A 115,343-nucleotide genomic window follows, 5' to 3' on the forward strand; every position below is an offset into this window, starting at 1 on the left:
ACACCGTCTCCGAAGTCTTTAAGATCTCTTGTTCCGATGTTTGAAGTAAGAATAATGATGGTATTTCTAAAATCAATTTTTCTTCCTAAACTGTCTGTAACGTGTCCTTCATCCAAAATCTGTAACAGAATATTGAATACATCAGGGTGAGCTTTTTCAATCTCATCCAAAAGCACTACCGCATAAGGTTTTCTTCTTACAGCTTCTGTTAATTGACCACCTTCTTCGTATCCTACGTATCCCGGAGGCGCACCAACCAATCTTGAAACGGCAAATTTCTCCATGTATTCACTCATGTCAATTCTGATCAGAGATTCGTCTGATTCGAATAGTTCTCTTGCCATTACTTTAGCCAATTCGGTCTTACCAACCCCGGTTGTTCCAAGGAAAATAAAAGTACCGATAGGACGGTTAGGATCTTTAAGACCAGCTCTGTTTCTTTGAATAGCTTTCACTACTTTCTTCACAGCATCTTCCTGACCGATCACTTTTCCGTTTAGCTTCTCATCCATTTGGGCAAGTTTGTCAAGCTCGTTCTTACCAACTTTCGTTACCGGAACGCCGCTCATCATAGAAACCACTTCTGCTACATTTTCTTCCGTTACGGTTTCTTTTTTCTCTTTTACATCCTTATCCCATTTTTCCTGAGCAGCATTCAGTTCCATCTGAAGACGTTCCTCTTCATCTTTCAACTTTCTTGCTTCAAGGTAGTCCTGAGCTTTTACAGCTTTCTGTTTCAGTTCTTTAATATCTTCGATTTTCTTTTCAAAATCAATGATTTCTGTAGGAACCTTCATATTCTTGATATAAACACGGGATCCTGCTTCATCCATAGCATCAATAGCTTTGTCTGGTAGGAAACGGTCTGTAATATATCTTGATGTCAAATTGACACAAGCCAGAATTGCTTCCGGAGTATATACTACATTATGGTGTTCTTCGTATTTGTCTTTGATCTGATTCAAAATCTGAATGGTTTCATCAATAGAAGTCGGTTCCACCATTACTTTCTGGAATCTTCTTTCTAAAGCTCCGTCTTTTTCAATATACTGACGGTACTCATCCAGGGTAGTTGCCCCGATGCATTGAATTTCACCTCTTGCCAAAGCTGGTTTGAACATATTGGAAGCATCTAAACTTCCTGTAGAACTTCCAGCTCCTACAATTGTATGAAGCTCATCAATGAATAAAATGACATCTCTGTTTTTCTCCAGTTCTGTCATAATAGCCTTCATTCTTTCTTCGAACTGACCACGGTATTTGGTTCCGGCAACTAAACTTGCCAGATCTAACGTAATCACACGTTTTCCGTAAAGAACTCTCGACACTTTTTTCTGTTGAATTCTTAATGCTAAACCTTCGGCGATGGCAGATTTACCAACTCCCGGCTCCCCGATAAGAAGAGGGTTGTTTTTCTTTCTACGTGATAAAATCTGAGAAACTCTCTCAATTTCTTTCTCACGCCCGATCACTGGGTCCAGTTTTCCATCTCTAGCCAAAGAAGTAAGGTCTCTACCAAAGTTATCCAATGTAGGGGTTTTACTTTTTGCAGAACCTAGATTTCCTGTAGGCTTTCTCATTTGCTCAAATTCTTCTCTCTCATCATCATCATCGTAAGCACTCATTTGTGGTGACTGCCCTGAATTTTTAAGCATAGTCTGGTATTCTCTTGAAACTCCTTCATAGTCGATGTCATAAGCTCCCAGAATATTTGAAGTAGGATCCTCATATTTATAAAGAATACCTAAAAGCAGGTGAACGGTATTAATTTCATTGCTTTTATATTGACGGCATTCTAACTCTGCACGTTTAATGGCATGATCTGCCATCTTAGTGAAAGAAATATTGGTAACCTCTTCAGAAATAGGATTAAGACTTGCTGTATTTAAAGTTTCAATTTTTCTTCTGATTTGTGTTAAATCCGCATTAAGGTTTTGAAGGATTTCTTTTGCAGAGTTTTCCGTTTTTATAATACCTAAAAGTAGATGTTCTGTATTAAGAAATTCACTTTTCAGCCTTTTAGCTTCGCTTTTGCTTTGTTTGAACACCTGGCTCAAACCTTGTGAAAACTTATAATCCATAATATATCTCATTAGAACAAAGGCAACATTACCTTTTATTCATTATCTAAATTACAAATATTTTACCAAAAATCAATTAATGACTTTATGGCAGAAAAAATTTTATTATCTTATTGAAAATGATTAAGTTTGTTTACCCTAAATTTTTCCCATGAATAGTGAAATTACCACTTATATAGGCTACTCTGCCTCCCTTTTTATCGTATTGAGTTTCATACTGAAAGATGTAAAAAAAATTAGGGTAGTTAACATGATTGGCTGTATTTGTTTTGTCATTTATGGGATCTTTAATGGGATGCTTTGGCCGGTAATCATCCCAAATGGGCTAATTTGTTTCATTCAGATCTATTATTTAATACTAGATAAGAAAGATTGATGAAAAAAAAAATAATAGTATCTGCCTTTAGTAATCTGTATACCGATCAGCGAATTGAAAAGGTATGCAAAACCCTTTTTGATAACGGATATCCTATAGAACTGATCGGAAACGACTGGGATGGAAATGAGAAAATGGATCGTCCTTATCTTTTTTCCAGAATAGGATTGAAGTCAAAAAGTCTAAAGACCGCTTATTTTGAGTTCAATTGTAAATTATATAAAGAACTGAAGAAAAAAGCGGACAAAGATACTATCCTTCATGCCAATGACATAGATGCACTTCTGCCAAATTATCTCATTGCCAAAAAACTGAATATTCCTTTAGTCTTTGACAGTCATGAAATTTTTACGGAAATGCCATCAGTACAAAACAGATTTTCACAGAAATTCTGGAGAGTGCTTGAAAAAAAGCTGGTTCCTCATGTGAAGTTTATGATGACAGAGAGTGAAAGCTATGCAGAATGGTTTCATGAAAAGTACAATGTCAACCCGATTGTTGTAAGAAATATTCCGAGAAAAATACTTTCTGTTCCTGAAATTCCAGACAATCATCCTAAAATTATTCTGTATCAGGGAGCAATCAATCAATCCCGGGGGATTGAGAAAATGATCGTTGCCATGCATCATATTAAAGATGCTGTTTTGAAAATTGCCGGAGACGGACCGAAGAAAAAAACATATGAAGAGCTTGTTGTTCAGGAAAAGCTACATGATAAAGTCATTTTCCTTGGTAAACTGAAACCGGAAAACCTTAGAGAAATAACCAAGACAGCAGATGTGGGATTCAGTCTTGAAGAAAATAACGGAGTTAGTTATTATTATTCTCTTCCTAATAAAGTTTGCGACTATATTCAGTCCAGAGTACCGCTTGTCATGATTAATTTCCCGGAGATGCAGCGAATAAGAAATCAGTTCAATGTAGGAGAAATAATCACGGATCATCAACCTGAAACGATTGAGAAGGCAATTAATCTTGTTCTTGAGAGAGGAAGGCTGTATTATCAGAGTGAATTGAATAAAGCGGCGGATGTATTTTGCTGGGAGAATGAGGAAACAAAAATCCTACAACTTTTTGAAAAAGCATCTCATTAATAAATTTTACAAAATTGGTTATCTTTGCACAAAGAAATTTGATTTAAAATGACCATTAAAGAAAAACAGCAGGAAATAATCGACGAATTCGCTTTTCTTGAAGACTGGGAGCAAAAGTATGAGTACATCATTGATCTTGGAAAAGAACTGAAGGGCTTACCGGAAGACAGGAAGACAGAAGAAAATCTGATTAAAGGCTGCCAGAGCAAAGTTTGGATTGATGCCGAATTTAAAGAAGGGAAGCTTTTCTTTAATGCTGACTCTGATGGTATTTTGCCAAAAGGAATCGTTTCTCTTTTAGTAAGTATTTATAGTGGACATTCCACTCAGGAAATACTGGATTCTGATTTTGATTTTATTGCAGAAATAGGATTACAGGAATTCCTTTCGCCATCCAGAGCCAATGGATTAATGGCAATGACCAAGCAGATCAAGTTTTATGCAGTTGCCTATCAACTGAAATCATAACCGTGACCAGAATTTTAGCATATCGTTTTTCCGCATTCGGAGATGTTGCGATGACAGTGCCTGTCTTCAGAGAATTTCTGGAGCAGAACCCCGGTGTGGAAATTATTATGGTTTCCAGGAAAAATTTTGAAGCCTTATTTGACGGCATTCCCAACATAACCTTTAAGGGGATTGATCTTGATGATTATAAAGGTCTCTTTGGGCTAAGTAAACTGAGTAACGAGCTGATAAAGGAGTTTAATCCGGACTGTATTGCCAATCTTCATGATGTAATCCGAACTAAAATTTTAGACAGAATATACAGAAGGAAAGGGCTTAAGGTTTTCAAAATAGATAAAGGAAAAGAGGAAAAAGAACACCTTACAGACGTTTGGAATTTGGAGAAAATACAGCTGAAAAAGACGGTAGAACGTTATGCTGACGTTTTTCGAAATATGGGATTCAAAGTGGAGCTGTCACATGCATTAAAACCACTTTGTGAGCATAAATCGGGAATTGGATTTGCTCCTTTTGCCCAACATAAGGGAAAAATGCTTCCTTTGGAGAAATCCTACGAACTGGTCAGAATTCTGGCTAAGAAACATACTATATATTTCTTTGGTGGAGGTAAAAAAGAAAAAGAAACCCTTGAAAAATGGGAGCGTGAGATTCCTAATACAAAAAACCTTGCAGGAACATTAAACCTTACGGAAGAACTCAATCATATTGCCGAACTGGAACTGATGATTTCTATGGATTCTGCTAATATGCACCTTGCGAGTCTTGTAGGAACGAGATGTGTCTCTATTTGGGGAGCGACTCATCCTTACGCCGGGTTTTTAGGATTCGGGCAGAGTGAAGAGGATGTTGTGCAGGTGAAAGATCTTACCTGCAGACCATGTTCTGTTTTCGGGGATAAAGAATGTTACCGAGGAGATTGGGCCTGCCTTGAGGAGTTTAATATCCAGAAAGTGGTTGAGAGAGTTAATTTTTAAAAATAATCTTTACAATTTCTTCAGCTTTAGCTTTGTCGGAGTGTGTTTTTTCTAAAATTTCCTTCCTGTTTTCAGCAGCATCATAATCTTTTTCAGCTGAGGTGATGATTTTCTGGCGAATTTCGTTTATGTCAGCTCCATACAGGCATAAACCTGTCAAAACTGGGTCGTCTGTGATATTTCCGTTGATAATAACAAAACGGCTGTTGTAAAGGGTGTTAAATAGTTTCACTTTGGTGCCTGAATTCTGGTATGAAACCAAAATATTTCCGTGGGCATTTTCCAGAAGATGATGAAGTTTCTCTGTAGTTTGAATAGGAGTGAGGCTAATGTTCGCAACTTCAGAAATTTTCCTTTTAATATCTTCACTGGCACGGTCGGAAGCCACAACTAATTGATATTGGGGAAGGGTTTTAAATAAATCAATAGTTTCGTTCAGTGCTCTTTTGTTGTCAGCAGTCGTAAGATCTCCGTGAAAAAGAAAATAATTTCCTTTTTTATTTAATTGCTTTACCGATTGGTTGCCATGAAAAATGTGAATCAATTGTGCATTTTCAGAATACGTTTCTACTTCTTTATATTCCTTTTCTGACAGGCAGAAAACGGCTTCAAATTTCTTTAACAATTTTTTCTGATATCTGATATATTTTAAAGATTCAATTCTGTAAATAATCTTTTTGAATAGATTCTTTTCTGATAAAGAAAGCCCTTTATAGTACTCTGTTTCGTTATTGTGGTAACGGAGATAGAGCTTGTGGTTGTTATCTTTCAGAAACTGTATAATATGGGCTGTCTGTAAGCCTTCGAACAAGATGGGGGCTTTATCCCTTTCAAGGTTTTTAAGAAGAACTTCAGAATTTCTGATGGCAGCAGCGAAAGGCGTTCCTGAAAAATAGAGTAGTGGATTCTTTTTCTTTTTATAAAAAAATACATTTTCCGTAATCTCTTTGATCTCCACATCAATCTTGCCAGGAATCTGATCTATAAAACAATGAAGGTGAATTTTTATTCCCAAATCAGACAAAGCCTTAATCTTATAATATACATCAATAATACCACCATAAGAAGGAGGGTAGGGATAATTGAATGATATGATATGGAGCTGCTTCACGTAGGACAAATTCAAATGCAAGCAAAGGTAGATAAATATAAGGAAAAGCGGAGGTGAAGCTATAAATTACTTAGGGATAAAATAAAAAAATCCCCCAATAAATTGAGAGATTTTGTGGGCCCTGAGGGATTCGAACCCCCGACCCTCTGGGTGTAAACCAGATGCTCTGAACCAACTGAGCTAAGAGCCCTGAAATTTTTTGAAAGGCTTCAGTATCCTTTTTGTGGGCCCTGAGGGATTCGAACCCCCGACCCTCTGGGTGTAAACCAGATGCTCTGAACCAACTGAGCTAAGAGCCCCTACAACTTGTTTCCTCGTTTAGAGTGGTGCAAATATACGACTTATTCGGAAATCTCCAAATTTTTTTCTAAAAAATCTCCCACAACAAAGTTGCTTCCGCCGATAAAAATCATTTCTTCGTTTGTACATCGTTCTTTTGCAGTGAGATACGCTTCCTGTACAGAATCAAAAATTTTATAAAAAATTTTCGCCTCCTGAAGCAGATTTTCATAATCTTCCGGGTGTCTCCCCCTGTTGACAGATGGTTTAGCAAAATAAAACTCAGAATTTTCAGGAAGTAAATTCATCACATCATCTATTTTTTTGTCATTCACAAACCCCAAAATGACATGCTTGTGGCGGTTAATTGAATTTAATTGTGAAAAAACATACTCCAATCCTGCCTGATTGTGTCCCGTGTCACAAATAGTAAGCGGATTTTTTGAAAATTCAAACCAACGGCCAATAAATCCTGTATTCTGATGAACATGAAGAAGTCCGTTTTTAAGAGCTTCATCAGAAATATGTACTTCCAGTTTTTTTAATTCTTCTACTGCTGCCAGTACAACTCTGATATTTTTCTTCTGATAATTTCCATTTAGATCAGATTCAAGATTTGTATTAATAAGAGCAGCATCTATAAACGGAGCATTTTCTTTAATTGCTTTCTCAATGATGATATTTTTAACAGCTTCATTCTCATCACCGGAAATGATAGGGATGTTGTTTTTAATAATTCCTGCTTTCTCAGCCGCGATTTCTTCAATGGTGTCTCCCAGAATATTCTGATGATCCAGCTGCACATTCGTAATGGCAGAAATCAATGGAGTAATAATATTTGTTGAATCCAGTCTTCCTCCCAATCCTACTTCAATAATTGCAAAATCTACCTGCTGCTGATAAAAGTACTCAAAAGCCATGATCGTAGTAAACTCAAAGAAAGAGGGGCGGATGTCTTCAGGAATAGTTTTCAGTTTTTGAATAAAATCAAAGACAAATTCCTTATTACAGTTTTTACCGTTTACCTTAATACGTTCTGTGAAGTCTATAAGGTGTGGAGAATTGTATAATCCTGTTTTATAACCAGCTTCCTGAAGTACAGACGCCAGCATATTGCTTGAAGAACCTTTTCCGTTGGTTCCTCCAATGTGGATGCATTTGATCTTATCCTGAGGATTTCCAAAGAAAGCACAAAGCTTTGTAATATTGTCTAATCCGGGTTTATAAGCCTTCTGACCATCTATCTGGTAGTTGGGCATCTGCACGAAAAGCCAGTCGATAGCTTCCTGATATTGTTCGTTTGTCATGATACAAAATTCCCAAAAGTTTTTTTAAAATAAAATATAATTTTTCAATCTGTAACTTTTTTATATTTAATTCGTCTAATATTGAAAAATCTTAATATGAAATCGTTGTGATTTACAAGTTACAACACTGATGAAGAAACCACGATTCCATATGACCATTAAAAAACAAATAAACATATACATATGAAAAAAGTTTGGATCATCGTTTTTGGATTAGGTTATCTGGGATTAAGTGCTCAGAAGAAATGGTCCTTAAAAGAATGTGTAAGCTATGCAGTGGAGCATAATCTTCAGGTTATCCAAAATCAGTATAACAAAGAAAACCAAGAATATAATCTTAAAGCGGCCAAAAAAGAATATTTGCCTTCCGTATCTGGGAGTGTTACGAGTGGGGTGAGTTTCGGGCAAGGGTCATTAGGAGCAGGAAGTTATAGAAACGATAGATTCAATAACAGTGTTGGGCTGGGTGCAGATATGTTGGTCTATAATAATGGGCGATTAGAGAAGAGTGTAAGAAAAGCTCAATTTGATGTAGAAGCAAGCCAGTATGATATTGAAACCATTAAAAATGATATTTCTCTTCAGATTGCTCAACAATATCTGACTGCCTTGTTGAATAAAGAGATTGTAAAAATTTCTCAAAGTGCAGTAGGAAATGCCCAGAAACAGTACGACAGAGCTAAAATTACCACTCAGGTTGGAACAACTTCTCAGACGGTTCTGGCAGAGGCTGAAGCAGCGCTGGCAAGAGAAAAACAAAACCTTAAAACAGCAGAAGTAAATGTTGGACGTGCTTTGTTTGCTATCGCTCAGCTTTTGCAACTTTCAGATTATAAAAATTTTGATGTAGAAAATGTAAATGTTCCGGAAAAGCTTGATTTACAACTTGCTGCCGTAGATGAAGTGCTTGCAACTGCGTATGAGATACAACCTCAGATAAAAGCAGCGGAAAGCAGGATAAGATCTGCCGAAGCACAAACTGAGGTAAGCAAAACAGCATTCTGGCCTACATTAACAGCCAGTGCAGGTCTTAATACGTTCTATAACAAGCAATTCAATGTTATGCCAGGTGTTGTACAGGGAACTTTTTTTGAACAGTATAAAGATCAGTTCGGACAAAATGTAGGGCTATCACTTAATATCCCTATCTTCAATAAAGGGAAAACAAAATTACAGGTTGAGCAGTCCAAGGTTAATGAAAGTATTGCTAAAAATGCATTGGAACAGCAAAAGCAGACTGTAAGACAGAATGTACAGAAAGCTCAGTTTGATGCAGATGCCAATTATGAAAATTATCTGGCTGCTGTAGAGGCAGAAAAAAGTTCCAAGCTAGCTCTTGATTTTGCTGACAAAAGTTATGCTGCAGGAAGAACAACCATCTATGACGTAAATGTGGCAAGAAATAATTATGCAAATGCACAGGGATCAGTAGCGCAGGCAAAATATAATTATCTTTTTAGTCTTAAACTATTGAATTTCTATGCGGGAATTCCATTAAGTTTGTAAAATGTCTATCCAATCATTAGAAAAATATTTACCTCAAAATACTCTTAAATATTTAAGAATCTGGTTTTCAGATTACTATATACATATAAAAGTTACAAGAAACAGAAATTCAAAACTGGGAGATTACAGAAAACTTCCAGACAATTCTCATGAAATAACGGTAAACTCTACACTTACCCCACAGCTTTTTTTCTTTGTGCTGACCCATGAGCTGGCACATCTGATTGCTTTTGAAAAATATGGACGAAGAATCTCTCCTCATGGTAATGAATGGAAAGATACTTTCAGAAATATGCTCCTTGAAAGCCTTGAAATTTATGATGAAGAACTAAAGCCTATTATTGTAAAATTCTCAAAATCACCCAAAGCAAATTTCATGGCCAGCCCGGATCTGGTGAGGTATTTTCACACTGAGAAACAAGACGATACTCTTCATTTTATCGAAGAACTTCAGAAGGGTGAGTTTTTTATATACCGCAACGAAAAGTATTTATTAGAAGGTCTAGTTAAAAAAAACTATCTTTGTAAGAACCTGGCTACCGGAAGGAAGTATTCTTTCAAGCCTCTAGCAAGGGTAGAAAAATGTAGCTAATAATGTTAAAATCAGATAGATACTGCGTTATAATGGCGGGGGGGATCGGAAGCCGGTTCTGGCCGATGAGCACGCAGAAATTTCCAAAACAGTTTCAGGATATTTTAGGAACCGGGCGTACCATGATTCAGCAGACCTATGACAGAATCAGTAAGGTAATTCCTAAGGAGCAGATATTCGTGATTACGAATAAAGAGTATGTAACTCTTTCCCATCAGCAGCTTCCGGAGATTCCTGAAGAAAACATTGTAGGTGAGCCGCTTATGAAAAATACTGCGGCTTGTAACCTGTATATGGCCAACAAGATTGCTGAGATTAATCCGGACGCAACAATGATTGTTCTTCCGGCGGATCATCTTATCCTTAAAGAGGATGTGTTTCTGGAAAAAGTGGAACTTGCATTTGATTTGGCTTCAAAACATGACTACCTGGTAACATTGGGAATTACCCCAACAAGACCTGATACCGGCTACGGATACATTCAGTTTGTAGAAAAGAAAGGCTCTGAGTATTTTAAAGTAAAAACATTCACCGAAAAACCTATCCTTGAGATTGCACAAAGCTTCTTAGAAAGTGGAGATTTCCTATGGAATGCAGGAATATTTGTGTGGAATGTAAAAAGTATTCACCATGCTTTTGACCTGTACCTTCCGGAGATGATGCAGCATTTTATGGCTTGCGAATACAATTCAGAAAAGGAAAACAGCTGTATTGAAACCATTTATCCGAAAGTTCAGAAAATTTCTATTGATAACGGGATTTTAGAGAAAGCAAAGAATGTATATGTGATCCCATCAGACCTGGGATGGAGTGACCTTGGAACATGGACATCTGTCTATGAAAATACTGAAAAAGATAAAGACGGAAATGCCGTAAAATTAAAACATTTACTTTCTTATAATTCAAAAGGAAATATTATCCGTCTGAGAAATAATAATAAGGCTGTAATCATTGACGGACTTGAAAACTACATTGTTGTAGATACAGATAAAGCCCTTCTTATCTGCCCTCGAGATAACGACCAGCTCATTAAGGACTATGTTCTTGACTTAAAAAACTTTAAGAAAGGAGAGAAGTTTATGTAGTATTTGGTATATTTTCTGCTGATTTTTAAAATTATGAGTAAAGCTGCAACCCGAATTACAATTCTTACATTCTTACTTTTGGGAATTTTTGGATATTCTCAGGAGAAGAAAAAATTTTCAAGCATTCCGAATATTTTGCAACAGATCGACCCAAGCAATAGGGTAGATTCATGGGTATTGGTATACAACAGCTATGGAAAAGGTCAGGAAATTAAGATTTCAGGGAAGGTGAATTATACCCCCCAGTTCTCAGGGTTCAATCTTTTTCCTAACGAAGACAGCTTTTACTATATTGCGTATTCAGAAGGAGGAAAAGTAAATTATGTTACTGATGTGGAGGGTCTTAAGAAGTTTGTAGATCGGATTGACAATGCTCAGGAAGCCGCTGTGGTGCTGGCTGCTGATGGTTATATGGTGGATGAAGAATTCAAGGATCTTGCAGGTAACTATCATGAAGACAAATCGAATTATTATCTGGATCTTGGAAAGCTGACTTCAAAAGAATGCCCTTATCAAAAAACACATTATACAGTGACTGTCAATAAATCAACAGGCGCTGTAAGCAATGTAAAAGATAATGGAACTTATATTGAGCTTTACAATAAAAAATGTGCTAATAACCCGAGACTTTTGAAAATCGAAAAAAAAGAAGAACCAAAGAAAGATGAGCCCAGAAAAACACCCAAGCGCAAATAATACCTATGAGACCGAACGATTAATACTTCGTCCCATGTCTCGTGAAGACAAAGATTTTGTCTTTGAGCTTTATAACAGACCAAAATTTATTCAACATATCGGCAACCGCAATGTGAATACCATTGAAGATGCTGAAAATTATATCCTGAACAGATTTGCTCCGCAGATTGAAAGGCTGGGATATGGAAACTACCTTTTAGTAACTAAAGAAGGAAGCGAAAAAGTAGGTGCAGTAGGAATCTTCGAAAGAGAAGGTCTTGATATCGTGGATATCGGATATTCTCTATTGGAAGAGTTTGAAGGGAAAGGGTATGCTTTTGAAGCCGCTCAGAAGGTAAAATCTATTGGAATGGATGATTTTGGGTTAACAAAGATATCTGCGATCATTTCAAAAGATAATATTTCTTCCCAAAAACTGATCGAAAAATTGGGATTAAAATTCAAAAAACATGTCATTCTTCCCGGCGAAACTGAAGAATTAAATTACTACGAAACAGAGTAAAACATATAAAAAAGCTTTCACAAATAACGTATAGATTTTAAATCGTGTTATTTGTGAAAGCCTTTGTGATCTTTGTGTTTCGGAAGAAAATTATCCTTCCAGAATCTGCTCCGCAGCAGTCTTTGACGTTACTTTTTCAATCACTCTTGTACAAACGCCATTTTCATCAAAAATAAAAGTGGTTCTTACAATTCCCATATACGTTTTACCAAACGTTTTTTTCTCCTGCCATACTCCAAATTTTTCAATAATATTACGGTTTTCGTCCGCAATAAGATCATATGGGAAAGCAAATTTGTTGTGAAAATTCTTCTGTTTCTTTACAGAATCGCCACTTACACCCAATAATTGAAATCCTGCTTTTTCAAGCTTAGAATAATTATCACTCAGGTTGCAGGCTTCCACTGTACAGGTTGGTGTGTTTGCTTGTGGATAAAAGAAAACAACCAGTTTTTTCCCAATTAATTTTGATGAGGTTACTGTTTCTCCGTCTTGATTGAATCCTTCAAATTCAGGTAATTTATCTCCAACTTTCAGCATAATGATTTAATTTTGTTCAAATTTAAGGCTTACATGACAAAAAAACAAAGAGCTGAGCTCGTTCAGATAGAACTGGATAAATTATATCCCACCACACCCATTCCGTTAGATCACACCGATCCGTATACATTGATGGTTGCTGTAGCACTTTCCGCACAGACTACGGACAAAAAAGTGAACCAGGTTACACCCGATCTTTTTGCAGTAGCAGGAACACCACAAAGAATGGCTAAACTGGAAGAATTTGAAATCAAAGAACTGATTAAAGAAATAGGACTGTCTAATACAAAGGCCAAAAACCTGAAAAGAATGGCCGAACTTCTGTTGGAAAGACACAATGGTATTGTTCCTCAGACTTATGAAGAATTGGAGGCTCTTCCGGGAGTAGGACACAAGACTGCTTCAGTAGTAATGAGCCAGGGATTCGGATTTCCTGCATTTCCGGTAGATACACACATTCATCGTCTGATGACACAATGGAAATTGACTTCCGGAAAAAATGTAGTGGAAACCGAGCGTGATGCAAAGAGTTTATTCCCTGAAGAAGTATGGAATAAGCTTCACCTGCAGATCATTTTCTATGGAAGAGAATATTCCCCGGCAAGAGGAAAAGGCGAAAAGGATTTTATTACGAAAATGATGTTTGAGAAATAATTCAAAGATTGTAGCGTTATGCTCGCTAAGATTTTATAAAAAACCACGTTGAAATAGCTCGCAAAGGCAATATTTTCTTTGCTAAGTGAAACGCCCTTGTGAGCTAAAAATAACGCAACAATTACTTTGTGATCGTTGCGTTATTTTAGTTTTTTATTGATGGATTAAATGTCTAACAATCTTCTGTGATAATTGATCTGTCCCAAATGATAATCCAGATGAGCAACCAGATGGATCAGGAAGTAATCTGTAGTCATTTTGCTTTCAAAAACAACCAAAGGATATTCTTTTTTAACATCCTCTTCAGACAATTGTGGCAGAACGGAATCTATCATAGCTATAGTAGCTTCAATTTTTTCAATAAGTTCTGCTCTTGGAACATCTTTTAAAGAAAATTCCAGCTCGCGGTGTCTTATATAGCCAGTGTTTCCTAGCTGTGCTCCTATAAAATGATTGATGTTTCCTATTAAATGCAGACAAAGATTTCCGGCAGAATTGGCTATACTTTTATCAATTATCCAAAGGTTTTCTTCATTCTGATAGGCTTCTATCTCTGTTTTTAATTTATTTAAATCCCTGTTGAAAAGAGATCTTATGCTTTCTGTGATCATATCAATTTTGTTTATTTAGAAGAAAGAAATAAAAAAGGGTACCGATTGAATGAAGTACCCTTTTTTATTACTATAATTTATTTTTGTTTTTTTGCCCAAAGCTCCATTTTTCTGTTCAGAACATCTAAAGGAAGGCATCCCTGGCTTAATACTTCATCGTGGAAACTTGCCAGATTAAATTTATTCCCCAATTCTTTCTGGTATTTTTCTCTTAGCTCACGGATTCTTAAAGACCCTATTTTGTAGCCTAAAGCCTGTCCCGGCATTGCCATATACCTTTCTACTTCTGCTGTGGCAGATGCCTCGTCATAAGAAATATTGCTTAGGAAATATTTAATGGCTTCTTCACGTGACATTTTTCCGGTATGAAGTCCGGTATCTACTACTAATCTTACAGCTCTCAGCATCTGATCGCTCAGGTATCCCATTTTCTGATAAGGATCTGTATACAAACCAAACTCAGGGCCTAATGTTTCACAATAATGAGCCCATCCTTCACCATAAGCTCCAAACCATCCGAATCTCATGAATTTAGGAAGCTTCGTATTCTCCTGTTGCAGAGAAACCTGGTAATGATGTCCCGGAATTGCTTCATGAAGGAAAAGAGACTCCATTCCTGAAGTAACATTGAATTTGGTAGGATCCGGAAGCGGAACATAAAATATACCTGCTCTTTTGCCATCCGGAGTTCCAGGAATGTATTCTGCACTGGCACTTGCCTCTCTGAATTTCTCTGTCTGTCTGATTTCAAACTTTGTTTTCGGAGTTACGTTAAACATCGTTTTCAGCTTCGGAGTGATTTTCGTTAAAATACCATTGAATGCATTCAAAACTTCTTTAGAAGTCTTATAAGGCATTGCTTTTGGATCCGTTTTTACAAAAGTAATAAACTCTTCCAGTGTTCCGGAAAAACCTACCTGCTGCTTTACTTTTTCCATCTCTGAACGAAGCATAGCCACCTGCTGTAGCCCGATCTTATTGATCTCTTCAGGAGATTTTTTAGTGGTTGTCCAGCTTTTTACATAATACCTGTAAATTTCATTTCCATTAGGAAGGCTGTTGTAGCCATCTGTATCTCTTGCTTTTGGCAGATAGTCTTTTTCCAAAAAGACCCCCATTTTAGTATATGCCGGAATAATTTTTTTCGTGATGGCATCTTTATAAAGCGCTGAAAATTTGTCTTTCTGATCCTGAGTGAAGCTCTTTGGGAAATTTTTTATTGGCCCGTAGAAAATATTTTTTTCCATATCAGAAGTTGTGATTTCTTCAGCTTTCATCTGAGGAATCATTTTGATCACCAGTTTTTTAGGAAGTACTACCTTATTGTTGATCCCCTCACGGAAATTATCTGCTGCTGCATTCATCCATTCCGGAAATTTCTCCATTCTTTTCAGCCAGTCGCTGTAATCCTTTTCAGTTTTGAAAGGCTGGCTGCCCTGTCCGCTTCCATATAACGGAAAAGTAAGCGGAAGGCCCCCAAATTGGGTAAAAGGGATATATTCCGGATGATAGGCATACGCCTCAATTTTATCTTTTAAAGTATAATCCAGCACATCATACACCACTTTATCATCATCAGAAAGAGTTTTGTAATCTACATGCTCCAGCTGTTTCTGCACAGAATTGTAGAAAGCGATTTCTCCGGAGATAAAATCTTTATCAATATTGATCGGAAGCTGGTCGTTATATCTTGTATCTCCCTGAGATGTAGCATCTAAAGGGTATAGCTTTAGATACTGCTCATAATATTTAGAAGCAATAGAATCCAGGTTGCTGGGAGTTACTTTCGTAAGAGGAGAATCCGACTTTTTGCATGAAGCAAGACCGATTATCAATCCTAATCCAATAATACTCTTTGATAAAATGTTTTTCATTTTCAGAATCTTTATGAAAACAAAAGTAAGTATTATTGGGATATTCAGTATTATTGTATAAGCCGATTTTAAAAAATTATTTTCAAAATCCTTTCAACTTTGAATCAATTTTTTATCTTTGTCTAAAACGTTTAACAATCATATTATTACAGTTCTTTTTTAAGAAAAAATGAAAGGGATTTTAAAAATTTACCATCCGGAGGAGACTCTAAAATACAATATCAGAAATACTTATTGTAAGGCAGTCTACAGCAACCAGCAACATTTTTTAGAGGTTGAAGTTATTACGGATGACAGTTTGGATCACGTAGATGATGATTCATTACAGTATAACTTTCCGCAGCTTTCACTTGAAGTATTCGATTTTCCTATCGAATCAGCGGAGATTGAAGGAAAAACTATAAAAATCAATGATTCTGATGAAGATACCTACACAGAAGTAGATCTTTTCGATGATGATGATGCCTATATCTATGATAATGAGCTTCTTTTCGAAAGGAATGAAGAAGGGGAGCTTCAGGTCATCTGGAAAGGAACCATTGATGATTTCTATACCGGATCAGATACACCGATTCCATTTAGACTAAAATGCGAATTCAGTCAGGATGATATTGAGGTAGACGAAGACTAACAAAAGCTTCTATCTTTTTTATAGCAAATTTCTTTTCAAAATTATTTTTTGGAAAGAAATTTGCTATTGATAGAATTGTAACAAATTTTAAGTTGTTTTTAAGCAATTTTTAAGAGTTCAATTCATAATATTCTACTACATTTGTCGTTGAAAATTTAATAAAATTCACATTTAATGCTGTTAACGGAACTTTCTCAGATTTTATTTGCACAAATCACTGCTCCCGCAGTTGCTACAGACAATTTAGAGTTTTCATTCTGGAAGATTATGTTCCACGGAGGAGCTTTCGCTAAAATAGTAATGGTTACTGTATTGCTGTTGGGAATATTTTCTCTATATCTGTTTTTTGAAAGATTGTTCTTTATTAAAAGACTGACTTCAAAAACGGATTCCAACTTTATGAACAATATCGAAGACTTTATTAAAGCGGGAAAAATTGAGGCTGCTGCAGACTACTGCAAAACACAAAATTCTCCGGAAGGAAGAATTTTAGAAAAAGGAATTTCAAGATTGGGACGTCCTGTTTCTGATATTGTAAGTGCTATGGAATCACAGGCACAAGTAGAGGTGGCTAATATGGAGAAAAACCTGAACCTTTTGGCTGTAGTACCAAGTATTGCACCGATGCTGGGGCTTTTAGGTACCGTAATCGGGATGATTATTGCTTTCTTTAATTTATCTCATGCAACAGGATCTTTCTCTCCGAAAACACTTTCGGAAGGTATTTATACCGCTTTGGGACAGACTGCTGTAGGTTTGGCAGTAGCAATTCCTGCTAATTTCTGTTACAACATCCTTTTGACAAGGATTGATAAGTTTGTATTGAAGGCGCAGAATATGTCAGGCGAATTTTTGGACCTTATCAACAAACCTTTATAAAACTTTCTTACGATGAAAATTCAGAGAAGAAATAAAGCGAATCCGGAATTCAGTTTAGCAGCGATGACAGACGTTATCCTGTTGATGCTGATTTTCTTTATGATCACATCTTCTGCAGCCAACCAAAGTGCTATTGATGTGAATCTGCCGAAAGCCGGAGCTGTAGATGATAATATACCCAATCCCGTAACCGTAAGCATCAAGCCGGATGGATCATTCTTTGTGGATGATAATCCTGCAAATAAAGGGGAGCTGGAGAAAATTATTGTAGATAAACTGGCTGGTCAGACCAATCAATCATTTACAATTAGAGCGGACGAAAATACACTGCATAAAGATGTTGTTTTTGTAATGGAAATTGCTGAGAAACATAAATTTAACATTGCTATTGCAACCGTTAAAGATAAATAACAAATCCGGATTTACGGAAAGAATTACTTTTTAAGATGAGAAGCTATACAGCAAACAGAAACGAAGAAAACAAAGACAGAATAAAGAGCGCCCTGCTTTCTATTCTGATTTGGGCTGCAATTCTGCTTTTTGTTTTTTTGTATAAATTAAAACCTGAACTGGACAAAGATCCAGAAGTGGTTACTACCATGCTGGTCAACTTTGGGGATAACAGAAACGGAAAAGGGATTGAAGAACCTGCCGAACAGCCGGGAAGTCTTGCTGCAGCAACAGAAGAGGTGACACCCGAACCTGCAGAAACGCCTGTTCCGGAAACAAAAACAGTTGTAAAACCAGAACCGGCACCTATTATTCCGGAACCAAAAAAAGCAGAGGTAAAAGATAAGGTTATCACAGGAAAAAACTCAAAAATAACCGCTCCTAAAAAGGAAGAATCAAAAAAAGCTGAGAAAAAAGAAGCAACGAGCACGAGTGCTTCAAAAAATACTAAGAAATCTGGAGCTGCCACTGCCAACTCAAAAACAGGAAATGGAGACGGAAAAGGAAATGCAGCCATTGGAAACCTTATCAAAGGAAGAGGAACAAAAGCGGGAAGCCAAGGAACAGGTGATGGTATTGGAAATGCAGGAGATCCTTTAGGCGGAGATGGTAACGGAGACAGCAAAGTAGGAATAGACAGAAAACTGATAGGCTACATTCCCGGAACAATGGGAAGAGGCGGTGCACAGCCATCTCACAGCTGTACTGCAAGCGGATCTATCACCGTTGCCTATACTGTAGATAAAGCCGGAAATGTGGTGTCTGCAAGAAGATCAGGTGGTGTTTCGGATCCTTGTGTATCTTCTACATCAGTAGCCTGGGTAAAGAAATACGTAAAGGCTGAGAAAGCGAGTACGTCTTCCACCGGAACTTATAAAATCACATTCTAAAATACAAAAGCACTTTATTCAAGTGCTTTTTTTAATTCATTTATTCTGTTGATAATGGGAAGTGCAAAAATACCGCTGGTCTGAAGATACAGCTCATAGAATGTCTTTGCTTTATCCTGAAAATCTTTGTTCTGATCATGTCTGCTATTGAAGTAGAAAAGATTTCCCAGCATTTCATAATAATCTTTGTGATCTCTTTCCTGTCTTTCATTGACAATAGCAATTATTTCTTCCTTGGTTTTAGAAGATACTTCTGTAAAACTCATCTTGAAAATATCTCTCATCAGCGTGTCAAAATCCAGTTCTTTCTGCATTAAACTTTCTTCAGGTTTATCCAGGATAAGTTTTTCTAATGCCTGAGTTAATTGGCGAATAAGTCTTAGGGTAAATTCTTTATCTGTAATCATAATGGTAATTTTGTTGCTAGTTGCTAGTTGCTAGTTGCTAGTTTGGGTTATGTGCGCCAGTTTAATTGGACGTATTTTATAAAGTTGTTGATTTTTCCTCCTAAGAGGTTATATTGTTTTGATTTTTCTTTAAAGTTCAAATTTAATTCCGGATAAAGCCTGTTAATTTTTGACAAATGGCATACCGTTTCATCACAGCTTGCCTGAGAATAAGTGAGAAATCTTATAAAGTCACCTTTGTAATTGTTTCTTCCATAGCCTTCTGCAATATTTGTAACAACAGAATCAGCAGATCGTCTTAATTGGCTGCCCAATTCATATAATTCATAATTTGGCAGTTGGAGTGAGAGTTTATGTGTCTCAATAAACAACTCAAAAGCAATATTATAAATATCAAGTTTCTCGTAACTCATTAATACATTTTTAACGGTAAAAAAACTAGCAACTACCCAACCTGCAACGTTTAATTGATTTAAGCAAAAAATAAATAAGCTAATGCAATTGCAGTAATAACGCCAACTAAATCAGCCAGAAGCATGGCAATTACCGTATATCTTGTATTCTTAACGGCAACGGCACCAAAATAAACTGCGATAACGTAAAACGTCGTATCTGAGCTTCCCTGAAGTACTGCCGCTAATTTCCCCTGGAAACTATCAGCTCCGAATGTTGACATGGTGTCTACCATCATTCCTCTTGCTCCGGAACCGGATAAAGGCTTGATCAACGCTGTCGGAAGTCCGTCTACAAATCTTGGATCCATATTGGCGACGTTAGCGACCCATTTCATTCCGTCAATGATCACATCAAAAACACCTGAAGTCCTTAATAATGAAATAGCAATCAGCATTCCAACCAGGTAAGGGATAATCTTAACACAGGTCGTGAATCCTTCTTTTGCCCCTTCAATAAAGGAGTCAAAAACGTTGATTTTTTTATAAACTGCTCCAAGTACAATTGCAAGGAAAATAAAAAGAATTAAACCATTGCTCAGTACTTTACTGAAATCATCCAGCTCATCTTTACTCAATTGAACAAGGTATACTACCAGTAATGCTATCATTGCTGAAATTCCTCCTACATAAGCAATCACTACCGGACGAAGGAGATTGATTTTCTGGTATAAAGAAACAATAATCATCGCAGCCAGTGTAGCAGCAAAAGTGGCAATCATACAAGGGAGGAAAATGTCGGTAGGTGTTTTGGAACCCATGGATGCCCTGATCGCAATAATGGATACAGGAATCAAAGTCATCCCTCCGGCATGAAGACAAAGAAACATAATCTGTGAATTGCTGGCGGTATCTTTATTGGGATTTAAGGTCTGGAGACTTTCCATAGCTTTTAAGCCAAAAGGAGTTGCAGCATTATCCAGCCCCAGAAGATTGGCGCTGAAATTCATCAGCATATGCCCGAAAGCGGGATGGTTCTTAGGGATATCAGGAAATAATTTGGAGAAAAATGGCTGAATCAAACGGCTTAAAAGATTGATTCCTCCTGCTTTTTCAGCAATACTCATGAATCCCATAAACAAAGTCATGATCCCGATAAGACCAAGACAGATCTTCACTGCGGTTTCAGATGTTCCGATGACACCATCGGCTTCCTGAACACGGTAAACGTTTACATTCTGTTTTAAAGAATCTGTTTTATAATGAATTCTGCTGTCTGCAAAATCATTCTTTTTCAGCAGACTGTCTCTGACAACAGGGGAGAGGCTGTTCATAGATTGGGATGCAATCTTCACTGTATCACCGCCTTTTCCCACCACCATATCATTGAAAATGGTTTTGTAGTTGCTGGACGAAACATATTTTATACTGGCAATGGCAATGGCAATGATAATAAAAGCCGACCAAATTCTGCTGAGAACCATCTGATTGATTTAATTGTTTAAACTTATCAAAAATACTTTAAACCACAAAAATAACTAAAGTCTTTTGTTATTCTGTTGTGAAAGAGAACTAATGATGGCTGCTTATTTTTAAGCTTAAAGCGAACTTATCTTAATACTCTTAAAACCTTATATCAATCTTAATGTTTCAAAAAAAAGGTTTAAACACTTATTCTTCCAGGTAAACAAGATATCCTTCAAAATCATCATCCAGATTTTTCAGAACCTTGGCTTCATCCATTTTTTTGATTAGTGTATCAACAAAGAAACTCTTTTCAAAAAACTGGCGGTGAATTCCGGGTAAGAGTTCCATGAAATAATCCATTCCGATTTTATTGTTATGGAGATCCATCTTCGTTTCCAAAGGTTCATTCGGGAAGAGCTCTTCATGCATATCTGTTATTCTTTTGCAGAAATCAAGTGCTTTTTTAGGAGAGGAAATTTTGCAGCAGTACATCATAATGAAGCAGCACCACAAGGCATGTCTGAAAGCATTTCCAATTCCATTAGTGGAAGCTGTCTTAGGAAATTTTTTCTGAGCTATGGTAAATGCTTTTACGGTAGCATGGAAACTCATCAGTGCAAAAAGAGGATGGGGAAGAACAAGTGATAAAAGACGCATAATCTTATTAAAACTCATACTTCTGATGGTATTGAAAAATATCTTAAAAGTCCTCATAAATAAAAATCTCTCCCTAATTAGAGAGAGATTGTATTGTTTTGTTACAGATACTATGCTTTTACAGCTAATAAATTGACTGTTTTAGCTACAGTATCCTGAATTTCAGTTCTTTTTACGATAAAATCTACAAATCCTTTTTCCTGTAAGAATTCTGATGTCTGGAATCCTTCCGGTAAGTCTCTACCAATTGTTTCACGGATTACTCTTGGTCCTGCGAAACCGATCAGTGCTCCCGGTTCTGCCATAATGATATCAGCAGTCATAGCGAAAGAAGCTGTAATTCCCCCAAATGTAGGGTCACAAAGATAAGCGATGTATAAAAGTCCAGCTTCAGAAAGCTGTGCTAGTTTAGCCTGAACTTTTGCCAGCTGCATCAAAGAGTAAGTGGCTTCCTGCATTCTCGCTCCTCCGGACTGACAGATGATCATATACGGAAGTTTGTTGGCGATACAGTAATCTATTGCTCTTCTGATTTTTTCTCCCATTACAGAACCCAAAGATCCACCGATGAAAGCAAAATCCATACAAGAAACTACCATTTCAGTTCCTTTTACAGTTCCTACAGCATTTCTGATAGAATCTGTAAGCTTTGTTTTAGCTTTTACTTCTTTCAAACGGTCTTTGTAAGGCTTTGTATCTTTGAAGTTTAAGATATCAATACTTTCAACATTAGCATCCAGTTCGGTAAATTTACCACCGTCAAAAAGGATGTCAAAAAATTCTGCACTTCCTATTCTTACATGAAATCCGTCTTCAGGAGAAACATAGTTATTTCTCTTTAGTTCATCATGTTCCACTACTTTTCCGGATGGAGTCTGATGCCAAAGTCCTTTGGGAACGTCTTTTTTCTCATCAGTAGAAGTGGTTATGTTTTTTGCTTTTCTTTTAAACCAGTCGAATGCCATTTTTGCGTGTATTAATGTATAAATGTAAAATGTACCAATGTAAATGCATTCCTATGAATACTTTTTACATTGATACAAATGTACAGTTCTTATTTTAAAGTATCTACGTTATTTAAATCTTCAAATGCTTTCACCAATCTTGTAGAGAATGTTTCTTCACCTTTTCTTACCCAAACTCTTGGGTCGTAGAATTTCTTGTTAGGTTTTTCTTCTCCTTCCGGGTTTCCGATTTGAGCTCTCAAATAATCGATATTGTTTACCATATAATCTCTTACTCCTTCTGTGTATGCAAACTGAAGGTCAGTATCGATATTCATTTTGATTACTCCGTAGTCGATTGCCTCTCTGATCTCTTCTAAAGTAGATCCTGAACCTCCGTGGAATACAAAGTTTACAGGTTTAGCTCCCGTACCGAATTTCTCCTGAACATATTTCTGAGAATTGTCAAGGATTTTTGGAGTAAGAACTACGTTTCCTGGCTTGTAAACTCCGTGTACGTTACCGAAAGCAGCAGCGATTGTGAAGTTATCAGAAATAGCTTTTAATTTTTCATAAGTATAAGCGATATCTTCAGGCTGAGTATATAATTTAGAGTTATCAACGTCTGAGTTGTCAACACCGTCTTCTTCACCACCAGTTACTCCGATTTCTACTTCAAGAGTCATCTGAAGCTTAGCCATTCTTTCGAAATACTGAGCTGAAATCTCAAGGTTTTCTTCTAAAGATTCTTCAGAAAGATCCAGCATGTGAGAAGAGTAAAGAGATTTTCCTGTCTGCTTGAAGAAATCTTCGTTAGCATCCATTAATCCGTCGATCCAAGGAAGTAATTTCTTCGCACAGTGGTCTGTGTGTAAAATTACCGTTGCTCCGTAAGCTTCAGCAAGAGTATGAATGTGTTTTGCTCCAGCGATAGATCCTAAGACAGCAGCTCTTTGTCCGTCATTGTTTAATCCTTTTCCTGCGTTGAATGCAGCTCCACCATTTGAAAACTGAATAATTACAGGAGCGTTCAATTTCGCTGCAGTTTCCATCACAGCATTAATGTTGCTTGATCCAATTACGTTTACTGCAGGTAATGCAAATTTGTTTTCTTTAGCATACTGAAAGATATCAGTAACTAACTGACCTGTGGCAACTCCTGCCGGAAAAATTCTGCTCATGTTTTACTTTTTGTTATAAATTTATTAGGTGTTTTAATTTCGTGTAAAGGTAATCATTTTTAAGAAATTACTAATTTCTTTTATCTCTGCCCCAAAGCAGCTTCTGACGGATGGTTTCATAGAAACTTAGGCTGTTGGGCTGTACCAGAAGAAGCTGGAATTTTGCCTTTTTGATTATGATTTCTTTGTCGGTTTCTATATGAATCAGTCGGGAGTCTAAAGAAAGAGAGTACTGAGGTACACGGCTTTCCACCCTGAATTTTATTTCTACTTTATCATTCACTACTAAAGGTCTCACATTCAGATTGTGGGGCGCAATTGGAGTGATTACAAAGTTTTCGTTATTCGGAGAAATGATAGGACCGCCACAGCTCAGAGAGTAAGCGGTAGATCCTGTAGGGGTTGAAATGATAACACCATCACCCCAGAAAACATTCAAAAACTCATCATTGATATAGGAATCAACGGTGATCATTGATGTTGTTTCTTTTCTGGAAACGGTAACGTCATTCAAAGCATAAGGAAAAGCACCTTCGAGTTTTGGAGAAACAACTTCAATTACCGAACGGCGGCTTGTTTTAACTTCTCCTTTTAAGATGGAATCCAGCTCTTTAAAGGCTTCTTCTTTAGTAAAGAAAGCTAAAAACCCAAGTCTTCCGGTATTTACTCCTACCACAGGAATTTCAAGATCTTCGATGAAGGTTAAAGAGTTTACGATGGTTCCGTCTCCACCGAAAGTGAAGAAAAGATCCACTTCTTTATCCAGAAGATCCTGCTTACAATTGAAAGTTTCGAATATTTTTGAAAACTGAAGTGCTTCAGCCATTTCATCAAACAGAACAGATTTTACACCTCTGGTTTCAAGTTCAGAGATAAACTTGCTTAAATATAAAAAAGTATCAAGATCTTTTTTCTGAGAATATATGGCTGCCTTCATGTTATATTTCTATGAATTTTTGTAAAAAACCAAATCGGTCTTTAAACAGATCGGATTTCTCATCAGAATAGTATTTTTCAACAATTCTGTAGTCGTACCGGTCAAATGTAGCGTCTATCGAGGCCAGGTTTTCATTACTGATCTTTATGGTGACCTGAACTACCTCCTCAGACATAAAGCTTATAAACCCTCCATAAAACTTCGAGTTGTTGCTTTCTACGATATTGGTAATTTCCGTCATAGAATATTTTCTGGCTGGAGTTTCTACGGTGAGAATAGCTCCTGTCTCTGAAAATAAAGGATAACGGGAAAGATCCTGAAAAACATCTTCACAGGTAATATACCCGAGATATTTTTCATTTTTATTAATCACCGGAATCACATTGGAACTGAATGTATAAAACAGACGGATACTGTCCATAATATTACTGTCTTCCAGAATCGCAAATCGCTCAATCTGGTGCTCCAGATCCTTTAGTGTTCCTTCACCTTCCTCGTACAGAAAATCCATAGCAAGGGCTCCGTAGAAGTGATGGGATTTTTTGATGAAAATATGGGAATATCCAAAATCTTCCAACGTGTTTCTGGCCGACTCTATAGAGTCAGACAGGCTAAAACACGGAAAGTCTTTTGAGATATAGTCCTTGATAAACATTGTGCTAATTTATAAAAAATTAAATGAAACTTTTTCTGAAAACGCTATTTTTTTTAATGTGAATCAAAAAAAATGCCGTCAAAATTTGTTTGTAAAGAAAAATAAAGTACCTTTGTCGCCTTTCATTTTTACTTTTTATTAGATTTATTTCAAACTGCACTGTCTACTAAGGACATATGCAGTTTTTTTATTTTAATGCTTTTGCAAATTCCCACATCACAATTCCGGCGCATACACTTACATTAAGAGAATGCTTTGTTCCGAGCTGTGGAATTTCTAAAAATACATCAACATTTGGAAGCACTTCATCACTGATTCCTTCTACCTCGTTCCCTAAAATCAATGCATATTTTTTCGATCTGTCAATCGTAAAATCAGTAATAAGCTGGCTTCCGGTAGTCTGCTCAATTCCGATGATTTCATATCCTTTGCTTTTCAGATCGGCAATCGCAGTGTTGGTTTCTGTTTCATGAGACCAGTCTACACTTTCCGTTGCACCCAATGCTGCCTTGTGAATTTCACGGTGGGGTGGCTGCGGGGTAATTCCGCAAAGAATTATTTTTTCAATTAAAAACGCATCTGCCGTTCTGAAAGCTGCACCTACATTGTGCATGCTTCTGATATTATCTAAAATGATGACCAACGGAATTTTTTCAACCTTCTTAAATGTTTCTACATCTATTCTGTTGAGTTCTTCCAGTTTTAGTTTCTGTACCAATTGTATTATTTTGTTGAGATTAATTTTCCGTCTTTATAGACCTCTGTCTTTTCTATGCTTCCGTCTTCACGGTAATGAACTCTGTTGCCATTTCTTTTATCGTTGGCGAATTCCGTTTCACGCTGTAGTTTTCCTGATGGATAAAGTACTTTCCATTTTCCGGCAGCAAGCCCGTTATCATACTGGCCAATTTCTTTTATTGATTTTCCGTCTTCATGGAAGGTTCTGCTTTCTCCCTGTAATTTATTGAATTTATAGTTAGAAATTTCAGTTATTTTACCTGCAGGAGAATAAAAAGTAGCCGTAAGACTGTTATCATAAATATTCTTTTCTCCATTTCTGAAGGCTTCCTTGGACGTAAGTACTCCATTCTTATCAAAATAAGACCATTCTTTTACTTTGAATCCTTTCTTATATTCTCCCTTTGACTGTACTTTTCCATTATCATAATAAAAAATGGCATCTCCGTCCAGTTTCCCTTTTTTCCATTCCACCGTATTTTTTACCTGTCCGTTGTCGTAGAATTCTTTGCACGATCCTTCCTGTAGTCCGTCTTTATATCCACAAGGTTTCTGTGCCATGATCAGGACAGAGGTGGAAAAAAACAATAGAAATAGGTACTTCATAGCTATTTTTATTTCAAAAATAGTAAAATACTTATATTTGAAATAAAAATATACTATGAAAAAATTATTCACCTTATTCATATTGACATGGGGATTTATATATCTGAGTGCTCAAAACACGTATTATCCTCAAGCTTTTTTTGATAAAAAACTGGCGAGAGAAATGCTGGGATTTGGAAATTCTACGATTGAAGGAGTAGCTTCTACCAAACAAAAAAACAATTGGGGAATCAAGCCATTGCTGGGAGAAAAACATTATGCTCCTAAAGGAACCGTTGTGATGCTTTTTCCTGTAACGCCTTATTTTGAAGAGTTTTATGACATGAGAAAGAAATATGAAAATAAGAAAACAACAGTATACATGTCTGAAGAGGCTTTTAAATATAGAGTGGAAGCTTTAACAGATGATCATGGAAGGTTTAAATTCGAAAAGCTGAAACCGGGGAAATACTACCTTGAAACCATCGTCAATTTTACAGCAACGGCAAGCTATCAGCAGCAAACCGGAACGTCAAATGCTTATAACGGATATGGAGCTTATCTGTATTCAACACCTATATACAGTACGTTTTTCTACGGATATTCTGCGGCTAACAGGGAAAGCAAATTTGTAGAAATAAAACAGGATGGCGAACTCAAAGAAATCAAGCTTTAAAGCTTGATTTTTTATTTCCTGTTCATGATCTGATGCACATTCTTCTCAATATTCTGAGCTAAAGTTTCCATTGGAATATCATTTTCATCATTATTGAACGGATCTTCAATTTCTTCTGCGATAAGCTCAAGACTCATCAGTACATAATATACAAAAACAGTAAGCGGAATCATGAAAAGCCCTATCGTAATAACGTAGGCAATAGGCAGTGCAAAAACATACAGAATGATAAATTTCTTGATGAAAGAAGAGTATGAGTAAGGAATCGGAGTATTTTTGATTCTTTCACAGCCTCCGCATACATCCAGAAATCCTGAAAGCTGGGTATCTAAGTACAGCATTTCAACTTCAGAAACTTTTCCTTCTTTTTTTAATTGGTTCAGCTTATGGCTTAACAGGATAATTATTTCGCTTGGCCCATGGTTTTTTAATGAACTTTCAATTTCAGAATAATCTTCATCCAAAGCCAGCCTTGTAGATTCTTTGGAAAGGTGTTTAGCTAAAAAGTGAGGGAAGTATTTTAAATATCTTGCAATTTGGTCAACATCCTGACGGTTATCACCCAAAATAGTATTGATTTTTATGGCAAAGTTTCGGGTATCATTGACCAGTTTTCCCCAAAGCTTTCGTCCTTCCCACCATCTGTCATAAGCGGTATTGGTTCTGAAAACCAATAAAAGGGAAAGCACAAAACCCAGCAGAGAGTGAATCATGCCTACATTGCTGACTCCTGATTTTGTCGTAAGATGCAGATATTCCACTTCCAGATACTGAATTCCCCAAGAGTATAATCCGACAAGAATCATACTCGGAAAAAGAATCTTTAAAGTATCACTTTTGTGTAAACTGAAAAGGATTTTAATGAAATGTTTGGTATTGTAGACTCTCATAAACTCACTTATTCTTACAAATATAAATTTTTCATCTGAGCTCTGCTAATAAAGTAAGGAAGTCTGAAGCTGGAAGGGAAAGTTATTGAAGCCGAACAAGAGATCTAAGTTTCCATAAAAAGATTTTTATGAAATAATGGATAGATGTTTGCGGCCCAATCTTAACGTCCAGTATCCCTCTTCCAGCTTCCAGCCTTTTAATCTTAATTTTCTCAGGTTTCAAAAAAACACTATTTTTATTTCGCATTAAATACAAAGTACATGATCCTCGAAAACGTAGATATTGTAAATGATATCAGTAAAGAAGATTTTCAGAAAAATTATTTCAAAAAGCAAAAACCTCTTTTAATTAAGAATTTTGCAAGCAGATGGGATGCATTTGATAAATGGAACCTGGCTTATATTCGCGAAAAAGCGGGTGATCAGGAAGTTCCGTTGTATGATAATAAACCGGCTGATGCTAAGAAAAGCTCTGATGCTCCTGTTACCAGAATGAAAATGAAGGAATATATTGATATCATCAAAAACAATCCTTCAGACCTGAGAATCTTTTTCTACATCATTACAGACAGGCTTCCTGAACTGTTGAAAAATTTCACCTATCCTGATCTTGGAATAAAATTCTTTAAAAGGCTGCCAACTTTATTCTTTGGGGGAAGTGAAGCCCATGTCTTAATGCATTATGATGTGGATCTGGGTGATTTTATGCACATTCATTTTGAAGGAAAGAAAAGAATTCTGCTATTTGATCAGAAACAATCTCCATTTTTATATAAAGTACCTTTGTCTGTTCATACTGTTTATGAGGTAGATTATGAAAATCCGGATTATGAAAAGTTTCCCGCGCTGAAATATGCAAAAGGATATGAGATCTTTATGGAGCATGGCGATGCGCTCTTTATTCCGGGTGCATTCTGGCATTTCAACCGATATCTGGAGCCCGGTTTCTCGCTTTCACTGAGAGCTCTTCCCAATAAACCCAATGTTTTTGCTAATATGTTGTATCACGTTTTCATTATGAGATATACGGATAAATTGATGCGTAAGGTTTTCAAAGCTAAATGGGTGGATTACAAGCAGAAATGGGCCTACAAGAAAAGTTCCGAGGCTTTGGAAAAACATATGAAAGCAGGAAAATAAGAAAAAAGGGAAGAAGGAGGCTGGAAGAGGGAAGCCCTTTTATAGTTTAGTATGATCAGATTACCTTTTTATTTAAAGATAATCAGTAATTAAACGGTCAATATAAACTTCCATTATCCATCTTCAGACTTTCCGCTTATTTATTAATCAAACCGAAGATCGTCGCATCTACGAATTTTCCTTTTTCGAAAAAATAATCTTTCAACGTTCCTTCTTTGCTGAAATTTAGAGAAGTCAACAGTCTTTCAGAAGAAATATTGGAAGGATCAATGAAAGCATCTACACGGTGCAGTCTCATCGTTTCAAACCCATAGGTCAGAATAGGAAGGATAGCCTCTTTCATATAAGACTGCTGCCAGAATTTTGGATTGAGCTCATATCCGATCTCTGCTCTGAAATGTTCCCTGAACCAGTTGTGATAACCGCAGGTACCAATAACTTTTCCGCTGGATTTCAGTTCCAAAGCCCATCTGAAGCCTTTTCCTTTTTCAAACTCATTGTTGAAATGCTGGATAATGTGTCTGGAATCTTCTTCTGTTTTGAAGGTATCCAGGTCATAATATTCCATAACTTCATCTAAAGAAAAATACTCGAAAAGATCTTGGGTATCATTAAAAGTAAGCCGACGTAGAATAAGTCTTTCAGTCTCTAAAACAGGAAATTCCATGAATAATGTGATTTGATGGGTGAAAAATACGATTAATTACTGATAAAGAAAAACTTAGAAGATTAACCCCCAAACAATTCTCTTACCCTGAATTTATTTTTCTAAATTTGGGGCTCATTTTTTACTATGGCAAAAGCAGCGAAGAAAGAAACCCCATTAATGACGCAGTACAATACCATCAAGGCGAAATACCCTGATGCGTTGTTATTATTCAGGGTTGGGGATTTTTATGAAACTTTTGGGCAGGATGCTGTCAGAACTTCTCAGATTCTGGGTATTGTGCTTACCAAAAGAGCCAATGGTGATGGGCATATAGAACTTGCCGGATTTCCACATCATTCTGTAGATTCTTATCTGCCTAAATTGGTAAGAGCGGGAATGAGGGTTGCGATCTGTGATCAGCTGGAAGACCCAAAAATGGTGAAGGGAATTGTAAAACGTGGTGTAACTGAGCTGGTTACTCCAGGAGTTACCTTCAATGATCAGGTGTTAAATTCCAAAAAGAACAACTTCCTTCTTTCATTACACAAAGAAAAAGAGAAATACGGAATAGCTCTGGTAGATATCTCTACAGGAGAATTTCTGGTAAGTGAAGGAAATCTGGAAAAGCTTTTGCACATTGTCAACACTTTTGATCCCAGTGAGATTATTTTCCAGAGAAGCACACAGATTCCGGAGCAGATCAAAAATAAAAATGCCTTTAAGCTTGAAGACTGGGCTTTTCAGTATAATTTTGCCTACGAAAAATTAACGAATCACTTCAAAACCAATTCTTTAAAAGGTTTTGGAATTGAAAGTTTTCCACTAGCCATTACGGCAGCGGGTGCTATTTTCGCTTATCTGGTAGAAGATACTCATCATAATCTGCTTGCCCATATTACAAAATTGCAGATTATTCCGCAGGAAGATTATCTGATGATGGATAATTTTACGCTGAGAAATCTTGAAATTGTTTATCCAAGCAATCCACAAGGTAAATCTCTGCTGGATATTATTGATAAAACGTCTACTCCGATGGGAGGAAGACTTTTGAGAAGAAGAATCATTCTGCCTTTAAAATCGGTGGATGAGATCATGAGAAGGCTTTCTCTGATTGATTTTTTAAATGAAAAAGATCCTCTTAAATATGAAATCTGCCAGCTTCTGAAATCCATTTCTGACCTTGACAGATTAATGGGAAAACTGGCCGCAGAGAAAATTTCACCTAAAGAACTGGGATATCTGCGTCAAAGTTTAATTAATATTCATAAAATCAAAGCGTTACTGCATCCTCATGCAGATGTGATGGCTTGGTTAGAACCTTTATTTGATCTTGAAGAATTGATTAAATTCCTGCAGAATCATCTTAACGAAGAGCTTCCGGTAAATATTGCCAAAGGGAATGTCATTAAAGAAGGCGTTTCTGAAGAGCTGGACAGGTTGAGAAACCTTCAGAATAAAGGACGGGGCTTCCTGGATGAAATGTGCCAGAGAGAAATTGAAAGAACAGGGATTACAAGCCTTAAAATTGATTTTAACAATGTTTTCGGATATTATATTGAAGTTCGAAATACGCATAAAGATAAAGTTCCTGATGACTGGGTAAGAAAGCAAACCCTGGTGAATGCTGAAAGATACATTACTGAAGAACTGAAGGAATACGAAAGCCAGATCCTTGGCGCTGAAGAAAAAATCGGTGTTCTGGAAACTTCATTGTACAGAAATGTATGTGCGGAGACGATGGTTTATATTGATCAGATTCAAGGGAATTCCAATATTATCGCCCAGCTTGATGTAGCTTCAGGATTGTCTGAACTGGCTGTTTCTGAGAGTTATACAAAGCCTGTTTTGAATGACGGCTATGCCATTGATTTAAAAGAAGCCAGACACCCGATTATTGAAAATGCTCTTCCACTTGGTGAAAAATACATTCCGAATGATATCTTTCTGGATAAAGATTCTCAGCAGATTATCATGGTAACTGGACCCAACATGGCCGGTAAATCGGCAATTCTGCGTCAGACGGCTATTGTATGTCTTTTGGCTCAGATCGGAAGTTTTGTACCTGCAAAGCATGCTGAAATCGGATTGCTGGATAAGATTTTCACAAGGGTAGGAGCTACGGATAATATTTCTGCTGGAGAATCTACCTTCATGGTGGAAATGAATGAAGCGGCCAATATCCTGAACAATATTTCAGAACGAAGCCTTATTTTATTGGACGAAATCGGCCGTGGAACATCTACTTATGATGGGGTTTCCATTGCCTGGGCTATTGCAGAATACCTTCATCAGCATCCTACACAGGCTAAAACGTTGTTTGCAACGCATTACCATGAGCTGAATGAAATGACCGTCAATTTCGAAAGGGTGAAAAACTTCCATGTTTCTATTCAGGAAAACAAAGGAAATATCATTTTTCTTAGAAAACTGGTTCCGGGAGGAAGTGAGCACAGTTTCGGTATTCACGTGGCAAAACTGGCCGGAATGCCTGCCAAAGTAGTCAACAGGGCAAATGAAATCCTTAAAACCCTTGAGGCCAGCAGAACTCAGGGAAGCGGAAGTACTTCAGAGAGTATCAAAAGAGTGACTGAGGAAAATATGCAGCTTTCTTTCTTCCAGCTGGATGATCCTGTTCTGGAGAATATCCGTGAAGAACTGACGAAAATAGATATAAACACTTTAACACCGATTGAAGCTTTAATGAAGCTGAATTCGATAAAAAAAATGATTGGAGGGTAATCCAATCATTTTTTTTACTGTTATTTTGTATTAGCAGCAGAATCCATCCTGCATACCAGGTACTCCGGACCGTTCTTCTCCGGTACGAGGGTCTGTACAGCTTATTACTCTTGGGCAGATAGGTCTGTTGGCTCCGCCACTGATCTCTTTCAGCTCTGTTTTGTTTAATTTTCTTTTCTGATTTTTTAAATTTTTCATAATAATTTTAATTTGGTAAAAGCTAATTTACAAGTTATTTTATTATGTTCAAAATATTGTGAGTCAAATTGTTAACTTTTTTAAGTTTAAAATATTAATTCAAAAAAAAGATTGAGGGGCTTCCTCAATCCTTTATTATCTAACAAAGCTTTTTAAGATATTAACAGCATTGTCCTTTAGTATTACATGAGCCTATTGTCATCTCACCGTCGATATTACAAAAACAAGTTCCGGGACAAAGTGGCCCACTTCCTCCGTTGATTTGTTTTAATTCACTTTTTGTTAATTTTCTTTTTTGAACGTTTGATTTTTTCATGATAATTTTAGTTTGGTTATTATTTTAGTTTCATTAACAGCAGAATCCATTTTTGTCACCAGCGCCAAGCTGCCATTCTTCAAATTCTCCCCTGCGGCAGAATCCATCAAAGCATAATCTTCCGCTCCCTTTAATATCTTTCAGTTCACTTTTTGTCAATTTTCTTTTTTGAATGTTTGATTTTTTCATGGTAATTTAGTTTGATTAGTTTTTTAGTATTAATTTTTGATTAGCAGCAGAATCCGTCTTTTCCTACAAGACCTGGTACCATCTCTCCTGAATCAGGCATCATGCAGAACCCGCGCAGGCATCTTGGAGGAAGTGCTCCACCGTTAATTTCTTTTAGTTCGCTTTTAGAAAGCTTTCTCTTTTGAGTGTTTGATTTTTTCATGGTATTTTTAGTTTGATTGAATTCAAATATATAAAAATGATTCATATAATTCTATTAGTTGTGAAAAAATTAACATATCTGCAAAAAAAAAGAGCCTTACTGGCTCTCTTGTATTATAAATGATTGTATTCGTAGGTATTAAGTTCACTATTTGTAACACCAGTTCCCGTTTTATTATAATAGGTTCTGACATTTTTCGTTGGGTAACCACTGGTATTATATTCGTAAACGGACTTAAATATTCCCCATTCTGCTCCTCCTGTTCCATTGTTATAATTAAGGAGATTATTATAGCTTAGGATATTGTGTGAGGAACCATTTTCATCTTCTGTATCAACAATTTTTAAAAATCCGGTAATATTTTTAAAAGGAGTATTCTTCGTATCATATTCAATAGGCTGCAGAGATCCGGTTGCACTATGAAATCCTCCGGTGTTATTAGGTACTGATGCTGTTTCTGTCCAGCTGCTCAAAGAGCCGTCTGCGTTTAATGTTGCCGTTTTAGTACCGGTTCTTGTAGCAGAAGTTCCCGTGAAGTTTGCAGTATAGGTAATTTTTACACTATTGCTGGAAAGATAAGAATAATTGGTTTCTACTGTAGATGTCCCTCCGGATGTAAGATGAGTCTCCATGTATATTTTTTTGCTCAATCTGCCATTTCCGTCATAGGAATATGTGGTTTTATAACTGATGTTTGAGCCGGTTGTTACCTGTTGGGTGATCAGATCTCCTGAATATCCGAAGAGAGTAACTTCCCCAGTGCTGATGTTTTTGATCTGAGAGATTTTTGATCCACTGTAAGTAAATGTTGAAGTGTCTCCGTCAGCAACCATTTTCGTTACCAAAACCGGGCCGCTGGAATTGTTATTCCCATTATTGTTAGATGACTCTGTATCATCATTACTGCTGGAGCAGGCTGCCAAAAAGAAAATTGGCAAAAGTAAATAAGCTTTTTTCATGGTTTTAATTTAAGCCAGTAAAAATATCAAAAAAATGAATTGGTGATAAAATAAATTGTTCATTTGTAAATAATTTATACAATATGTAAATTTTATTTTTGTATATTGTTGAATTGTAGTTGATTATAAATTTTTAATATGAAGAATTTAATAAAGATATTATTTATATTCCTGTTTTGTTCTGTTTTTAAAGCCCAGCAGACCGATGTTTCTGTAATAAAATATGAAGATCTGGAGAAACGAATTCAGCAGGAAAAAGATAAATTGCTCGTTGTCAACTTTTGGTCTACAACCTGTGGACCTTGTGTAAAAGAACTTCCATACTTTATGGAAGAGAATTCTAAGTATTCAGATAATCAGGAGTTTAAAATGATTTTAGTTTCACTGGACAGATTGGCTGACAAAGAAAGAGTTTTGAAATTTATTAAAAATAAAAATCTTACGGCTGAGGTACTTCTGCTGGATGATATCAAAAGAATGAATACCTGGATTCTAAGGTTTGACAAAGACTGGGATGGGAATATTCCGGTAACGCTGTTTTATAAAAATGGAACGAAACTCCATTTTAATGATGGTGAAATGAGCAAAGAAGAGCTGGAAAAAACAATTAAAGAAAATCTACAATAAATAATCTATTATGAAAAATCTGAAAATTTTAATGACCGCATTTATCGTTGGACTGGGATTACTCAGCTTTACAACAATAGATCACGATAAAAACAAAAACCGAAAAGAAAATATTACTGTAAAAGGCTATGAAGTAGGAGATGAAGCTGCTGATTTTAAGCTTAAAAATATTGACGGCAAAATGGTTTCCCTGAGTGATTTTAAAAGTGCAAAAGGGTTCATTGTAGTATTTACCTGCAACCACTGTCCTTACGCCAAGAAATACGAAGACAGGGTTATTGAGCTTGATAAAAAGTACAAAGCACAAGGTTATCCTGTAATTGCCATCAATCCGAATGATCCTAATGTGCAGCCGGAAGACGGGTATCAGCAAATGATCGAAAGAGCGAAGCAGAAAGGCTTTACTTTTCCATATCTGGTAGATGAAAGGCAGAGAATTTACCCTCAGTATGGAGCAACAAAAACGCCACATGTTTTTGTATTGAAAAAAGAAAATGGAAAGAATATCGTAAAATACATTGGTGCCATCGACAATAATTATGATAATCCAAATGATGTATCAGAATATTATGCTCAGGATGCCGTGGATGCTCTGATAAAAGGAGAACCGGTAAAAATGACGAAAACGGTAGCCATCGGATGTACAATCAAAGTAAAGAAATAATATATTTGCTTTTAATAAAATAAGATCGGTGTTCTTATAGCGCCGATTTTTTATGCCTTAATTCCAATTTGAAATGAAATTCCAATTCAGCCTGAAGTATCTTCTTTTGACCGTATTTATTTTTCTGGTAGAAGTATTGATTGCCACCAAATTAAGTGGTATTTTCTTCGTAAGAGCGTATCTCGGAGATGTTATTGTGGTGATGCTTCTTTATACCTTTGTGAAAAGTTTTGTAAAAGTAAATGATCGGAAACTCATTCTTGGAATTCTGATTTTTTCATTTCTGATAGAATTTGCACAGTATTTCAATATTGCAGAAAAACTAGGCTTCCGTCCTGGAAGCCTGATGTATATTGTTATCGGAAATTCTTTCTCCTGGATTGATAATCTGTGTTACGCTGTAGGCTGCCTGATTCTCTATCTTTTTGTAAAGACGACAAACAATGATGGCTTAACCTCAACCCCTAATCCCTAATTCCTGCAACCTGACTATCTCCCAAAACTATCATACTTATCCTCTGCATATTTGGTAAAGCGATTCAGTAAAGCCACATTTTCCTTTTCCATAGGTGAAAGATCATTGTCTACATTGTTTGAAACCGGAATATACCAGTCTGTTTGCTCAAAGAAATTTCTGTATGTTTCTTTTTTGAAAGAATAGCCATGTCTTGCAAATACAGAGTTTTTGATGATCTCAAGATCCAGCTTTCTTAAGTTTTTAAGATCTTTTTCTGTCAGTTTTTGTTTGGAAGCATTCAGTTTGAAGATGGCTTCAGAAGCAATACGGTTTTTAGAGGTTTTATAGCTTTCTGTTTTTCCGGTTTCTTCATCTTTGTATTTTTCTGTAAACTCTTTAGGGTTTGACCAGTCTACCAGATCAGAATCCTTATCCAGCATGAAATTCGGGTTGTAAACAAACTCTTTTTTAGTCAGTTTAAGGGACTTTGAAGGAGCTTTAACGGTTGCTTTATCAAAAGCATTCCACTTTCCGGTTAAGCTGTCACCTTTTAGTTTTACTTCAAATCTTCCATCTGTTTTGTCGTTGCCGGGCTCATCCAGTACAAAAGAAGTTGTGGCTTCATTGAAAACTCCTCTGAACGGACGTTGATTGCCATTCACGATACTTTGTCCGTAAACACTGTCTTTAGTGATTCTGTTGATCTTTAAAGAAATTCTTTTATAGTTGTTCACGTCATATTCTGAGCCGTCCATCTGATCAACTACCTTTTCCATTCCGGCAAATTCACCGGTATAAATTCCGTAATATTCTTTATGAACTTCAGGAACTACAACAGAGTCCTTTTTTGCAGTCAGAGAATCTTTCCCCGATTCATTGGTCTTTCCGTCTTTTTTACAGCTTATCAGAGAAACTGTCAGTAAAGAAATCAAGGTGTAATTTACAATTTTCATATATGTTTTTTTGTGATTAAATATTCAATAATAAGGATGTTGGGAATCCAACCCAGCCATGCAATAATCTGATAGACATCCATGGGATTGGGATGAAATAAATATACAATAATTACTTTCCACATTCTCAGGGTAATAGCAGATAAAGTAAAAGCGAAACTTCGCCACATCCACCGCTTGTGTTCTTTAAACCTTTTCTGTCTTGCCAGCTGATACGCTTTAAACGTTGAAAACCACCATAAAAAGCCTAAAATAACGAAAGATATCTTCGATAAAATTCCTCCGTTGGCAAATATTCCCATATAAATTCCTGAGGGAGCAGCACAGATCAGGATGAGAAAAATATACACTTTTCCCATATTCCGGTGGAAATTTTTGAGTCCAAAATTCTTTCTAAGCAGAGCAAGAAAACCCGAAAGAAGCACAAAGATATTCGTATAAACATGAGTGTAGAAAAACGCAAGATATTCCGGCCTTTCTACCACTTCCGTCTGTTTGATCATTAGAAAACTGACTTCAGGATTAAAAGGAATATATTCTAATGTAATTTTCAACATCAGCCAAAAGAAATACCCAAATCCTATAATGAGAAGGATTTTAAAGAAAATTGCAGTATTTCTTTTGGCAGATAGCATTTTAACTATTCAAAATTAATAGTGAAAGGAAGAGTAAACCAGATCAGTACAGGGTTCCCTTTATATTCTCCGGGAGTCCATTGTTTTTTCATAGATTTCATCGCTTTTTCCACTTCCTGATTAAGAGATTCGTTTTCTCCTGTTACAATAATAGTTTCTATATAACCTTTAGCACTCACAGAGAACTTGGCATTCGAACGTGTTCTTCCTTTAGCTCCTTTTATTCTGTTCGTATTTATTTTTTGAGAAACCTCCCGCATAAATGCTGAAAGCCCGCCGGGATATTCCGCCTGCTTACTTTGTTCAGGAATAAACTTATCTCTGGAATGATCTTCCGTTGGCTTGGGCTGAGTTTCCTGTGCCTGAGCAAAAACAAGCCCAAATCCCAGAAATAAAATGAATGCTACTATTTTTTTCATGTGTTTAGTTTATTAAGGTTAGGATTAGTTTTTTAAATACTTAACCCCATAGGCATGGTAAATTTAGTTTTAACCGGTTGTCCGTTTCGGGTAGCAGGTTTCCACTTTTTCTTTAATTTTTTCATGATACGATCCATTTCTTTATTCAATATAGGATTATTTCCTGTTGTAGAAATTGAGCTAATACTTCCATCAGGATTAACGTCAAAAGTTGTTACAGATTTAAATGTTCCGGGAGAATCCGAAAATTTAGAAATATTCATTTCACTACCTATATGCTTTCTTAGAGCTATTACTCCACCTGGAAATTCTGGGGCAGTAAATGTGCTATCCTTTACTTTAAATTCATCTTTATTTATATCTGACGTTTGTTGCTCTTCTTTTTGTGTTGTTTGAGAAAATGCAAATTGAACCCCTAATAGTAGAATGAGTATTGATATCTTTTTCATGTGCTTAGTTTATAGTAAATAATAATGCTTTTTTTATAAATTATTAAGATCCTGTGCAATCAGCCATCCTTCACTCCAGCATGCCTGGAAATTGAAGCCTCCTGTCACGGCATCTATATTCAGAACTTCTCCGGCAATATAGAAATTAGGAAGTAATTTTGAAGACATGTTTTTGAAGTTAATTTCCTTTAAATCAATGCCTCCGGCTGTTACAAACTCATCTTTAAAAGTTGATTTTCCAGTCACCTGAAACTTTTTTTGACAAAGATTTTCCAGAACTTTTTGCATTTCTTTTCCGGAAATATTCGCAACCTGTTTATTAAGATCAACCTTTGAAATCTCTAAAATTTTCTGCCAGAATCTGTTGGTAATATCGAAGATCTTTGACTGGCCGATGGTCTTTTTAGGATTGCTTTGTTTGAAATTATTAAAAATTCCTTCTGCTTCATCCATTTCTATGGAAACAAAATTAACTTCAATTTCAAAGTTATATTTAACCTTTGCGAGGCTTATTGCTTCCCATGCAGAAATTTTCAGAACAGCCGGGCCAGAAAGTCCCCAATGCGTAATCAACAAAGGTCCGCTTTCTTCAGTTTTCAACTTTGGAATTGAAATCCCGGCATTTTCAAAACTTGTTCCAGGAAGATCTTTCAGCAATTCATCTTTAATATTGAATGTGAAAAGAGAAGGGACAAGATCTACAATTTTATGTCCGAGATTTTCAATGATTTTCAGCGATTTTGGAGAACTTCCGGTAGTGTATACGATATAATCTGCCTCAAAATCTCCGGAATTGGTTCTTACGATATATTTTCCGTCCTGTTTTTCAATCTCTTTTACTGTACATTTTGTTTGTACCGTTACATTTTTCTTTTGAGTTTCATTCAGAAAGGTATTGATGATCGTTTGAGAAGAATTACTTTCAGGGAAAGTTCTGTTGTCATTTTCAATTTTTAACGGAACGTTACGCTGATCAAACCATTCCATCGTGTCACCAGGCTGAAATTTGCTGAAAACACTTAGCAGTTCTTTGTTTCCACGAGGATAAAACTGAACAAGCTCTCTTGGATCAAAGCATGCATGCGTTACATTGCAGCGCCCACCACCAGAAATCTTAACTTTCTGAAGAACATCCGAGTTCTGTTCTAAAATCGTAATTGTATATTTTTTTTCGTCAAGATTAGATGCACAGAAAAAGCCTGCAGCACCGCCTCCGATAATAATGATCTGTTTCATGTATATGTAATCCTATGCGGAAGATTATTTTTTCAAAAGTACAATTTTTATAAACCATCTTATTTGAGTATTTTTGAAGATTATTATTTTATAATATTCAAAAACGATTTTCAAAATGATTTTCTACCATAAATTTGAAGTGCGATGGAGCGATCTTGATGCCAACAAGCACTTAGCCAATTCATCATATGTACAATATTGTGCACAAGCCAGAATGGCTTTCATGACTAAAGAAAAAATGGGAGTTACCCAGCTGAGCAGATGGGGAATAGGCCCTGTGATCCTGCACGAAAGATATTCTTTCTTCAAAGAAATTTATGCAGATCAGATCGTCATTGTAAGTGTAGAAATAGACGGATGTGCAGAAGATTCTTCCATCTACCGTTTTGTACACAAGTTTTATACTCCGGACGGCATGCACTGTGCTACTGCAGAAGCTACAGGAGTATGGATTGATATGATGCTTAGAAAAATGACCACTCCACCAGATGATGTAGTGGAAGCAATGAACAAGTATAAGAGCCCGGAAACGGTGGTGTTATCGAGAGAAGACTTTAAAAAATTCCCTTTCCACCCACACAATATTGATCCGGCAGAGATTAATATATAAATGATGAATGATGATTGATCAATGATATACGATGAAAATCTGTATTCATGATGTATCAATTATCATTTCTCAAAGATCACTTATAAACAGAAATTTATGTTTGAAGATAAATCACAGGAGCTGACGCCCATTTCGAAATTAGGAGAATTCGGTCTTATTAAACATTTGACAGAGCATTTTCCTCTATCCAATGAATCTTCGGAGCTTGGAGTAGGAGATGATGCGGCAGTTATTAATCCTGATAACAAAAAAGTAGTTCTTACAACAGATGTGCTGGCGGAAGGAGTACACTTTAATCTGGGCTATGTTCCATTAAAACATTTAGGTTATAAAGCTGTGGTGGTAAATCTAAGCGATATTGCTGCAATGAATGCAACGCCTACACAGATTTTGGTTTCTCTTGCGGTGTCCAATCGTTTTCCGGTGGAAGCTTTAGAAGAAATCTATTCCGGAATTCAGGCGGCTTGTGGAAGATACAAAGTCGATTTGGTTGGAGGAGATACGACAAGTTCCAATTCCGGGCTGGTAATGAGCATTACAGCTGTAGGAATTGAAAATGAAGAAAACATCGTAAAAAGAAGCGGAGCAAAACCAAATGATCTTCTTGTGGTAACAGGAGATTTGGGTGGAGCATACATGGGATTACAGATTCTTGAAAGAGAACATGCTGTTTTTCTTGCTGATCCGAATATGCAGCCTGAAATGGAAGGTTACGACTATATCTTGGAAAGACAGCTGAAACCTGAAGCAAGAACAGACGTTAAAAAGATTTTAGAAGAATTGGATATCAAACCAACTTCTATGATTGATATTTCAGACGGTCTGGCTTCCGAAATCCTTCACCTTTCAGATCAGTCAAATGTAGGATTCAGATTGTATGAAGAGAAAGTTCCATTGGATAATCTTACGATCTCTACGGCAGATGAAATGAATTTGAATCCGGTAATGACGGCTCTAAGTGGTGGGGAAGATTATGAGCTTTTGTTCACCATTTCAGCAAATGATTTTGATAAAATTAAAAATCATCCGGATTTTACGATTATAGGACATGCAGTAGAAAAAGAGGAAGGAAACTTTATGGTAGCAAGAGGATCTAATCAGCTGGTAGCACTTACTGCGCAGGGATGGGATGCTTTTTTAAACCAATAAAACCGAAAAATTATATTTAATTTTAAATATTGTAAGAGAACCACAGCACTTTTTTTGCTGTGGTTTTTGTTTATAGTTAATTACTTTATATTAGAGTGATGATTACACCAGAAAAAGAAATCCCGGTTCACCATCTGACTTCTGAAAAATTTCAAATGAGTACGCTAAGTGCGGCAGGTCCTGAAAACTTTCATGATGTTCACAGGCATAATTTTTTTGAGATTATCTGGTTTAGAAAGGTGTATGAAAACAGCCGTTTAGAGTTGGATTTTGAAAGCTACAAACTTGAGAACAATCAAATCTGCATCATTGCTCCGGGGCAGGCATTCAATATGAAATTAGAAGGAGAGGAAGGATATGCCATGGCAATAAGCCGGGAAATTTTCAGCGATGCCTGTAATATAGAATCTGTACTTACGGGAGGAGAACTTCCCTTTTTTTTAAATCCTCAAAATGAAAATACCTGCAGTACAATTATATCATTAATGGAGCAGGAATATAAAACAACATCAAGAACGGAACTCTTAAAGGCTTATCTGAAAGCATTTTGTATCATCATCGGAGAACAAATTATTCCTCATGGACCTTTATTGAATGACCGTCAACGTGTTCAGGAATTGATAGGGCTTATTGAGAGACATTATATTGTACATAAAGAAACCAATTTCTATGCTGGCCAGTTAAAGATAAGCAGCCATCATCTTAATGATATTGTGCGTCTTTTGAGAGGAACAACTGTAAAAAAAATGATTTCCCAGCGCCTTATTCTGGAAGCCAAAAGAGAACTTAGCTTTGGAGCGCTCACCGTGAAGGAAATTGCTTTTAAACTTGGCTTTAACGATACTTCATATTTTTCAAGATTTTTCAAGAAACATACGGGTCAAAATCCTGACTATTTTAAGAATAATGAAAAAAAGTAATCTTCAATATTTACTATAATGGAAAGCTTAAATTAATGTTTTTTATATGTTGTTGTATATAAATCCTCAGTTTGTGCTATCCTTCCTTCAGTTCTTTTATTGAAAAACGATACTTTTTACAGCAATTTTGCAGCTGAAAAAAACGCCTGCGAAGGCTTATTGTTATTTATGAAGAAGAATTTGAATATTGTAGTGTTTATTCTCGCACTACTCAACACGTTGGAATCGTTAAGTATAGACCTTTATCTTCCCGCTTTCCCAAGTATGGCAAAGATTTTTAATACCGATATCGGGCATATTCAGGTATCCATTTCTGTGTTCTTTGCGGGGTTTGCTTTCGGACAGCTGCTGTGGGGGCCTTTATCTGATAAAAAAGGAAGAAAACCCATGTTGTACTGCGGACTTTTGCTTTTTATAATAGGAACAACAGCTATATACTTTACCTCAGATATTTACGTATTATGGGCCATGCGTTTTCTACAGGCTTTTGGGGGAAGCGCCGGAATTGTTATCGGAAGGGCGATTATTATTGATCTCTATGATAAGCATAAAGCAGTCACTATCTTTTCACAGCAATCGCAGATCAGCGGTATTGCTCCCATTGTAGCTCCGTTATTAGGAAGTGTATTTCTTAAATTCTGGGGCTGGAACAGTTCTTTTGCCTTTTTATGTATCATGGGATTGATTACATTTTTCATGGTGTACAAATATGTGCCGGAAACCAATGCCAGAATCCATCTTTCTGATGATGAAATACTGAATGAAAAGGGGTTAAAAGATCAGCTGAAAATGATTATTTCCAACAAAGATTTTATCAATAGTACGATGGTTGGAAGTATTGCATTTGCTTCCTTGATTATTTATATCTCCAATGCCCCATTTTTATTCATGGAGATCCATGGATTTTCGAGCAGTACATTTAGCTTTATTTTTGCTTTCAACTCACTGGCTTTGATAACGGCAGCTTATATTACGCCTAAACTGATCAAAAGAATAAGTAATTCAACACTTTTATTTGCTGCTACAATCGTTTTATTAGTCGTATGTACGCTTCATATACTGATTGCGGCTGAAAATCTTTCTGTAGCGTTGGAAATTGCAATGCTTTATCTGTCATTACTTGCTATTGGTATTTTGTTTCCTATTACATCTGCTCACGCTTTATCTCCGTTTAAAGAAGGGCGAGGAACAGCAGCAGCATTGCTGGGTTTTATGCAGCTGATGGTGACTTTTTTAATATCAGGACTGATAGGCTTTTTGGAGGCAGATTCTATTATTCCGATGGTGGTAACACGTTCTGCAATGGCATTGATCGCAGTGTGGTTCGGATATCGAATTTTTAAAACTCAAAAAGTAATGCCTTCTATAGTTGCTCAACCGGGGAACTAATCCTCATATTTGATCCTGTTGTCATACAATCCGGGCACTTAATCAAGTATTTTTTGAAAAAAATAGTCAAAGGGTTCTCTTTGCATAAAATTTAAAATATGAAAAGAACCCTTTCGACAGCTTTATGCTGTATATTGCCATTAGGATACTGTGTGAATGCACAGTCCGGGCTCTCCGCAGAGCTTAAAACCGAATATATTCCTGCATCCAACTACATCCGGCCTGAAGACAGTACAAAGACGAATTCCAAAAGTGATTTTAAAAGAGTCGATCTGAATCTCAGCATTCCCTTATCCGTAAAAAAAGATACCGATGGGAAAGTAAGGTCATGGTCTATGTTGTTGAGTGGATCTTATGCAAAGATGACACACAGAAATTATGAAACCCAGTTGTTTCCTGATCAGATGCTGAATGCTCAGGTTGGAATACAGCATATGAGGCCCTTGGGTAAAAAATGGAGTATGATGATGACGGCATCCGTGGGAGTATATACAGACCTTGAAAAAGTGAGTTTTGATGATGTACTGGGGCAGGGAGGATTATTATTTATAAGGCATTTTAATCCTAATCTTTCTTTGGGGGGAGGTCCGGTGCTTACTACCGCTTTTGGAGTTCCTATGATTTTACCCTGGATTTATTTCGACTGGAAAACCAATGGAAAGATTAAATTCAGCATTAATTTCCCGCAAGGAATGGAAGCCGGATATCTGTTTTCAGACAAATTTGCTTTAAAAGCAGTTGTAGATCTCAATGGTATGACGGTAGAGAGAAATGTAGGCGGAAAATCTATGCTGCTGGGTTATCAGCAGATTACAGCGGGACTCAGACCGGAATTAAAAATTAACGACAGGCTTACTTTACGCCTCACAGGAGGAACTGCTTTACTGAGAAGCTTCAGTGAGAACGACCGAAAGATCAAAAGTATTTTCAGAGACAAGAAAATAGCAGATCCTAGATTTTCAAGCACATTCTACGCAGCCGTATCATTACGCTGGAATTTACCATAAAAAATGCCTGTGGCTGGGAGTTTGATAACTCCCAGCCACAGGCTTCTTTCTTCCAGTTATTTACTTATTAATTTCTTATATACCACCTGATTAAGCAGTTCTTCTTTTCGGGTTCGGGAAATAGGAAGTTCAATTTTATTAATAAAAAGACGTCCTCCCGAAATCATATCAATATGGGTAATATTGATGAGGTACGATTTATGAATCCTGAAAAAATGATCCGAAGGAAGTGATTCCTCAATAGCTTTCATCGTCTGATGGATAATCAGCGATTTATCTTTAAAATGAAGCTTGGTATAATTCTGCATACTTTCAATATAGAGAATATCCACCCACGAAACCTTGATAAAGGAATCAGACTGTCTCACATACAGAAAAGGATCATCCAGAGAAGTATTTTTTTTGAGTTTTTCGCTGATGATAAATTGCTGCTGCGCTTTATTTACAGCCTGATAAAAACGGTTAAAAGCAATAGGTTTTAGAAGATAATCGGCTACCTGTAGACGGAATCCTTCCAAAGCATATTCGGAATAAGCTGTGGTAAGAATACACAAAGGAGGATTTTCAAGCTGTTCCAAAAATTCCAGACCTGTAAGATAAGGCATATTGATATCCAAAAAGAGGAGATCAATTTCGTTCTCCTTCACTTTGGTATCGGCTTCCAGAGCGGTAGCGCAGGTACCTTCAACGGATAAAAAGTCAATCTGGTCTGCCAGTTCTTTAAGGTGGAATCTTGCCAGAGGTTCATCATCTATAATCAGGCATTTCATTTTAGGAATATTAGAGCTCATGATGGTCAGATAGGGTTAGTCGTAAAGTTATTTTAAAGATATGATCATCCGTTTCAATTTTCAGATCGTGGGAACCGGGATATTGTAGTTTTAAACGTTTTTTTACATTTTGAAGACCAATTCCACCCGTGCCGTCTTTCTTTTTGTAGGTAGCCCTGTCCGAATAGGAATTTTCAACGTAAAAATAGAGATTATTGTCTTTCTCTTTACAGGAGATTTTTATATATCCTTTATGACCGGGCAGCCTGCAGACATATTTAAAAGCATTTTCTATAAAAGGAACGAGAAGCAATGGCGCAATAAAGGCTTTCCTATTGCCGATTTCCCAATTGGCTTTGACGTCCAGCTCATTTCCCCACCTCAGTTTCTCTACCTCAACAAGGTTTTGAAGGTACTCGACATCTTTATCCAAAGGAACCATGGCCTGATTACAGTGATACAGCTGATACCGGAGAATATCCGAAAATTTCATCAGTAGAAAATCTGCAAGCTGTGTATCCGTTTTCATCAGAATATGAATATGGTTCAGAATATTGAATACCACATGAGGATTGATCTGATCCTGCAAAAGCTTAAGCTGGTTTTCGAGATGAGCCTGCTGAAGGAGAATATGATCACGCTCTATTCTTCCGTGCTCTTTATAAAACTTGATTCCGCATGCTGCTCCGTTGATCAGGAATGAGGCGGGCAAAGACATATAAAAGCCCTTCCACAAAAATGGAAGATGCCCTGAAAAATATTTTGGAAGCTGCTCTTTGGGAGCAACCTCAAGATAAGTGAAAACAACAGCGAAAATAAAACTTAATATAAAAATAACCATCACTGCCTGCAGTAGAAACCGTTTCATTTTTTTTTCCCGTAAAGCTTTTGGAAGAAGTTTATTGGTTAAAAAATGAGTGAATGTAAAAGAGAAACTTACAATGATAAAAGCTTGAATCATTGCAAGATATTTTTCTGTCGTGGTCTGGAAATTACACCATAATACAATGGCGAGAACAAGCCAGAAAATAAAAGTAAATATGTATTCTTTTAAAACAAAAGATTTTGTCATGGAAAAGGAAATAGGTTGATAAAAAAATTAGAAACTGCAGGGAAAACAGTTTCTAACAGGTAAAGATAATTTAAGTTTTTTAGAACAGGAAATACCCTATTCCGAGGGAAAAACTGTGGGGTTTGGACTTAAATTCTTTACTAATGCTTGTAAGGCCGGTCTCATACCTCAGATCTACCGTGAAATTCTTATAATCTAATCCTACTCCTCCCGTAACACCAATATTGGATTTGTCAAACTTTTTAAAACCCTCCTGAAGAGCCTGAGAAGCAGATGCATTATTGTTGAAAGCATAGCTGTAAACACCTCCGGCAAATACCCTTACATTAAAATCATCGGTTTTAATCAGTTTATATCCTGCCACTACAGGAATATCAATAGCGTTCCATGAAAGTTTTGAAGAGCTTCCGTCTTGGGACTCGAATGATGTTCTCCTTTTGTTGAACAAGGCTTCTCCCTGTACATACAGTTTTCCGATATCCATTCTTGCCATTACTCCTGCCTGATAACCCAATCCATATTTTCCTTCCAGTGAAGATTCCGTTGAGGTTTTTGTAAAGTTTGCCCCTCCCTTGACCCCAATGTGAAAAGCGGGAGTCTGCTGTGCTTTAGTTTCTATACTGCAAAAAATGCATAATAACAATGCGCTCAGAGCGAAAAATTGCTGCTTCATAATTTAATTGTTGTTAAAAATCTGATGCAAAAGAACAATGATAAAGTCTGGAATGAAATTTTATTTGATGAACGGCAAAGATGCTTTGACAAGGATCTGTTTTCGGATGAAAATAAAAACCGGAAGCATCACTGCTTCCGGTTTTCTATTACTAATAAGGTTGTTCTTCACAAATAGAAGGAGGATTGCATCCACCGCCACCTCCGCCAGGATTTCCACCGCCTCCTACAGCGATGCATTGTCCCGGATTTCCGTCTTCATACATTTCGCATGCATACCCCCAGGCACATTGGCAGTCGTCCTGACAATTATAAGAGTTGCCTCCCATATGGCAGCCTCCATTTCCACTTCCTAAAATTTCAGATAAGTCTTTTCTCAAAAGTTTTTTCATTGTTTTCATGATAATTTGGTATTAAATGTTATTGTTTAAAATTGTACATTCTTGTAAATATAATAAAAATGTCTTAATGAATTGTAAATGAAATACATGTATGAGGTCTTTCTCCATAAAGAAAAAGAGAAGCATGATTTAAAATAATCACTAATTTAGTTAAGAAGAAGTGTATTTATCTTAAGTCTAAAAAATAATAACATGGAAAAAAAGAAAAACTATTGGAGCACTTTTATTGTAATAGGACTGATTATTTTAGGTTATGTTGGATTAAAGGTTCTCCAAAAATATAGTTTCAATAAGGAGTATGAAAGTACATATATCGGGATTGTCACAAAGCAGAAGCCGGGTTCCAGGGGTTTTGATGATTTATATCTTTCTAATGGAAGCATTATCCACTTAGCATTTTATGAAGGATGGGTGAGAGAAACTCCATTTGTGGGAGACTCCGTAAGTAAAGATAAAGATTCGAGAGAAATAAGAGTGTTTAAAAAAGATAAAAACATTCATTATCAATATTATAAATCTTTGGATATGATTTCTGAATAAAAAATAACCCGCTTTGATGGAAGCGGGTTTTGATATTATTTTTTTAGCAAAATTTCGTGTAAACGTATATTTTTCAATAAAAAGTTTTGCCTTAAAAACTGAAACCCTTTTGATACAATAAATATTCTTTTTTGAAAAGAGGAAAAGTACCTTCATATCTTAAAGGAGCTATTCCAAAACCATAGAACATATCCGCCTGTATTTTGCCTTTTACAGAAAACATTCCTTTTCTTTCAGGAATAAATGTGAGTCCTAAAGATGAAAGAGCAGAAGCTCTTCCCCTTAATCCGGAATTGGCAATAGGAATAGAAATAAACATCAGTCCTACGGCTCCTTTAGCCTCTAAACCAGCTTCAGCAGATAAGTTTCCTTCCACACCGGTGACGGCAGGATCTGATTTCTTTTTCAGGTTAATATTAATTGCCGGAGTTTTGCTTACCAAAAAGTTGGCATTTCCTTCAAGATCCAAAAGCTGTCCCTGAACCTTTCCTGTTGCCTGCACTCCAAGAAATGGGCCTGCAGAAATGGTAGGGCTTAAAATGAGTCCGGTAGGTCCTAAAACAATAGGTACGATAGGAATATTCAGATAGTCTGTAGTACTTGCGGTGTAGCCAAGACTTCCTACAATAGTGGCAGTACTCTGAAGCTGAATGTCATCCATAATGAAATTGACATAAAAATCGGATAAATGTCCCCACGAGAATGTAATATTGTAATCAATTTTTGGAGTAAACCCACCTTTTACATTGACACTTGATGTTCCTGCGGAAGACAAAGGAAATGAAAAGGTTTTATCAAAATCAAAACGGTTGAAAGCAACTACTTTTTGTTTTTGCAGATTCCTTGCTTCAATAGAAAGTATTTTATTACTGATTTCCTGGGAAACCATCCCTTCTACGGGAACATAGTTCACCATTTTTCCATTGATACTAATGGGCGCTTTGTCTGAAGGATCATACACTCCGCTTAGCGTTCCGCTATAAATAAACTCTTCAAGTTTTGCACTGGAGGTTTGTACAACGAACTGATTGTTAACCTTAGAAACAGAACTCACTTTTGAAAGGATGGTGCTCACCTGATCGCCTTCTACTTTAGTACCAACAATAACAGTTCCGGCCGAAATACTGTCTGTTTGCGGAGTTGTACGGCTAAATGTAATTCCTCCTTCATTATGAATAGAAATAGCGTTTACGGATTCATCATTCAGGATAATAACATTTTTTTGTAAAGTCAGATTTCCCAAAGTCTTCATTTGAACAGACTGTGTGGGCTTTTCAACAGGAGTATCCACGGGATCATCCTGAGAACAAGACGTTAAAAGAAACAAACAGAAAATAGAAAAAAGAAAAGAAAAATAAAATTTTCTGTTGATTTTGAAGTCATTAGATTTCATTTTCATAAGCAGTGATTTTAAGTTTCTCTCTAATTTAGAAGAATTATTTAAGGCTTACAAAAGAATCAGATTAAATTAGTGTCAATAACATAATGATTTTCAATAAGATTTATATTTCATTCCTTCATCATGACTGTGAGATCCATATCAATATTAGAAAATAAGAACCCGCTCATCTGAGCGGGTTCTTGATATTATTTTTTAAAAATGAATGTTAAAGGGAGAGAAACATTTGAAGACACCGGTTTTCCCTTGTCTTGGGCAGGTTTCCATTTTCCTTTCTCTCGGATTCGGTAAAAAGCAGCTTCAATGAAAGCATTTACATCTTCATTATTCCCTTTTACACTGGGATTGAGAGCATTTCCTTTAGAATCGACCACAAAGGTCATTGTTACTTTATAAGAATCCGAATAAAAACCTAAAAAATCAAGATTAACAGCTTCGGATAATAGCTTTTGGAAAGTTGCCTTACCCTTTTCATATTCTGCTTCTTTAGTGATTTTTGTTTTTACAGGAGGATCTGCGGAGATCATTTTCTTATCATCCAAAGAAGCTTTATCCAAAGTTTCTTTGTAAGCAGCGATTTTATCCTCTGTCAGGAGCCATTCCTTTTTAGTTCTTAAATCATTAGGCTTAGGATATTTGTTATACAGAGCCGTTTTCTTTCTCTCATAGCGGGAATCTGCCCTCTGAAATTCAGAAACCTGGGCACTGCCAAAAATAAAAGTGAAAATGAAAGCTGATGCTAAGACCTTTTTCATGATTTATTATGCTTTTACAATATTAATAATTACTTCAGTCGCTTTTTCCATGCTTTCCAAAGCTACATACTCATAAGGACCGTGGAAGTTGATTCCTCCAGCGAAAATATTCGGACATGGAAGTCCCATATAAGAAAGCTGAGCACCATCTGTACCTCCTCTGATGGCTTTGATCTTAGGCTCTATACCAGCTTCAGTCATTGCTTTTGCGGCAAGGTCTACAATGTGCATTTTACCTTCAAATTGCTGCTTCATGTTTCTGTACTGTTCTTTGATTTCCACTTCAGCAGTTCCTTCACCATGTTTTTGGTTGAATTCAGCTACTTTCCCTTCCATGAATTTCTTTCTGGCCTCAAATTTATCTGCATCATGATCACGGATGATGTATTGAAGTTTTGCTTCAGAGATATCAGCTGTAATATCCATTAAGTGATAGAATCCGTCAAAACCTTTTGTTGTTGCTGGTGTTTCGTTAGCAGGAAGCATTTGAGCAAATTCAGCCGCTAAAAGAGCTGCATTGATCATTTTTCCGTAAGCATAACCTGGGTGTACGCTCAATCCGTGGATTTTTACCACAGCTCCGGCAGCGTTGAAGTTTTCATATTCCAATTCTCCAACTTCTCCACCATCCATCGTATAAGCCCATTCTGCGCCAAATTTAGCAACATCAAATTTATGAGCTCCTCTTCCGATTTCTTCATCAGGCGTAAATCCTATAGCAATTCTTCCATGCTTGATCTCAGGATGAGCAATAAGATATTCCGCAGCAGTTACAATTTCAGCACAGCCTGCTTTATCATCAGCACCAAGAAGAGTTGTTCCGTCAGTGGTAATTAATGTCTGGCCGACATATTTTTTTAAACTTTCAAATCTTGAAGGAGATAATGTGAATCCTGTAGCCTGGTTCAAAAGAAGATCATTTCCGTCATAGTTTTCCCAAACCTGAGGTTTTACATTTTCTCCGCTGAAGTCTGGTGAAGTATCATAGTGTGAAATAAATCCAATCGTAGGTCTGTCATCATTTTCAAGGTTAGAAGGAACATATCCCATAATATAACCGTGTTCATCAATTGAAACATTTTCCAGGCCGATAGTCTTCAGTTCTTCAGTAATATAGTTGGCAATATCCCACTGACGCGGAGTAGAAGGGGTTGTTTCACTTTCTGCATCGCTGGTTGAATATATTTTTACATAGCTAAGAAAACGGTTCAGTAATTTTTCTTTCCACAATGGGTTGAATTCTATTGTACTCATCAGATATCATAAATTTTAACAAAGTTAGCAAATTTGATGCTGAGAATACGTTATTTGCGATTTAATATCAGTTATTGAAATTATAAATCAGATATAAATATTTGAAAATCAAAATAGTGTTAGCTTTGTATGTACAGTATACTAAGTAGTTTAGTTTTATTATATTTGAGAAAATCAAAAAGTAACAATGTTTCTTACCGAATGTCCTAGAGATGCCATGCAGGGATGGGGAGAATTTATCCCTACCGATAAAAAAATAGATTATATCAACTCCTTGATGGATGTTGGCTTTGATGTATTGGATTGTCTGAGTTTTGTTTCTCCAAAAGCAATTCCGCAGATGGCTGATTCTGATGAGGTGGCCAAAAATATCGACAAATCACGTTCCAAGACTAAAGTTTCTGCCATCATTGGTAATTACAGAGGTGCAGAAAAAGCGTTGAAGCACCAGTCGGTAGATATTCTGGGGTTTCCGTTTTCTATTTCCGAAACTTTTCAGCATAGAAATACAAATAAAAGCCAAGAAGAAGCTTTTGATGAAATCATTAAAATGCTTGATCTGGTAAGAAGTGAAGGAAAACAGCTTAATATCTATTTCTCCATGGCCTTTGGAAATCCTTACGGTGAAATGTGGAAATGGGAAGATGTTGACCAGTGGGCACAAAGGTTTTCAGATATCGGAGTGAAAGATGTTTTATTGTCAGATACAACTGGTGTGGCAACTCCGGAAACGATTGCTCTTTTGTTTGAAAAAATACCTTCAAAATATCCTGAAATTAACTTCGGAGGACATTTTCATAACCGTTATGAAGATTCTTATTCGAAATTAAAAGCAGCTTACGATCAGGGTTGCAGAAGATTTGACAGTGCCATTAAAGGAATCGGAGGATGTCCTATGGCTAAGGATGATCTTGTGGGAAATATGCCTACGGAACAGGTCATCAACTTTATGAGTGTTGAAAAAGCAGAGCATAAACTGAACCTTCTGAACTTTGAAAGTTCTTATAATAAGGCGAAGGATATTTTTCACTTTTAAGATACAGAAGATCATTTAATTAGATTATATAGAATCGCCGCCCGACTGGGATGGCGATTCTTCATCTTCATAGTGAGGGTTTTTCATGTCATCCAACTCTTCTGTAGTGTATTGATGGAATTCTTCAAAATTGGTAGTTTTTGAAACATATAGAATAACGCTTTTATGGGATTTAAATTTGATAATAAGTCCATCTTCTGGAGAAGGTTGTAGCTGTTCGGTATCCATAAAAACCTTACTTCCTCTTTTAAAAGAATTGATAGCCGGAACTTCGCTATCGTATCTTTTTTTATAAAGAACATCTCCATTACTGGAAATGATAAATAAAATACTGCTGCTTGAGTCTTCATTTTCTACTAAAAAGGCAAGATCATCTTTGTTTGTTTCACTTTTCCCGGTAAAATTACCAAATGCAAATACTTTGGGTGCACGGTCTTTGATATTGGTAAGATGAAACCTCTCGGAACGATCTTCTGCATCGTAAAATTTATTGTTGATAAATACTTGAACAATTCCTTTTTTATATTCCTCGTTAATCTCATTATATTCATGTATTTTAAATGTGATGGTTTCCAGATAATCAAAATTCTCAATAACGATGGCTGGAGTGCCATACTCTGCCTGTGTAGTAGTTGCCGAGGTAAAATAACGCTGCCAGTTGTATAAAAATGAAAAAGCGATTAAAAGAAGAGCTGCTATTGCAGATAGTAAGATCCACTGTTTATTTGATTTTTTGGGAAGCTCTGAATTAGAATTCATATTTGTCTTTTTTAATTACTTAAATTTATACAAAAATAATTCTCAAGGAAATAATTTTTAACCTCCAGTATAATTTAACTATCTATTATGAAACTTCCTCCAATTACAAAGATTATTAACGTTTTACAGAATACAATTGTTTTAGATGCCAGAACTGGAAAAGATGCCAGACAAAACTATTTTAAAAAGCATATTAGCGGAGCAAGATTTATTGATTTGGATAAAGATCTGGCTGAAATAGGTGAAAATGCTGCTTTTGGAGGCAGGCATCCACTTCCTTCTATAGAAAAGTTTGCTGAAACACTTTCCGGTCTTGGAATATCAGAAGGAGCTCATATTGTTGTCTATGATGATAAAAATGCTTCAAACGCTGCGGCAAGGGCATGGTGGATGCTAAGGTCTTTTGGATTTGAAAATGTTCAGGTTCTGGATGGCGGAATGCAGGCAGCAGAAAAAGCAGGCTTAGAATTTTCTTCGGGAGAAGAGACATTTGATAAAGCAGCTTTAATTAAAAAAGAGCAATGGCTTCTTCCGGTTTCAAGCCTGGAAGTTGTTGAAAATGAATTAAAAAACGGTTCTTCTACGGTTGTTGATGTGAGAGATGCTTATCGTTATAAAGGTGAATCTGAACCTATTGATTTGGTAGCTGGACATATTCCGGGAGCAATCAATATTCCTTTTTCTGAAAATCTTGATGAAAATGGAAACTTTCTGAGCCCGGAAGTCTTAAAAGAAAAATACAAAAAATTATTACAAAATAAGCCTGATCATCTGATCATTCACTGTGGATCGGGAGTTACTGCGTGTCATACTATTTTAGCTTTGGACTACGCCGGATTTCCAATCCCGGATTTGTACGTAGGTTCATGGAGTGAGTGGAGCAGGAGAGAAGGAAAGGAAATAGCAAAAGATATTTAAAAACAAAAACCCCGAAGAATTATTTTCGGGGTTTTATATTGTTAAGAGTAAAAATTAAAGCATTCCCAGCTCAAACTTTGCTTCTTCGCTCATCATATCCTTATTCCAGCTTGGTTCGAAAGTAAGCTCTAAATCTACACTTTTTACGTTCTCTACTTCAGCCACTTTATCTTTTACTTCCTGAGGAAGGGTTTCTGCCACAGGACAGTTGGGAGTAGTAAGTGTCATTATAATTTTTACGTCAGCATCATCGGAGATCTGGACATCGTAAATCAGCCCTAATTCGTAAATATCTACCGGAATTTCGGGGTCATATACGGTTTTTAGTACACCAATGATTTCCTCACCAATGTCAGCAATTTGATCGTCTGTAAATTTCATTTTTTAATCTAGATTGATATTCCTTTTCAACAAATCTTCCTGACGCATCCGCCGGAAAATATTTGCCAAAGTTAAGACATCTTTTTCACAATAGTCAACAATTCTCTGCAAGTCTTTCTCTATGTAGTAAATTGATGAAACCATTGAGCCGTCAATATCATCTTTCGGAGTAGGAATTCCAAAGACATGTGCCAGCAATTCTAAGGATACAAAACTCTTATAATCCCCAAATTTCCAAAGCTCCATTGTATCTATGTGAGGAATCTCCCAGGGTTTTTTTCCAAACATCTGAAACGGAGCAGGAGGCTGCATTCCATTGATAAGATACCGTCTTGCAATCCAAGGGAAATCAAATTCTTTCCCATTGTGAGCACAGAGGATGACATTGTAAAGCCTTGGGCTGTTGAATATTTCTCCAAATTCCTGAAGCATTTTCTTTTCATCATGACCGGAAAAGCTTTTTATTTTTAAGGTGTCATTCTTTTCAATCATTCCGATGGTGATGCAGATAATTTTTCCAAACTCGGCCATAATACCGGCTCTGTCATAAAATTCTTCTGCGGAGACATCTTCTTTGCGTTGAAATCTTGTTTTTTTATCCCAGAGATACTGATCGGTTTCGGACAATTTGTCCCATGATTCAGCCTGTGGAACGGTTTCAATATCAAGGAATAAGACTCTTTCTAATGGTATGTTCTGTATCATATGTGTTTTGTTGGGTGTCTATCCTACCTGCATTCCATTTTTTGTGGGGAGTGAAGGAGCTAAAAGAGTAACATCTTTTTTGTCTTCACCATATAATCCCAGCACAAGACATTCACTGAAGAAATTGGCGATCTGCTTTTTAGGAAAATTCACTACTGCTAAAATCTGTTTCCCTATCAGTTCCTCTTTTTCATAAAGAGAGGTAATTTGTGCTGATGATTTTCTGATTCCCAGGTCTCCAAAATCTATTTCCAGTTGGTAAGACGGGTTTCTTGCTTTTTCAAAATCATTCACAGAGATTATTGTTCCACATCTGATGTCTATTTTTTCAAAATCTGCCCAGGTGATGTCTGGTTTTACTGTCATGGTAATTCGTTGATTAAATGTTCTACTTCTGTTTTCTGTTCTGCATATTTTTGTTGTAACATAGAGCCTTCACCCATTCTTTTGTAATATTCCAATGCTTTTCCTCCGAAGAATTTTTTATGGAAATCCGAAACTTCCGGTATTTGTGGAAATACCTTGTGAAAAAGCATCTCATAATACGCCTGGAATTCTCTTTCATTTTTGTCTTCAATTACCTGCCCCGGAGCTTTCTGTCTTACATGAAGCATTTCGTGGGCAACCATATTCAGAACAAGATTCAGGTCAAAATCAAATAAATTTCTTGGAATCATGACTGTTTGCGGGCCTCCCAGATCACCTTCTGCCGTAAGAAGCATTGAGGTGGGAGACAGTTCCTGCCTAAATCCAAAACCTGCAAAGTTTTCATGCTCCAAATTGAAAGAATGGATCAGATATTTTGCTGCATCCAGAATCTGATCATGTTCTTTATAAGCTTCAAGGTGTAAATTGATCTGTTCGAAATTCATCTGAAATATGTTTGATAACAAATGTATTAAAATATTGAGAATTAACGGGTCATTAATTATCTAAGGGCAGCAAAAATAAATGAAGATGATTTTAATTTTTCATTTTATCTCCACGTCTTTATTACATATATTCATGAAGATAAAATACTTTCTTTTAAAGATTATGATTCTTCACAAGTTTTAGAATAGGATAATTTATAATTCTCAATAAAGTTTAATACATACTTACATATTGTCGGATTATTCATACTTTTGATGAAAATAATTTATTATATTTCAGATAGAAAATGTCGTTGTTGGCCATGTTTATGATTGAAACAGTTCCATACATATATATAACATTTTAACTTTTCCAAAATAAATATCACTTTACTTTGGAAAAACATTCTGTAATTTTAAATTTGCTGAAAAATTTCGAAAAAAAACTAATACTAATAATGAGAAAACAGATAAGTTTAGCGCTATTAACTATAGGTAGCTTTACTCTTGCACAAGAAACTAGTACACCAACAGTTCAGGATTCAATTCAAAAAACAAAAGAAATCCAAGAGGTTCTGATAAAAACACAACGTAAAAAGCAATATGTAGACAAAGCAGTTTATAGTTTTGACGAAGAAGCTTTAAAAAAGGCCAGATATGCCAATGATTTGCTGCAAACTTTGCCGGAACTTCAGTTCGATCCTATTTCCAGTAAGATTTCCAGTATAAAAGGGGGGAAGTTTTTACTTTTAATAAACGGGATAGAATCAACAGAGCTGCAAGCGAGAGGTATCCGACCTGAAAATGTAGTGAGAGTTGAGTATTATGATAATCCTCCTACGAGGTGGGCCAATAGAGCAGATACTGTTGTTAATATCATTACAAGAAATCCAGAAGTAGGTTTTGCTGCGGGAACTTCAGTAAGCACTGCATTAACGACTGGGTTTGTAAACGGACAGGCCTATGCAAACTATACCAATGGCAGAAATAATATTGGTCTTGAGTATGCCATTAATTTCAGAGATTATGATAACCGAGCTACTAATAGGATCTATGATTATTATTTGCAAGGATCTCATTACAATACAAATGAAAATAAGACAGATCATTTTGGCTACACCGATCAGGATATTACTTTAAGATATACTAACTCTCTGAGTGGAAATTATGTTTTTCAAACGAAGTTTTCAATGAATATCTATAATTCTTTCTCTAAGGGAAACGGACAAAGTATTTTCACGAAAGATAATGTTTCAGAACAACATGGAACCTCACAATATAGTGGTGAAAAATATAGTCCTCCAAAGCTAGATATTTACTTTTCAAAAAAACTAGGCAAAAAGGATGAAATAAGTTTTAATGTTGTAGGATCTGCATATACGAGTAAAAGCTTTGAAATTGATAAAGAATGGGTCATCAATACGGATAATATTGTTTTTGATAATGATATGAATTTGAAAGCCAAACAGAAGAGCATTGTAGGGGAGGTGGCTTATACTCATGATTTTGAAATGGGGAAATTAAGTTCAGGCTATAGAATTGACAATAACAATGTTAATAATAGCTTAGAGAATCTTGCGGGAAATTTTGATTTTTCTGTCAATTATTTGACACAATATTTATATTCTGAATTTGCAGGTAAAAGCAAAAAACTCATGTATCGTATAGGGGTGGGTTTAACTAATATACACAATAAAACGGCAACAACGAGCAATGATGACTGGACGATAACTCCTAAAATTATCTTAGGATATGAGTTGAAGAAAAACCAGAGCTTGCGATTTACGAGTAGTTACACCCCTTATAGCCCGGGTAGCACAGCATTAAGTCCGAATATCAATCAGATTGTTCCTAATATTGTTTCTACAGGAAATCCCTTTTTAACAATACAAAAAGCATGGAATAATAATTTAAATTATTCTTACAATAATAAGTATTTTGATTTTAATGCTAATCTTTTCTATAATTATTTGGATAATGCGATAAACAGTATGTATGTTTTGTATAATAACAATACCCAATATGCATTAACATACGAAAATGCTCAGTTTAGCTCACGTTTAGGGGTACAGATGACGGGATCTGTAAAACCATTTGGAAATAGGCTGTTAGTTATTAAAGCAAATATTTATCCTACAATGCAGCGTGTGAAGCTGAATTCAGGAGCTTTGCTCAAAAACAATTATTTCGGAAATAATTTCACAATTTCCTCCGAATACAAAAATTTAAGCCTGACTTATATGTTTAATATCCCTGTTTACACGCTAAGCGGAGCATTCTTAAATACGAATGAGAACCAGAACCATATTTTTGCTAATTATAAACTAAAAGACTGGACATTTACTACTGGAATGTATTGGATAGGGATGCCATCAAGATACAAGGTTAAAACACTTGATGAAAGCCTGGTAAACTATTCAGGAGTTACCAATATTTATAACAACAAAAATATGTTTATCTTAGGAATAGGCTATGATTTTGCTAAAGGGAAAAAGAATGAAGTCAACAGAAAGCTAAACAACAGTACTGCACCTGCAACTACATTCTAAGGACTTTGGTTTTGTTAAAAAAAATGATGTAAAAATCAGTAAATAATTACTTGAAAACTGATAATGTAAACCTGAATGATAATTTATCGTTCAGGTTTATTATTTAAATTGATTCATATATTTAATAACGATCATCTTTTTTGTAATGTAAAATAGTTGTAAAATTACTTTCATCATTTGCTTTATGGAAAAGATGTTTCTTCACCAGGAACTCACCATTTTATCAGACAATTAAGCTATTTATTATAGAGAAATAGGGATATTTTAAAAGCCTCAAAAAGAGGCCTTTAACATTCATAATATTTATTTAAAAAATACAGACCGTATTTGGTCCTACCGGAGTATCTGGAGGATAATCGCCACAATGTCTATGACAATTTGCTCCATTACAATTATTAGACTGGCCATCAGAAATAGTATCTTCAATTCCGATGGATAAAGATTGGCTGAAACCACCGATAAGTTTATCAATAGATTCATCTTTTTCAATCGTTGAAGAAATGATCAGATGCTTTAAACGATCAATGCCTAAACCTGTGTTTTTATTATTAAAACTTTTCATATTTTTAATTTTTGATTAATATTAACCATTAACGAAATCGGCACCGCAATATTTGCGGCAGTTTACTCCGTCACAATTATTAGTTTGTCCAATGGTATCATCATTGCCGATTGATAAAGATTGACTAAAACCTCCAATAAGTTTACCAGCATATTTATCTTTTTCAATTGTTGAAGAAACAATAAGCTGTTGTAAACGTTCCGTTTTTAGTCGGGTATTCTTACCACTTAAAATTTTCATGTTTTTACTTAGGTATTAATATTTATTTACCACATGCTCCACTACAATTAAGATTCTGATGAATGCTGCAATTGATAGCACAATTACCTCCCTGGCAGTTATTTGAGATACCATCATCAAGTCCTGTTTCCGGATTAGAGATTGTATGGGAAAACCCTCCCAACAATTGTTTCCCTTGTGATTCTGAAATTTTTTCAAAACCAGTTAAAACCACAGTGGTTTTACTTTTGATTACTTTTTTCATAGCAATAGTTTTTAAAATTGTTAATTATAATTTTTTATGAATGTTGTAAACTCCTAAAGGATATGAATTTGGATTTAATTTTATTATCTATTTTTAACTTTATACGTTGTGATTTTTATCTCTCCGTCATCTGTATGAAGAATATCTTTAATGTCTTTTCGCTGTATAGTAGAATTGAGATTTTCTGCAGATATTTTTTTTAAAGGATCAATGTAAATTAAACTTTTGGGTGATTCTAGCTTTATCCAACCTGTATCACTTATTAAATAATAAGAATTATTAATTTCAAAGAAACTGTTTTGACCGCTTTTTCTCAGATTACTAATGGTTTGGTTAAACCTCAATTTTTCTAAAACATTTTCAAAATTATTGACAGCAGATGCAAATGAAAGATCACTGCTAAAAATAAATTGTGAAAAAGAATCTATATCAGAAGCCTCATCAGCTTTTTTAATTCCAAAATAATATATCGTGTTAATGCTTCCTTTTGTAAATTCTGCCCAATTTTCAGTTTGAGTGAAAGGTAGATAACCTTTTTTTCCTAATTTAATTTTAAACTTTATACCTTCTTTATTAGTATATTGTAACTTACCTATAAAATAACCCTTAGAATCAGTTTTTGCAATAACATCTCCTTTTTCATTATAAATGTCAACATTTTCTATAGGAAGGAGAGATTTTGAATCAAAAACGATTCCTGCGATATTAATTATTTTTTCATTCTCTGGCTGGCTGGCATAAACTGGTGAAAGAAATATATTTCCAATAAGAAAAATAAAAACTGTTACAAAATTTTTCATGTTTATATTGTTTTTTAATTAAATTAAGAATCGCTGGCTTTTAGCTTGAATGGGAACTATTAGTTTCCTAATTCTAACTGATTTTTTACTAAAGAAAAATATTTTTCTCTTGTCACAATGAGTTCTTCATGAGTTCCTATTTCCGTTATTTCTCCTTTTTCCATTACAATGATTTGATCCGCATTTTTAACTGTACTTAAACGGTGGGCTACAACCACAACTGTTCTTCCTACAAAGAAATCTCTTAAATTATTTAGGATTTCTTTTTCTGTATTTGCGTCTAAGGAGCTGGTAGCTTCATCAAAAAATAAAAACTCAGGGTTTTTATAAACTGCCCTGGCAATTAACACCCGCTGGCTTTGCCCTCCGCTCAATTGCATTCCGACATTACCAATTTTTGTTTCTGAACCTAGAGGTAAAGATTCTATAAAATTATCTAAGCAAGCAACTTTTAATGCGTTTTCAAGTTTCTCTACATCTATAAACTCATTTTCACAAAGAGCAATGTTGTATTTAATAGTTCCAGAAAAAATATGTCCGTTCTGAAGTACGGCACCACATTTATTTCTCCAATGATCAGGATCTAACCTTGAAAAATTATCCTCACCAAGAAATAAATTTCCAGAAGTTGGCAGGTAATATTTCATTAATAATTTCATTAATGTAGTTTTACCGCTTCCACTGGTACCAACAATTGCAGTCACTTTATTCTTTGGGATTGCAAAAGACAAATTATTAATTACAAATGGATTAAAGCTTCCTGGATATTTAAAAGAAACTTTATCTAAAATAATATCATTAATATCTATATCACTTTCGGGTGTTTCTTGGTCATTTTCATTTGAAACCTTAAAGACATCCTCAATTCTTTTTTGAGATATCAAAGCGTCCTGGCCATCTTTTATATTGTTAATCAGATTAATAATAGGTCCGCTTAATTGCCCGAGAATAAATGAGATACTTAATAAAGTACCTACAGTCATTTGTGAATTTATTATAAAATATGCACAAAGTGCAATTATTGTTATTTCTTTAAATTTCAAAAGAAAATTAGCACCAGATAATTGGTAGGCGTTGAGATATAAAGACTTTAATTCTAACTCATTTAGACTTCTTTGTAATCTTAAAATTTTTGATATAATAGTGTTCTGAGCCTGATTGACCTTTATTTCAGGCATGTTCATTATAAATTCGTACAGATTGTTACTATTGTCTGATTGCTTTATAAATAATGAATATTCTAAAGCAGCTCTCTTTTTTAAGAAAAAGGAAATCCAAATAACAGATAAAGTACTTAATACGGCAAATATTAAAAAAACTAATTTGTTTAAAGAAAACAGGATGCCACTAAAAACAATTAAATTAAGAGTATTAATAAAAAAGCTAATTCCCTTCCAGGTAAAAAAGGTTTGTAATTTTGATAAATCACCTAACCTAAGCAGCGTATCTGTATTTAGTCTCGTATCAAAATAATTTACAGGTAGTTTTATCAGTTTATTAAGAAACTTTTCTTTAAGAGTTATCGATAAATTAAAGTTTAGTTTTGTTAATATGAAATCGCTTATAAACTGTGATACAAAATTTCCCATAAATAATAGAAACTGTGTAAGCAAAAGAATAATAACTAAATTGAGAGATTTGGCTATTATTCCATCATCAATTATTCTTTTAAAAATAATAGGAATGAGCCAGTTGGTACCAAGCCCCACAATCAATAGCAGAAGGGAGAATATGTATCTGTAATTATTGTTCTTAAGAAAACTAATAAGATGATTGATAACAGTACTGTGGTAAAAGGGCTTCTTTTTATGGTCAGTAAAAGTGTTTTTTTCAATAATTTCCTCAAAATCATCTTTAGGCTGAAAGATCAAACAGACTCCTTTTGCCTCATTTCCAATCCATTCTCTTATTATCAGTTCTTCTTCAATTTTAATTTTCCCGTAGCCAGGATCTGCGATATAATAATTTTTTTTACCTTTTTTAGTGGTAATATTATATAATACTACATAATGATCTTGCTTCCAAAATAAAATTGCGGGTAAGGGGATTTCTTCAAGCTGATCTAAAGTAAGTTTTAAACCATGAGATTCAAAACCTACTTTTTCACCACCATCTAAAATGTCTTTGACTGAGACTCCCATTCTTGTTATTCCGCAGGTTTCTTTTAATTCTTTTACAGGAATATTTACCCCATAAGAATTTAGAACCATTGATAAACAAGCCGGCCCACAATCATTACTTTCAAGTTGATTAACAAATTTAAACTTCATCTAAAACTAAAGCTTCTACTATTCCTTTTATTTTAGATATTACAACATCATCTTTTAATCGATCATCACCGTAATATACACAGTATTCTGTTTGACTTTCTTCTGCTTCCATAGCGTGCTGTGAGCAGCCTCCATTACAAATTGGAAGTAATCTGCAAGATAAGCATGGTTTATTTTTAAATTTTGTATTCATTCTTCTCTCAAGATAGTCATCTTCCCATATCAAATCACCTGATTCATTAATATAACCGGCTCTTTTGGCTGTTGTAAAATCCCTGGCAGTACATTTGAATAGATCACCATTATAATTAATAACAGCACTGTTTCTTTTATCTGCATAACATGAGTTTCGAACATTATCAGGAGTCATGTGACTAACCAGAATCCCATTCTCTTTGATTTTGTCTGTATTTTCATCTACGACTGTATTTATATTATCATTCTGTGAGTCCTGCCACACTCTATGGAAATCCATTAACAAGTATTTTTTCTTGATATCGGCTGGGATATCTTGAAACTCTTCTGATATTTTATAGGTATCAGCAATATTTTCTGATGTATAATTTACTCTAAGTCTTACAAAGAAAGAATTGTTTATTAGGCGCTTTATATTTTTTACAATTTCCTCATAGGATCCCTTTTTTGCATTTACAAATCTTACTTCATCATGTTTTTCTTTGTAACCATCCAGAGTAATTTGAAATGAAGGGGTTATTTTACGGGAGTTAAAAAAATCAATAAAGTAGTCATCTATCAGATAACCATTTGTGGTAAAACTAACAGAATAGTCCACAAGATTTTTCACACATTCATCCTGAAGTTTTTCGATAACAGGAACTACATCTTTTTTAAAATAGAGTAAGGGTTCCCCTCCAAAAAATGCTAACTGGAAGTATTTCATGGCAGGGTTTGATGTTGTTTTTTCAATAAACTTCCCCACTTTATCAATCATACTTTGAGAAAACTTAGATGTTTTTACGTGCGTTTCATAGCAATACCAACACTTAAAATTACAATTCATTGTAGGATTAATGGTAAGCAGGAAATTAGAGTGGTTTTCATCAACAGATTTTGCAAGTTGCTTTACTTTTTCAACTTCTTCAATTTCGTTAGCGATAATGAATTCCTCTGCGACCAGATAATCGTAAAAGGTGGGATGTACCTCTTGTAAATTTTCTATGTTTTCGTTTTTTGAAGCTTCAAGTAGATCCTTCAATATAGGATCGATTACTAAAAATTTTTGGTTGAAAGAATTATATAAATAATATCTTTCGTCTATGTATACGATAGAGTTGAATTGGCTATATTTCATAACTTAGTGATAAGAGACTGTCTCAAAAGACAAAATAGTACTCTTTGAATTTCCAGATATAGGGAATTTAAGAAGTATACTTTTGAGACAGCCTCAATTTAATTAAACATAACAGTTTTAATACAGGGTGTATTTGAGCTTATAGATGAATCCAGAAAATCTTGATCACAATAGTATGATAAACTTGTTTCAATACAACTGCTAATCTATCATCTGGATAGTAGTTTTAATTCTAACCACTAACAACTTTGATATTAATGGCGTGGATAATATAATCTACTATAAATCAATACTATAAATATAAAATTTTCATTATTGCCAGCTCTTATAGAGTATTTGGCTGAAAAGTTTTATTCTTATTTTCCACAACCTGATACGCAGTTTACGTTTTGTCCTTGTCCACATCCATCTTTACAGTTTCCTCCTGCACAGTTATTGCTAGTACCTGTACCGTCATCAAGTCCTGTTTCCGGATTAGAAATTGTATGGGAAAATCCTCCCAATAATTGTTTCCCTTGTGATTCTGAAATTTTTTCAAAACCAGTTAAAACCACAGTGGTTTTACTTTTGATTACTTTTTTCATGGTTAAACTTTTGTTTAAATTACTAATTATGATCTATATGTAATAAATCTTAGAATTCCTGAAAAGCTGCAAATTGCAAACAGCTTTGTTATAAATAATTGAATTGTGAATGCCTTAATTTCCGCATTGAATGCAGTTTAGGTTTTGTAGTATTCCACACCCTGCTCTACAGTTTCCTCCTTGGCAATTATTAGTAGTGCCATCATCAGGATCGAGCCCGGTATTTGGGTTAGTAATTGTATGGGAGAACCCACCCAACAAATGTTTCTTTTGTGATTCTGAAATTTTTTCAAAACCATTTAAAACCACAGATGGTTTATTTTTGATTACTTTTTTCATGGTTAAATTAGTTTATTGAATTTTAAAATGCTTACCTAGATTATAAGATAAAAGTAATTTTATTATCAAATATTCTTTATTCTGTAAGGATTTTTAAAGTCTTTCAAAAATAAATATTATACTTATATATCCATGCCGCTTGAATAAATTTGTAACAATTCTAAATAGATTTTGTTTGGTTGAATTAAAAAACGTCATTTTACTATTATGGAAATGAAAATAAAAATTTAAACATGTTTATTTTGTGGTAATATAAGGTTTAATGATGTTGTAACTTCAAATGAAAATAGCATTTATCTTTTATATTTAATATATTATCAAATTAGATATAGTAAACCCGGTTAATTTTTATTTTATTATTAAAAAAACCTACCCCGAAAGGTAGGCTCTTGATTGAAGCTAAAAAAATAAATTAAGGATGTTCATTTCTTGCTCTGATGACCAGATTGACTAAATCTGAGCCACCACTTGCAAAATTATCACTTGGATTATGGGCACTTTGAGTAGCCACAGCATAGGGAGAACCGTCCCAATATCCCCAGAAAGGACCTCCGCTTTGTCCAGGCCATATATCTGCTTTATGGCTCATGCTTTCATTGTCATCAGCACTCCAGAAATCTCCATCCAGAGCGATACCTGCCTGGTAGGTTGGTCTTTGAGTTCCTGTAAGATCTCCCGGATATCCTGCGTGAGTCCAGTAAGCACCTCCATCCCAGGAATCGGAATATGATTTTGAGCCTAACCAGCCTGTGCTGTTTCCGATAGGTCTGTCTAATACAATCACTACATAATCATATTGGATCTCTGTAGAGTCGATAGTAGGGCCTGCTACTTTATACTTGTAATACGTTAATGTACCCCAAGCCGTTCCGTAAGGAGCGCTTCCATTGTAATACATTGGCGTGAACTTCAGCCATCCTGTTGTATTATTAGGCTGCCAGTCTACAATATGAGAACAGGTAAGAAGGTGTCTTGGCCCGATCATCACACCGCTTCCTGAACCTAAAGAGCTTTCTACTCTTCCAACGCATCTCCACGGATAGGCTGTAGAATTATATACTTTTCTTTGATCTGCTCCAAAAATAGTTCTTGCATTTTCCGGAGTCAGGAAAGAATCTCTTTCAATAAACTTAGGCTTACGGTCTTTTTTAGGTTCCAGTTTCGGATTGTATTCAAAATCAGCATGAGTAGGGTAGAAATGGTCTGTTTCCAGAGCTCTGTTTTCCGCTGTTTTTTCATCCATAGGCATTCCTATTGTTTTCATTCCTTTAGGGAAAGTTCTTCCGTTAATGGTTTCCATAGCGGGACGCTGGCTGAATAACTTTTCAATTACAGATGGTTTTTCAGTTGATTTTGCTTTAACGGTTCTAAGTCTTAAAACCTCTTCAGCGGTCATTGGGTTGTTGTTTTCAATGTTAGACATGATTATTATTTTTAATCTAGTGTGTTCCTACTCTTTTGATGGCTTTTCGGATTCCGCCGGTAATGGTTGTATGATTAAGTGAATATTTTTTGTGAAAATTCTGCAGTAATGCTTTCCGTTTGGTTAATTTGGGCGGCTCCCATAGCAGCTAATGCAATAGCCACCTGTTTGTCAAGTGTTTTGCGGACGATATTACCATTGGTAGCTCGTAATATCTTACAGAAATGATAGGTGAAATACCCTCGTATTTGTCCGCTGATATTTCCTTCCATTGACACTTGATTGTCTTTTGCTGCTGCCCATAACGTATGATTCATTCCTGCAACAGGGATCAATGCTTTAGTAAGAACGGTTGATTTTTTTGAACTTTTAGAAATCTCCATTTCACTGGCATACGTCAGATAAAATTCATCTTCAAGCATAGGCGGAATATAACGGGCAGTTTCATTGAGAAGATCTGCTTCCAGTCCCAGATCCATTTTTCTGGTTCCTGTTCCGGAATAACAGCAGTCGAAGATAACTTCCATATTCACTCCTGCTTTTAGCTTGCTGAGAACTGTTTTAAAATCATCATCACGGATGACTCCTGCATTGGCATAATCGTGTGGGCAAATCGCTTCATCTAAGCCATCCAGTTCCAGATCTGTTCCAATATTTGCCACTCTGGTTCCGTGCCCTGAATAATAAAAAACAAGAGAATCTCCTTTTACACTTGTGCTGATCATGGATTTCAGATAGTTTAATATATTTGCTCTTGTTGCATTTTGATTGGTAAGGATTTTAATCTTTGCGGGACTAAAACCACAGATAACCAATGTGTTTGCCATATCTCTCGCATCATTTACACAGCCATTAAGATCCGGACCTCCGTATCCGATGGGTGCATAATCATTAATACCTACGATAAGTGCTTTTTTCATTGTATTAGTTTTAAAAATATTCCCTACTCTGTTTCGGCTTTTCGGGTTCTGCCTTTTGGTGTTTGTTTTTTTCTATGACAAAATTCAGTCATTCTGAAGGACAAAAACAGAGGAGAAAACCGTATTTTGAAAAAGGGAAAACACCTTTTGTATTGTATATGAGTGTGTTATAGAATGAAAAATCCGGCAGCTTGAAAAGCTGCCGGATCCGTGAATAGAATGTAAAAATATTTGTTTATAGAATGAGAAATGAGTTTAAAAAGTTGGAATATTCAATCAGCACAGATCATGTTTCAAAGCAAAGAGAACCAGACCGGCTCTGTTTTTTATATCCAGTTTTACAAACACGGAGTCTCTGTAACCGTCAATTGTTTTGGGACTGAGGCACATCTTGTCAGCAATTTCTTTGTAGGTAAGTTCGCTGCAGGCCCATTTTATAAATTCTTTTTCTCTGTCTTTCAGTTCCGAAAGCAGGGAGGCATTTTTAATTTCCTCTGTTTTTACTTTCAATAATTTCTGAGCAACAAAATCTGTATAAAAACTGCCTTTCTCAAATACAGTATCGATGGCCTGAAACAGAATAGAGGGCTGCATATCTTTCAGCAGATATCCTTTAGCTCCTGCTTTCAGCATTCTGATGAGAACTTTTTCATCATCATCCATGGTAAGAGCAATTACTTTTATATCAGGATAATGCTCGGTAAGCCATTCTGTAGTTTCTATACCGTTTTTATAAGGCATATTAACATCCATCAACACTACAGCGGGTAATTCGGAAGCATTTTCTATACCTGCAATAAATTCTTCTCCATTAGGATGATTCATAATTACCCGATATTGAGTGTTTTCTGTGATCATATTCTCCAGCGCTTTGGAGATTAAGGTATGATCATCAACGATCGCTATGGGAATAGTTTTCATAATAAATTTTTGTGATAGGTTATCAAAGTTTGTGTTCCTTTATTCAGTTCTGAGTGTATAGACAGTTCAGCATGAATCAGTTTGGCTCTCAGTTCCATGTTTTTTAATCCTGAGCCATCCTGAATACTGCTGGTATCAAAGCCTCTTCCGTTGTCGGAGATGCTGATGTGTAATTTTTCACAGTCATCTTCTATCTGTACGGAAACATTTTTGGCTTTGGAGTGTTTTAGAATATTATTGATACTTTCCTGGACAATCCTGAAAAGGATGAGACCATGTTTTGGAGAAATATCAATATCCTGCTTTTGAGTAATGAATTCTATTTTTAATAATTTCAGTTTTTGTATCCTGCTGACTTCTCTTTCTATAGATTCTGCCAATCCGAAATGAATAATCTGTTCAGTAATCAGTGTTTTTGATAGGTTTCGGATGTCCTGTATGCATTCTCCCAATAGTTCATTGAGCTCAATCAAATCTTCTTTTTCTGTATTTTTGAGTTTGGTAATCAATTGATTTTGTCTTAGCCGGACCACAGAAAGCTTTTGCCCCAAATCATCATGCAGTTCCTGCCCGATATAATTGAGGGTCTGCTCTTTCATTTCCACCTGTGAAGTAGCCAGTTCCTTTTCAAACCGGAGATCTTTTTCCTTTTGCTCTATTACCAGCGTTGTTTTTTTCTTGATAAAAACCACATAAATAAAGATCATTGTCAAAACAACGATGAATAAAGTAATCGTAAAGATGATGACCAAATTATTCTCTTCCATATCTAAGAAGCCTTTATCGGGTTTTTTCCTGTTTGTTTCCTAATAAACCGAATATCAGGATACTGTTGCTGATCAGATTCAGCATAAATAAAATGAAGAAATAAATACTTTCTGAAACAGTAGTTCTGAAAAACAGAATCGGAATACTTCCAATAAAAAAGATCAGCAGTGCCACTGATATCCAGAATGGTGGGTAATTATTGATTCTCAATATTTTATCCGAATTAAAAGTTTGATACAGGAACAAAATAATAGAAAATAACAACAGGAGAATGTCCACATACAACATATTAAAAGAAAAATGATGAAGCAGATCATCTTCCGAGTAAAACATGAAACCAATATTAAGGACAAAAAGAATCAGAATGACAGTCTGTATCTTTTTGAGCAGCGGAACATACAGTAATTGGTAATAATACAATAAATACAGAAAAAAGACAATCATTAAAAATCCAATCACATAAAAGATGTCCGTAGGCATACTTGTAAACCGATAGTAGAAATAACAGAAAATATCGATCAGGGAAAACAACAGATATCCAATGATAAAAAACAAATTTTCTTTTCCGGTTTTTCTATATTTGATGATCATTAAAACCATTACTATAATGGATATGATTATCGATATCTGTTTCCCTGTTTCAATATTCCAGTTCATAATTTTGTGTTTTTTAAGGCATTGTTCCTGACAGCGTTTTTGGTGGTGGTGCCAGATTGGTCATATTCATAGATTCTATAGAAGGCACATCTGTATTTTCTTCGGTGGAGGCAGATCTGGCCATTGCATTGGTTCTTTCTCGTTTTTGGGAGGTAGGAACTAAAAATATAGTCTGATAGCCTGCATATTCCGGTTTTGCCATTCTGTTTTTAGGATGATTCAATGGGTACTTTCCCATGTAAATCCTGATTCCCGGATTTTTTAATTTTTGTTTCTTGGCACTTTCTTTTACATACTTTATATAGCCTTCCATATCTTCCAGCGAGAACCAGTACCATCGCGAGTCGGGTTCACCGTTTCTGGACTTCATGAGCACTTCATGGTTGGTTCTTGTGTATTCATCAAAAAGAACTCTGCCTTCACGATAGCTGATCAGTTTCTTTTTATAACTGTTACTAACGGGTTCTTTAGGTGGTTCGGAGCAACGGGTACAGCTTAGCAGACAAAAAGCCAGAATAAGCGCTGCACACAAAGGTGTTAAAATCTTAGTAAAAAAGTAAGTTTTCATTTTTATGGTGTTTAATTTTATTGAACAAAATTAGCTAACGGTACAACTATAAAAAAGAGGGAAAACACTGTTTTTATCCTTTATTAAATTTACGACTTTTTGATATTCAGTTGAATAAGATGTTCTGATTTGTTTTTGTTTTAGAAAAATATTCCAGTTGAGCTCCTCAAAATAGAAAAATCGGGCTCTCGGTTTATTTGTAAATCTTCTGGAATTGTACATGAAAAAAACAGGACCGGAAATCAATTTTCCGGTCCTGTCAAACAAGATTAAGTGTAAAATTTAGCCTTTAAAGGCAAAAAGGATAATTCAAATTGAGAACAGATTTTTATTGATTCTTAATCTATGTTTAAGGGAATTGACAGTAGTGGTATTTTATTTTTGTAAGCCATAATAGCTGTTTTACTTCGATGGAAAAGAGACTCCACAAGGTTATATTTGTACGGAACCATTGTCAGAAGATCAGGATTGGTAAGTCTTATTTCCTCTTCAATAGCCTTGATGACCTCGATGGATTGAATCATTTTAAAACTATACTTAATGTCATCCAGATCATATCCGGAGTTCAGATCAATATCATGAATAACCTCAGCAAAATCTTCTAGGCTTTCACTTACATTGAATACCTCAACCTCGGAATTAAATTCATTAATAAAATAATAAATGTCATTCATGGCAGACCAGGTCATACTTTTGTGAATGTCATAAGCAAAAAGAATCTTCCTGATTCCTGTATATTCTATATGGGCCGGAACAATGAGTATAGGTTTCTTTATTTTATGGATTGCCCTTGTAACACTATTTCCTAAAAGCTTTTGCTCAAGCGTTTTTTCTGCCATTCCCATCACAACAAAATCGCATTCGTTGAGTTGTATACAACTTTCAAGCTCTTCAATAAAATTACCGGAAGCCAGATGATGCGCAGTTTCTATAGCATACAATGTATTAAGTTCAGCAGCTTTGTCTTCCAGCTTGTTTTGATTTTTAAGCGTTTGAGTGTAGAAAAAATCAGCAGAGGCTTGTGCATTCAAAGCATGAATAGAAACCGTTTGCAGATTAAAAAGGATAATCCTGTAATTATTCTCTTTAGCTATAGATGCTGCATAATGAGTCGCATTTTCGGCTTCGTGGGAAAAATCTGTGCAGACAATTATTGTTTTCATTGTACCGGATTTAATACTGCAAAACTATGGTACACAGCGGTTCACTGGCTGTAAAAATAGGGTGACATTGCATAAAATGATGATGAAATGTCTTTTTAAGGTGATGAACCGTCACATCCATTTGAACGCTGCTATTTTACGTTTCAGGTACGGTTTTGGCGGTCTCGTCTAAAATAGGAGGTTATCGTCTAAAATCTATTTCTATATTTACATTCATAAAATCCCGGATATGAATAGGATTTCTACCATAAGGAAAAATATAGTACGGAATAAGAAGATTCTTTCCACCATGAAAAGAAGGCTCGTAATCTGGGCTGTAGCAGTGGTCACCTTCTGTGTTTTTTCCTACCTTATTGATCCCTTTGATCCTGTTTGGAAAGGATATCTGGACGCTCCAGTGAAGATGATTCTGGAAGACGCCACCTGGATTATTCTTTTTTCCATCATTATTTCAGAGGTAAGTATATTTATAGATAGGACGCTCAATAAGTGGCTTCCCTGGAGCAACAGAACCGTAAAACGACTGTTTATTCAGTGTTTGCTCCAAATCGTGGGAAGTGTCATGATTGTGATCATTATTAATGCCATTGTAGACTGTACTTCAGTGACATTACCCGAAATGGACTCCCGAAAAGAATATACACTCCTGGGGCAATGGATCGCAACCAATATTGTAATATCATTGATTATCAGTGCTTTTAATACCGTAGATTATTTATTGGAAAACTGGAAAAAAACAGCAGTAGAAGCCGCCCAGCATAAACTGAGGGCTTCCAAACATAAGCAGGCAGCTATGGCGGCAGAACTCCAGGCGCTTAAGCTTCAGATAGATCCCCATTTTATTTTCAATAACTTAAGTGTACTGTCAGAACTTATCCTGGAAGATCAGCAGCTAGGCTATGATTATTCTGAGAAGTTTGCAAGAGTATACAGATACCTGTTAGTCAATTCCAAAAAAGATATTATTGCAGTAGAAGAGGAACTCAAATTTTTAGAATCCTACATCTTTCTGATTGAAAAAAGAATTGGTGAAGGTGTTATATTCAAAATAGATATCCAGGAAGAATACAGATCAAGATTTACCCTGCCGCTGTCTTTACAATTACTGGTTGAAAATGCTATTAAGCATAATCAGACCTCTAAAATAAATCCTTTGGAAATCCATGTTTTTACAAACGCTGAAGGAGAATTAGTCGTTTCTAATACGTTTTTACCTTTGATCAATAAGCCGGATTCCTCAGGAGTAGGACTTACCAATATTATTGCCCGGTACGAAATTTTAGGATATCCTAAACCTGTTATCGAAAAAACTGAACATAAATTTATTGTAAAACTCCCATTGATATGAAGATTAATAAAGTTTTAATAGTTGAAGACGAAAGACCCAATGCCGACAGGTTAAAAAGACTGTTGTTGAAGCTAAGACCCCATATTGAAATTCTGTCTGTGGAAGACTCAATAACCTCCACAGTACACTGGCTTGAAAATAATGTTGTTCCGGATGTTATCATGATGGATGTACGCCTTGCGGACGGCCTCAGCTTTGAAATATTCAATAAGCATGAAGTTAAAAGTGCCGTTATTTTCACTACAGCCTATGATGAATATGCAGTACAGGCATTCAAATACAACAGTGTAGATTACCTTCTGAAGCCCATTGAAGAAGAAGAGCTGGATGCTGCTTTAAAGCGCTACGAAACCTTTATGGAAAGCGTTCCGGTAGTAGGATCAGCCATTGAAGGACTGCTGAATTATATTCAGCCGAAAGATTACAGAAAACGTTTTCTGATCGCTCACAGAGATGGATACAAAACCGTTCTGGCAGAAGATATTCTATACTTTTATACTGAATTGGGAATCAGCAAAGCCATGCTGAATACCGGAGTAGTAGAGAATGTACCTCAAACCTTGGAAGAGCTTGAAAAACAGTTGGACCCTAAATTCTTTTTCCGGGCCAACAGACAATTTATCATCCATATCAATTCCGTAAAGCAGATTTTTAATCATTTTAATGGAAAATTAAAGCTGGAACTGAGAAAACAGCCTGATATGGAAGTGATTGTAAGCCGGGAAAAAGCTTCCATTTTCAAATCCTGGATGGACTATTAATTCTTTAAAAATATAAACGAGATTGCTTTTACCTAAGGCAATCTTTTTTTTCGTTTTACTTGTGAAATACATTAATTTCTCCTTAATGATTTCACTCTTTTTTTCACCCGAAAATCTCTTTTTTATCACAATTATAAAGGAAAATAGCTGTTTTCCTTTCATTTTTGGTATCATACGCTTCACCTGCAATTAACGACACTTCACCCAACTTCTGAATGAATATCACTATAAGATGAAGTTATTTTGCTCCTGTAAAATTTAAAAACCAATGTTATGAATTACAGAAAAGGATATCTGGTACTTTCACTTACTGCAGCAGCGATACTTTATTCGTGCGGTTCCGGAAACGGGCAGGAAAACGACCAGCAGATGCAGCAGGCATTGCCCACAGATTTTATCCAGGTGAAGTCCGGAGATGCAGACGTGTCTACAGGATATCCGGGAAGCATAGAAGGGCAGGACAATGTAGATATTAAAGCACAGGTGACAGGCTATCTGGAAGCAGTATATATCAAAGAAGGACAGTATGTAAGTAAAGGACAGACCCTTTTCAGAATAAATCCATCCGTATACAACGAGCAGGTAAACACCAATGCTGCCGCTTTGAAATCAGCCATAGCAGCACAGGAAACAGCAAGACTTGAGGTTGAAAAGCTGAAACCTCTTGTAGAAGGAAAAGTAGTTTCTGATATGCAGTTGAAAACCGCACAGGCAAGCTATAAAGCAGCATCGGCACAGGTTGCACAGGCACAGTCATCATTAGGATCATCAAAGATTAATGCCAATTTTACGTATATCAAAGCACCGGTGAGCGGATACATAGGAAGAATTCCAAATAGAGTAGGAAACCTCATCAGTCCTTCAGATGCATCACCTCTGACAACACTTTCAAGCATAAACAGCGTGAATGTGTATTTTTCAATGAATGAAGCTGATTTTATTTCACACAGCAAAGCGTCTGCATCAGGAAATACTGTAGAAAATGTAGAGCTTATCCTTGCAGACGGTTCCACCTATTCTCTTAAAGGAAAACTGGAAAATGCCAGCGGAAACTTCGACAGAAATACCGGAAGTATTCAGATGAAAGCTGTTTTTCAAAATCCGGATAAATTATTAAGAGCGGGAGGAACAGCCAGAGTCATGATTCATAATGCGTTGAATGGGGTAGTCAAACTTCCGAAAACATCCGTGAAAGATATTCAGGACAGATTCTTTGTCTATAAACTGAATGGTAAGGATAAAGTGAAAATGACTCAGATTACGGTTTCAGGAAGTACGTCTCAGGATTATTTTATCAAAGAAGGCGTGAGTGCAGGAGACAAAATCGCCATCAACAGAATTGATGCCCTTACAGACGGAGCACAGGTTGTGGCGACAACAGTTCATTTGAAATAGTTGTATAACCATTCTTAGAAAATTCAAAAATGTTAAAAAAGATAATAGACCGTCCGGTACTGGCAACAGTAATATCCCTTATCATTGTGATTTTAGGGATCATAGGATTAAACCAGCTGGCAGTGACCAGGTTCCCGGATATTTCTCCGCCTACGATTACCGTTTCAGGATCGTATCCGGGAGGAAATAGTGAAACTGTGATCCGTTCCGTGGTAACTCCGCTGGAAGAGCAGATTAATGGAGTGGAAGACATGGAATACATGAAATCCACAGCGAGTAATGATGGTACATTCTCCATCTCCATTATTTTCAAGCAGGGAGTGAATGCCGATCAGGCAGCGGTAAACGTACAAAACAGAGTACAGCAGGCCACTCCGATACTTCCGCAGGAGGTAGTGAGAATGGGATTAACCACCTCTAAGCAGCAGAACAGTATGGTGTTGATTTTCAATATTTATACTGAAGATAATAAGCAATACGATGAAACTTTCCTTCAGAACTACGCGAATATCAACCTTATTCCGCAGGTTAAAAGGGTAAAAGGAGTAGGACAGGCCATGGTTTTCGGATTGAAAGATTATTCCATGAGAATATGGCTTAACCCTCAGAAAATGTCATCCTACGGACTTGAACCGGCAGATGTTTCCAGAGCCATTGCAGACCATAGCTTGGAATCTGCCCCGGGTAAATTGGGGGAAGAATCTGATGCTGCCTTAGAATATGTGATCAGATATAAAGGAAAAAAGAACAAGCCGGAACAATATGAAAATATTATTGTTAAAAATACCGGAAGCCAGGTCATCAGGCTAAAAGATGTAGCCCGTGTAGAATTCGGAGCCATTTCCAATACAGGAGACAATCTTTCCAATGGGAAAAATGCAGTTACTGTAGCGATTATGCAGACTACAGGATCTAATGCTAATCAGATTGAAATAGGGGTAAATAAAGCCCTTGATCAATTATCAAAATCATTCCCTCCCGGGATCAAATATACGAAGGTAATGAGTACCAAAGAAAGATTGGATGAGGCTACAGGACAGGTAAAATCAACTTTGATAGAAGCATTTATCCTTGTATTTATCGTGGTATTTATATTCCTGCAGGATTTCAGATCTACGATTATTCCTGCAGTGGCGGTTCCGGTAGCCATTATCGGTACCTTCTTCTTCCTTCTGGTTTTAGGATTTACCATTAATGTATTGACACTTTTTGCCCTTGTACTGGCCATCGGGATTGTAGTGGATGATGCCATTGTAGTGGTGGAAGCTGTTCATAGCAATATGGAAGGGACGGATCTTTCAGGAAGAGAGGCCACTCACAAGGCGATGAGTGAGATTACAGGAGCGGTGATTTCAATCACATTGGTGATGTCGGCGGTATTTATTCCAATCGGATTTATGTCCGGTTCAGCAGGATTATTCTATAAGCAGTTTGCCTATACATTAGCCATAGCGATCATTATTTCAGCGGTTAACGCATTGACTTTAACCCCCGCTTTATGTGCTGTGTTTTTGAAAAACAACCACTCAGGAGAAGATAAAAAATCAAAAGGATTCGGGCAAAGGTTTGCGGTAGCATTCAATGCAGGATTTAATAATATGACCAACCGTTATGCAAAAGGAGTACGTTTCTTAATAGGACGGAAATGGATTGCAGGAGGATTAATCGTAGCCGTTATCGGTGTTGCAGGATGGCTGATGTCAAGTACACCTAAAAGTTTCGTGCCGATGGAAGATGACGGATTCTTCATGTACACTTTAAGCATGCCTCCGGGAACAGCATTGACTAAAACTACGGAAGTTTCCAACAAAATCAATGAAATCTTAAAAGGAGTAGATGCAGTACAGGAAAATACTTCCATCACAGGCTACAACCTTCTTAGTAACAGTGCAGGACCGGCTTATGCGATGGGATTTGTTAAACTGAAACCTAAAAAAGAGAGAGGTGAAGTTCAGGATATCCAGGAAGTGGTAGATATGGCGAGTGCAAAATTGGGAGTCATCAAAGAAGGAAGTGTAATGACCTTTAGAATGCCTCCGGTAGAAGGATATGGAATGACGAATGATGCTGAGATCGTACTTCAGGATCGTATGGGAAGAGATCCTCAGGTTCTTAAAGCGAAAGCAGATGAATTGATAGGTCAGCTGATGAAGGTTCCGGAAGTGGCATTTGCTTACACAATGTTCAGGGCAGATTATCCTCAGATGGAACTTGAAGTGAATGAAGATAAAGCAAAACAGCTTGGAGTAAGCATTTCAAGCTTGTTGGGAACCGTTCAGACCTATTTCTCAGGAGATCAGTCTCAGAATTTCTCGAGATTTGGGAAGTTCTATAGAGTGAATATTAAGGCGGATGGAGTTTTCAGAATGGATGAGCAAGCCTTCAATGATATTTTCGTAAAGAACGACAAAGGAGATATGGTGCCGGTGAATACATTGATTACTTTGAAAAAAGTCTATGGCCCGGAATCTGTTCAGCGTTACAATCTTTACAACTCATTAAATATCAACGTATCTCCAAAACCAGGAGTAAGTAACGGAGAATTGATGGGCAAACTGGAACAGACTTTAAGCAAATTGCCATCTGATTACAGCTACGAATGGACTGGATTGAGTCTGGAAGAAAAATCTGCAGGAAATCAGACAATTGCCATCTTTGGACTGTGTTTGCTTTTTGTATATCTGCTATTGGCAGCTCAGTATGAAAGTTACATTCTTCCTCTGGCAGTAATGCTTTCGATCCCAACGGGAATTGTAGGAGCGTTCTTAGGAATAAAAGCGATCGGGCTGGATAATAATATCTATGTACAGGTAGGATTGATCATGCTTATCGGTCTTTTGGCCAAAAACGCGATCCTGATTGTAGAATTTGCCATACAAAGGCGAAAAGCAGGACTTTCGATTCTGGATTCTGCACTGGAAGGAGCAAAGGCGAGGTTACGTCCGATTATCATGACTTCATTAGCCTTTATTGTGGGAATGATTCCGCTGATGATTTCTACTGGAGGAATGGCTTCAGGAAACAAATCCATCAGTACAAGTGCTGCAATTGGAATGCTGAGCGGAGTGGTTTTAGGAGTTTTTGTAATTCCTGTACTCTACATGTTCTTTCAGTATCTGGATGAGAAATTCTCTACCAAAAAGAAATATAATACGATAGAAAATCAATTGACAAATGAGAATATTTAATATAAAGAATTTCCTTATTTCAGGCGCAATGGCATTACTGCTGATGTCTTGTGCCGTAGGGAAAAAATATACAAGAACAGATCTTCAGGTTCCCGAAACATACAAAGAATCTGTGCAGGTAACAGGAGATACCGTAGTCCTTCCGTGGAAAACTTTTTTCAAAGATCCTAAACTGATTGGTTTAATAGACAAAGCCCTTTCAAGAAACAACGAAGTGAATGTCGCTTTGAAAAATATTGAACAGCTGGATCTGATCTACAAACAGGCTAAGCTGGGTCTGATGCCAACATTAGATCTTACAGCAGGTGCCAACAGAAGCTGGGCATCCACCAATACGCTTAACGGCTCTTTGAACGAACAGTTTGTCGGTACAAAATATATGGATGATTTCAGTGCAGCACTGAGACTTTCCTGGGAAGTTGACATCTGGGGAAAAGCTAAAATGCAGAAAGAATCCGCGGCGGCAGAGTATTTTGGACAGAAAGAAAACTTAAATGCTATTAAAAGCAGAATCATAGTTCAGGTGGCTCAAGCATATTACAACCTTATCAGTCTGGACGAACAGCTGAAAATAGCAGAACAGAATATTGAGCTTAGCAATAATACGCTCAAAATGATGAATCTTCAGTTTACAGCAGGACAGATTAATTCATTAGCCGTTCAGCAATCCGAAGCGCAGAAGAAAACAGCCGAGTTGCTGATCCCTTTGGCGAAGCAGAATATTTCTATCCAGGAAAATGCTTTGAGTATTCTTTGCGGAGAGTATCCAGCCAAAATTGAAAGAGAAGGAAATCTGAAAACAATGATTCCCGAAAACAAACTGTCAGAAGGGTTACCTGCACAACTGCTAAGCCGCAGACCGGATCTGAAAATGGCAGAGTTTAACGTAATCAGTTTAAATTCCAAAACCGGATTAGCAAAAGCAGCGATGTATCCAAGTATCAGCCTGAGCCCGCAGATTGGAGTGAATTCCAATAAATTCAGCTCATGGTTTGATATTCCGGGATCTATTACCAAGGCAATCGCCGCAAATCTGGCAGCGCCGATTTTCCAGAAAAAGCAATTGAAAACAGCCTATGACACGGCTTTGATTGAACAGGAAAAAGCAGCCATTAATTTTAAACAATCTGTAATGACTGCCGTGGGAGAAGTCTCAGACGCGATGGCGAAATCCAATGGTTCTTCAGAAAGGCTTCACCTTTTGGAACAGAGAACAGCTATTCTGGACAAAGGAATTAATGATGCACTGAAGCTGTATAAAAGTGGTATGGCAACCTATCTTGAAGTCATCACTGCCCAGAACAATAAACTGCAGAATGATCTGGAAGCCATTAATGTCACTCTTGAAAAGTTAAATGCTGAGGTAGATCTGTACAGAGCGCTTGGTGGAGGAATACAGTAAAATATAACAGGTAAAATAATAAAAAGGAAGCTATGTCATATAGTTTCCTTTTTTGATGTTTTATCCAAGATGGATATAACTTTATTTTTACAATAGGTATGGAATTTGTAGAGAAGTGATGAAATTTTATCTCCATAAAATCAATTGGTTATGAAATTTTTATTCTTTTTTAAAAAAATATATGCAAGATTTTCGCAAAACAGGATTTATATAGATGAGTACTCGAAAATAAATAATGTTTAACGAAAAAGTAATGCAATGAAAAAATTGACAGTACCCCGATTTTTTATAACAGTTTTAATGGTTTTAGCAGGATTTACTCTATCCGCATGCAATGATAATGAAGGTCCGGATATTCCACCTGTAAAAATGGAAAATTTACCAGGAAATTATAAAGGAAAGCTGGTTATAGTACAGGGAAATAGCAAAAGAGAAGGAGTAAAAGAGTTTAAAGTAAAAAAAGATACAATCTCATTTGCTGAATTTCCTATCGAAGAAATTGTAAAAACGGTAGTGAAAAACCCTGTAAAAGCAGAACAGGCATTGAAATCGATGGCAAAAGTAAAGTATGATCTTAAATATGCAGCAGTGATCAATACAGCGAATAATGTAATAGAGCTTACCTTTACCCCGAAAACAATGGAACTTCAGATTCCTGTAGACGGTGTTAATAAAAAGACCATTGTAGAATTTGTCTCTAAGCAAAAAGGATATTATGTAGGTTTGGATCAGACACTTAGGTATGCTCTTACAGCAGAAAAAATTACAGTAGATGGTACATTGGTTACCCCATATGAGGTGATTGATTATAATTTCCCATTCTGTATTAAAAATTAATTAATAGATATGATCATTAATGGATTGCACTTTATCAATAAGATGCAATCTATTTTTGCTTGACAGTTTTATAGCATCTCACCGGATACGGAGGCAGCAGCATTATATGGAAGAAAGTAAAGAACAGATTTTGGTAAAGCACCTTCTGAAAAAGGAGGAAGCTGCCTGGAAAGAGCTTTTTGGAGCTTATTCCAGAAATCTGTCCTATGTATGCTCCCGTTATCTGTCGGAAAAAGAAGATGTGCATGATGTACTCCAGAACAGTTTTATCAAAATGTTCCGTTCGATAGAATCTTTTGAGTACAGAGGAAGCGGTTCTTTAAAAGCCTGGATGACACGCATCACCGTGAATGAATCTTTGAAGCATATAAAACAGAAAGGAGATTTTACATCTGCTGTAGAAGTAGATGACCTTCCGGATATTCCTAATGAAGAAGAGCCGGATTTTGAAGAAATTCCGCGTGATGATATTATGATGATGATCAGAGCTCTTCCTGATGGCTACAGAACAGTTTTCAATCTGTATGTATTTGAGGAAAAAAGCCATAAAGAGATTGCCGTACTTCTGGGAATAGCAGAAAATTCCTCTGCATCACAGTTTCACAGGGCAAAAGGACTGCTTGCTCAGAAAATAAAAGAATTTAAAATGTCAAAAAAAGCACAATATGAATAACGAATGGCTAAATAACCTGCGAAGCAGAATGGATGACCATGAAGAGGACGTTCCGGAAGGGTTGTGGGATGACATTAAAGATGAATTATTTTCCGGGGAAGAAAACAACATCGTTCCTGGTTTTATTCCTGAAGTTCAGGACGGTGAAGCGAAGAAAGATATAGGAAGAAAAACCTTATTCTACCGAGTTGGAGGAATTGCAGCAGCCATTGCCATATTGTTTTTGCTGACGAAAATATGGCCTCAGAATGATCCAGAAAGAAGAATGTCTCAGAAATCCGAAGGTGTGAGAAATGAAGAGGAAAAAAACTCTTTAAAACCTATAGAAACAGAACAGAGCCCAAGCAATGATATAAAATCAGGAACAGAAGCTTTTTTAGCAGACAATATATTAAACACAGGATCTACGGAGAAAATTGCAGCACAAAGATATGCCGAGAGGAGAGGAGAAAATCAAGTTGAAAACAACCAAAAAATCAAGGATATATTCAAACTTCCGTCAGCATCAGAGTCTTTTCAGAAGGAAAGCAAAGTTGCTTATAATGTGCCTTCTATTGATGATACAGTAAAAGAAACTGCCAAAGAACAGACTTCTGATGAGGTTCTTTTTAAAGAAGAGAAATCAAAGGAAGTCTATGCTGAAAATGCCAAACACGGTACCTCAAAATCCCGCGATAAAAAATCATGGATGCTGAGTTTGCTTACAGGAAATATGGCCTCCAATTCTGCAGAACAGCAGTTTCCGGGCTATGCTTCTATCACAGGAAAAGCAATGAATGTAGAGCAGGTATTTATGGCATCCGATTATCATGATGATCCCCTGATGGCCATATTATTGGCCAATCAGAGCCAGCCGGTAGAAGCTAGAATCAGACATAAAGTGCCGGTCACATTCGGATTGTCTCTTTACTATAATTTAGGAAAAAGATGGGGAATCGGAACAGGTCTGAATTATACCAAACTGGCTTCTGAACTGCATTCCGGAAGTGATAACAATTATATAAAAGGAGATCAGACGGTTCATTATATAGGAATTCCCGTTCAGGTTAACTACAATGTTATTCAGAAAGGGAGGTTTACGGGATATATTACAGGAGGAGCACTGGTAGAAAAGCCTATATCAGGAAGTGTTACAACAAGTTATATTGTTAATGACGAAGTGAAAGAGAGCTCCAAAGAGCGTCTTGATCATAAACCCTTTCAGTTTTCTGTGAATGCTGCGGCAGGGCTTCAGCTGAAGATTGTTGATAAAATCGGAGTGTATGCAGAACCGGGAATAGGATATCATTTTAAGGAAGAAACGGCTCCCAATACTATTTATAAAGAGAAACCCCTTCATTTTAATATGAAATTCGGGATCAGAGTACTGTTGGATTGATGTAGAGGATTTTTAGCAACACCAAACTTAATAATCTATATATGAAAACAAAACTAATTTTTTTAGTGTTTTTATTATTCACCATTCTGAATATAAAAGCACAGTGTACTCCTACAATTACCAGTGCAAGACTCGGGCAGAAATATCCGGGAACAATTTTATTCTGTGATACGGAAGATGAGGTTCTTTCCACAGTACAGGGCTATGGAAGTTATCAGTGGTATAAACAGGAATGGACCTGGCAGACTCCTAATAACAACCCATGGATAGCCATTCCGGGAGCTACATCACAACAGCTGACCATTACCGGGAATGACCAGTTGAATTATTTTAAAGTTAAAGTTACAGACGGCGATTGTATCGCGGAAAGCCCTGCCGTATTTGCAGATGGATTTGTCTATGGTCTCCCAGCAATGATGAGCACCTATACTCCCGGAACTTATCAGGACAACGGAGGAATAATGAATGTGTGCAATGGTGCTTCTGTACAGTTTGATAACATATTTCCTGTTGTTTATGGCAAGCATACCTGGTTCAAATGTGTGCCCAGCAGTAATCCTCCTGTAATAGGAGATCCCTGTATCATCCCGGGTGTGGTAGGAGCTGCTTATGTAGCCACAAGTTCAGGAAAGTATGGATTTTATGCCTGTACGGAATATTGTCCGGATCAGTGCCAGATGTTAGATCCGTTTGCTTTTGTGGAGCTGAACTTCGGGAATTGGGAATTCTGCAGCAATTTAGGAACAGGAGAAGTAAAAAGTAAAGACAATAGTCTGAAAATTTATCCGAATCCTACAGCACAGCATCTTTATATCGGGAAAGAATCAGATAAAATCTATAAAGAAGTGATCATTATTGATATGTCCGGGAAACTTGTTCTGAAGAAAAATGATCACAGATATAATCAGGCGATTGATGTAAGCGGTCTGGTACCGGGAAATTATATTATTGTTTCTAAAAGCGCAGATGGAACAGAATACAAAAATAGATTTATAAAAAAATAGGATTATAAAATCTGAAGATGTTAAAGAATTGATTGTGGGAAGGAAGAATGGATGCCGGAAGAGGGATGTTTCTTGTATTGAAGAAGAACTAAAGTATTTTTTACTTTATGCTCAATAGATACATTTCATCCTTGTTAATCTAATGACGGTCATAATTACCCCCAAAAAGAAATTTCCTCTTTTTGGCATCCGGCTTCCTGACTCATTATTTAATTTTTTTCAGTATTCAGACGAAGTAATCATTTTCGTTAGTTTTTAATAATGGTTGGGTCGGTACAAATCTCTTTGTACCGATTTTTTTATTATTCTACGACTAACGGTACCTTAGCTGTCGTAAGTTTTCCGTGGAAAATTTTGATGTGATTTCTTTGTTAAAAGTACCAACCTATTTTCGTCAATAAATCAAACTTTTATAAAATTTCACAAAAATAATTTCATAAAAAAAGATATAAATGATAAAAATTGTAACTTTGTTTCGTTGAAAACTTATAACAAAAATATTGGTCACATTCTTATCCTATGCCTGGTGCTTTTCTTAGTGCCGAGTTTAAGTTTTGCCTGTACCAAGAAAAATATAAAAAAGGATGAAACCTTGGGTTATAAGTGTCAAACCAGCACCTTTTCTGAAAAATTCTGCTGCCAACCGGGGTTTTGTAAAAAAGACAGAGAACATAATGACTGCAATGGCAAATGCAAACATAATTCTTGCCGATGTGGAACTGTGATCTCATTAGCAGGACTGCCTGTTATGTCTGATCTAAAAATCAAAAATCATTTCATAGAAGAAAAGAAACTTAAATTTAGTTTCAGCCAAACCTATTATTCTTCAGGTTTTTCTTCCATCTGGCAACCTCCCAAAATAGGGTAACTCCTGGTTTAACAGCCAGAGATATGTCTTGTCGAAAGCAAAATTTTTGTTTTCGGACAATCTATTGTATTCCAAATATTAATTTTTAAAAATCAAAAAGTGAAATCAATATCAAAAATATTGATGGTAATCACTGTATTACTATCATACACGATGAGTTTTGCACAGCTAAAAAATGCGAAAACATCTACCATAAAAATATATGGTAATTGTGACATGTGTAAAACCAATATAGAAAAAGTAGGTAATCTAAAGAATATCTCATCCGTAGAATGGAATGAAGATACCAAAATGGCTACACTGACTTATGATGCGAAAAAAACAAATGAAGATGAAATCCTTAAACGCATTGCTTTAGCCGGTTATGACAACGAAAAATTCTTAGCGCCGGATGATGTTTATAATAAATTAGCAGGCTGCTGCCAGTACAAAAGAGAACTAAAACCTGCAAGGCCAGATAAAGATCAAGGGATGAATATGAATAATGAACATACCAATCATGATCATAGTAAAATGAATCAGCTCAATAGCTCTGAAAATAAAAATACGTCTCAGCTTAGTATGGTTTTCGACAATTATTTTGCTTTAAAAGATGCTCTTGTAAATACTGATGCGGGAACCTCATCGGCAAAAGCCGCCTCTTTGGTAAAATCCATTCAGAATGTTGAAATGAGTAAGCTTTCCAATGAAGAACATACCGTTTGGATGAAAGTTTTAAAAGAACTTACAGCACATGCAGAAAAGATAGCAGCTACTAAAGACATCTCAAAACAGAGAGACACTTTTGCACTTCTGTCTGAAAACATCTATGCCCTTACAAAAGTTGCAAAACAGGAACAACCGATTTATTACCAGCATTGTCCCATGTTTAATAATGGAAAAGGAGCGAACTGGCTTAGCAAAGAAGAAGCGGTCAAAAATCCATTTTATGGAAACAAAATGCTTACCTGTGGCAGTGTTCAGGAAATCATCAATAACAAATAATAAAGAAACTTAATCAATAAATATCAATACAATGAAAAATATAGTTGTATCAATCATCATATCAACAACTGTAGCAGCAACAGCAGTTTCATGCAAGCAGTCTCAAAATAAAAACAGTGAACTAAAGACACAGGACAGCACATCTGTATCTGATACAAAGACATTACCATTACATGATTCAGCAGCATCTGCTGAACAGGTAAGCGCTCCGGTTCAGAAAACTGAAACGGTTAAAACAGAGGCTCAATCCCCAAACTTTTTTACCATTGATCCTATTATTAAAGAGTATTTAGCTCTTAAAAATGCATTAATAGCCGATAATGACAAAGGTGCATCCAATGCAGGAAAACAATTACTGAATACCTTAAAGAATGTAGATATTAAAAGCATTCCTTCCGGAAAGCAAAAAGAATATAAAGAAATAGCAGATGACGCCAGGGAAAATGCTGAACATATCGGTGATAATGCAGGAAAAATTGACCATCAGCGGGAACATCTGGCTTTTTTAAGTAAAGATGTTTCAGACCTTATCACATTATTTGGCAGCTCTCAAAAACTGTATCAGGATCATTGCCCTATGTTTAATGACGGAAAAGGAGCGGTATGGATCAGTGAAACCAAAGCCATCAAAAATCCATACTATGGAAATCAGATGCTAAACTGTGGTTCTGTGAAAAAAGAGTTCTGAAAATGAAACAAATACTAAAAAGAATTTTGGTATTTGTTCTGTTCGTTTTTATTGCAATACAATGGTATCAGCCCGCCTTTAATGTAAATAAAGGCGAGGCTGCTGCAAAAGATTTTACAAGATTGTATAAAATGCCGGCTGAAGTAAAAACTTTGTTTCGGAATTCCTGCTATGACTGTCATAGTAACAATACCGACTATGCCTGGTACGATTACATACAGCCCACAAGAATGCTTGTAGAAGACCATATTAATGAAGCAAAAGATGACCTGAATTTCAGCGAATGGGAAAGCTATTCAAACCGAAAGCAGGAAAGATTGCTGAATTCAATAAAAGAACAGATTGTAAACAGAAAAATGCCATTATCGTCATATGCTCTAATGCACAGTAAAGCAAAACTGAGTGATGATGAAATTAAAAAGATAACCGATTGGTTAAACGCACAGAACAAAGCTTATGAATAAAAATAGTACAATGAATATACCTCACAATATCACGATAAAACTACTTCAGGCAGTTTTGATCTTCTTCTGCTGGCAAAGTCTTTTTGCACAAAAAGTAGTACGATATGAGCTGTATGTAAAAGATACACTGGTTGATTACGCGGGGAAAGAAAAAAGAGCCATATCAGTTAACGGACAGATTCCAATGCCAACTCTTACCTTTACAGAAGGAGATATAGCGGAAATTGTGGTACATAATCAGCTGAAAGAGAGTACATCCTTACATTGGCATGGGGTGTTTTTACCCAATAAAGAAGATGGAGTGCCATGGCTGACCCAAAAACCTATAAAGCCGGGAGCTACCTATACCTACCGTTTCCCGATTATTCAACACGGAACACACTGGTATCATTCACACTCTGGGCTTCAGGAACAGATCGGGATGTATGGAAGTTTTATCATGAAAAAAAGAGAAGATGACAAAACCTTCAGAAAAGAGATTGATGATCTGCCTACAGTTCCCCTTATTTTAAGCGAATGGACCAACCTGAATCCAGACAACATCAACAGGATGCTGCATAACGCCAACGATTGGGCTGCCATTAAGAAAAATGCGACGCAGTCTTATGTAGAAGCCATTAAAGAAGGACATTTTAAGACGAAGCTGACTAATGAGTGGAAACGTATGCTGGCCATGGATGTAAGTGATGTGTACTATGATAAAGTGTTAATCAACGGAAATCATAGTACAGATTTAAAAACCGTTGATGGCAAAAAGCTAAAGGCAGGAGATAAAGTGAGGTTACGAATATCAAATGGTGGAGCTTCCTCTTATTTTTGGCTTCGCTATGCCGGAGGTAAAATTACCGTTGTAGCCAATGATGGAAACGATGTGGAACCCGTAGAAGTAGACAGACTGATTATTGCTGTTTCTGAAACCTATGATATTGTGATAACAATTCCTCAGGATGGTGTTGCCTATGAGTTTTTAGCCACTACAGAAGACAGAACTCAATCTGCAAGCTATTTTGTAGGGAATGGAATAAAACAGCTCATTTCTCCTCTTCCTAAACTTAAATATTTTGAAGGAATGAAAATGATGAATGACATGATGAAAATGAATGGAGATCTGAATGATATGGGAATGAAAATGAGCCTTAACCAAATGGATATGAACGTTGTCATGTATCCTGAGATCACAGGAGATGGCCGCCGGAAGCAGGATCACAGCCAGCATAATATGAATGCAGATAAAGGGATGAATAAGGAGATGAACATGGATGGCAACAGGTATAATGCCAATGCTTTAGGTGATATTAAAACCCTGAATTATGCCATGCTGCAATCTCCTTATAATACAGAACTTCCCAAAAATGCTCCGGTAAAAGAATTAAAATTTACCCTCACCGGAAATATGAACCGTTATGTATGGAGCATGGATAATAAAATCTTATCGGAAACCGATAAAATCCCGGTGAAAAAAGGAGAAATATTACGGATTACCATCTATAATAATTCCATGATGAGGCACCCGATGCATTTGCATGGCTTTGATTTCAGAGTGATTAACGGAAAAGGAGAAAAGTCCCCCCTGAAAAATGTACTGGATGTTATGCCAATGGAAACCGATACGATTGAATTTCAAGCCAATGAAGAAGGAGACTGGTTCTTCCACTGTCATATCCTTTATCATATGATGGCGGGAATGAACAGGGTTTTTGCTGTGGATGATTATAAAAATCCGTATTTGCCAGATAAAAAAGAGGCGTATAATATGCTTCAAAAAGAAAGCAATATGCCTCATTTTATGATTCAGAATGATTTTGCAACCAATGGAAATGACGGGGATGCAATGCTTCAGAATGCAAGATGGAATCTTTCTACAGAATGGCGTTTAGGATACAATGATATGCATGGATATGAAGTAGAGACCCACTTAGGAAGATATATCGGAAAAATGCAGTGGTTGATGCCGTTTGTAGGATTTGACTTCCGCTATAGAAAAATGGGAATTGATGAACAGGAGAAAAATATCTTTGGACAAAAGAACGAAAAAGATACCCGAAGAGCAGTGAGCTTAGGATTCGTGTATACTCTTCCGATGCTGGTCAACTTTCAGGCAGAAGTATATCATGACGGAATTGTTCGTTTGCAGCTGATGAGAGAAGATATTCCAATCTCAAAACGATTGAGAGGAGGTTTTATGGTCAATACCGACAAAGAATACATGACCGAACTGAAGTATATTCTTAATAAAAATGTGAGTATTCGTGCACACTATGACAGTGATATGGGTTGGGGAGCGGGAATATCTTTAGCTTATTAATAAAAACCAAATAGCAGGTGTAAATTATTTATTGGTAACAACCGGTAATTAATAAGAAATACATACAAAATTTTCCAATACAAGAAGCAGCTACATATTAGCTGCTTCTTTCTTTTTATAGGATTTCCCGATATGAAAAATAATACATGATTTTAGAATATTTTTTTAATAAAAAAATGTTACGACGAGTTCTGTCGCTTCCCTGAAGGATATTTGCAATAAGAAAAAACAATAACAATGGAACTTAATATTAGAGCGCTTGGTGGACATCTTTTGCCTGAAACCACCTAAAAAAATAAGGCTAAAACCTGAAGTGACTCTACTAAAAAGACCTTCAAATCTTAACCTTTATAAAACTTAACCAAATTTACAAAATGTCAACAAATAACACAAAGTCGAAAAAAGCTTTTACTGTGGGAAAATCCTTAATTGGAGAAGACATTATCAATTACAAACCAACCAATAATATGAATACAACAAGCAATGCGTCACAGACATTATTCAGGTTTGTGAGCCTTAGAAACCCACAATTAACAGAAACAAAAGAAAGAAACCTGGGATTTATTCACAGACCAAAAGGTGCAAAAGGTGTTTTCGATAAAGCCGTATCCGGAGTTTCTTCAAAGGCTTCAAAATTCGGAGCTATGGTAAGAGCTGCAGGAGAGTTCAGCAATACCGGATTTGAAAACGAAAAGAAAATCGAAGAAGGAACTTTTGGAGAACTTCTTAAAATTGGACGAAAACTTTCCAAACAGGATACTTTAACAAGCACTGACTGGAGTATTGTTAAAAATTATTACAAAAACCTTATTGACCCCAACAAAGAACTTACCGTAGAAGGTGTTAAAATCTTTACACTTCTTTGGGATAATTATATCTACCAGATTGTTACTCAAAAAGATTTCTATGTAAAAGAAGCAATCAGCCATATTCTGATGGCAACCCATCTTGGTTTTGCAAGCAGTGTAGACCTTATAGACGCAGAAATTCTTAAAGTAAACGGAGAAAAGCCTCTGGATAAGGCATTAGATGGTAAAATTGTATTACCCAGACATCTGTTTTCCGATCAGGCATCAGGTACATTATCTACTGTTGCTTCCAGATTGGTTGATGAGGTTGCAGAGCCTGTTTTAGATGTGAAAACAACTCTTAGATTAGAAAGTGAAGCAAAAGCATCATTAGCAATCAACAAAGCGCTTCATAGAAAAGACGCTTTGGAAAGACTTAATGCAGAACTGGAGAAACTTCAGAAAAAATACCATAAATCCAGTTATCAGGAATACCAGACTCAATATGCAAAATATTTGGAAGCCAATAAAGAACGTCTGGAAATATACGACAGAAAACTGGCGGAAATCGAGAGTAAAATTACTCCTGAGATGTCGGAATATGAGAAAATCCGTCTTTACGAAACTTTAAAAGAATTTGAAGTGGTTCCTTTCGAGTATTCCTATAAAAGCGAAATCAATTTAGAAGATTTACAGGAAAAACTTTCTCCAGAATCTTTTGACCTTTTTGTGGACCTTTTTGCTGAATTTGATAGTAAAAGAGCTTCCGAAGATGTCTTGGAAGAAAAAGCAGAGATTATTTCTGATAATACAATGAGAATCGGAGCTCAGAAGATTGTGATTGATGATGAGATTCAAAACTATACCGATGCTTTACGTGTTGTTGGAAGTAATATCACCACATCCATACAAACCGCATTGGAAAGTTCTCCACTTTCACAACAGCAATATGTGAATATTGGGGGTGCCTCTGTTCCTGTTGTTCAGAGTGTTGCAAGAACTCCTATGGCCTACAGCTTTTTAGCACACAGCTCTGTAAGACTTTATGGAAGCGCAGGTTTTGTAGATTTCTCTTTTGAAGTTGCTGATGTATCCTGGAGTGTAGCCAATGCGAAAATTATTGCAACAACAGACGCAGCCGGAAGCTTTGAAGAAAACTACAGCAATATTCCGGTGATCAACAATAAAATTATTCTTCCTGCCAGCTTAATTAATAAATTCAGAGGAAGTGTCGTATTCAGAATCGAAATTATCTTTGATAACGGAAGCCAGGCTTACGGAGATCTTGGACAAATCTATGTGAAAGATGATGTTTATCTTTCAGGAATGCTTGCCCTTAAAAAGGCCGCAGGAAATTCCGGTGAAACCGGATCTTCAGCAACTGAAAAGCGTAAAAATTTTGGAATAAAAAGACTCGGAGTTGCAGATTATTTAAAAGTAGTACAAAGCGTTCATGCTTACGTTCCGGGAGAAGTTTCCAATATTGAGAATGTAATGGCAAGTGAGCTGAGACATAAGTCTTCTGTTTCCAGAGATTATTCTGAGGTTACAGACACCACTTCAAAATCTGTAGAAACTGAGAAAATCACCGATACCTCCAAAACTTCAAGAACAGATATGCAGACTGAAGTTGCTAAAGAAGTTGAAAAGCAGCAAAGCATTACAGCTTATACAAGATTCAGCTACGGAAATGATAGTGCGATGAAATTTGAAATCGGAGCAGATTATGCCAATAATACGGCTCAGCATGACAGCACAAGACAAGCCATGATGAAATCTCAGGAGATCACGGAAAGAGCAATGGAAAGAGTTCTCACCAAAGTTTCCGAAGAAAGAGTACAGAAAATCATCAAAGAATATGTAGAAACCAATGTTCATGAGTTCGACAACAGAGGAAAAGTTACCGCTGTCAGTTCAGATAATCCTGATGTTGCACAGCCTAAGCACATTACAGGAGTTTACAGATGGATCGACAAGAAAATGAAAAACCAGATTTACAACTATGGTAAACGCAGCATGTTCGAATTTATGGTCCCTGAACCTTCAAGATTACACCGTCTTGCTCTTACCGTTGCTAAAGCTCAGGTACTTACCGCTCCTATAGATCCAAGAACAGCTCCTGAAAAAGCATGGACAATGCCAAATGCAAATTCAGCAACGGTAGTACAAATTCAGCATTGGGCACAAATCTATGGTGTACAGGTCGAAGCATTTTTGGCAGCTACCAAACAGGTGATCCATAGTGCGGCGAGTGTTCCTCAGCAAAATGAAGATTTCGGAATAGATTATACACAATTTACAATCCCGGATAATTATGCTGCGAAAAATGCAAGCTTTAGCTGCAGATCGAGCAGAAACAGAGGAGGCGGATGGCAGGGATCCCGTTATTCTGAAGTATTCTGTTCTAATTTAAAAGGAGATATGATTGGTGTTTCTACCCGTGGAGATGTTAATTTTGATCAATCTGTATCTGGTCTTAATATTACCGGTAATGTCGCTTTCCAGGTGAAAGGTCACAATGTCAAAAATTATAATATTAAGGTAACTGCAAACTGTGAATTGAGTGATGAATACATCAACAGATGGAAAACAGAACATTTCAACGCTATTATCAAAGCCTACGAAGAAGCTTATAAAAAATTCCAGGAAGAGCAGGCAAGATTGGATGCCGAGCAAAAGGAAAAAGAAGCTCAGTCTAAAGAGAGACAGGGAAACTATTACCGTTATATGGAGCATGATACGTTGAAGCATAATTGTATCGCTTACTTATTGCAGGATTATCTTACCACTCTTGGACAAGCCAGAACAAACGGAGCTGAAGATACTACCAGAATGGATAATTTCGAAGTCTATTTAAGTGATGAGCTGGATAAGTATGCTGCCTTAGCGAAGTTTATGGAGCAGGCATTCGAATGGGAAATCATGGATTATACATTTTATCCATATTATTGGGCAAACCGTAAGAGCTGGCAGGAATTTTACCTTACTGAAAGTATGGATCCTTTATTCAGAAGTTTCCTGCAGGCCGGAATGGCAAGAATTGTCGTTACAGTAAGACCGGGCTTTGAAGCCGCAGTTCAGTTCTTCCTTGAAACAGGATTGATCTGGAATGGAGGTGCTGTTCCTGTAATCGGAGATCCTATGTATATGAGTATTGTGGACGAAATGAGACAGCCTACAGGTGAGGCTCAAGGAAAATACTGGATCACAAGACTTCCTACCACATTAACAATTCTTCAGGATAAATCTACAGGATTGGCCGTGGATCATGCGCTTCCAATCTTCCCTGAAGATGATCCTAAAAACTGTGAAAATCCAAAAGAACTGGAGTTTGAATCAAGCTTTAGACTGGACAATACTGCACAATTGCAGCATGGAGAAAAAGACACAAGTACTTTAGGCTAATATTTATTTAACGAAATGGCGGTGTATTGGCCGCCATTTCTATTTTTAATGATAAAAAAATTATAAAAATGAGCACAATAAAAGCCTTGGGCCTATCAAAAATAAAAAGTTTAGGATTGAATAATACGGTTGAACCGGATAAAAAAACATTAGAAGAAAAGCAAGATAATGAAGACTTTTTACCTATTGTTAAGATTAATAGGTCTGAAAAATCTAAGAATTGCTTAATATCTATTACCGATTGTTTTAGTGAAAGAATCAATTTAGGAAATGATTTTGATAAGGATTTGAGAAATTATACCGTACCAGATATTATAATTGTAAAGAATTCGAATACTTATATCGCAATTGAAAACATACAAGGATATGATGGATGGGGATATCAGGATGGAGATGGGGTATTAGAATTCAAAACAAATAATCCGAAGGTAAAGATTAGATTGCTAAAAGAAAAAAATCCAGAAAAATGTGATACTGATTCCAGATTATATGATACAAAAGACGCTGAATTTGGTGACCAATATACCCTCGAAATATCCCATACGTTAAAAAGAGGAGATAAATTTTCAATTGAGGTGTATGCTAGCGATGATAATGACGGTTTGTGGGGACGTTCTAAAAAAGTTGTAAGATGCGGGAAATTTAATTTTACAGTTGTTCAACAAGATGTTTTTTTAGAGCAAGAAATGCAAAAAGGATTTGATTTATTAAGTATTATTTCTCAGGAACATAGAAAACAGCCGAAAGAAGGAGAATATTCTGTAAATTATTGTATTCAAGGAGCAGATCGGTTTTTAGGAGCAATTGTAAACAATCAAAAAGATTTTTACACATATGATGATGAAAATGGAAAATTAATACGTAGTCCTGGCTTTACAACAGCTGTAGATAGAGCAAAAAAATTAAGTGCATTGGGGTATGGTAATAATTATAAAGAATTTGAAGAAGGTGTATTTGGATTTCAACAAATAAATAAAAAAGATAAATATGGAAATAATCCAACCAGAAATCTCTTTTTAAAGAATAAGGAAGGTATAAGTAATTATTTTCAGACATTGATTAAAAATAAGATAGGAAATCATATTTTTTATTTATCCATTGTTGATGCTCTTCATACATTATTTATTGTTGTAGATAATAATAATCCTTGTAGTCCAACATATACAATTTATGACGAAGATGGACAAACAAGTAGCTACGGTGATCTGAAGAATATTGCAGAAGGTATAATGAGGCAGTCACAATGGGTATATACCTGGGCAAAAGATAAAAAAGGATATTGGGCAAAATTAAATGTATCTTTGTTAAAATTTCAAAGAAAATGAGAATTATAACTTTAATATCAATTTTATTTACAATAATAGTATCAGGTCAGAAAACGAGTTCCTATTCTATGCTAAAAAAAGATTTGCTATATAAAGATAAAAAATCTAATATTTACTTACAGGGCAAAATAGATATTGCAAGTGAAAAACACCCCCAAGATAATAAAACTGTCTATTTGGATGATGTTTTATATAGAAATAAAGTTTTGAAATTGAAACAGTTAATAGATGTACCGACATTTCATAAAATAGGATCACATGATAAAAAAGACATTTTTGTAGAAGGTATTTACGAAGATAAAAAGTATAAGTATATTTTCAGAGATCACCCTTCCTCCTCACCTAATATACAAGTGTTTGACAAGTAATAAAAAAACCGCAACTATTGTTGCGGTTTTTATTTTTTTAAATAAGTTAAAATAAATCCTGATCTTTTCCCTCCAACCAGAATATCATTCATGTAAATATCAGATTTTCAAAATACTATATTGATTATTTTTACTTCAAAAACACACCATGCTGATCAAAGTTTACGGAAGTGCCATTCATGGAGTGGCTGCACAGACAATAACAATTGAAGTGAATGTAGATACCGGCGGAGTAGGATACCATCTTGTCGGTCTCCCGGATAATGCTATTAAGGAAAGCAGCTATAGAATCTCTGCGGCCCTGAAAAATGTAGGATTTAAAATTCCCGGAAAGAAGATTACCATTAATATGGCTCCTGCAGACCTTAGAAAAGAAGGTTCTGCTTATGATTTGAGTATTGCTGTCGGGATTTTAACGGCATCAGATCAGATATTGGCTGAAAATATTAATGACTATATTATTATGGGAGAACTCTCTCTGGATGGAAGTTTACAGCCTATAAAAGGCGTTCTGCCTATTGCCATTCAGGCAAGAGAAGAAGGATTTAAAGGAATTATTCTCCCGAAACAAAATGCAAGAGAAGCAGCCATTGTAAACGATCTTGATGTATATGGAGTAGAAAATATCAGAGAGGTTATTGATTTTTTTAATGAAGGAAAACCTCTGGAAAAAATGACCTTGGATACCCGAAAAGAATTTCATGAAAAAATCAATGATTTTCCTTTTGATTTTTCTGAAGTTAAAGGCCAGGAAACCGCTAAAAGAGCTATGGAAGTTGCCGCAGCTGGAGGTCATAATATCATCCTCATTGGCCCGCCCGGAAGTGGAAAGACCATGTTGGCCAAAAGAGTGCCCAGTATTTTACCTCCACTGACTTTGAAAGAGGCTTTAGAAACAACAAAAATTCATTCTGTAGCAGGAAAAGTTGGAACTGAAGCTTCATTAATGACAGTTCGTCCTTTTAGATCTCCCCATCATACAATCTCTGATGTTGCCTTAGTAGGAGGGGGAAGCTATCCACAGCCGGGAGAGATTTCCCTTGCTCATAACGGAGTTTTGTTCCTTGACGAAATGCCCGAATTTAAAAGAACGGTGCTGGAAGTAATGAGACAGCCTTTGGAAGACCGTGAAGTGACCATTTCAAGAGCACGGTTTACCGTAAATTACCCTGCCAGTTTCATGTTAGTTGCTTCCATGAATCCAAGTCCAAGTGGTTTCTTTCCAGATGATCCTAATAATACCTCATCTGTTTATGAAATGCAGCGGTATATGAACAAACTTTCAGGACCGCTTTTGGATAGGATTGATATCCATATTGAAGTACAGAAAGTAGAATTTGAACAGCTTTCTGAAAAAAGAAAAGGAGAAAAAAGCAAAGACATCAGAGATCGTGTATTGAAAGCACGGGATATTCAGAATAAACGATATCAAAATTTGAATATCAGCAGCAATGCCCAGATAGGTCCCAAAGAAATTGAAGCCTTTTGTGAATTGGACGAGACCTCATTTGGTCTTATAAAATTAGCGATGGAAAAATTGAACCTTTCGGCAAGAGCTTACGACAGAATCCTGAAAGTATCAAGGACGATAGCAGATCTTGAAGAATCAGAAAATATTTTGTCTCATCATATTTCTGAAGCCATACAGTACAGAAGTCTGGACCGGGAATTTTGGAATGGATGATCCGGACTTCTATTTCTGAAATGATTTATGTGGTTATTTCAAGATCTGTTTTAAGATTGATTAAAAAAGGATGGTTGTAGACTTTTGGAATCCATTGAAACTGATCGTTCACTTTACTAATATACCCAATACCCGGCCATGGAAGATGGGCAGAGCAGATAAGCATTCTGTTCTGATAACAATTTTCCAGAACCTTTTTACGGGTTTCTACACCAGTTTCAAAATCAATATCCCACTGTGTTCCCCAGTCAGGTTTTGCAATAAGCAGCGGAGAATGGAAGACATCTACTACATTGGTGATTGAAATATCTCCATCATTTACTGTATAAATAATATGTCCCGGAGTGTGTCCCGGAGCAGCCTGTGTCTGAATACAAGAGAACAAAAGATCTCCCATTTCAAATGTTGTAAGGCGGTTTCCAATGGTGGAAAGGATTTTTCTAACCAATGGAATACTTGGCTTTCCTCCTTCCGGATTTTTGCTTTTCTGAAAATCAGGTTCGTTAGTTATCCAGAAATCGAATTCCTGACGTGAAATATAATAATTTGCATTCGGGAATACCATCTCATCATTCTTGGAAAGAATTCCTCCGATATGATCTCTGTGGGCGTGTGTAATCAAAATATCTGTTATTGATTCAGGTGCAAATCCAGCTGCCGTAAGGCTGTGTAGCAGCTGCCCTGCATTTTCATCATCATAAAACCCTTCTCCGGTATCTATTAAAATAACACGGTCGGCTTTCCTGACAAGCATTACATTAATGGGGGCTTCATAATAAGAGTCCGATAAATAAAGATTCCGGAGCTCATTTTTTACTCTGTTTTGAGGAATATCGGGTGCCAAAATCGGTTGGTGATAACCAATACCAAAATATCCGTCAGAAAGTATAAAAATATCCAGTTCATGACATGGGATATGTACAAATCCATGCTCTCTCTTCAGTTGGTGATCCATATTAAAATGAAGTGTTTTTTTCTTTCTTACAAATTTAAAGAATATTCCCATACCTTGATCGATAGGTGGAGGGATATTGAATTGTTGTAGTTGTAATTGATTAAAATTCAATATTTTATTCTAGAATATCAATTCGTAATTGTGGCAAATAATAGTAATTATGTAACACTTGGTGTTATTTATTATGTTAAGTTTGATTGCCAAATTATTTAAAATATTACATTATGGAAATAAAATTCTTAAACACGGTGTAGGAGTGGATCTAACTTCTGAAGAATAATTAAGATATATTCTTCCTTCTTTTTTTGAATGTCATCAATAACGTTTGGACACTGTTTACCGTTCTGCTCACTGAGTGGATTGGTTTATACTCTGTGTCATTCAATTTTTTGAAAAACTATCAGAAACACATTTAGTAAATAAGCTGTGGTTATTCTGTATTGCCTGTTGCCATATCGTTTTTCTATAGTTTAAATCAACCTTACAAACATTTAAACCAAATCAAATTATTATGTCAAACACAATTCCCTCATTAGAAGCCTTATCAATAGGTTCAGCTGTATTACTGTCCTCCGAAGACAGAGAAAAATTGCTCAACGGATTCAATAAGACCGGCTGGGATTATCATCATGAAGAAACATTGGAATCTCTTTTCCGAAAACAAGCAATCCTTCATCCTGACAAGACTGCAGCAGTTTATCAGGATCAGGAGATTACTTACAGAGAGTTGGATCAGCGAAGCAATCAGGTGGCCAACTTATTAATAAGTCATGGCATCAAAGAAGGAAAATATGTTCCTGTCTGGCTGGACCGTTCTTTAGAATGGATTGTTGCTGTACTCGGTGTTATCAAAGCAGGAGCTGCCTACGTTCCTATTGATCCTGCCTATCCTGCCAAAAGAGTAGAATATATTCTTTCAGATACCTCCGCTGATATGATCATTACCAATCAAAATCTTAAAGAGCTTTTATCAGACACCGAAAACACAAAAGTATTTGATCTGAGCAATATGGAAAACCTCAATCATTTGTCTTTAGATTATCCTGAGATTAATATTCATCAAAATAGCTTAGCCTATACAATTTATACTTCCGGCTCAACCGGAAAACCCAAAGGCGTAATGGTAAGCCATCAGGCTATACAGCATCTGGTAACATGGCATAATCACCATTTTCATGTGGATTCTAGTTCAAAATTGACCCTTGTTGCAGGATTGGCATTTGATATCTCCGTTTGGGAAACCTGGTCAGCACTTACTTCCGGGGCGACTCTTTTTGTAGCCAATAATGAAGACAGAACAGATGCACTTGCTTTGGTTGAATTTTATAGGAGAAATCATATTACACATGGTTTTGTACCTACTGTTCTGGCTCCGGCTGTTGTCAATTATTCCCGAAATTATAATGATCTGAAGCTGAAATATCTCTTTACAGGAGGCGAAAAACTGAAGCCGGTGCTTACTTCTGAGCTAAGCTATGAACTGGTAGATTATTATGGGCCTACAGAATGTACAGTATATGCTACTTTTAAAAAAGTGAAAGATACCAACGGGAAATATGTCTCGTCAATAGGCAGACCCATTGCCAATGCAAAAGCTTATATTTTGAGTGAGAATATGGAATTATTGCCGGTAGGAGCAGTCGGAGAATTATGCATTGGAGGAAGTATTTTGGCCAATGGATATCTTAATAATGAAGAACTGACAAATACTAAATTTATTACCAATCCATTCAATGAAAAAGAAAAACTGTACCGTACCGGAGATTTGGCCAAATGGAAACAAGATGGAGAGATTGAATTTTTAGGAAGGATAGATAACCAGATAAAAATTCGTGGATTTCGGGTTGAATTAGGCGAAATTGAACGTACGTTGATTCAGCAGGATAATATCAAAGAAGCGCTTGTCATTGGCAAAGAAACGGAAGGAAGTACTCAGTATCTTATTGCTTTTATTGTATTAAAACCAGGAACGAAAAAAGATATTGCATCAATGCGAAATGCATTGAAAAATGAACTACCAGGTTATATGATTCCTGCACAAATTATTTTTATAGATAAAATTCCGTTAACGGCAAATGGTAAAACCGATACTCAGGCTTTAAAAGATCTGGCAGATCAGGAGGCTAAAGAATTAATTTCACTTGAGCCGCCAACCAATGAAACAGAACGAATTGTTGTAGATATCTGGTCTTCCGCATTGGAGAGACCTGTTATAAATATTACAGATAATTTTTTTGATATCGGTGGGAATTCCCTGTTGGTGGCAACAGTAGCTGTAGCTTTGCAAAGAAAGCTTGATGTAAAAGTATATCTGCGGGATATCTATCAGTATCCGGTGCTGCAGCAGCTGTCGGAAGTTCTTATTGCCAGATCCAGAGAGACCAGAGAAGCCATTCCGACAGAAGATGTAGAACCTTATGTAGAGCTCCAGAAAGATGTTTATCTTGCTCCAGGAACTGTTTTTGCAGGAGGCTTTGATCCTAAGCAGGTTGAAAACCCAACTACTATATTTTTAACGGGTGTTACGGGATTTGTGGGAATCCACCTTTTACAGGAACTTCTTGATACTACGAGTGCTGATATTTATTGTCTTGTAAGAGCTCAGGACGCGTTTTATGCAATGGAAAAAATTGACAGGTGTTTTAAACAATATCATATTCCTCAAAACATAGAACAGAAATCGAGAATTATTCCTGTAATCGGAGATCTGGCCTTGCCGTCTTTAGGATTATCAGAAGAAATATTCACAAAGCTGGCTAAACAAACCGATTTAATTTACCATTCCGGAAGTTCAGTCAACTTCATCGAACCTTATTCCTATATGAAAGCCCCGAATGTAGAAGGATTAAGAGAAATCATAAAACTGGCTGGAGCAGAAAGAACAAAATGCCTCGCTTTGCTGTCAACCATTTCCGTATACAGCTGGGGACATTTGTTTACAGGAAAAACGGTGATGCTGGAATCTGACGATATTGAACAGAACCTGATGTCAGTAAGCAAAGACATTGGTTATGTAAGAAGCAAGTGGGTAATGGAAGCCGTTGCTGATTTAGCGGCAAAAGAAGGACTGCCATTGATTACTTACCGTCTTGGATACGCCATGTGCCATAGCGAAACAGGAGCAAGTGCTTCTTACCAATGGTGGTCCGGATTGGTGAAAAACTGCATAGAATTCAAATCTTATCCGGCGCTTATTGAGCTTAGAGAAGGCCTTATCACGGTAGATTACATGACCAAAGCGATGGCTCATATTACAAAGAATAAAGAGGCAATAGGAAAGAAATTCAACCTGATTGCCCGTCCGGAGACCAACCTTACTTTGGAGGATTTCTTTGGGCTTATGAAGAAATATTATCCTTTCACACTCAAAGATCTTCCTTATAAAGAATGGAGAAAACAATGGGAAGATGACAGTAAAAACCGTTTATATCCGTTGACAAGCCTTTTCAGAGACAATATGCATGAGGGCTTATCTACCGTAGAACTTTACCAGAATACGTACATATGGGATTGTTCCAACGTGATTCAGTATTTGGAAGGATCAGATATTAAGGAACCGGTATTTGATAAAAAAATATTGGATTCCTATTTAAAATACCTTGGAATTCCGGTTGAATAATGTTTAATAATTGAAAAAGCCCAAACAGATTCTGCTTGGGCTTTTAATTTTTTAACAGATAAATGCGTCAAGTTTTGTCGTAGTGGAGAATGACATTTGCATCAGGGTAATGAGAAAGTATTGCTCAGTTTTTAATTAACTGAAAAACCAAAGAAAATAAATGAATAACACAATTGTATTGTCTAAAGATTTTGCTGCTCATGAAAGTGCTGTGGTAGACCTTAAATCCTGTGGATTGGTAAATCCGCTGAGAGCTCTTACATTTCAAAATAAAACAGGACAGTCTGCAAAGTTTCTTTGGCAGGGAGATATAATCAATAAAGATAAGGTTGGATATTTTAAGGAAATAAATAATGATCTGGGAATAAAAGTAAACCATTATGAAGGTTTTATAACGGTTACAAATGGAGGAGGAGAGCAATATTTGGAAGGCGAGCTGAAACCATAATAAAAATGAATATAATTTTACAATGAAAAAGAGACTGTCTCAAAAGTCAAATAATTTGGTTTTTGTCATTCTGACGAAGGAAGAATCTCATTGATGGTCATAAGAATGAGATTCTTCACTACATTCCATTTCGTTCAGAATGACACTTTTGAGACAAACTCTTTTCTTTATTTCAAGATTAATTGACGGTTACTTTAATCACATTCTGGACTGCAGGAACAGGATACTGGTTTCCTACTTTGGAAATAACCTTATTTTCGCTTTGTGGAGTTCCACCAAATAATGCCTGATGATTTCCAGCACCCGGATATTGGTCAATACCCGTCCCGGAATCAAACAATGAGGTTTTTGAGCTAATGTCTCCCTTAGTATTGGCATCAATACTTTGTTCATTAGCATAGAACCAGTCATTGGAGAATCCAAACATGGTTGCATAAGCAATTTTATCACCCGGTTCAGCATTAAAGTTTGTTGTTACTTTGCTTCCAGGCGCTACCGGAGCATTTCCTGCAACATATACGCCTTTTACGCCGGATAAAGATTTAAGACTGTTTTGAAGCTTGGTCACATTTCCAAACTGTGCAATGTCTTTCAGTCCCATCCCACTGTCTGATTTACCCAGTTCGTAAATTGGATTTTTATCACCACGATAAACAACAACTAATGCTGGAGAAAGTCCGGTCATAATTCCTGTGTTGGCATTCAGTTTAGTCATCATCTTACTGATATTCCCCATTTGAGCAATATCTGTGATTTCAGGATTTGATAAAGCATTAGGAGTAAAAAACGGAGTACTGTTCAACAGTTGAGAACCATTGTAGTTGGAAACCGCCCATACTCCCGGAGAAAAAGGAGTTTCGTTGGCTGTTCCACCAGATGTGTTTGTAATAGTGAGGGTGAATTCCGAACTTACATCATTGTAAGCCAGATTGAGTTTCATAAGCTGGGATGCATTTACATTAGGAACCTGCATGATAGGCTTGCTTTCTACCTGTCCTGTGGTGTCATCTTTACTTCCGTTATCCCATAATCTTACGCTTGATGAAACATCTCCGGTAATGGCATTTCCATTGGCATCAAATAATTTGATCCCAGGTTGTTGGGAAGCAAAAAACCAGTCTTTTGAAGCTCCGTACATAGTAGCAAACATTAATGCCTGTGTTTTCCCTGCACTGAATTTAACAGAAACAGATTGTCCGGGTAAAATAATAGGAGGAGTTCCTGTTCCCTGAAAACTTCCGCTTTCTACAAAATCTTTAGGGGTTATCACGTTTTCAAAAGTGATGCTTCTTTGAAAACCCATATCCATCATCATGTCGTCATTAGAATCACTGCATGAAGAAAGAGTAAATGCAGCTAAAGTAGCTGCCGCTAAAATTGATGTTCTGAAAATAAACTTGTTCATAAAAGTAAATTTTTTATAGTTATAAATGATATCTGTAACTATAGTCGGCTACTTTTTGAGATCCTGACAAAAAATATTTTCTTAATTCAATTTTTTTTTAAAATAGAGTTTTTGAGAATGAATGCAGGGTAGATTATATCCCCTTTTTTCCATCCAAAATCATCTGGATCATTTTTATTTTTCTGTTTTCTCTTGTTTCAGGTTTCTTGGCTTCTTCAATCCAACGGATGTATTCCTTTCGGTGAGTGTAACTCATTTTGTCAAATAGATCTTTTGCTTGTGGATTTTCATTAAAGACGAATACTATATCATCTGCAATTTCAACTATTCTCTCTTCTTTGTCTTCAGCAAGAGAAACAGAGACCTCATCACCGAAGGTTTTATTCAGCTGCTTTCTGACTTCCTGAGTAAGACCTAAAATATGACAGTCAGATTTCATTTTGGCAAGACTTCCACGATATTCCACTTTACCGTCAAATACAGCCTTAATTTTTACCTGACCTTTCTTATTAAACAGCTCTTCTGTGGAAAAAGGAAATTCTACAAACGCAGCATTCACCTCTCCGTTTTGCTGAATAATGGCTTTGAATTCAATAGATTGAAGATTCATGATGAGGGATTTTAATAGTCAAAAATAAAAAAACCGTGAAATTTATTTTCACGGTTTTCAAAAATATATCAGATAAGATTATTTTTTCTTGATTTTCTTAGGCATTGCTGTAGTGCCTGAGTTTTTAGTTTTCGTGTCAGCCGGAGTATTTTCACCTCTTACAAGCTTCAATTCGTCAACTAATCTTCTTGCACCCGCGTATTTATCGATTGTCCAAAGAACAAAACGAACGTCTACGTTGATTGTTTTCTGCCATTCCTGCTCGAATACGATATCACCGCTTAATGCTTCGCTGTTACCATCGAAAGCAATACCGATAAGGTTTCCGTCTCCATCAATTACCGGAGAACCAGAGTTACCTCCTGTAATATCGTTGTTAGAAAGGAAGTTTACGGGCATATATCCTGCAGCATCAGCATACTGTCCGAAATCTTTAAGGTTATAAAGATCAATCACTCTTTGAGGAAGATCGAATTCTTCATCACCTTTCTTGTATTTTCCAACAAGACCAGTCATATCAGTATAATAGTTATCAGTAATACCGAAATAGTTTCTGTCATTTCTGATAGGTAATTTATCTACAGTACCGTAAGTTAATCTCATAGTGGAGTTAGCATCCGGATAGAATTTTTTCTCTGGCATAGCCTTCATTAGACCTGCTAAGAAAAGACGGTTATTTTTTGCAAAATTGTCATCTATTTTAACAAATCTTTCTGTGCTTATCTTTTGATCAGCAGTAATTCCGTTAGCGGCTTTCCAAAGTGGATCAGCATCAAGTTTCAACGCGTCTGGGTTCAATAAGAAGTTCGTCGCAGAAGTCTTGTTAGCAAATATTGAAGAATAAGCTAAATTAGAAACTGTTTTAGCATCTAAACCTAGTATGGTAGCAGAAGCAACCTCAGGATTTTTAACTCTGGCTTGATAAAGGCTGGTCATAGCTGCAAGCATTTCTCCTTCTAAAGATGGGTTGAAGTTTTCATATGCTGATTTGATGGCAGCTTCTGTTTTAGCCTTCATAGCCAATCTTCCCTGCATATCTTGAGCTGCATAAGCTTTAAGAGCAGATCCTACCTGCAATGCAAGTGTAATGTATTTTGCATTTCTTGAAAACTGTGAAGCGTAATTTCTTTCAACATTTCTATCAGAAACTTGCTTATAGTAAATACCAATATCTTCTAAAACACCATTATATTGATCATTTCCTGGCATTGCTGCCCACTTATTGTAAGCTTCTTCTATTTTTTGCTTGTCAGAAATAGTTCCATTTTTCTCTACTGCATCAATAGTTCCCTGTCTGTTTTTCCAGTAGTTTGCTACTGAAGCATATTGAGAAGCATAGTTAAGCTGAGTAGCTTTATCCTTGTCCATGTACTTTTTCATTACATCCATAGCCAATTTAGAAGCTTCCACCCATGCCGGGTAATCTTTAGTTACCATTTGCTGAATTCCATAAGAAGTCAGGTAACGGTTTGTTCTTCCAGGATAACCTAAGATCATTGAGAAATCACCAGGCTTGATTCCTTTAAGAGAAACCGGAAGGAAATGCTTAGGCTTCAAAGGCGTGTTGCTTGGAGAATACTCAGCAGGGTTTCCTGCAGCATCAGCATACACTCTGAAAACTGTGAAGTCTGCAGTATGTCTTGGCCATTCCCAGTTGTCTGTGTCTCCTCCGAATTTTCCTAAAGATGAAGGTGGAGCACCTACCAATCTGATATCTTTGTAATCCTGGTATACAAAATAGTAGAATTCATTTCCGTTAAAGAAATCTTTTACTACTACAGTATATTTTCCGTTTTCAGAGTTTTCTGTCTGGATAGCTTTAGTTTCAGCATCAATAACAGCTTTTCTCTCTGCTCCGGTCATATTGTTGTTTAGTTTCGAAGTGATTCTCTGCGTAGCATCATCCATTCTCACTAAAAATCTTACATAAAGATCTTTTGCATTGAATTCGTCTTTCTGCTTCATTGCCCAGAAACCGTTCTTCAAATAATCTTTTTCTGGTGTAGAAGCAGCAGCTACCGCACCATAACCACAGTGGTGGTTGGTAAATATAAGTCCTTTATCAGAAACAATCTCTCCTGTACAGAAACCACCGAAACTTACGATAGCATCCTTTAAGCTTGAATTGTTCACTGAATAAATTTCTTCAGGCGTAAGGTGTAGACCCTCTTTTTGCATATCAACACCGTTAAGTCTTTTGATGAGCATTAGCAGCCACATCCCCTCATCCGCCCTCATCTGAGCAAAGCCCAGCAAGAAAGTGAATAGTAGAAATAGTCTTTTCATTTTATAAAATAATTTTTGTGTCGCTAATTTACTAATTTTTACGAGATTCTGTCCCGGAATGGTACGAAAATGGGATGATAATCCGCATGAAAAAGATACTATTGTCACTTTTTGCAGTTTTACTTTTAGGAGTAGTTTTGAATTGTTCCTCAATACCCGATAAAAATCCTTCTCTTCAAAGGCAATGGATGCTGGTTTCCTTAGATGGTTTTTCAAAAGATCAACTGATAGCGAATAAGGCTGAAATGAATCTGACAGCCAAGATGATTGAGGGTAAAATTCAGGGAAATGCTTACATGGGATGTAACCAAATGTCTTTTGTAACCGAGTTTAAAAAAGGAGGGAAAGTGAAAATTTCAAAAAGAGTGGGCACCATGAAAGCCTGCCAGAGTATGGAGCTTGAAACCTCTTTTCAGAGGAAAATTGAAACCATGACAAAATACTCAGTGGAAGGGCATTTCCTTACTTTAACCGATGAGAATGGAAATTCAATGAAATTTGTAGCTGCCGATTGGGATTAATTATTTTTTTTATCATATAAAAAGTCCGCTTTCTAGCGGACTTTCTTTTGTTTGAAAAATCTATTTTGGTTATCAGCTTTTGCGGGTATTAGTTTTTTTGAGTTATTAGCTTTTAAGAATAGTTTTTTTAAGTGCCTGTATATGTCAAACTGCCAATAAATTTTTTATTTGTGTTCCTAGAATTTATGCTATCATAATCTGCATGCCTGTTTGGGCATCTTTTTAAAAATGGGTCAAAATTCAGGCTGTTGAGACTACTTTTTTGAAGTTTCAAGCTTTAAATTATTGTTTTATACCAACTCTGTTAAAAAATCAGGGGTTGTGTGAAGATCTTATTTCCATTCTTTTATACAAATTGTGGCTGATGCCAAAACTTAAGAATCAATATAGGATTGGGGAAAAGAGGGGAGAATAGATAGATTTTTTTTTCATAGACAAAAATGTTTTTAGGTTACTTACAAAGGCTTACAATAAAGGGGATTTGGGAAGACTAAATTACCACCTATCTCAATCAAATGGCAAGAAAATAGACAAACAGCAGAAATAATCGACCAATAGCATTTTGTGAATTATTGTTGAGTGTTAGTTGAGGTTTTTAAGGATTGAAAAAAGAAAGATTATCCTTATAAGTTCGGCCTATAGGAAGTTTGATATGATGAGCCAGTTCTATTTCATGGCAGTTTTTTCCGCGGATGAGATGACGTGGTACAGCATAGCTTCTGTGTATTCTTACGAACGATTCGAAAAAGTTCTTTTGCAGGAGATTCCCCAGAGAATTTAAAATACAGTGATTTTTTTCAAGAGTGATGATTCTTGTATAATCTTTCAGAGCTTCCAGATACAGAATATCTTTCATTTTGATTTGAAAAATGTTAGTGCCTTCTTTTATTTTGATGCAGTTTTCTCCTACCATGGCATCATAGCATTCACATTTCTCTTTTACTTCAAAAAAATTGAACAGCCTCTCCATCGAATGATGAAAACGTTCTGCAGTAAGAGGTTTGGTGATGAAGTCTAATGTGTTGATATCGAAAACTTTGGCGGCTATCTCGGGATATGAGCTTACGAAAATACATGCAGGTATTTTATGAGCAAGTTTGCGGAACTCAAGACCGTTCATTCCATGCAGGTTGGTTTCTGTGATGAGAAGATCAATGGGGAGATCTAGATAAGGAATAGCCTTTTCTGCAGAATCAAAAGAGGCAACAATTTCAATATTCTGATATTGCTTGATATAATGCTGAAGAACCAGCCTGTCCAGTTCATCATTATCAATAATCATACATCTAATATGGGTAATCATGATATTCCGGAGATTAAATTTTAGGTTAAATATTTAAAAATCAGAAATTTATTACCTAAAGTTATTAATTTTTTTACAAATTTTTTAATGTCAAACTTAAATTTATCTTAAAATATGTTATTAAATAAAAATTGATTTTGTTTTTTTTCTGAAAAATATTAACTTGTAAAAATCATAAACATAGACAGAACTTAATGTTAGAAAAGAAAGAACATAACTATGAGAAGGCAGTCTTAGTGGGTGTTATTACCCAAAATCAGGACGAAGAAAAACTGACGGAGTATTTAGATGAACTTGAGTTTTTAGCTTTCACAGCCGGAGCTACCGTACAAAAGCGTTTTACCCAAAAACTGACTCAGCCGGATTCCAAAACCTTTATCGGGAGCGGAAAAGCAATTGAGATAAAAGAATACGTAAAAGAAAACGAGATCGGGACTGTAATTTTCGATGATGAACTCTCTCCTTCACAGCTTAAAAACCTGGAAAGAGATATGGAAGTGAAGATTTTGGACCGTACCAATCTTATTCTTGATATTTTTGCCCAAAGAGCACAGACTTCTTATGCAAGAACTCAGGTAGAATTGGCTCAATATCAATATCTTTTGCCGCGATTAACAAGAATGTGGACTCACCTTGAGCGTCAGAAAGGGGGTATTGGGATGAGAGGTCCCGGTGAAACGGAAATTGAAACTGACCGTCGTATTATCCGTGACAGGATTACCTTGCTGAAGGAGAAATTAAAGACGATTGACAAGCAGATGGCTACTCAGCGAAACAATCGTGGAAAAGTAGTTCGTGCCGCTTTGGTAGGGTATACCAACGTAGGAAAATCTACTTTGATGAATTCCATTTCAAAATCTGAAGTTTTTGCTGAAAATAAATTATTTGCAACACTGGATACTACCGTAAGAAAAGTAGTAATTGGAAATTTACCTTTCCTGCTTACAGATACCGTAGGATTTATCAGAAAATTACCAACTCAGCTGGTAGAATCATTCAAATCTACTTTGGATGAGGTACGTGAAGCTGATCTTTTGATTCATGTGGTGGATATTTCTCACGAAAGCTTTGAGGATCACATAGAATCTGTAAATCATATCCTGATGGAAATCAATGCTCATCAGAAACCAATGATTATGATTTTCAATAAGATTGACGACTTCAGTTATGAGAAAAAAGATGAGGATGATCTTACGCCTACAACCCGTAAAAATATTTCTCTGGAAGAATGGAAAAAAACCTGGATGGCGAAATCAAAATATCCAACGGTTTTCATTTCTGCATTAACGAAGGAGAACTTCCCGGAAATGAAGAAAATGATCTATGATGAAGTCATGAAGATTCATATTTCAAGATTTCCATACAATGATTTCCTTTTCGAATATTTCGACAACGACGAAGAAGAAAGCAGCAATTAATGAAGTATTACTTTTTCCTTTTATTCATCCTTTTTTCGGTTTTTGGGTTCAGCCAGAAATCGAAAATAGATTTAAAAGCTATTGAGAAGAGTCTCAAAAGTTCTGATTCTCCTTACAACTACGAGAAACTTATTTTTAAATTTAAAGGGTATCCAAAGTCTCTGGACAGTATAGAAGCACAATATCTCTATTACGGAAGAAACTTTAGAAATGATAAAATAAGCACATCAGAAGACAGCTTTAAAAGTCTTGTGGATGCTTTTAAGCAGAACAATTTTGCAGATTGCATCAAACAGGGAAGGGCTTTGTATGATAAAGATCCTACGAATCTTGATATTTTGCTGATCCTTCTGAGAGCATATGATTCTCTGAAGGATGGAAATAACTTTATGCATCACCTGAACCAGTTCCGTGCACTTACTGATGGGATAAAAAGCTCAGGAGACGGTACATCTGAAAAAACAGCCTATGTAGTCAATTCTGTAGGAGACGAATACATTCTGCTGAACATTCTGAATGTTGGGCAAGATTATACAAGAAGTTCAAAAGCTTCTCAGGATGCCATGTATGATGTCTGGGAAAAAGGCAGCAGTAAGATTTATATCAAAATACTTTATTTGGAACTAACCAATTAATCTTAAAATAAAAAACACTTAGTGGAATTATATTATTCATTTTCAGCATTAATCGTATTAGCATCAATATTTGCCTATCTCAATTACAGGTTTTTAAAACTTCCGAGTACCATCGGAATTATGGTGATCGCCATTGTGGTTTCTATTTTTCTGGTAATGTTTGGAGAAACAGTGCTTCCGAGAACGTTCGGGCATCTTCACAAGCTTATGAACGGTATCGACTTTACAGAGGTTTTGATGGGAGCAATGCTTAATTTTCTACTCTTTGCAGGAGGAATTCATATTAATATTAATGACCTGAAAGAACAGTTCAGACCCGTAGTAATATTTTCCACAGTAGGGGTTGTGATTTCTACTTTTGTGGTAGGGTTTGGAATGTTTTATCTGCTTCCTTATGTGGGAGTTAAGCTTCCCTTTATCTACTGTCTTGTTTTTGGAGCTTTGATTTCTCCTACCGATCCGGTGGCGGTTCTTAGTGTTCTGAAACAGGCTAATGTTTCCAAATCACTGGAAACAAAAGTAGCAGGAGAATCTCTATTTAACGACGGTATGGCGGTTGTGGTTTTTACAGTAATCTTACAGCTGGCGGTCGGGAAAGAAGTAGATCTGAGTGTTGAAACCATCGGATTGCTTTTGCTTAAAGAAGCCGGAGGAGGTCTTTTACTCGGAGTCCTGCTGGGCTGGGTTACATCTAGGCTGATGCGTGAAGTGGATGATTATATTATTTCTGTATTGGTAACGCTTTCTGTGGTAATGGGAGGATATCTTATTGCCCGTCAAATGCATATTTCAGGGCCGTTGACAATGGTGGCGGCAGGATTGTTTATGGGGAACTTCAACAGAAGCTTCAAAATGAAATCTGTTACTCAGGATTATCTGATTAAATTCTGGGAATTGATTGATGAAATTCTGAATGCTGTATTATTCCTTTTCATCGGATTTGAACTTTTGATGATTAAAGATCTCAGACATTTTATGATTCCTGGTTTAGCTGCCATTGTAGTTGTTCTGTTTGCAAGATTTATTTCCATCTGGGGACCTACAAAATTTACTTCTCTGAGAAAAAGTTTCAGTCCGCAGACGGTAAAAGTGCTGGTTTGGGGAGGAATCCGTGGAGGAGTTTCCATTGCACTGGCGATGTCTATTCCCAAAAGTGAATACAGTGAAATTATTTTAAGTATTACCTACTGTGTTGTTGTATTCTCAATCATTGTTCAGGGGCTTACCATTGCCAAAGTAGCCAATCCTAACAAGATTGCCAAAGAAGAGGAAGAGCAGGAAAATATAGCTGTAGAAGAGAACGCTTAAATTGTCATATGAGCATTGTTAAAGAAATACAGGAATCGCTTGCTGTTCTATCCATTCCTGAAAAGGCAGAATTCTTTCCTAGATTTTTCAAAACAGGAAAAGGAGAATATGGCGAAGGCGATTTGTTTCTGGGCGTAACAGTTCCGGATCAGCGCTCTGTTGCCAAAGAGTATTATTCAAAAATCAATTTGGAAGATCTCAGTGTATTGCTTTCTTCAAAATACCATGAACATAGACTGACAGCTCTTTTCATGCTGATTTCAAAGTTTGAAAAAACAAAAGATAAAGCCGTAAAAGAAGAAGTGGTAGCTTTTTATCTGAATCATCTTCCTTATGTCAACAACTGGGATCTGGTAGACTCCACTTGTTATAAGATTTTAGGGCGGTATGCTTTTGAAAACCAGAAAGAAAGCCTTCTAAGAGAACTTTCAGGATCTGAAGAAATGTGGCATAAGAGAATAGCTGTTGTGGGGACCATGCATTACATCAAAAAAGGATCATTTGATCTTACCAAAGAATTTGTAACCAAAAACTTGAAGCATCCTCATGATCTGATGCATAAAGCCAATGGCTGGCTATTAAGGGAAATGGGAAATAAAAATGAAGGCGAACTCATCAGCTACCTGAACAAGTATTACAAAGAAATGCCCAGAACCTGCCTTCGGTACGCTATTGAAAAGCTGGATGAAGATCTTCGTCAGGATTACCTGAAAGGACGTATTTAAAAAATAGTATACGGAATCATACCGTATTTTCCCCTAAAAAAGTACCGGGAAACAGCTATTTATGCCCAAAAAATCAGAGATTATAAGGATTTAAGGCCAAAATTGAGTAATTTTGTGGCTTTAAAACCAATCATGAAAAATTTTCTCAGATTATTTCTTCTATTTTTTCCTTTACTATTCCTTACAAGCTGTTTCGATATCCTTGATAAAGTGAATGTGAAGGCTGACGGAACGGGAGAATATACCATTATTCTTAACGCCAGTAAAAGCAAAACGAGGCTGGCATCCATCTCAAAAATGGAAACTATCAACGGGAAAAAAGTTCCGAAAAAGGCTGAAATTGAAAATAAAATCAATGAAGCAGCAAAAATTTTCAAAGCAACTCCCGGAATCAGCAATGTGAAAACATCCATGGATTTTGATAATTACATCATTAAACTGAGCTGTAATTTCAAGAAAATTGAAAACATCAATACTGGTCTGGACAAACTGAAGGCTCAGAATATATTGGGTAAAATGGTTCCTACTCAGGTTTACAGCCAGAATCTTGAAAAAAAGACATTGACAAGGAATAAAGTCAACACCTTCAAAGCAGATTACGACAAGATGAGCAAGGCAGACAAGGAAGTTTTTAACGATGCAAAATATACTTCCATTATGCAGTTCGAAAGCACCGTGAAATCACAAACGAATAATACCTACGTGCTTTCTCCCAATAAAAAAGCACTTAAACTGGAGGCTGATATTCTGGATCTTATCCTTCAGAAAAAACAAATACAAAACACTATTCTTTTTCAATAAATTTCTAAACTATAGTCATGAAATCTATCTTATTAAAAACACAAAAAATTATTTTTGTACTCTTTGGTTTTACACTGGGTTTTGCCCAAAATAGTATGAAAATACCGTCTGATGCCGTATTTTATATGGAAGTGAACGGAAAGCAGCTTAATAATAAAATCAACTGGAATAAATTGAACCCGTTGCTTCATGAGCTAAGCAAAAAAAGCAAAGAAGCACCTTCATGGACAGATTATTCCAAAACCGGAATCAAATATGATGCTGTTCAGTATCATTACGCAAGCTTTAATGATTCTATTAAGACATACAACACTCATTTTATCATTGATAATAAGGAAAAGTTCCAGGAGTTCATTAATTCTGTGAAGAAAAAAGGACAGGAAGTTTCCAGCAGAAAAAACTACTCTTACGTAGATATTAATGATGATGTTTTTGTGGCGTGGAATGGAAGCCGTGCAGTTCTTAGCATGATAAGCTATACCAAGCCTTATAAAGATCTTTGGACAACAGAAGCTGTTGCAGATAGTACCGCCGTTGCTGTCGATTCCGTTTACGCAGAAGCAGGAGACAGTGCAGATGAGCCGGAAAAACCTTTTAACTATAAAGACGAAATCAAAAGCCTTAAAGATGATATTAAATATCTGAAAGAGAGCATTAAAGATAACAATAACGAGATTGCAAGAATTCAAAAAGATATCAAATACCTTCAGAAACATCATAAATATCCTGAAGAGAAGGAAAGTGCTGAGAATTCTGAAAACGGAGAAGAAATGCCTAATGATGGTTACGCCTATGACGAGGAAGAAGATAAAGCTTACAAAAAAGAACAGGATTCTATCCGCAGAGAAAACTTCAAGGTTGTGAAAAAGAACGCTGAAGACCGTTTCGACCTGTATTTTAGTTCAAATTTAGAAATTGAAGTTCCTAAAGAAATGCTGAAATTCAGAGATGCCAGTTCCGATGTTTTTGTCTACACAGATTATGGAAGAATCGTAAATGATGGAATCTATGGCAAAATGACGAAGTTCTACAGCTATGGACAGTTTTTTAAAAACATGTACGATTCCAACTATTCGTACAATCTGTATTTTGATAAAGATAAAGTAAGATTGGTGAATAATTATCAGCACAAAAATGAAGACATTCAAAAGAATATTTCAGCTATTTACAAAGGGAAGAAGAGCAAAAAGCTGCTGGAACTCATCAATGAAAAAAGCGTTGGTTACTACGCCATGAACGTCAATGGAGCGAAATGTTTCGACATGATGTACAGCCTTCTTCAGAATTCCGGAGAAAATGAGTACAAAAAAGAAATGGAGCTCATCATGGAAACCATGAAAATTGTTCTGGACGAAGAAGCCATTACTAAAATTGCACCCGGAAACGGAATCTTTGTTTTGAACGAATTGAAATCCAAAACAGTAGAATACACCGATTACGAATACGATGCTGATTTTAATGAAAAAGAAGTAAAAAAGACCAAAGAAATCGCTGTTCCCAACTTCACTTTCGCTTTTGCAACAGAAAATGAAGGCTATTGGAACCGTATTTTTGATTTGTTGACTACCAATAAAAAACTGTCTAAAAGATTCTCTAAAAAAGGAAACTTTTACACTTTTAAAGAAGAGAAAAATGGAGGGTATATTGATCAGCTGTTCTTTACCGTAAAAGATGGAGTGGTATATCTGATGAGCTCTGCCGACAATATTTTATCGGTAAACCAATCTGATATTTCAAGAAAATGGGCAAAAGATTCAGCGAAATATCCGTTATCCGGAAGATTGGATATTCAGAAGCTTTTAACAGGTCTGGATAAAGAGTTTAAAACTCCAAAAGAAAGAAAAACACTGGATGCCATCAGAAAAAATGTAGGAGAAATGTATTATAAAACAGAAGTGAAAGGAGAAAGCATCCAGACTGAAATGAATTATAATATTAAAGACTCTTCGGAAAACAGCTTAATGTATTTCTTTGATATATTCGATCAGGTTTTTAAAACAAAAGAAAAAGAAGAGAAACCACAAATTTTATAAATGAACAAAAAGAAGATTATTGTCCCGTTAATTGTATTGCTCGCTATTGCAGTATATTTTGTGGCCTTTTATAAGAATAAGAACCTCAAATATATTCCTGGAAATGCAGATGCAGTAGTTTTAATTGATGTAAAGAAACTAACGGGACAATACGTCTTCAACCTGATAACACATCCTTCACATTGGTCCGGAAGCAAAGCCAAAGGCAAGAGTTCAGGTTCATTGAAAGAGGCAGGAATCAGAATCCCGGATTTTTTGCAGATCTTCCATCTTAAAGACACAAAATTTTCTGAATGGTATAGTATTTTAGAATTGAAAGATTCAGGAAAATTCATCACCTTTTTAAAAAAGCAAAACTTTGTTGATAAAGGAAATAACCGTTTTCAGAAGGATCGGTTTTTTGTTGTAATCGATGGTAATCACTGTATTGCGGGCACTTCAGACATGGCTTTTGAAACCCTTCAGAAACAGCTTCTTCAGACTTCTTCAAATCCTGTTTTGGATGCGGATCAGTTTATTCATCATACAGCGGGAAGCCTTTC

General features: G+C 36.2%; 116 protein-coding genes and 2 tRNA genes (2 of these 118 only partly in view). 57 read left to right on the forward strand and 61 right to left on the reverse strand.

What is annotated here, in order from left to right:
• On the reverse strand, positions 1-2,081 hold the 5' portion of the coding sequence (locus LKL37_RS15135; RefSeq protein ID WP_431611352.1) for an ATP-dependent Clp protease ATP-binding subunit. Its footprint begins 457 nt before the window's first position; the window shows 2,081 of its 2,538 coding nt (coding positions 1-2,081); the start codon lies at positions 2,079-2,081; the stop codon falls past the left edge of the window.
• Positions 2,082-2,232: 151 nt separating this feature from the next.
• Here LKL37_RS15135 and LKL37_RS15140 point away from each other — a divergent pair, with 151 nt between their 5' ends.
• The 4 genes from LKL37_RS15140 to LKL37_RS15155 are packed head-to-tail and all read left to right on the forward strand — an operon-like array spanning position 2,233 to position 4,993.
• Positions 2,233-2,457 carry a uroporphyrinogen decarboxylase gene (locus LKL37_RS15140; RefSeq protein ID WP_288438332.1) on the forward strand — a complete coding sequence of 75 codons (225 nt, stop codon included), beginning with the start codon at positions 2,233-2,235 and terminating at the stop codon, positions 2,455-2,457.
• On the forward strand, positions 2,457-3,551 hold the full coding sequence (locus LKL37_RS15145) for a glycosyltransferase (protein ID WP_431611353.1): 1,095 nt from the start codon (positions 2,457-2,459) through the stop codon (positions 3,549-3,551). Before LKL37_RS15140 ends, LKL37_RS15145 begins: the two co-directional genes overlap by 1 nt.
• Before the next feature lie 48 nt (positions 3,552-3,599).
• Positions 3,600-4,019: a SufE family protein gene (locus LKL37_RS15150; RefSeq protein ID WP_431611354.1), complete on the forward strand. Its 420-nt coding sequence runs from the start codon at positions 3,600-3,602 to the stop codon at positions 4,017-4,019.
• Between the two features lie 50 nt (positions 4,020-4,069).
• Positions 4,070-4,993, forward strand: a complete 924-nt coding sequence (locus LKL37_RS15155) for a glycosyltransferase family 9 protein (protein ID WP_431611816.1) — start codon at positions 4,070-4,072, stop codon at positions 4,991-4,993.
• On the opposite strand, the gene LKL37_RS15160 is transcribed toward LKL37_RS15155, so the two are convergent.
• The 4 genes from LKL37_RS15160 to LKL37_RS15175 form a co-directional block, all read right to left on the reverse strand.
• Positions 4,983-6,104: a hypothetical protein gene (locus tag LKL37_RS15160; RefSeq protein WP_431611355.1), complete on the reverse strand. Its 1,122-nt coding sequence runs from the start codon at positions 6,102-6,104 to the stop codon at positions 4,983-4,985. The genes LKL37_RS15155 and LKL37_RS15160 overlap by 11 nt on opposite strands.
• Positions 6,105-6,219: 115 nt before the next feature.
• Positions 6,220-6,294: transfer RNA gene (locus LKL37_RS15165), tRNA-Val, on the reverse strand.
• A 34-nt stretch (positions 6,295-6,328) separates the two neighbouring features.
• Positions 6,329-6,403: transfer RNA gene (locus LKL37_RS15170), tRNA-Val, on the reverse strand.
• Positions 6,404-6,445: 42 nt separating this feature from the next.
• Positions 6,446-7,690, reverse strand: a complete 1,245-nt coding sequence (locus LKL37_RS15175; protein ID WP_431611356.1) for a bifunctional folylpolyglutamate synthase/dihydrofolate synthase — start codon at positions 7,688-7,690, stop codon at positions 6,446-6,448.
• Between the two features lie 183 nt (positions 7,691-7,873).
• Between LKL37_RS15175 and LKL37_RS15180 the strand changes: the two genes are divergently transcribed.
• From LKL37_RS15180 to LKL37_RS15200, 5 genes are read left to right on the forward strand one after another with little or no spacing between them, the layout of a single operon-like run.
• On the forward strand, positions 7,874-9,196 hold the full coding sequence (locus LKL37_RS15180) for a TolC family protein (protein ID WP_431611357.1): 1,323 nt from the start codon (positions 7,874-7,876) through the stop codon (positions 9,194-9,196).
• A gap of 1 nt (position 9,197) precedes the next feature.
• Complete coding sequence (locus LKL37_RS15185) at positions 9,198-9,788, forward strand: SprT-like domain-containing protein (protein ID WP_431611358.1); 591 nt, start codon at positions 9,198-9,200, stop codon at positions 9,786-9,788.
• Between the two features lie 2 nt (positions 9,789-9,790).
• Positions 9,791-10,873, forward strand: coding sequence for a mannose-1-phosphate guanylyltransferase (locus LKL37_RS15190; RefSeq protein ID WP_431611359.1), 1,083 nt, complete (start codon positions 9,791-9,793; stop codon positions 10,871-10,873).
• Positions 10,874-10,906: 33 nt separating this feature from the next.
• Positions 10,907-11,569, forward strand: a complete 663-nt coding sequence (locus LKL37_RS15195; RefSeq protein WP_431611360.1) for a hypothetical protein — start codon at positions 10,907-10,909, stop codon at positions 11,567-11,569.
• Entirely contained in the window at positions 11,538-12,071 is a 534-nt protein-coding gene (locus tag LKL37_RS15200; RefSeq protein WP_431611361.1) for a GNAT family N-acetyltransferase, read from the forward strand. The genes LKL37_RS15195 and LKL37_RS15200 overlap by 32 nt, the downstream gene beginning before the upstream one ends.
• A 90-nt stretch (positions 12,072-12,161) precedes the next feature.
• On the opposite strand, the gene bcp is transcribed toward LKL37_RS15200, so the two are convergent.
• Positions 12,162-12,611 carry a thioredoxin-dependent thiol peroxidase gene (gene bcp, locus LKL37_RS15205; RefSeq protein ID WP_431611362.1) on the reverse strand — a complete coding sequence of 150 codons (450 nt, stop codon included), beginning with the start codon at positions 12,609-12,611 and terminating at the stop codon, positions 12,162-12,164.
• A gap of 33 nt (positions 12,612-12,644) precedes the next feature.
• Between bcp and LKL37_RS15210 the strand changes: the two genes are divergently transcribed.
• Complete coding sequence (locus LKL37_RS15210) at positions 12,645-13,265, forward strand: endonuclease III domain-containing protein (protein WP_047375946.1); 621 nt, start codon at positions 12,645-12,647, stop codon at positions 13,263-13,265.
• 164 nt (positions 13,266-13,429) lie between these two features.
• Here the strand turns inward: LKL37_RS15210 and LKL37_RS15215 are convergent, their stop codons facing one another.
• The gene (locus tag LKL37_RS15215; protein WP_431611363.1) at positions 13,430-13,876 is read right to left on the reverse strand and encodes a DinB family protein; all 447 of its coding nucleotides are present in this window, start codon (positions 13,874-13,876) and stop codon (positions 13,430-13,432) included.
• A 77-nt stretch (positions 13,877-13,953) separates the two neighbouring features.
• Complete coding sequence (locus LKL37_RS15220; RefSeq protein ID WP_431611364.1) at positions 13,954-15,750, reverse strand: DUF885 domain-containing protein; 1,797 nt, start codon at positions 15,748-15,750, stop codon at positions 13,954-13,956.
• 169 nt (positions 15,751-15,919) lie between these two features.
• Between LKL37_RS15220 and LKL37_RS15225 the strand changes: the two genes are divergently transcribed.
• From LKL37_RS15225 to LKL37_RS15240, 4 genes are all read left to right on the forward strand, one after another.
• A complete protein-coding gene (locus LKL37_RS15225; RefSeq protein WP_431611365.1) occupies positions 15,920-16,381 on the forward strand; it encodes a hypothetical protein in 462 nt (153 codons plus the stop codon).
• Positions 16,382-16,555: 174 nt separating this feature from the next.
• Positions 16,556-17,260 carry a MotA/TolQ/ExbB proton channel family protein gene (locus LKL37_RS15230; RefSeq protein ID WP_431611366.1) on the forward strand — a complete coding sequence of 235 codons (705 nt, stop codon included), beginning with the start codon at positions 16,556-16,558 and terminating at the stop codon, positions 17,258-17,260.
• A gap of 12 nt (positions 17,261-17,272) precedes the next feature.
• On the forward strand, positions 17,273-17,671 hold the full coding sequence (locus tag LKL37_RS15235; protein ID WP_431611367.1) for an ExbD/TolR family protein: 399 nt from the start codon (positions 17,273-17,275) through the stop codon (positions 17,669-17,671).
• A gap of 35 nt (positions 17,672-17,706) precedes the next feature.
• The gene (locus tag LKL37_RS15240; RefSeq protein ID WP_431611368.1) at positions 17,707-18,600 is read left to right on the forward strand and encodes a ferric siderophore ABC transporter substrate-binding protein; all 894 of its coding nucleotides are present in this window, start codon (positions 17,707-17,709) and stop codon (positions 18,598-18,600) included.
• Between the two features lie 14 nt (positions 18,601-18,614).
• Here LKL37_RS15240 and LKL37_RS15245 read toward each other — a convergent pair whose 3' ends face one another.
• From LKL37_RS15245 to LKL37_RS15290, 10 genes are all read right to left on the reverse strand, one after another.
• Positions 18,615-19,007 (reverse strand): hypothetical protein, encoded by a 393-nt coding sequence (locus LKL37_RS15245; protein WP_431611369.1) that lies wholly within the window; start codon positions 19,005-19,007, stop codon positions 18,615-18,617.
• A gap of 47 nt (positions 19,008-19,054) precedes the next feature.
• Complete coding sequence (locus LKL37_RS15250; protein ID WP_431611370.1) at positions 19,055-19,420, reverse strand: four helix bundle protein; 366 nt, start codon at positions 19,418-19,420, stop codon at positions 19,055-19,057.
• Between the two features lie 59 nt (positions 19,421-19,479).
• Positions 19,480-20,883, reverse strand: coding sequence for a nucleoside recognition domain-containing protein (locus tag LKL37_RS15255; RefSeq protein ID WP_431611371.1), 1,404 nt, complete (start codon positions 20,881-20,883; stop codon positions 19,480-19,482).
• 187 nt (positions 20,884-21,070) lie between these two features.
• A complete protein-coding gene (locus LKL37_RS15260; RefSeq protein ID WP_431611372.1) occupies positions 21,071-21,580 on the reverse strand; it encodes a DUF6973 domain-containing protein in 510 nt (169 codons plus the stop codon).
• Positions 21,581-21,633: 53 nt separating this feature from the next.
• Positions 21,634-22,488, reverse strand: coding sequence for an acetyl-CoA carboxylase, carboxyltransferase subunit beta (accD, locus tag LKL37_RS15265; protein WP_431343933.1), 855 nt, complete (start codon positions 22,486-22,488; stop codon positions 21,634-21,636).
• Positions 22,489-22,577: 89 nt separating this feature from the next.
• A complete protein-coding gene (fbaA, locus tag LKL37_RS15270; protein WP_431611373.1) occupies positions 22,578-23,648 on the reverse strand; it encodes a class II fructose-bisphosphate aldolase in 1,071 nt (356 codons plus the stop codon).
• 70 nt (positions 23,649-23,718) lie between these two features.
• Complete coding sequence (locus LKL37_RS15275) at positions 23,719-24,585, reverse strand: NAD kinase (protein WP_431611374.1); 867 nt, start codon at positions 24,583-24,585, stop codon at positions 23,719-23,721.
• Position 24,586: 1 nt separating this feature from the next.
• Positions 24,587-25,240 carry a CBS domain-containing protein gene (locus LKL37_RS15280; RefSeq protein ID WP_431611375.1) on the reverse strand — a complete coding sequence of 218 codons (654 nt, stop codon included), beginning with the start codon at positions 25,238-25,240 and terminating at the stop codon, positions 24,587-24,589.
• A 187-nt stretch (positions 25,241-25,427) separates the two neighbouring features.
• Positions 25,428-25,958 carry an RNA methyltransferase gene (locus LKL37_RS15285; protein ID WP_105700345.1) on the reverse strand — a complete coding sequence of 177 codons (531 nt, stop codon included), beginning with the start codon at positions 25,956-25,958 and terminating at the stop codon, positions 25,428-25,430.
• 5 nt (positions 25,959-25,963) lie between these two features.
• The gene (locus LKL37_RS15290) at positions 25,964-26,584 is read right to left on the reverse strand and encodes a toxin-antitoxin system YwqK family antitoxin (protein WP_431611376.1); all 621 of its coding nucleotides are present in this window, start codon (positions 26,582-26,584) and stop codon (positions 25,964-25,966) included.
• 55 nt (positions 26,585-26,639) lie between these two features.
• Here LKL37_RS15290 and LKL37_RS15295 point away from each other — a divergent pair, with 55 nt between their 5' ends.
• Positions 26,640-27,239: a hypothetical protein gene (locus tag LKL37_RS15295; protein ID WP_431611377.1), complete on the forward strand. Its 600-nt coding sequence runs from the start codon at positions 26,640-26,642 to the stop codon at positions 27,237-27,239.
• Positions 27,240-27,250: 11 nt separating this feature from the next.
• Here the strand turns inward: LKL37_RS15295 and LKL37_RS15300 are convergent, their stop codons facing one another.
• A complete protein-coding gene (locus LKL37_RS15300) occupies positions 27,251-28,129 on the reverse strand; it encodes a bestrophin family protein (RefSeq protein ID WP_431611378.1) in 879 nt (292 codons plus the stop codon).
• A gap of 261 nt (positions 28,130-28,390) precedes the next feature.
• Between LKL37_RS15300 and LKL37_RS15305 the strand changes: the two genes are divergently transcribed.
• Positions 28,391-29,269, forward strand: a complete 879-nt coding sequence (locus LKL37_RS15305; protein WP_431611379.1) for a cupin-like domain-containing protein — start codon at positions 28,391-28,393, stop codon at positions 29,267-29,269.
• Between the two features lie 136 nt (positions 29,270-29,405).
• Here the strand turns inward: LKL37_RS15305 and LKL37_RS15310 are convergent, their stop codons facing one another.
• Positions 29,406-29,936, reverse strand: a complete 531-nt coding sequence (locus LKL37_RS15310) for a GNAT family N-acetyltransferase (protein ID WP_431611380.1) — start codon at positions 29,934-29,936, stop codon at positions 29,406-29,408.
• A gap of 126 nt (positions 29,937-30,062) precedes the next feature.
• Between LKL37_RS15310 and mutS the strand changes: the two genes are divergently transcribed.
• A complete protein-coding gene (gene mutS / locus LKL37_RS15315; protein WP_431611381.1) occupies positions 30,063-32,657 on the forward strand; it encodes a DNA mismatch repair protein MutS in 2,595 nt (864 codons plus the stop codon).
• A gap of 30 nt (positions 32,658-32,687) precedes the next feature.
• Here mutS and LKL37_RS15320 read toward each other — a convergent pair whose 3' ends face one another.
• The 4 genes from LKL37_RS15320 to LKL37_RS15335 form a co-directional block, all read right to left on the reverse strand.
• Positions 32,688-32,855: a hypothetical protein gene (locus LKL37_RS15320; RefSeq protein WP_431611382.1), complete on the reverse strand. Its 168-nt coding sequence runs from the start codon at positions 32,853-32,855 to the stop codon at positions 32,688-32,690.
• Between the two features lie 349 nt (positions 32,856-33,204).
• Positions 33,205-33,360, reverse strand: a complete 156-nt coding sequence (locus LKL37_RS15325; RefSeq protein WP_431611383.1) for a hypothetical protein — start codon at positions 33,358-33,360, stop codon at positions 33,205-33,207.
• 40 nt (positions 33,361-33,400) lie between these two features.
• Positions 33,401-33,562 (reverse strand): hypothetical protein, encoded by a 162-nt coding sequence (locus LKL37_RS15330; RefSeq protein ID WP_431611384.1) that lies wholly within the window; start codon positions 33,560-33,562, stop codon positions 33,401-33,403.
• A 113-nt stretch (positions 33,563-33,675) separates the two neighbouring features.
• Positions 33,676-34,521 (reverse strand): hypothetical protein, encoded by an 846-nt coding sequence (locus tag LKL37_RS15335; RefSeq protein ID WP_431611385.1) that lies wholly within the window; start codon positions 34,519-34,521, stop codon positions 33,676-33,678.
• 138 nt (positions 34,522-34,659) lie between these two features.
• Here LKL37_RS15335 and LKL37_RS15340 point away from each other — a divergent pair, with 138 nt between their 5' ends.
• From LKL37_RS15340 to LKL37_RS15350, 3 genes are all read left to right on the forward strand, one after another.
• On the forward strand, positions 34,660-35,148 hold the full coding sequence (locus tag LKL37_RS15340) for a TlpA family protein disulfide reductase (RefSeq protein ID WP_431611386.1): 489 nt from the start codon (positions 34,660-34,662) through the stop codon (positions 35,146-35,148).
• Between the two features lie 10 nt (positions 35,149-35,158).
• On the forward strand, positions 35,159-35,812 hold the full coding sequence (locus LKL37_RS15345) for a thioredoxin family protein (RefSeq protein WP_431611387.1): 654 nt from the start codon (positions 35,159-35,161) through the stop codon (positions 35,810-35,812).
• Positions 35,813-35,885: 73 nt separating this feature from the next.
• Positions 35,886-36,287 (forward strand): DUF2809 domain-containing protein, encoded by a 402-nt coding sequence (locus LKL37_RS15350; RefSeq protein WP_431611388.1) that lies wholly within the window; start codon positions 35,886-35,888, stop codon positions 36,285-36,287.
• Positions 36,288-36,301: 14 nt separating this feature from the next.
• Here LKL37_RS15350 and LKL37_RS15355 read toward each other — a convergent pair whose 3' ends face one another.
• Genes LKL37_RS15355 through LKL37_RS15375 form a run of 5 tightly spaced genes read right to left on the reverse strand, consistent with a single transcriptional unit; the run spans position 36,302 to position 39,961 of the window.
• Positions 36,302-37,222, reverse strand: coding sequence for a YARHG domain-containing protein (locus LKL37_RS15355; protein ID WP_431611389.1), 921 nt, complete (start codon positions 37,220-37,222; stop codon positions 36,302-36,304).
• Positions 37,219-37,857, reverse strand: coding sequence for a DUF2306 domain-containing protein (locus LKL37_RS15360; protein ID WP_431611390.1), 639 nt, complete (start codon positions 37,855-37,857; stop codon positions 37,219-37,221). The genes LKL37_RS15355 and LKL37_RS15360 overlap by 4 nt, the downstream gene beginning before the upstream one ends.
• Before the next feature lie 5 nt (positions 37,858-37,862).
• On the reverse strand, positions 37,863-38,276 hold the full coding sequence (locus tag LKL37_RS15365; protein WP_431611391.1) for a hypothetical protein: 414 nt from the start codon (positions 38,274-38,276) through the stop codon (positions 37,863-37,865).
• A 32-nt stretch (positions 38,277-38,308) separates the two neighbouring features.
• Positions 38,309-38,725, reverse strand: coding sequence for an energy transducer TonB (locus LKL37_RS15370; RefSeq protein WP_431611392.1), 417 nt, complete (start codon positions 38,723-38,725; stop codon positions 38,309-38,311).
• Positions 38,726-38,758: 33 nt separating this feature from the next.
• Positions 38,759-39,961: an NAD(P)/FAD-dependent oxidoreductase gene (locus LKL37_RS15375; RefSeq protein ID WP_431611393.1), complete on the reverse strand. Its 1,203-nt coding sequence runs from the start codon at positions 39,959-39,961 to the stop codon at positions 38,759-38,761.
• A gap of 115 nt (positions 39,962-40,076) precedes the next feature.
• On the opposite strand from LKL37_RS15375, the gene LKL37_RS15380 reads away from it, so the two are divergent.
• The 5 genes from LKL37_RS15380 to LKL37_RS15400 all read left to right on the forward strand — a co-directional run bounded on the left by LKL37_RS15380 (position 40,077) and on the right by LKL37_RS15400 (position 45,036).
• Positions 40,077-40,571, forward strand: a complete 495-nt coding sequence (locus tag LKL37_RS15380) for an acyl-CoA thioesterase (protein WP_105700358.1) — start codon at positions 40,077-40,079, stop codon at positions 40,569-40,571.
• Positions 40,572-40,667: 96 nt separating this feature from the next.
• Positions 40,668-41,720, forward strand: coding sequence for a thiamine-phosphate kinase (gene thiL, locus LKL37_RS15385; protein ID WP_431611394.1), 1,053 nt, complete (start codon positions 40,668-40,670; stop codon positions 41,718-41,720).
• A gap of 98 nt (positions 41,721-41,818) precedes the next feature.
• On the forward strand, positions 41,819-42,640 hold the full coding sequence (locus tag LKL37_RS15390; RefSeq protein WP_431611395.1) for a helix-turn-helix domain-containing protein: 822 nt from the start codon (positions 41,819-41,821) through the stop codon (positions 42,638-42,640).
• A gap of 168 nt (positions 42,641-42,808) precedes the next feature.
• Positions 42,809-44,029, forward strand: coding sequence for a multidrug effflux MFS transporter (locus tag LKL37_RS15395; RefSeq protein ID WP_431611396.1), 1,221 nt, complete (start codon positions 42,809-42,811; stop codon positions 44,027-44,029).
• A gap of 98 nt (positions 44,030-44,127) precedes the next feature.
• The gene (locus LKL37_RS15400) at positions 44,128-45,036 is read left to right on the forward strand and encodes a DUF6268 family outer membrane beta-barrel protein (protein WP_431611397.1); all 909 of its coding nucleotides are present in this window, start codon (positions 44,128-44,130) and stop codon (positions 45,034-45,036) included.
• Positions 45,037-45,092: 56 nt separating this feature from the next.
• Here the strand turns inward: LKL37_RS15400 and LKL37_RS15405 are convergent, their stop codons facing one another.
• The 4 genes from LKL37_RS15405 to LKL37_RS15420 all read right to left on the reverse strand — a co-directional run bounded on the left by LKL37_RS15405 (position 45,093) and on the right by LKL37_RS15420 (position 47,942).
• Positions 45,093-45,827: a LytR/AlgR family response regulator transcription factor gene (locus LKL37_RS15405; RefSeq protein WP_431611398.1), complete on the reverse strand. Its 735-nt coding sequence runs from the start codon at positions 45,825-45,827 to the stop codon at positions 45,093-45,095.
• Positions 45,817-46,878, reverse strand: a complete 1,062-nt coding sequence (locus tag LKL37_RS15410) for a sensor histidine kinase (RefSeq protein ID WP_431611399.1) — start codon at positions 46,876-46,878, stop codon at positions 45,817-45,819. The genes LKL37_RS15405 and LKL37_RS15410 overlap by 11 nt, the downstream gene beginning before the upstream one ends.
• A 79-nt stretch (positions 46,879-46,957) precedes the next feature.
• Entirely contained in the window at positions 46,958-47,551 is a 594-nt protein-coding gene (locus LKL37_RS15415) for a porin family protein (RefSeq protein WP_431611400.1), read from the reverse strand.
• A gap of 151 nt (positions 47,552-47,702) precedes the next feature.
• Positions 47,703-47,942 carry a hypothetical protein gene (locus LKL37_RS15420; RefSeq protein WP_123906546.1) on the reverse strand — a complete coding sequence of 80 codons (240 nt, stop codon included), beginning with the start codon at positions 47,940-47,942 and terminating at the stop codon, positions 47,703-47,705.
• Between the two features lie 201 nt (positions 47,943-48,143).
• Here LKL37_RS15420 and LKL37_RS15425 point away from each other — a divergent pair, with 201 nt between their 5' ends.
• Entirely contained in the window at positions 48,144-48,491 is a 348-nt protein-coding gene (locus LKL37_RS15425) for a hypothetical protein (RefSeq protein WP_431611401.1), read from the forward strand.
• 91 nt (positions 48,492-48,582) lie between these two features.
• Here LKL37_RS15425 and LKL37_RS15430 read toward each other — a convergent pair whose 3' ends face one another.
• From LKL37_RS15430 to pepT, 3 genes are all read right to left on the reverse strand, one after another.
• Complete coding sequence (locus LKL37_RS15430; protein WP_431611402.1) at positions 48,583-49,890, reverse strand: hypothetical protein; 1,308 nt, start codon at positions 49,888-49,890, stop codon at positions 48,583-48,585.
• 188 nt (positions 49,891-50,078) lie between these two features.
• Positions 50,079-50,645 (reverse strand): energy transducer TonB, encoded by a 567-nt coding sequence (locus LKL37_RS15435; protein WP_431611403.1) that lies wholly within the window; start codon positions 50,643-50,645, stop codon positions 50,079-50,081.
• A gap of 6 nt (positions 50,646-50,651) precedes the next feature.
• Positions 50,652-51,899, reverse strand: coding sequence for a peptidase T (gene pepT, locus LKL37_RS15440; RefSeq protein ID WP_431611404.1), 1,248 nt, complete (start codon positions 51,897-51,899; stop codon positions 50,652-50,654).
• A gap of 187 nt (positions 51,900-52,086) precedes the next feature.
• Here pepT and LKL37_RS15445 point away from each other — a divergent pair, with 187 nt between their 5' ends.
• Complete coding sequence (locus LKL37_RS15445; RefSeq protein ID WP_431611405.1) at positions 52,087-52,935, forward strand: hydroxymethylglutaryl-CoA lyase; 849 nt, start codon at positions 52,087-52,089, stop codon at positions 52,933-52,935.
• A gap of 24 nt (positions 52,936-52,959) precedes the next feature.
• On the opposite strand, the gene LKL37_RS15450 is transcribed toward LKL37_RS15445, so the two are convergent.
• Positions 52,960-53,694: a hypothetical protein gene (locus LKL37_RS15450; protein ID WP_431611406.1), complete on the reverse strand. Its 735-nt coding sequence runs from the start codon at positions 53,692-53,694 to the stop codon at positions 52,960-52,962.
• A gap of 87 nt (positions 53,695-53,781) precedes the next feature.
• On the opposite strand from LKL37_RS15450, the gene LKL37_RS15455 reads away from it, so the two are divergent.
• Positions 53,782-54,612, forward strand: coding sequence for a sulfurtransferase (locus LKL37_RS15455; RefSeq protein WP_431611407.1), 831 nt, complete (start codon positions 53,782-53,784; stop codon positions 54,610-54,612).
• A gap of 54 nt (positions 54,613-54,666) precedes the next feature.
• On the opposite strand, the gene LKL37_RS15460 is transcribed toward LKL37_RS15455, so the two are convergent.
• The 4 genes from LKL37_RS15460 to LKL37_RS15475 are packed head-to-tail and all read right to left on the reverse strand — an operon-like array spanning position 54,667 to position 56,570.
• Positions 54,667-54,993: an SUF system Fe-S cluster assembly protein gene (locus LKL37_RS15460; RefSeq protein WP_034691980.1), complete on the reverse strand. Its 327-nt coding sequence runs from the start codon at positions 54,991-54,993 to the stop codon at positions 54,667-54,669.
• Positions 54,994-54,996: 3 nt separating this feature from the next.
• The gene (locus tag LKL37_RS15465) at positions 54,997-55,698 is read right to left on the reverse strand and encodes a 3'-5' exonuclease (protein WP_431611408.1); all 702 of its coding nucleotides are present in this window, start codon (positions 55,696-55,698) and stop codon (positions 54,997-54,999) included.
• An 18-nt stretch (positions 55,699-55,716) separates the two neighbouring features.
• Positions 55,717-56,064 carry a tRNA-binding protein gene (locus LKL37_RS15470; protein WP_047376054.1) on the reverse strand — a complete coding sequence of 116 codons (348 nt, stop codon included), beginning with the start codon at positions 56,062-56,064 and terminating at the stop codon, positions 55,717-55,719.
• A complete protein-coding gene (locus tag LKL37_RS15475) occupies positions 56,061-56,570 on the reverse strand; it encodes a hypothetical protein (protein WP_431611409.1) in 510 nt (169 codons plus the stop codon). Before LKL37_RS15475 ends, LKL37_RS15470 begins: the two co-directional genes overlap by 4 nt.
• A 437-nt stretch (positions 56,571-57,007) precedes the next feature.
• Between LKL37_RS15475 and LKL37_RS15480 the strand changes: the two genes are divergently transcribed.
• The gene (locus LKL37_RS15480) at positions 57,008-59,098 is read left to right on the forward strand and encodes an outer membrane beta-barrel protein (RefSeq protein ID WP_431611410.1); all 2,091 of its coding nucleotides are present in this window, start codon (positions 57,008-57,010) and stop codon (positions 59,096-59,098) included.
• A 307-nt stretch (positions 59,099-59,405) separates the two neighbouring features.
• Here the strand turns inward: LKL37_RS15480 and LKL37_RS15485 are convergent, their stop codons facing one another.
• From LKL37_RS15485 to LKL37_RS15555, 15 genes are all read right to left on the reverse strand, one after another.
• Entirely contained in the window at positions 59,406-59,660 is a 255-nt protein-coding gene (locus tag LKL37_RS15485) for a hypothetical protein (RefSeq protein WP_431611411.1), read from the reverse strand.
• Positions 59,661-59,681: 21 nt separating this feature from the next.
• Positions 59,682-59,900 (reverse strand): hypothetical protein, encoded by a 219-nt coding sequence (locus tag LKL37_RS15490; protein WP_431611412.1) that lies wholly within the window; start codon positions 59,898-59,900, stop codon positions 59,682-59,684.
• Positions 59,901-59,922: 22 nt separating this feature from the next.
• Positions 59,923-60,144, reverse strand: a complete 222-nt coding sequence (locus tag LKL37_RS15495; protein ID WP_431611413.1) for a hypothetical protein — start codon at positions 60,142-60,144, stop codon at positions 59,923-59,925.
• Positions 60,145-60,227: 83 nt separating this feature from the next.
• Positions 60,228-60,944: a hypothetical protein gene (locus tag LKL37_RS15500; protein ID WP_431611414.1), complete on the reverse strand. Its 717-nt coding sequence runs from the start codon at positions 60,942-60,944 to the stop codon at positions 60,228-60,230.
• A gap of 59 nt (positions 60,945-61,003) precedes the next feature.
• Positions 61,004-63,214, reverse strand: a complete 2,211-nt coding sequence (locus LKL37_RS15505) for a peptidase domain-containing ABC transporter (RefSeq protein WP_431611415.1) — start codon at positions 63,212-63,214, stop codon at positions 61,004-61,006.
• Positions 63,204-64,526 (reverse strand): radical SAM protein, encoded by a 1,323-nt coding sequence (locus LKL37_RS15510; protein WP_431611416.1) that lies wholly within the window; start codon positions 64,524-64,526, stop codon positions 63,204-63,206. Before LKL37_RS15510 ends, LKL37_RS15505 begins: the two co-directional genes overlap by 11 nt.
• Before the next feature lie 356 nt (positions 64,527-64,882).
• Positions 64,883-65,110, reverse strand: a complete 228-nt coding sequence (locus LKL37_RS15515; RefSeq protein WP_431611417.1) for a hypothetical protein — start codon at positions 65,108-65,110, stop codon at positions 64,883-64,885.
• A 114-nt stretch (positions 65,111-65,224) separates the two neighbouring features.
• Positions 65,225-65,449: a hypothetical protein gene (locus tag LKL37_RS15520; protein WP_431611418.1), complete on the reverse strand. Its 225-nt coding sequence runs from the start codon at positions 65,447-65,449 to the stop codon at positions 65,225-65,227.
• 412 nt (positions 65,450-65,861) lie between these two features.
• Positions 65,862-66,872: a trypsin-like serine peptidase gene (locus LKL37_RS15525; protein ID WP_431611419.1), complete on the reverse strand. Its 1,011-nt coding sequence runs from the start codon at positions 66,870-66,872 to the stop codon at positions 65,862-65,864.
• Positions 66,873-66,946: 74 nt separating this feature from the next.
• Complete coding sequence (locus LKL37_RS15530; RefSeq protein WP_431611420.1) at positions 66,947-67,792, reverse strand: caspase family protein; 846 nt, start codon at positions 67,790-67,792, stop codon at positions 66,947-66,949.
• A gap of 276 nt (positions 67,793-68,068) precedes the next feature.
• Positions 68,069-68,713, reverse strand: a complete 645-nt coding sequence (locus LKL37_RS15535) for a response regulator (RefSeq protein ID WP_431611421.1) — start codon at positions 68,711-68,713, stop codon at positions 68,069-68,071.
• The gene (locus tag LKL37_RS15540; RefSeq protein ID WP_431611422.1) at positions 68,710-69,480 is read right to left on the reverse strand and encodes a sensor histidine kinase; all 771 of its coding nucleotides are present in this window, start codon (positions 69,478-69,480) and stop codon (positions 68,710-68,712) included. The genes LKL37_RS15535 and LKL37_RS15540 overlap by 4 nt, the downstream gene beginning before the upstream one ends.
• A 13-nt stretch (positions 69,481-69,493) precedes the next feature.
• The gene (locus LKL37_RS15545) at positions 69,494-70,138 is read right to left on the reverse strand and encodes a hypothetical protein (protein WP_431611423.1); all 645 of its coding nucleotides are present in this window, start codon (positions 70,136-70,138) and stop codon (positions 69,494-69,496) included.
• A 13-nt stretch (positions 70,139-70,151) separates the two neighbouring features.
• The gene (locus LKL37_RS15550; protein WP_431611424.1) at positions 70,152-70,706 is read right to left on the reverse strand and encodes a hypothetical protein; all 555 of its coding nucleotides are present in this window, start codon (positions 70,704-70,706) and stop codon (positions 70,152-70,154) included.
• A 338-nt stretch (positions 70,707-71,044) separates the two neighbouring features.
• Complete coding sequence (locus tag LKL37_RS15555) at positions 71,045-71,869, reverse strand: universal stress protein (RefSeq protein ID WP_431611425.1); 825 nt, start codon at positions 71,867-71,869, stop codon at positions 71,045-71,047.
• 229 nt (positions 71,870-72,098) lie between these two features.
• Between LKL37_RS15555 and LKL37_RS15560 the strand changes: the two genes are divergently transcribed.
• The 18 genes from LKL37_RS15560 (at position 72,099) to LKL37_RS15645 (ending at position 96,734) form a co-directional block, all read left to right on the forward strand.
• Positions 72,099-73,217, forward strand: a complete 1,119-nt coding sequence (locus LKL37_RS15560; protein WP_431611426.1) for a sensor histidine kinase — start codon at positions 72,099-72,101, stop codon at positions 73,215-73,217.
• Positions 73,214-73,978, forward strand: a complete 765-nt coding sequence (locus tag LKL37_RS15565) for a LytR/AlgR family response regulator transcription factor (RefSeq protein ID WP_431611427.1) — start codon at positions 73,214-73,216, stop codon at positions 73,976-73,978. The genes LKL37_RS15560 and LKL37_RS15565 overlap by 4 nt, the downstream gene beginning before the upstream one ends.
• A gap of 273 nt (positions 73,979-74,251) precedes the next feature.
• The gene (locus LKL37_RS15570; protein ID WP_431611428.1) at positions 74,252-75,373 is read left to right on the forward strand and encodes an efflux RND transporter periplasmic adaptor subunit; all 1,122 of its coding nucleotides are present in this window, start codon (positions 74,252-74,254) and stop codon (positions 75,371-75,373) included.
• A 29-nt stretch (positions 75,374-75,402) separates the two neighbouring features.
• A complete protein-coding gene (locus LKL37_RS15575; RefSeq protein WP_431611429.1) occupies positions 75,403-78,561 on the forward strand; it encodes an efflux RND transporter permease subunit in 3,159 nt (1,052 codons plus the stop codon).
• Complete coding sequence (locus tag LKL37_RS15580; RefSeq protein WP_431611430.1) at positions 78,548-79,963, forward strand: efflux transporter outer membrane subunit; 1,416 nt, start codon at positions 78,548-78,550, stop codon at positions 79,961-79,963. Before LKL37_RS15575 ends, LKL37_RS15580 begins: the two co-directional genes overlap by 14 nt.
• A gap of 258 nt (positions 79,964-80,221) precedes the next feature.
• Positions 80,222-80,800: a DUF4840 domain-containing protein gene (locus LKL37_RS15585; protein ID WP_431611431.1), complete on the forward strand. Its 579-nt coding sequence runs from the start codon at positions 80,222-80,224 to the stop codon at positions 80,798-80,800.
• Positions 80,801-80,906: 106 nt separating this feature from the next.
• Positions 80,907-81,473, forward strand: a complete 567-nt coding sequence (locus LKL37_RS15590; RefSeq protein WP_431611432.1) for an RNA polymerase sigma factor — start codon at positions 80,907-80,909, stop codon at positions 81,471-81,473.
• A complete protein-coding gene (locus tag LKL37_RS15595; RefSeq protein WP_431611433.1) occupies positions 81,466-82,851 on the forward strand; it encodes a porin family protein in 1,386 nt (461 codons plus the stop codon). The genes LKL37_RS15590 and LKL37_RS15595 overlap by 8 nt, the downstream gene beginning before the upstream one ends.
• Positions 82,852-82,892: 41 nt before the next feature.
• On the forward strand, positions 82,893-83,855 hold the full coding sequence (locus LKL37_RS15600; protein ID WP_431611434.1) for a T9SS type A sorting domain-containing protein: 963 nt from the start codon (positions 82,893-82,895) through the stop codon (positions 83,853-83,855).
• Positions 83,856-84,333: 478 nt separating this feature from the next.
• The gene (locus LKL37_RS15605) at positions 84,334-84,723 is read left to right on the forward strand and encodes a hypothetical protein (protein ID WP_431611435.1); all 390 of its coding nucleotides are present in this window, start codon (positions 84,334-84,336) and stop codon (positions 84,721-84,723) included.
• 99 nt (positions 84,724-84,822) lie between these two features.
• Positions 84,823-85,707, forward strand: coding sequence for a DUF3347 domain-containing protein (locus LKL37_RS15610; protein WP_431611436.1), 885 nt, complete (start codon positions 84,823-84,825; stop codon positions 85,705-85,707).
• A 31-nt stretch (positions 85,708-85,738) separates the two neighbouring features.
• Positions 85,739-86,395, forward strand: a complete 657-nt coding sequence (locus LKL37_RS15615; RefSeq protein ID WP_431611437.1) for a DUF3347 domain-containing protein — start codon at positions 85,739-85,741, stop codon at positions 86,393-86,395.
• A 2-nt stretch (positions 86,396-86,397) separates the two neighbouring features.
• Entirely contained in the window at positions 86,398-86,859 is a 462-nt protein-coding gene (locus LKL37_RS15620; RefSeq protein WP_431611438.1) for a heme-binding domain-containing protein, read from the forward strand.
• Positions 86,860-86,869: 10 nt separating this feature from the next.
• Positions 86,870-89,164 (forward strand): multicopper oxidase domain-containing protein, encoded by a 2,295-nt coding sequence (locus LKL37_RS15625; RefSeq protein ID WP_431611439.1) that lies wholly within the window; start codon positions 86,870-86,872, stop codon positions 89,162-89,164.
• A gap of 374 nt (positions 89,165-89,538) precedes the next feature.
• Positions 89,539-93,357, forward strand: a complete 3,819-nt coding sequence (locus LKL37_RS15630; RefSeq protein ID WP_431611440.1) for a hypothetical protein — start codon at positions 89,539-89,541, stop codon at positions 93,355-93,357.
• 68 nt (positions 93,358-93,425) lie between these two features.
• Positions 93,426-94,682, forward strand: coding sequence for a hypothetical protein (locus LKL37_RS15635; protein ID WP_431611441.1), 1,257 nt, complete (start codon positions 93,426-93,428; stop codon positions 94,680-94,682).
• Positions 94,679-95,050 (forward strand): hypothetical protein, encoded by a 372-nt coding sequence (locus LKL37_RS15640; RefSeq protein WP_431611442.1) that lies wholly within the window; start codon positions 94,679-94,681, stop codon positions 95,048-95,050. The genes LKL37_RS15635 and LKL37_RS15640 overlap by 4 nt, the downstream gene beginning before the upstream one ends.
• A 148-nt stretch (positions 95,051-95,198) precedes the next feature.
• The gene (locus tag LKL37_RS15645; RefSeq protein ID WP_431611443.1) at positions 95,199-96,734 is read left to right on the forward strand and encodes a YifB family Mg chelatase-like AAA ATPase; all 1,536 of its coding nucleotides are present in this window, start codon (positions 95,199-95,201) and stop codon (positions 96,732-96,734) included.
• Positions 96,735-96,759: 25 nt separating this feature from the next.
• Here LKL37_RS15645 and LKL37_RS15650 read toward each other — a convergent pair whose 3' ends face one another.
• Entirely contained in the window at positions 96,760-97,689 is a 930-nt protein-coding gene (locus LKL37_RS15650) for an MBL fold metallo-hydrolase (protein WP_431611444.1), read from the reverse strand.
• A gap of 511 nt (positions 97,690-98,200) precedes the next feature.
• Between LKL37_RS15650 and LKL37_RS15655 the strand changes: the two genes are divergently transcribed.
• The gene (locus tag LKL37_RS15655; protein WP_431611445.1) at positions 98,201-101,308 is read left to right on the forward strand and encodes an amino acid adenylation domain-containing protein; all 3,108 of its coding nucleotides are present in this window, start codon (positions 98,201-98,203) and stop codon (positions 101,306-101,308) included.
• Positions 101,309-101,468: 160 nt separating this feature from the next.
• The gene (locus tag LKL37_RS15660) at positions 101,469-101,756 is read left to right on the forward strand and encodes a hypothetical protein (protein WP_431611446.1); all 288 of its coding nucleotides are present in this window, start codon (positions 101,469-101,471) and stop codon (positions 101,754-101,756) included.
• Positions 101,757-101,934: 178 nt separating this feature from the next.
• On the opposite strand, the gene LKL37_RS15665 is transcribed toward LKL37_RS15660, so the two are convergent.
• The 3 genes from LKL37_RS15665 to LKL37_RS15675 all read right to left on the reverse strand — a co-directional run bounded on the left by LKL37_RS15665 (position 101,935) and on the right by LKL37_RS15675 (position 106,057).
• Complete coding sequence (locus LKL37_RS15665; RefSeq protein ID WP_431611447.1) at positions 101,935-103,161, reverse strand: spondin domain-containing protein; 1,227 nt, start codon at positions 103,159-103,161, stop codon at positions 101,935-101,937.
• 133 nt (positions 103,162-103,294) lie between these two features.
• Positions 103,295-103,771 (reverse strand): DUF1905 domain-containing protein, encoded by a 477-nt coding sequence (locus tag LKL37_RS15670; protein ID WP_431611448.1) that lies wholly within the window; start codon positions 103,769-103,771, stop codon positions 103,295-103,297.
• A gap of 78 nt (positions 103,772-103,849) precedes the next feature.
• Positions 103,850-106,057: a S46 family peptidase gene (locus LKL37_RS15675; RefSeq protein ID WP_431611449.1), complete on the reverse strand. Its 2,208-nt coding sequence runs from the start codon at positions 106,055-106,057 to the stop codon at positions 103,850-103,852.
• An 86-nt stretch (positions 106,058-106,143) separates the two neighbouring features.
• Here LKL37_RS15675 and LKL37_RS15680 point away from each other — a divergent pair, with 86 nt between their 5' ends.
• A complete protein-coding gene (locus tag LKL37_RS15680) occupies positions 106,144-106,578 on the forward strand; it encodes an META domain-containing protein (protein WP_431611450.1) in 435 nt (144 codons plus the stop codon).
• Positions 106,579-107,173: 595 nt separating this feature from the next.
• On the opposite strand, the gene LKL37_RS15685 is transcribed toward LKL37_RS15680, so the two are convergent.
• Positions 107,174-107,881 carry a LytR/AlgR family response regulator transcription factor gene (locus LKL37_RS15685; RefSeq protein ID WP_431611451.1) on the reverse strand — a complete coding sequence of 236 codons (708 nt, stop codon included), beginning with the start codon at positions 107,879-107,881 and terminating at the stop codon, positions 107,174-107,176.
• A gap of 194 nt (positions 107,882-108,075) precedes the next feature.
• Between LKL37_RS15685 and hflX the strand changes: the two genes are divergently transcribed.
• The 7 genes from hflX to LKL37_RS15720 all read left to right on the forward strand — a co-directional run.
• On the forward strand, positions 108,076-109,299 hold the full coding sequence (hflX, locus tag LKL37_RS15690; RefSeq protein ID WP_431611452.1) for a GTPase HflX: 1,224 nt from the start codon (positions 108,076-108,078) through the stop codon (positions 109,297-109,299).
• Positions 109,299-109,934, forward strand: a complete 636-nt coding sequence (locus LKL37_RS15695) for a DUF4919 domain-containing protein (protein ID WP_431611453.1) — start codon at positions 109,299-109,301, stop codon at positions 109,932-109,934. The genes hflX and LKL37_RS15695 overlap by 1 nt, the downstream gene beginning before the upstream one ends.
• A gap of 21 nt (positions 109,935-109,955) precedes the next feature.
• Positions 109,956-111,242: a cation:proton antiporter gene (locus LKL37_RS15700; RefSeq protein WP_105700408.1), complete on the forward strand. Its 1,287-nt coding sequence runs from the start codon at positions 109,956-109,958 to the stop codon at positions 111,240-111,242.
• An 8-nt stretch (positions 111,243-111,250) separates the two neighbouring features.
• Positions 111,251-111,967, forward strand: coding sequence for a DNA alkylation repair protein (locus tag LKL37_RS15705; RefSeq protein WP_431611454.1), 717 nt, complete (start codon positions 111,251-111,253; stop codon positions 111,965-111,967).
• 132 nt (positions 111,968-112,099) lie between these two features.
• The gene (locus LKL37_RS15710; protein ID WP_431611455.1) at positions 112,100-112,768 is read left to right on the forward strand and encodes a hypothetical protein; all 669 of its coding nucleotides are present in this window, start codon (positions 112,100-112,102) and stop codon (positions 112,766-112,768) included.
• A gap of 95 nt (positions 112,769-112,863) precedes the next feature.
• Positions 112,864-114,801, forward strand: coding sequence for a hypothetical protein (locus LKL37_RS15715; RefSeq protein WP_431611456.1), 1,938 nt, complete (start codon positions 112,864-112,866; stop codon positions 114,799-114,801).
• Positions 114,802-115,343, forward strand: partial view of a hypothetical protein gene (locus tag LKL37_RS15720; protein ID WP_431611457.1) — the 5' end (the start) only. 700 nt of this gene lie beyond the right edge of the window; the window shows 542 of its 1,242 coding nt (coding positions 1-542); its start codon is at positions 114,802-114,804; its stop codon lies off the right edge, out of view.

This window comes from Chryseobacterium sp. 'Rf worker isolate 10' (assembly GCF_050753305.1).
In the GTDB taxonomy this organism is placed as follows: domain Bacteria; phylum Bacteroidota; class Bacteroidia; order Flavobacteriales; family Weeksellaceae; genus Chryseobacterium.

What these genes read in the sequence shown, in the direction of transcription:
- LKL37_RS15140 (WP_288438332.1), top strand. Translation starts at nt 2,233, where the DNA reads ATGAATAGTGAAATTACCACTTATATAGGCTACTCTGCCTCCCTTTTT.
- LKL37_RS15145 (WP_431611353.1), top strand. Translation starts at nt 2,457, where the DNA reads ATGAAAAAAAAAATAATAGTATCTGCCTTTAGTAATCTGTATACCGAT.
- LKL37_RS15150 (WP_431611354.1), top strand. Translation starts at nt 3,600, where the DNA reads ATGACCATTAAAGAAAAACAGCAGGAAATAATCGACGAATTCGCTTTT.
- LKL37_RS15155 (WP_431611816.1), top strand. Translation starts at nt 4,070, where the DNA reads ATGACAGTGCCTGTCTTCAGAGAATTTCTGGAGCAGAACCCCGGTGTG.
- LKL37_RS15175 (WP_431611356.1), bottom strand. Translation starts at nt 7,690, where the DNA reads ATGACAAACGAACAATATCAGGAAGCTATCGACTGGCTTTTCGTGCAG.
- LKL37_RS15180 (WP_431611357.1), top strand. Translation starts at nt 7,874, where the DNA reads ATGAAAAAAGTTTGGATCATCGTTTTTGGATTAGGTTATCTGGGATTA.
- LKL37_RS15185 (WP_431611358.1), top strand. Translation starts at nt 9,198, where the DNA reads ATGTCTATCCAATCATTAGAAAAATATTTACCTCAAAATACTCTTAAA.
- LKL37_RS15190 (WP_431611359.1), top strand. Translation starts at nt 9,791, where the DNA reads ATGTTAAAATCAGATAGATACTGCGTTATAATGGCGGGGGGGATCGGA.
- LKL37_RS15195 (WP_431611360.1), top strand. Translation starts at nt 10,907, where the DNA reads ATGAGTAAAGCTGCAACCCGAATTACAATTCTTACATTCTTACTTTTG.
- LKL37_RS15200 (WP_431611361.1), top strand. Translation starts at nt 11,538, where the DNA reads ATGAGCCCAGAAAAACACCCAAGCGCAAATAATACCTATGAGACCGAA.
- bcp (WP_431611362.1), bottom strand. Translation starts at nt 12,611, where the DNA reads ATGCTGAAAGTTGGAGATAAATTACCTGAATTTGAAGGATTCAATCAA.
- LKL37_RS15210 (WP_047375946.1), top strand. Translation starts at nt 12,645, where the DNA reads ATGACAAAAAAACAAAGAGCTGAGCTCGTTCAGATAGAACTGGATAAA.
- LKL37_RS15215 (WP_431611363.1), bottom strand. Translation starts at nt 13,876, where the DNA reads ATGATCACAGAAAGCATAAGATCTCTTTTCAACAGGGATTTAAATAAA.
- LKL37_RS15220 (WP_431611364.1), bottom strand. Translation starts at nt 15,750, where the DNA reads ATGAAAAACATTTTATCAAAGAGTATTATTGGATTAGGATTGATAATC.
- LKL37_RS15225 (WP_431611365.1), top strand. Translation starts at nt 15,920, where the DNA reads ATGAAAGGGATTTTAAAAATTTACCATCCGGAGGAGACTCTAAAATAC.
- LKL37_RS15230 (WP_431611366.1), top strand. Translation starts at nt 16,556, where the DNA reads ATGCTGTTAACGGAACTTTCTCAGATTTTATTTGCACAAATCACTGCT.
- LKL37_RS15235 (WP_431611367.1), top strand. Translation starts at nt 17,273, where the DNA reads ATGAAAATTCAGAGAAGAAATAAAGCGAATCCGGAATTCAGTTTAGCA.
- LKL37_RS15240 (WP_431611368.1), top strand. Translation starts at nt 17,707, where the DNA reads ATGAGAAGCTATACAGCAAACAGAAACGAAGAAAACAAAGACAGAATA.
- LKL37_RS15245 (WP_431611369.1), bottom strand. Translation starts at nt 19,007, where the DNA reads ATGATTACAGATAAAGAATTTACCCTAAGACTTATTCGCCAATTAACT.
- LKL37_RS15250 (WP_431611370.1), bottom strand. Translation starts at nt 19,420, where the DNA reads ATGAGTTACGAGAAACTTGATATTTATAATATTGCTTTTGAGTTGTTT.
- LKL37_RS15255 (WP_431611371.1), bottom strand. Translation starts at nt 20,883, where the DNA reads ATGGTTCTCAGCAGAATTTGGTCGGCTTTTATTATCATTGCCATTGCC.
- LKL37_RS15260 (WP_431611372.1), bottom strand. Translation starts at nt 21,580, where the DNA reads ATGAGGACTTTTAAGATATTTTTCAATACCATCAGAAGTATGAGTTTT.
- accD (WP_431343933.1), bottom strand. Translation starts at nt 22,488, where the DNA reads ATGGCATTCGACTGGTTTAAAAGAAAAGCAAAAAACATAACCACTTCT.
- fbaA (WP_431611373.1), bottom strand. Translation starts at nt 23,648, where the DNA reads ATGAGCAGAATTTTTCCGGCAGGAGTTGCCACAGGTCAGTTAGTTACT.
- LKL37_RS15275 (WP_431611374.1), bottom strand. Translation starts at nt 24,585, where the DNA reads ATGAAGGCAGCCATATATTCTCAGAAAAAAGATCTTGATACTTTTTTA.
- LKL37_RS15280 (WP_431611375.1), bottom strand. Translation starts at nt 25,240, where the DNA reads ATGTTTATCAAGGACTATATCTCAAAAGACTTTCCGTGTTTTAGCCTG.
- LKL37_RS15290 (WP_431611376.1), bottom strand. Translation starts at nt 26,584, where the DNA reads ATGAAGTACCTATTTCTATTGTTTTTTTCCACCTCTGTCCTGATCATG.
- LKL37_RS15295 (WP_431611377.1), top strand. Translation starts at nt 26,640, where the DNA reads ATGAAAAAATTATTCACCTTATTCATATTGACATGGGGATTTATATAT.
- LKL37_RS15300 (WP_431611378.1), bottom strand. Translation starts at nt 28,129, where the DNA reads ATGAGAGTCTACAATACCAAACATTTCATTAAAATCCTTTTCAGTTTA.
- LKL37_RS15305 (WP_431611379.1), top strand. Translation starts at nt 28,391, where the DNA reads ATGATCCTCGAAAACGTAGATATTGTAAATGATATCAGTAAAGAAGAT.
- LKL37_RS15310 (WP_431611380.1), bottom strand. Translation starts at nt 29,936, where the DNA reads ATGGAATTTCCTGTTTTAGAGACTGAAAGACTTATTCTACGTCGGCTT.
- mutS (WP_431611381.1), top strand. Translation starts at nt 30,063, where the DNA reads ATGGCAAAAGCAGCGAAGAAAGAAACCCCATTAATGACGCAGTACAAT.
- LKL37_RS15320 (WP_431611382.1), bottom strand. Translation starts at nt 32,855, where the DNA reads ATGAAAAATTTAAAAAATCAGAAAAGAAAATTAAACAAAACAGAGCTG.
- LKL37_RS15325 (WP_431611383.1), bottom strand. Translation starts at nt 33,360, where the DNA reads ATGAAAAAATCAAACATTCAAAAAAGAAAATTGACAAAAAGTGAACTG.
- LKL37_RS15330 (WP_431611384.1), bottom strand. Translation starts at nt 33,562, where the DNA reads ATGAAAAAATCAAACACTCAAAAGAGAAAGCTTTCTAAAAGCGAACTA.
- LKL37_RS15335 (WP_431611385.1), bottom strand. Translation starts at nt 34,521, where the DNA reads ATGAAAAAAGCTTATTTACTTTTGCCAATTTTCTTTTTGGCAGCCTGC.
- LKL37_RS15340 (WP_431611386.1), top strand. Translation starts at nt 34,660, where the DNA reads ATGAAGAATTTAATAAAGATATTATTTATATTCCTGTTTTGTTCTGTT.
- LKL37_RS15345 (WP_431611387.1), top strand. Translation starts at nt 35,159, where the DNA reads ATGAAAAATCTGAAAATTTTAATGACCGCATTTATCGTTGGACTGGGA.
- LKL37_RS15350 (WP_431611388.1), top strand. Translation starts at nt 35,886, where the DNA reads ATGAAATTCCAATTCAGCCTGAAGTATCTTCTTTTGACCGTATTTATT.
- LKL37_RS15355 (WP_431611389.1), bottom strand. Translation starts at nt 37,222, where the DNA reads ATGAAAATTGTAAATTACACCTTGATTTCTTTACTGACAGTTTCTCTG.
- LKL37_RS15360 (WP_431611390.1), bottom strand. Translation starts at nt 37,857, where the DNA reads ATGCTATCTGCCAAAAGAAATACTGCAATTTTCTTTAAAATCCTTCTC.
- LKL37_RS15365 (WP_431611391.1), bottom strand. Translation starts at nt 38,276, where the DNA reads ATGAAAAAAATAGTAGCATTCATTTTATTTCTGGGATTTGGGCTTGTT.
- LKL37_RS15370 (WP_431611392.1), bottom strand. Translation starts at nt 38,725, where the DNA reads ATGAAAAAGATATCAATACTCATTCTACTATTAGGGGTTCAATTTGCA.
- LKL37_RS15375 (WP_431611393.1), bottom strand. Translation starts at nt 39,961, where the DNA reads ATGAAACAGATCATTATTATCGGAGGCGGTGCTGCAGGCTTTTTCTGT.
- LKL37_RS15380 (WP_105700358.1), top strand. Translation starts at nt 40,077, where the DNA reads ATGATTTTCTACCATAAATTTGAAGTGCGATGGAGCGATCTTGATGCC.
- thiL (WP_431611394.1), top strand. Translation starts at nt 40,668, where the DNA reads ATGTTTGAAGATAAATCACAGGAGCTGACGCCCATTTCGAAATTAGGA.
- LKL37_RS15390 (WP_431611395.1), top strand. Translation starts at nt 41,819, where the DNA reads ATGATTACACCAGAAAAAGAAATCCCGGTTCACCATCTGACTTCTGAA.
- LKL37_RS15395 (WP_431611396.1), top strand. Translation starts at nt 42,809, where the DNA reads ATGAAGAAGAATTTGAATATTGTAGTGTTTATTCTCGCACTACTCAAC.
- LKL37_RS15400 (WP_431611397.1), top strand. Translation starts at nt 44,128, where the DNA reads ATGAAAAGAACCCTTTCGACAGCTTTATGCTGTATATTGCCATTAGGA.
- LKL37_RS15405 (WP_431611398.1), bottom strand. Translation starts at nt 45,827, where the DNA reads ATGAGCTCTAATATTCCTAAAATGAAATGCCTGATTATAGATGATGAA.
- LKL37_RS15410 (WP_431611399.1), bottom strand. Translation starts at nt 46,878, where the DNA reads ATGACAAAATCTTTTGTTTTAAAAGAATACATATTTACTTTTATTTTC.
- LKL37_RS15415 (WP_431611400.1), bottom strand. Translation starts at nt 47,551, where the DNA reads ATGAAGCAGCAATTTTTCGCTCTGAGCGCATTGTTATTATGCATTTTT.
- LKL37_RS15420 (WP_123906546.1), bottom strand. Translation starts at nt 47,942, where the DNA reads ATGAAAAAACTTTTGAGAAAAGACTTATCTGAAATTTTAGGAAGTGGA.
- LKL37_RS15425 (WP_431611401.1), top strand. Translation starts at nt 48,144, where the DNA reads ATGGAAAAAAAGAAAAACTATTGGAGCACTTTTATTGTAATAGGACTG.
- LKL37_RS15430 (WP_431611402.1), bottom strand. Translation starts at nt 49,890, where the DNA reads ATGAAAATGAAATCTAATGACTTCAAAATCAACAGAAAATTTTATTTT.
- LKL37_RS15435 (WP_431611403.1), bottom strand. Translation starts at nt 50,645, where the DNA reads ATGAAAAAGGTCTTAGCATCAGCTTTCATTTTCACTTTTATTTTTGGC.
- pepT (WP_431611404.1), bottom strand. Translation starts at nt 51,899, where the DNA reads ATGAGTACAATAGAATTCAACCCATTGTGGAAAGAAAAATTACTGAAC.
- LKL37_RS15445 (WP_431611405.1), top strand. Translation starts at nt 52,087, where the DNA reads ATGTTTCTTACCGAATGTCCTAGAGATGCCATGCAGGGATGGGGAGAA.
- LKL37_RS15450 (WP_431611406.1), bottom strand. Translation starts at nt 53,694, where the DNA reads ATGAATTCTAATTCAGAGCTTCCCAAAAAATCAAATAAACAGTGGATC.
- LKL37_RS15455 (WP_431611407.1), top strand. Translation starts at nt 53,782, where the DNA reads ATGAAACTTCCTCCAATTACAAAGATTATTAACGTTTTACAGAATACA.
- LKL37_RS15460 (WP_034691980.1), bottom strand. Translation starts at nt 54,993, where the DNA reads ATGAAATTTACAGACGATCAAATTGCTGACATTGGTGAGGAAATCATT.
- LKL37_RS15465 (WP_431611408.1), bottom strand. Translation starts at nt 55,698, where the DNA reads ATGATACAGAACATACCATTAGAAAGAGTCTTATTCCTTGATATTGAA.
- LKL37_RS15470 (WP_047376054.1), bottom strand. Translation starts at nt 56,064, where the DNA reads ATGACAGTAAAACCAGACATCACCTGGGCAGATTTTGAAAAAATAGAC.
- LKL37_RS15475 (WP_431611409.1), bottom strand. Translation starts at nt 56,570, where the DNA reads ATGAATTTCGAACAGATCAATTTACACCTTGAAGCTTATAAAGAACAT.
- LKL37_RS15480 (WP_431611410.1), top strand. Translation starts at nt 57,008, where the DNA reads ATGAGAAAACAGATAAGTTTAGCGCTATTAACTATAGGTAGCTTTACT.
- LKL37_RS15485 (WP_431611411.1), bottom strand. Translation starts at nt 59,660, where the DNA reads ATGAAAAGTTTTAATAATAAAAACACAGGTTTAGGCATTGATCGTTTA.
- LKL37_RS15490 (WP_431611412.1), bottom strand. Translation starts at nt 59,900, where the DNA reads ATGAAAATTTTAAGTGGTAAGAATACCCGACTAAAAACGGAACGTTTA.
- LKL37_RS15495 (WP_431611413.1), bottom strand. Translation starts at nt 60,144, where the DNA reads ATGAAAAAAGTAATCAAAAGTAAAACCACTGTGGTTTTAACTGGTTTT.
- LKL37_RS15500 (WP_431611414.1), bottom strand. Translation starts at nt 60,944, where the DNA reads ATGAAAAATTTTGTAACAGTTTTTATTTTTCTTATTGGAAATATATTT.
- LKL37_RS15505 (WP_431611415.1), bottom strand. Translation starts at nt 63,214, where the DNA reads ATGAAGTTTAAATTTGTTAATCAACTTGAAAGTAATGATTGTGGGCCG.
- LKL37_RS15510 (WP_431611416.1), bottom strand. Translation starts at nt 64,526, where the DNA reads ATGAAATATAGCCAATTCAACTCTATCGTATACATAGACGAAAGATAT.
- LKL37_RS15515 (WP_431611417.1), bottom strand. Translation starts at nt 65,110, where the DNA reads ATGAAAAAAGTAATCAAAAGTAAAACCACTGTGGTTTTAACTGGTTTT.
- LKL37_RS15520 (WP_431611418.1), bottom strand. Translation starts at nt 65,449, where the DNA reads ATGAAAAAAGTAATCAAAAATAAACCATCTGTGGTTTTAAATGGTTTT.
- LKL37_RS15525 (WP_431611419.1), bottom strand. Translation starts at nt 66,872, where the DNA reads ATGTCTAACATTGAAAACAACAACCCAATGACCGCTGAAGAGGTTTTA.
- LKL37_RS15530 (WP_431611420.1), bottom strand. Translation starts at nt 67,792, where the DNA reads ATGAAAAAAGCACTTATCGTAGGTATTAATGATTATGCACCCATCGGA.
- LKL37_RS15535 (WP_431611421.1), bottom strand. Translation starts at nt 68,713, where the DNA reads ATGAAAACTATTCCCATAGCGATCGTTGATGATCATACCTTAATCTCC.
- LKL37_RS15540 (WP_431611422.1), bottom strand. Translation starts at nt 69,480, where the DNA reads ATGGAAGAGAATAATTTGGTCATCATCTTTACGATTACTTTATTCATC.
- LKL37_RS15545 (WP_431611423.1), bottom strand. Translation starts at nt 70,138, where the DNA reads ATGAACTGGAATATTGAAACAGGGAAACAGATATCGATAATCATATCC.
- LKL37_RS15550 (WP_431611424.1), bottom strand. Translation starts at nt 70,706, where the DNA reads ATGAAAACTTACTTTTTTACTAAGATTTTAACACCTTTGTGTGCAGCG.
- LKL37_RS15555 (WP_431611425.1), bottom strand. Translation starts at nt 71,869, where the DNA reads ATGAAAACAATAATTGTCTGCACAGATTTTTCCCACGAAGCCGAAAAT.
- LKL37_RS15560 (WP_431611426.1), top strand. Translation starts at nt 72,099, where the DNA reads ATGAATAGGATTTCTACCATAAGGAAAAATATAGTACGGAATAAGAAG.
- LKL37_RS15565 (WP_431611427.1), top strand. Translation starts at nt 73,214, where the DNA reads ATGAAGATTAATAAAGTTTTAATAGTTGAAGACGAAAGACCCAATGCC.
- LKL37_RS15570 (WP_431611428.1), top strand. Translation starts at nt 74,252, where the DNA reads ATGAATTACAGAAAAGGATATCTGGTACTTTCACTTACTGCAGCAGCG.
- LKL37_RS15575 (WP_431611429.1), top strand. Translation starts at nt 75,403, where the DNA reads ATGTTAAAAAAGATAATAGACCGTCCGGTACTGGCAACAGTAATATCC.
- LKL37_RS15580 (WP_431611430.1), top strand. Translation starts at nt 78,548, where the DNA reads ATGAGAATATTTAATATAAAGAATTTCCTTATTTCAGGCGCAATGGCA.
- LKL37_RS15585 (WP_431611431.1), top strand. Translation starts at nt 80,222, where the DNA reads ATGAAAAAATTGACAGTACCCCGATTTTTTATAACAGTTTTAATGGTT.
- LKL37_RS15590 (WP_431611432.1), top strand. Translation starts at nt 80,907, where the DNA reads ATGGAAGAAAGTAAAGAACAGATTTTGGTAAAGCACCTTCTGAAAAAG.
- LKL37_RS15595 (WP_431611433.1), top strand. Translation starts at nt 81,466, where the DNA reads ATGAATAACGAATGGCTAAATAACCTGCGAAGCAGAATGGATGACCAT.
- LKL37_RS15600 (WP_431611434.1), top strand. Translation starts at nt 82,893, where the DNA reads ATGAAAACAAAACTAATTTTTTTAGTGTTTTTATTATTCACCATTCTG.
- LKL37_RS15615 (WP_431611437.1), top strand. Translation starts at nt 85,739, where the DNA reads ATGAAAAATATAGTTGTATCAATCATCATATCAACAACTGTAGCAGCA.
- LKL37_RS15620 (WP_431611438.1), top strand. Translation starts at nt 86,398, where the DNA reads ATGAAACAAATACTAAAAAGAATTTTGGTATTTGTTCTGTTCGTTTTT.
- LKL37_RS15625 (WP_431611439.1), top strand. Translation starts at nt 86,870, where the DNA reads ATGAATATACCTCACAATATCACGATAAAACTACTTCAGGCAGTTTTG.
- LKL37_RS15630 (WP_431611440.1), top strand. Translation starts at nt 89,539, where the DNA reads ATGTCAACAAATAACACAAAGTCGAAAAAAGCTTTTACTGTGGGAAAA.
- LKL37_RS15635 (WP_431611441.1), top strand. Translation starts at nt 93,426, where the DNA reads ATGAGCACAATAAAAGCCTTGGGCCTATCAAAAATAAAAAGTTTAGGA.
- LKL37_RS15640 (WP_431611442.1), top strand. Translation starts at nt 94,679, where the DNA reads ATGAGAATTATAACTTTAATATCAATTTTATTTACAATAATAGTATCA.
- LKL37_RS15645 (WP_431611443.1), top strand. Translation starts at nt 95,199, where the DNA reads ATGCTGATCAAAGTTTACGGAAGTGCCATTCATGGAGTGGCTGCACAG.
- LKL37_RS15650 (WP_431611444.1), bottom strand. Translation starts at nt 97,689, where the DNA reads ATGGATCACCAACTGAAGAGAGAGCATGGATTTGTACATATCCCATGT.
- LKL37_RS15655 (WP_431611445.1), top strand. Translation starts at nt 98,201, where the DNA reads ATGTCAAACACAATTCCCTCATTAGAAGCCTTATCAATAGGTTCAGCT.
- LKL37_RS15660 (WP_431611446.1), top strand. Translation starts at nt 101,469, where the DNA reads ATGAATAACACAATTGTATTGTCTAAAGATTTTGCTGCTCATGAAAGT.
- LKL37_RS15665 (WP_431611447.1), bottom strand. Translation starts at nt 103,161, where the DNA reads ATGAACAAGTTTATTTTCAGAACATCAATTTTAGCGGCAGCTACTTTA.
- LKL37_RS15670 (WP_431611448.1), bottom strand. Translation starts at nt 103,771, where the DNA reads ATGAATCTTCAATCTATTGAATTCAAAGCCATTATTCAGCAAAACGGA.
- LKL37_RS15675 (WP_431611449.1), bottom strand. Translation starts at nt 106,057, where the DNA reads ATGAAAAGACTATTTCTACTATTCACTTTCTTGCTGGGCTTTGCTCAG.
- LKL37_RS15680 (WP_431611450.1), top strand. Translation starts at nt 106,144, where the DNA reads ATGAAAAAGATACTATTGTCACTTTTTGCAGTTTTACTTTTAGGAGTA.
- LKL37_RS15685 (WP_431611451.1), bottom strand. Translation starts at nt 107,881, where the DNA reads ATGATTACCCATATTAGATGTATGATTATTGATAATGATGAACTGGAC.
- hflX (WP_431611452.1), top strand. Translation starts at nt 108,076, where the DNA reads ATGTTAGAAAAGAAAGAACATAACTATGAGAAGGCAGTCTTAGTGGGT.
- LKL37_RS15695 (WP_431611453.1), top strand. Translation starts at nt 109,299, where the DNA reads ATGAAGTATTACTTTTTCCTTTTATTCATCCTTTTTTCGGTTTTTGGG.
- LKL37_RS15705 (WP_431611454.1), top strand. Translation starts at nt 111,251, where the DNA reads ATGAGCATTGTTAAAGAAATACAGGAATCGCTTGCTGTTCTATCCATT.
- LKL37_RS15710 (WP_431611455.1), top strand. Translation starts at nt 112,100, where the DNA reads ATGAAAAATTTTCTCAGATTATTTCTTCTATTTTTTCCTTTACTATTC.
- LKL37_RS15715 (WP_431611456.1), top strand. Translation starts at nt 112,864, where the DNA reads ATGAAAATACCGTCTGATGCCGTATTTTATATGGAAGTGAACGGAAAG.